We start from the raw sequence: 115,343 nt of genomic DNA, 5'->3' as shown, positions 1-115,343 counted from the left end.
CTTCATGTTACTTGATATGCGACGGAGTCGTTTTTTGAATATGAACCATGATGTCGAACTGCTCTTGAAGGGAAACATCATAATATTGCGGTTCGTTAGGAACGATCTGTGCAATGCCATCCAAGAAGGGCTGCTTTTCTTTTACCCATTGTTGCGCGGCTCCATTCAATTTGTGAAGATCTAACAGGAACTGAGCGTATGGAACTTGACCAAACATATAATTGGAGCTGTTCTCGTTCTTCTGGATGGTATCCGCTGCAATCTTTCCTTCACTGAATGCTGTGAATTTGCCTTCTGTGGTGGTGGTGCCAATTGCTACATATTGATCGCCTAGACGTTCTTTCAGAAACTCCCCGGCGACTTTAGGATACCACTTCTCCGTGATAACTCCTTTGGCTATGTGAATATTGTGCCCCCAAACCATCGTTTTCCCGCCAAATTGTCCTTGAGCCCAAACGGCATGCTCGGCTAGATACTGATCATGCAGCTTCACCATGGTCGGATAGTCAGCTGGAATCACCATCTTCGTAAAATTCTCTATCACCTTAGCCGTTCCTATCACCCAAGCTAGTTCGAGTGAACCCGTTTCATTATTTGACTTTGTTTTGTCTTCAAGTAGTTTGACTACTTTCTGCGCATTAGTCTTATGCTTTTCTTTCACTTCAGCAGTAAGCTTCATATATTCCTGTAGATTACCTGCCACCGACGACAACTCTTTGTAGCTTTGCTCGACTTCCGGCAGCAAATCAGGATGATGTTCCTTTACATAGTTGATCACTTTATCAAAGACACTTTGATCCAGCATTTTCAAGTCGAGTCCGATGAACTGAATTTTCTTCTTATTTATAGGATCGGCATTGTATTCCCGCATCCATTCTACCATTGCGACGATCTCATCCGTTGGGTACAACAGCTTCAAAAAATCCCTCGGGTTACCTTTTCCCGTTTGGATATACTCGTTCAGCTTTAAACCGTTGCCCCAATCCTCTTCAATCCCAAAATTGGTAAAGCCCAGCTCAGTGACCAAATACTTCACAAGGCGATGCTTCATCGTAAAAATCTCCGAACTCCCGTGAGTAGCCTCTCCTAAACCAACATAGTTGGCATTGCCTATCATGTCTTTTAGCGGTTTTAAATCATCTAATGGTTGTTTCGGATCCACCGTCTTTAGCTGCTTCGCCTGCATTTCAAGTGATTTTGCAATACTGTTTTGAGATATTTGAGCCGTCTCAATGGGGCGGATTGTTCCTGTCTGTTCCGGTTTTTCAGCGGGTTTCGTACTGCAGCCTGCAGTTAGTATCGCTGCACTTAACACTACGGCAGCTCCACCGAAAATCATTTTTCTACTTTTGTTCATCGTATTCACCTCATGGATTTTCTTGAAGTTCGACTTTTCTGTATACAAGTCTATTGCGTCGTCTTCAGTAGTCCAATTGTTACGCAATCACTATCATGAATACTAGTTACAAATCGGCACTAAAGCATGTGACATGGGTAGTAACGGACAGAGTGCTTTGTCAAATCGTATCAATAACTTCAGAGCCGGGTGGATATCCGCTGAAAATGTCATATGACATTTTGACACTGGTGTAGTGCTGGAGTCAGCCTCTCTGTATGATTTTTTTAAACCTGCTAATTCCAATATATGGTATAATGGGGTGGCGGAAATTGATGAAAAAGGAAATGAGGGTGATGACTGTTTATGTCCAAAACAAAAATCCCACAGATTACTAAAGAGTTTTCTAGTTTTCTTAACCTGAAAGGTTTTCCTCTACTAGTTGAAATAATAAGGAGATCCAAAACATTCATCTTATACTTATTTATTAATAAAAAGTTTGAAGAATTTCTATCATTTTTAGTTTGGGAAATAGCACATTTCTTGAAAATTAACAAAAAAAATGTTATTCATCTGATGAATAAGTCAAGCTTAAAGTATTCTGATGAAGAAATGTTAGATAGAGATAAATTCAACTGGAAAATTGAGGGTGGTACGTGTGAGTTGCTTCCTGTTTCTTGGACACTTGTATATATCGTTAGCAACGAAGAGCTGCTAGGGGTGGCCAACGATAGATTAAATGTTCTTGTTAGAAGTAACGATGAAGGTACTACTTATACAGATGTTTTTACATTTTCTTCAAGCGTAGATGCAATTTATGTAAGTCATAATTACAACATTTATGTTTGTAGTGATGGAAACGTATACAAAAGTAAAGATAACGGAACAACGTTCAATATCGTTTTACAACTAAGCACTCCACATAGTGTATTTATTCATAATTATGGAATAACAGAAGATGATAAAGGGACTATTTTCCTTGGAGAGTATGCGAATGTATGGGTGGAAAAGAAAGGGTGGCAGAATGTGGCTTATATTTATTACTGCCCTACTACTAGTGAAAATTTTACTAAATCGGATTTCTTTATTAAGGAAGGAGCCAATAAGCATATTCATTTGATTAGGTATTGCAGCCGCCTTAAGAAGCTGTTCGTTACAGATGGTGACAATAAAAAACGAGTGTGGATAAACGATTCCATGCAAAATTATTCAGTAAGGTCTTCTCCCAATCAACATGGGTGGCGATTAATAAATAAAAGACATATAGATACAGGAGGATACACTTCTGTAGTTTCCTTAACGGATGGAGTTCTGTTCGGAAGTGATTATTTAGGTGGGACGAATTTTCTAATAAAAACAATAGACGGCATAAAAATGAGCAAAAAAACTTTGCCAGATCCCATAAGACGTAACCCTATTTACAGTATTGTAAATGTGAAATCTAGAAATAGGAATCAAGTTTGGGTAAACTCTGTAAATGATTTAGGGAGGCAAGATGCTAAAGCAGTTTTGTTTTATTCTAATGATAATGGAGAAACATGGTTCAATTTTATTGAATATGACGGATTAAAATGTAAGATTGAAATTCGATCAGCATCGTTAAATCCAACAAACTATTTTCTAGCTTCAATATGCAATAAAGAAAATAATCGTATCATTGGAACCTTTAAAATCAAATTGGATTAATTTCAACGGGAACTAGGAGGGGGACCATACGGTGCCTAACAATAAAACAGAAAAACTGCATGATATTTGGCTAAACAGTGTTATGGATAGTGAGGATAACTTTATTTATCTTTTAAATACGATGGTTATACGTGCATTTTATTATATTGATTCATGTATGAATGAGGAAAGCATGGTTTTAGATATTGGATGTGGGACTGGGCTAATTACAAATGTAATGTCTAATATAAGTAATAACGTTTATGGAGTGGAGGTGGACATTGCCAAAATAAATGAAGCCAAGGATAGATATAAGAAACCTTTCTTTGTGAATGGAGATATTCAGAAATTGCCTTTTCAAGATCATACGTTTGATATTATTACGTCGTTTAGTGTTCTTCAATATGTAGATCGAAAAACAGCACTTTCAGAAATACATCGTGTTCTTAAACCAAATGGAAAAATTGTGTTTCTTGAAAACCTTTACGGCAATCCTTTTGTAATGCTCTATAGGATGTTTCGTCCCAATATTGAAAATCCCTATTTGAAGCCCAAAAAACACATAAAGTGGTCTGAGTTAACAGAATTTAATCATTATTTTAAAGTGGCTGATTTAGAAACTTTCCATCTAACAACACCATTGTCGATTGGGATTAAGAAAATACGAAAAGCAAACACGATCAATACAATGGAATCAAATATTTGTTATAATTTCCTCCAGGACATTGATGGGTTTTTGTTAACGTACTTTAAATTTTTGAGAAAATTTTCTTGGAACTTTGTCTTATACGGAGAAAAACCAATTTAATGTAGCTTAAAATTAATTTCCGCCTATAGGGCGGATTTTTTATAAACAATTCTAACAAATATCATCCTTTTTGGTTGTTCAAACAAAATATCGTCATTGATATTGCTCATTAAAATTACGCAGTAGTAAGATGTTACTAGTAAGGAATGATAATGAACCGTGAGGTGAGCCCGATGATGATATCTGAAAACAAGGAAACGAACGTTGATATCCAACTTCCCCGTGACTGTACGTTCACACCACAGGATTGGCAGGTATTGGCCCAATATTGGTATCCTATTGCTCAAGCAAGCGAAGTCACAGAAAAGCCGATCGGTGTAAAGCTATTGGATGTAAAGCTCGTTTGTTACCGCAGCAACGATAAGGTGGTTGTTGCTCGTGATCTTTGTTTTCATCGAGGTGCTCCACTTAGTAAGGGTTGGGTTGAGAACGGGGAAATCGTTTGTCCGTATCACGGCTTTCGTTATAACTGTGAAGGAAAGTGTACGTCTGTTCCCGCGCATCCCGATGCTAAAATTTCGCCTAAACTAAAATTAATTGTCTATCCGGCAATAGAAAAATATGGCTTGATTTGGACATCTATTATATCCAGTGAAGTGGATATACCAGAGTTTCCAGGATGGGATGACCCGGATTATGTAAATGTATTGCCACCAAGCTTCGACATTGCTGGTTCAGCCGGGCGTCAGCTTGAAGGCTTTTTAGATGTATCGCACTTTGCTTATGTGCATACAGAAACATTCGGTGACCGTAATAACACCGAAGTACCGCAATACAAAGTCATGCGGGAAGGGAATGAATTACTTGCTGAGTATTGGAGTACGGTTAGCAATTACGGAAAAGGTCAGGATAATCCTGCGCCCGAGGGATTTGAATGGCTTAGAGAATTTCGTGTGTTCCCTCCGTTTGCGGCGTCGCTAACTGTTTACTTTCCAAACGATGGAAAACTGATGATATTGAATTGTGCATCGCCGGTATCTGCCCGCTATACACGGCTATTTAGCCCAATTTCCCGAAACTTTGATAAAGATACTCCGGTTGAAGATACCATCAAATTTAATCTGCAAGTCTTTCAAGAGGATCGCGAAATGGTCGAAGCACAGACTCCGGAAGATTTACCGCTTGATCTGCAAGCGGAAGCCCATATCCCAGCTGATCGTACATCCATTGCTTATAGGCAGCTTCTTAACGAGATAGGGCTTGGACGAACTTATACGACATAAGGAATTGATAGCAAAAATTTCACCCTCAGCTTGCTGCTGTGGGTCTTTTTTTTACCTGACCAACCAGTTCCTATTTATGGTAAAATTGATTATCGTTAATAAACCCATAGAACAGGAGAATGACATATGAGCCAGCCATGTATTTATTGCAGCAAAAATGAATCTTTATCGAATTTGATGATCGAAAAGCAACTGACAGAAGAAGAATATGGAGAAATCATTAACCAATTGAAAGAGCATTTATAAACGGGGAACCTAGTAAATTCAGGGTGAGGTGACCTATGTTGAAAATTATTTATGGTATATCTGCTGAGAACGTACCATCCAAGGATATTGGAGATCAGATAGGTGAGATAAGAAAAAGAGTACGTCCAATGCCTCAAAACAACGGTGAAGCAAATGATGCAGAAGTAGGGAGCAAATTATTTAAAATAGTCGGTGTTGACCAACAGAATGCTATTGCCATACAAAAAAATGATGTGTATTTAAAAGCGACAAAATAGATTCAATTATTGATAAATCAAATGCGTTTCCTCCTACGGTTTCTCCTGGATATATAGATTAAAAAATTATGTTATTATTTATATAAAAAAAGTTGGAGTGAACTTATGAATATTAGAGTAGCAAATGAATTAGATTACCCTGATTTAAGACTTATATATCTAGAATCTCGTCGTAATAGTTTTCATTGGGCAGATACAGAAGAAATGACTTTAGAAGACTTCGATAAGCATACTGAAGGAGAGTATATTATTATTGCAGAGGAAGATACTCATATTCTTGGATTTGCTTCATTGTACCTGCCAGATGATTTTATACATAATTTATTTGTTCATCCTGATTGCTCAGGTAAGGGTGTTGGTGGTAAGTTGGTTAATGCCTCTATAGAAAAAATGAATAAGCCAGTAACATTGAAATGTGTATCCGAAAATCAAAAAGCGATAAAGTTTTATGAGAATAATGGTTGGAAGAAAGTTGTTGAAGAAGGAAATGCAGAAGGGAAATATTGGGTTTTGGTATATGAGTAATTAAAGGAGATAAAACTATGGCAAAAAGCAAATTACTAAGAATGGACAATGTTGGCATCGTTGTAGAATCCCTTGATGACGCAATCTCTTTTTTCGAGGAGGTTGGCTTGAAGCTCGAAGGGCGAGCTACTGTCGAAGGTGAATGGGCTGGTCGCGTAACCGGGCTGGGTTCACAGTGTGTAGAGATTGCTATGATGGTTACCCCAGATGGCCACAGCCGACTGGAACTTTCGCGATTTCTCACCCCACCTACCATATCAGATCACCGAACTGCTCCTGTAAATGCCCTCGGTTATTTACGTGTCATGTTCACCGTTGAAGACATTGACGAAGTGGTATCCAGACTCATTAAGTATGGTGCTCAGCTCGTTGGCGAAGTGGTTCAGTACGAGGACTCGTATCGGCTCTGCTACATTCGTGGAAATGAAGGAATTCTAATCGGTTTGGCGGAACAACTGCGATAGTGAAGGAGCCTGACTCACGGTGCTCCTTTTTTTGTTCATTTAAGTAGCGAGTAGTGAGGAGAAAATTATTTAATGAAATATTTTACGAAAGAATGGTACGAACTTTGTCAAAAAATGAGCTTTCATTTAGGTTTAGAGGAAGAAAAACAAGCGGGAACATTCTCAGAAGCATATTTTCAACAACTCTATAAAGATGAATTAAACAAATGGCTTCAGCTCCAAGAAGAAGTGGCTTCCATTATGCAAGCGAACGGAACGAATGAGCCTTTCAATAAAGATAAAGAAACGAAACAATTTCATGAATCGATCATTTATAATCAAGAGCATTTAAGAAAGTCATTACCAGAAACCATTTTGAATAAGATAGCCGATCTAAGGGTTTTTGCCTTAAATAAAGCAACAAGTGATGTTATAAATGCTGTAGCTCAATTTTGTGAGGATAATAAAAGGGTTGTAGAGACAACAGGTGTAAATTTCAGAAAATATCATAAAGAAGCTTCATTATCATTGGATAGAGGAATTGTTGAGAATTTCAGCTTTCATGATTGTAAGATTACCAAATCAATTCAGAATGATCAATCAATAACACTAATTCTTGACACCTCTGGTGGTTTTACAAACATTGACGAAGTGATCTTTGAGAATGTTACGATAATTAAGCAAGATGATGGATTGGAAAACTCATGGTGGTTATATGAGGAAGTATATAGAGTGGATGACAGATATGAGTTTCACATGTTGCTTCAGAGTCAGGATATGGGGTTAATTGACTTTATTGTCTCAGCTGAGCAAGTCTTTTTTAGAAGGCTTGGGTCATGATAATAAATGTGCTTTATTTTGTGGAGATTAAGGGATGATTATGCAAGAGTAATCATATTTGAAAAGCTTTAGTTCCCAGTAAGAAATTATTGTTTAATTGCGTCGACCAACTAAGTGATTGGCACAATATGTCTGCTTATATTACTTCTTAAGTGAGTACAATATATATGTTTCAAATTACTCAAATGGGTGAAAGGGAGGTAATCTCAATGTCCGATAAAACTAAAACCAAGATAACCAAATCTCAGCGAACCGTAGATAAGGAACTGCAATCTCGAACTCGAAAATCGCCTGACCAATCTGCACCAAATAATACACATGATCAACCAGGTGATGCTTAAAAACATTTCAGCGAATAATTTAGTAGGTAGATCAATTTTCGAATTTGGAGGATAAATACAATGACATCCAGTAGGGGACATCAAGGAGCTCATGGCACAGGACAAATTGTTAAGCAACTGAACAATCAAGCCCAAGCTGCGGAGCAAATTCAAGGAAGTAATAAGGTTGATCAAGAAATTATTGCAGCCGCAAACGAACATAGTTCAGAACTGGATGAAATCATTGATACGGATGTCAGTTCCTAAGTTGAGCTTCGGCATGGAACGATCTAAAGTAATACGAGTTAGAGAACTGCGGCATGCTTCATGCTGCGGTTTTTTTTCTTGTTCGGTGACACAAACATAATCGTTGGTTATTTTTGTGCTTCTCATTTCATTTTCATAAAAAGGGGATATAGTACAAATATAAATAAGAGTTGGAGGAGTTAAGATGAGCTTTCAGAAAAATGTAGAAGGAAAACCATTATGGATTCCAAAGAAAGAACGAATATGGGTATTTGGTGCGATAGCCGTGTCCGCAATCTATTTCATATGGCAGCTTTGGAGTCTTCTTCATTTACCCTCAGCAACATTGCATGATCGTCGTTTTGAGCATACATTCAAGGATTATGGCTCCAATGCCCGAATAGCCTTATTCGTAGTGTTAGCGAATTATGTTTTAGCATTTATAATCAAACAGCGTATTTGGGCAACCTTAGCTGGTCTAAAAAAAGGTATGGTTATACTACTTCGTATTGTCAAAAAATATCATACCTCGATTGCGATTCTCGCTATCGCACTCATTACTCTCCATGCGGTTGCCGTTTTTATGTATGGTTTTAAATGGGATTTCAACAACATTACCGGGCTTCTTGCACTAATCGTCCTGTTTCCGGTACCGATTTCAGGTTTATTCCGTTACAGAAGACTCGATAAGAAATGGCATTTAAGATGTGGACTAGCATTTGCTATATTATTTTTGATTCACTCATTTCTATAGTAGTAAATCTTCGGTAAGGCGAATGTGAGTGGATATTGCATTCATCTTATTCCCGATGGAGGACATGGACAATTGCTAACATATGGTATAATTTCCTAGTTGAATTTGAAGGGGGCATACATAATGAAAATTGGGATTGTTGGTGACTTTCGTCCAGAATATCCATCACAGATTGCTACTAACGATGCACTTCTACATTCATTTAGGAAATTAGGAGTTTTTATCGAGTATGAGTGGATTCCTACCGCTGCCATAATTAAACAACTGGATACCATCAAGGAAACCTTTCAGGGTTTTTGGATAGGTCCAGGGTTCCCAGATTCCGTTGATGGGGTACTTAGCATTATTCAATATGCACGCGAAAACAATATACCTTTGTTAGGGACATGCGCTGGATTTCAATACATCATTATGGAATATGCAAGAAACAAAATGATGCTGGAGAATGCTGGGCACGAAGAACGCGATCCACACGCAAATCAAGTAGTTATCAGTAAACTGGCTTGCTCATTAGTCGGCCAAAAAGGTGAAGTCATAGTAAAGAAACCCTCGAGAATCTATGATATTTATCAAGTTGAAAATGTCATTGAACAATTCAGATGTAACTATGGACTTAGTTCGGAATATGAAAAACAAATTCATGAAGCCGGATTAAGAATAGTTGGAACGGATTACATTGGCAACCCAAGAATTATTGAATTACTTGAGCATAAGTTCTTCATAGGTACGTTATTTGTTCCCCAATTAAGTTCCACTTCTAATTCAACACACTGCATCGTTGACTCTTTTATTTCTACTGTCTTAAGTCAGCCTGAGGATTAAACTAACGGAGAAATATAGTTGAGGGGCACATCTTCGTGAAAACCAAAAGAGCAGGCGAATGTGAACAAAGAACCGAAAGTACTTGATGGGATGGTGCGGTAATTTCTAGCTTGCGGAAACGTCGAGTATTTTGAAGGATATGGACAAATGGATTCGAAGAAGGTTACGCATGTGCTTATGGAAGTAATGGAAGAAACCGAGGACCAAAATAAAAAGGCAGTTATCTTTAGGAATACCTAAGGATAAAGCCTTTGAATGGGGGAATACCCGAAAAGGGTATTGGCGTATTACAAGCAGTCCAATATTACAGCGAGCATTGGATAAACCAATATCCGTTTTTATACGACTACTTCATCATCTCGTAGCGTAGCGATGGGGTGCAGGAAGCGATGGTCGAAATGGTTAAGCGTGGTTCCTTCCTTCAATTTATTCACCCAATCTGAATTTACTAATGCACTTGTGCCGATCGCGACAAGGTCAGCATTATTCGCCGTCAAGAGCTGTTCCGCCTTTGCAGGCTCGCCTAGTTTGCCGTTCGCGATGACGGGCAAGCCGCCGTACTTTGCGGCGAGTTCTGCCAGTGTGGGGCCGCCGTCTGCGAATGCGGGCGCAAACGCTTTGTATTCGGTTGTATGAATGTAGGTCGGGTAAGCATTGCTCAGTTTCTGGAAAATGATTTTGGCATCTTCGATTCCGTTTGCCCACTTATGGTGGATATCGTTCACTTTGCCTTGCGAGATGCGCACGCCTACTGTATAATCTGGGCCTACAACGTCGCGGATTGCTCTCAATACTTCCTCCACGATCCGGATACGTCTCTCCGTAGAACCGCCGTAATCATCGGTTCTGAGGTTCGTGTAATTGGTAATGAATTGGTCGAGCAAATAGCCGTTGGCGGCATGCACTTCAACTCCATCGAATCCGACCAGCTTGGCGCGAAGGGCGGCTTGGGCGAAATGATCGATTGCCTTCCGGATCTCCGATATCGTCATCGCTTTTGGGACGGTAAATTCCCCGCTACCTCCGTGATCTTCTAACATCGTACCGACCGGCTTAACAGCTGAAGGCGCTACCGGTATAAATCCATCGTGCTGAACGAGGGCACCAGCATGCATCAGCTGCGCGATTATTCGTCCGCCTTCGCGATGTACTGCCTGTATGACAGGCTTCCAAGACTCGGCTTGCTCTTCATTGGCAATGCCAGGCTGGTTCTTATAACTTTGGCTGTTCAACAAGTCCGGATAAATGCCTTCTGTAATGATAAGACCGAACCCGCCTTTCGCGAACCTTGCATAATACCGCGCCATCCGGTCGTTTGCCAGGCCATTTGATTCTGCGCTCGTACGTGTCATCGGTGAAAGCGCCGCCCGATTGGGCAGTAGCAGGGAACCTAACTGAAATGCGGACAAAAGCTTGGTATACGTACTCATATTGATATCCTCCTCAAATGTACAAATAGCAGTAATTTTATTGACTGCCAGAAGTATTGTTTTCATGACATGATTGTAATCCGGTATATTCATACTGTAAAATGATTGATATTGATATATATATCAAAAAAAATGATGCTTCAAGCAAAGGGTTTCTCATGGAATTAACGGATTTAAAAGTAGTGATGGCGATCATGGAGGAAGGCAGCATATCCCGCGCCGCGCAGAGGCTGGATTACGTGCAGTCGAATGTCACAGCACGTGTCCGCAAGCTGGAATCGGAGCTAGGCATTCAATTGTTCAACAGACATCCTAAGGGTGTAACGCCAACTGAGAAGGGGCTCGCATTCAGCAAATATGCATTGGACATTATTCGAATGGCCGAGGAAGCCGTCATGGCGGTGAGGGAGCCGGATTATCCGTCAGGACCGCTTGCCATTGGCATCGTGGAGACTTTTGCTTCCTCGGACCCGTTTATCAAGGCGCTGTCTGAATTTCAACGTCATTACCCAGAAGTCGCGTTATCGCTAATCAACGGAACATCGCCGCAAAATTACGAGAAAGTGTTGAACCGTCAGTTGGACGGAGCTTTTTGCACGGGTGACTTTGATATGTCCCAACTTGAAATTGAAGTTGAGATTCGGGATAAAGTCGTTCTGCTAACGGCAGCTGAAGGACAAGATTCATCAGAGATCCCAAGTATCGCGAATGCTGCTTGGGTCGTATTTCCGAAGGGATGCCCGTTTAGGACAGCAAGCGAGGAATGGCTTCGCAGCGAGGGTATACTGAACGCGAACTTGATCTAAATCAGCACTATGGAAATGATGTTGAACTGCGTACAGGCAGGACTCGGCTTTTCGCTAGTACCTGAATCGGTCATTTCCAGAGCTGATAATCGGCTGTGCGTTTATCCGGTCCCGAAACAGTACCAGTACACGACTACGCGGCTGGTTCGCCGCAAAGAGCAATTCCGCAGCAAAGCTTTCGCCGCATTCGCAAAATGCGTGAAGGCAGAATTGCGGGAACGGGCAGTATTCTTATAAAAGTGATTGTTTTTAAATAAGGCAGCAGGATATAATTGGGAATAGATTTGAGAAAAGTTGAGTTGAGATGAGAGAGGGAGCTGAGTTGAGATGAGCCGATTTAAAGGTATTTTTTTTGATTTGGATGGTACTCTAATTAATAGTGAGGGACTGGGTACAGAAGCGTATAATTACGGGATTCAAAAAGTCTTAAATCGAGAAATAAACGAAACTGAAAAACAATTCTTACTCGGAAAACCGTTTAACGCTTTAGATATTTTATTCCCATTTTTATCATCTTCCGAAAAAGAAGAGATTATTGAAGAAACATTAGTCTATTATAGAAAGTATAATCATCTGATTGAAGAATATCCTGGGATTCGGGAAATGATTACAATTCTCCATGAAAATGGATATAAACTTGGGATTGTCACTGCCAAATTAAAACAAAATGCAGAGACAGAATTACGAAACACTGGTTTGTATTCTTTCTTTGAGGCAGTTTTGGCAAAGGAAGATTGTCTTGATTTTAAACCAAATCCTGTTCCTTTACTACAATTAGCTGAAAAACTTAATTTACAGCCAAAGGAGTGTTTGTATGTTGGAGATCAGCCGACAGATATACAAGCCACACATGCCGCAAACATGACTAGTGTTGCCGCTCTTTGGGGAGAAGGTAAACTTGAAAGGCTTTCCCCACTAAACCCAACATTTTTATTTAATAATCCAAACCAGTTAATTGAAATATTATTAAACTGAGGGACGGAGAACGATAGTTAAACATTTGAAGGGCTACCGCGTGGTAGCCCTTCACTCCGTTAGCGGGCAGCATAGTTGAATATATCAACAATAAATGGATGGAATTGGTATCACAATTATTATAAATTTTTGGGAACCTGTATTGAAGGAGCTTGCTATTCGGCAGGCTCCTTTTCTCACTATAGTAATGACGGTTTGCTAGGCTCCCATGTGATCTGTATGAGCATGTAGGATTATGGATTGTACTTTTAAAGAAGAATCACCTTATAATCGTCTACTTATCTTAGATTATTAGAATTATCATAACGCTTTCATTGTTTTATGATAAGGATGTAAAGAAAAAGCATATCACAGCGATGCCTATAAGGTTGTTGGTGAAAGTGATGAAGTATTTATTCAATATCCTTGACTTCGAGTATACTCTAACAAATACAATAATGATTATCAGTCAATTAAAGGTGGCCGACCACAATGTACTCAATTAGTGATATATCCAAATTAATGGGCATTACAGCATATACGCTCAGATACTACGAAAAAATAGGTCTTGTTCCTAACCCCAAACGTCTGGATGGGAAGCAATACGGGATTAGGCGATATGATGATCAAGATCTTCGATTTATCAAATTTATTCATGGATTGAAGCAAACGGGGATGAAGCTAAAAGACATCGCAACGTTTGTGGAAGAGGGATGTTATGTGACGCAAGAGGAACCAGAAATTGAAGTTAAGGTGATATTTCACAAAAGGATTGATATTTTAAGTAAGCATATAGAGAAACTGGAACAACAACTAACGCAATTGGAAGTCGTGAAGGTCTCCGCACAGGATAAAAGAAATTTTTACTACAGTATGTTGAAAGAACACGGAAACGAGGAGAAGAAACTGAAGTAATCGTTTAACTCAGCCAGGTCATTAGTTAACTACCCTAATCAAGGAGGCTATACAATAAATGGATAAGACAATACGTGTCGGTGTAATCGGGGGATCGGCTAACAACCAGTGGGCTAGTTCAACTCACATTCCTGCATTACAACGGCTTTCGAAATTTAAAATTACGGCAATCGGTACAACCCGGATGGAAAGTGCGGAGAAAAGTGCCTCCCAATTCGGAGTTCCACATGCATATGCGGATTCAAACGAACTAGCCAACGACCCGGATGTGGATATGGTTATTGCGAGTGTGAAGGTTCCTGATCATTACGATGCGGTCATGGCCACACTCAATGCCGGTAAACATGTATATTGTGAATGGCCTTTGGGCTTAAACACTTCTCAAGCCATTGAGATGAATAATTTAGCTACAGCCAAAAAGGTTCATCATGCGGTTGGTTTACAAGCCCGACAATCTCCTGAAGTTAACTTTGTGAAAGACCTGGTGGCTGAGGGATATATCGGCAAAGTGTTGTCGTGTCATATGAAAGTCTTTACAACTGCAAAGGGCGGTACAACGAATGAAGCCTCTAAATATTTATTGAACCATTCCAATGGTGCAAACTTATTGACGATTAATGCAGGGCATGCCATAGATGCACTGTGTTATGCTGTTGGCGATTTTAAAGAGATATCGGCTACGATAGCTAATCAAATTAAACAAGCGAAAGTGCAGGAAACCGGTGAAATCATTGAGAAGACGACTGTAGATCAAATCTTAATTAATGGAACATTAAAAAGCGGAGCAACCGTCTCTATTCATGTACAGGGGGGCGTACCCTATCGAACAGGAGTCTCGTTAGAATTCTTTGGAACGGAGGGCGTAATTGTACTGTCTAATGAAAGTACTCATGCTCAGCTTCAATGGGGGGATTTGAAAGTTGAAGGAATGCATCTTGCCAATCGGGAGAACTCGTCTTCACTCGCTGAATTAACCATTCCGGATCATTACCGTTGGGTGCCTGATACGATCCCTGGCGGACCTGTCTTCAATGTTGCACAAGCTCTCGAGAAATTTGCAAAGGATATTATGGAGGGAACCCGACGTATTCCTAGTTTTGACGATGCGGTAAAACTTCATAAACTCCTTGATCACATACAAAAAGCAGCCGATACTGGTGAACGTCAGCTTCTTTAATTAAATCCAACTCATTCTCCATCGAGGCAGCAGCATTTTTTCTTGTAACATAGCACTAATTTTCATTATTAGAAATAGATAATTAATTTAACTTTAATCCTAATTTAACTTAGCTATGTTATGTTAGTGGTACCTTTTCAAGATATTCATAACTAACAGTAAAAGTCACTTATGGATCATAGAATGGGCTTTTCTCAAATATAATTTACAGCCAATATTACATGGGTAGGTTGAATATGAAACTTTCTTGGTGCTCAATAATTAGTATGCTTACTATTCTTTTGTTAACGGGGTGTGAGCAAGTTGCTACTCCCGACATTCCTAATGCCCTTGCTTCAGTAAGTCCCGCGGCTTCTCCCGATCCGACTTTTGCAACTAAACCTGTTTCCGATACTGGCGTGCTTCCTGCGAACAATACATCAGCTTCTAACCCGATTAAGGAGCCGGTTGGATTTGAGGTAGGTTCCCCAAAGGAAGAACCCGTGGTATCAGATGAGAAGAAGCAGACTAAGAAATCAGCCTTAAAGCCCATTTATTCGGTTGGAAAAGGTCAGGTGGCCATAACCATTGATGACGGTCCGACGAAATATACGGAGGAACTACTCAAAGTTCTGAAGGAACAGAACATACACGTCACTTTTTTCTTCATTGGACAAAATGCGGCTGCTTTTCCGCAGTCTGTGACCCAAGCTGTGTATGAGGGTCATGAAGTTGGTTATCATTCGGACACGCATCCTCACATGACTCAAATGACTTATGACGAACAGGAAAATGAGTTTAATAGCGGTCTAAATAAACTTGTAAAGTTCGATAAGCACCCGGTCACATTATTTCGTCCGCCCTATGGTGCCTATAACAACGATACCAAGCTTCTAACGGAAGAACACCACATGCAAATGGTGCTGTGGAATGAAGATCCCAAAGATTGGGCAACAACAGACCCTTCCAAAATCGTAAAAAGTGTATTATCCCAAGTTCAATCTGGCAGCATTATCGTCATGCATGATCATCCATCTACCATAGCGGCTTTACCGGATATTATTAAAGGCATAAGAAAGAAGGGATATACATTAGTAACGGTGCCTCATTGATAGGGAATCTGGGGACAGTTTTTGATTAGATACTTGCATTTATATGCAAGTATCTTTTTTACATTTCTCGTGCTAAGCTGTTGTAGGATTTGATAATTCACTGGAAATAATCAATATGACTCAGACTTTATTAAGTTCTAGCAATGTCCAAAATGTAAATTTTGTATACTGACAGTGAGATTCCAGCATGGGCTCACGGAGCGGTTTCCACGATGAAGCAAGTAGGCATTATAGAGGGACGTGGGGACAATAAGTTCGTACCGAACGAAACGGCAACACGAGCCGAGGCTGTGACGATGATCATGAACTTGCTTCATGTGAAGAAACCAAATAACAGAATTTAGAATAGGGAGACCTTTTGTCAGAGGGTCTCCTTTTTTTGATGGAAGAAGGCTGCATGTGTTCTTTATTTAGGCAGTCGGATTCGGAACGCTGTTACTTGATACGGAATGCTCGATATTTCAACACAGCCCTGATGCGCTTCAGCAACAATCGGCAGCCTGTAGATCGGCTAAACTTTAAACGGTTTACGCCGGGAAGCCACCTCCGGGCGGAGGCCAGGCGCCGTAGAAGCGGCGCAGCAACACAATTTCGCCCAGATGATATGAGTTGTGGGACGCGATATTGCGCAGCAGTCCTGCTCGGGTTTCAACGGGGAAATGTGGAAGTGGTTCGTCCAGTTGTGCTGTTTCTGCAATGGTGACAGCCCGGTCGACCCCTTCCAGAAACATCTTGATATCAGTTTGCCAAGACATCTCATCTTGAGGGCTCGTCTCTTCCGGCCAACTTCCCATGACGTTAGCTGGGAGCTGCGGTTTACGTCCTTCCAAATGCTCCAGCATGAATTGCTGCCAGTAATGCATGTGTCTCAACAGTTGATAGATACTATAAGGCATGGCTTCATGTACGCGCCCAGCCAGTTCGGCATCAATGTCCGGTAAAGCGCGGGCAATAGGAATATGTCCGCGTTCCCCGACCAGCGATTTTACTAGGGCTTGTCCAAATAATTGATTTGCATCCGTCATGCGGAATCATCCTCTCCTATAGGCTGCTGTCCAATCTACAGCCTTACTAATACTTTAACAACTAAAGGGTAGGAGTCTCTAGAGGCTCCCCCTTGTACGACTTGATTATCAATGGAGCAGCAAGAAATTCCCGTGCTCGGCTCACGAAAGTTTTGAGATGATCGGACTTATTGTGTGAGGCAACTGCGTCAAGGTTTTCCCATATTTCCACCATTGTGTAAGTGCATTCCTTTTCAATGTCCAAATACAGGTTATAAGCAATATTACCGTCCTCGACTCTGGAAGCGGCAACCAACGCTTTGACTTCCCGTAAAAAATCGTCATTTCTGGCCGGATTTACTTGTAAATTAGCATGTAGAATAATCACAGTTGACACATCTCCTCTGAAATAGGCATGAATTTAGTGTTACTTCCAAGTTGTAACCTGATCGATAGGCAAACGAACCGATGGGTAACCATTGTCTACAGCTTTGCCGATCGATATTAGCATGACTGGAACGTAGCGCTCCGGGTCTAGTCCGAAGGCTTCAGCAATCTTGTCCTTTTCATATCCGCCGATTGCGTTGGTGTCATATCCATGGGCACGGGCAACTAACATTAGTTGCATGGATACTAGCCCGCTATCAATTAGCACGGTTTCCCTGTTTACTTCTGGGGTCATTTGTTCATAATACTTGGATATAGCCGCCAATTGCTTTTCTTTTACTTCCATAGGCATAAACCCGAGTTCCACGGCTTTGCCATAAATCGCTTCTGCATTGTTGATGCTGTTCAAATCACCGAAGATGGCGATAACCGCGGAGGAGGTTTCGACTTGTCTTTGGTTGAAGCGTGAAAGGGGGGCAAGGATAGCTTTGGCTTTGGGGCTTTCAATTATTAGGAAACGCCAAGGTTGCATATTGACGGAAGAAGGAGCCAAGGTGGCCTTTCTAAGAATTTCCGTCATTTCGTCCCGGCTGATTTTAACAGTAGGATCGTATTTTTTAATGGAATGGCGCCCGGCAACAATTTGATTAAAATCGTTTGTGGTTAATGCTGTATTCATTCTTCATTTCTCCCTTTAGTAATATTATTTCGCATGCGTTCAATCATTTGTGAGAAAAGTTTCTGTTCTTCCTCACTAAAACCTTGCAGCAGCTGTGCCATAAAAAGGATCTTTTCTTCTCGGTAAGCAACGATTTCCTGTCGGCCAAGTTCGGTAAGTCTCACCAAGGTGAAGCGATTATCATCTGGATTAATGCGTCGTGTGACAATACCATCCCCCTCAAGTTGTTTCAAATGCCTGGTAATTGCGGCACTATCGATTTGCAACTCTTTTTGTAAAGTGGTCTGATTGATTTCATCGACATGGTAAAGTTTGTGCAATAGCCGAAATCTCGATGGGCTTACACCGGTACAGTGTCCGAATTGAGAGATAAGCTGGATATAGAAGTTTTGAAGTTTATCAATAATGGAATTATCCATTGAATCTTTCAAGCTATCCCACCTACCTTTAATATTAATTGATATATCAACGATTGATGGGTCAATTATATAAATTGGTTGAACACTTGTCAAGAAGAGTGTTAGTGATACAGTGGGAGGGAATGATATCGCATGAAGCAACTAATGTGCGCATGCCTAAAGCGCTAGGCGGCAACGGGGAGGAGGGTACGAATCCCGAGCAGCTGTTCGCGGCCGGGTACGCCGCTTGTTATGACAGCGCGCTGAATTTGGGAACGGACGTGACCGCGCATGTCAGCATCAGCAAAGCTTTCGACGGCGGATTCGAATTAGCTGCCCAGTTGCACGTGAACTTGGACGGAGTCGAGCGGGACCAGGCGGAAGAGCTCGTGAGAGCCGCGGATGGCGTATGTCCGTATTCCAGGGTAACTCGCGGGTATGTAATTATAGCTCTATGAAACAGGCTGCCGACAGCAATGGTTCGGCAGCCTGTTGAACTAACTGGCAGCATAGTTTAGTTATAACTTTTCTCTACATCCAAAATCAGGGTTTTAATGGTAAATAAAGCTATTATGCATCTGGTTGGGTTGAAGGGGTGTTTTGAATGGAGTTGCAAAGAGGAGACAGGTTACCGCTGTATTTTTCAAGTCTTGGTCAGCCGCTGTTTCTCTTAATGGATCAGTCTAAAACTTATAATTTAAAAGCTGAAGCTTCTTCAATTGGAAAATCACGTTAGATCAACGATGCCAGTCTAATATATTATTTTCAACGGACAAAAATAGAACAAACAAGGAGCAAGATCCACAGCGATCTTGCTCCTTGTTCTATCTCCATGATACTGCGCGAATTTGGCTTATTTTTCATTATTCTTTTATTAGCCTTCTTTATAATCAAATGTAGTTGCCATCCAGTTGCAGAAACCTATCCCGATCCCGCTCATTCGACAATTTTCTGCTCTTCATCATCTCGCTTCAAGCGTTATAGTAAAGGAGAAAAACCATGAAAAAATCAGTCTTATGTCTATTAATTGCATTATTTACGTTCGGGACTTCATTCTCGCAGATTCTACCTGTTTATGCAGCTGAGAACGACTTTACTTTTACAGTCGGTTCCAATGGCGCAACGGTTACGGACTACAAGGGTACGGATCTGAATGTGGTTATTCCCGCTGAGTACGCGGGTACGACGGTAACCGAAATTGGGAGATCAGCATTTGATACGTACGGTACGGGCAAACCTAGAATTACGAGCGTCGTGATTCCGAACAACGTGAAGGTAATTCAAACGTATGGATTCCGTTATACTAGCCTCACTTCCATAGACCTTCCAGACGGTTTGTTAACGATCGGCTCAAGCGCATTCGAGAACAATCCGCTTACAACAGTCGTTTTTCCAGATAGTGTGACGATGATCGGCAACTATTCTTTTTATATGAATAAATTGACATCGATTAAATTATCGGAAAATTTGAAGACGATTAATGGCGGGGCTTTCGACACCAATCTCATTACGAAACTTGTCATCCCGGCCGGCGTAACGAGTGTCGCCAGTAGCTCATTCTATAATAACAACTTGACAAGCATAACTGTGTTAGGCGATGCAACAACTTTTGGGACAGGTGTATTTGCGGGTAATCCGAGCAATCTGAAAATATTCGGAATTGCGAATTCTCCCGCAGCCGTTTATGCGTCGAGCAACGGACATACGTTTGTGGACGGAACGGCATTATTTCAAGCGGTCTCTAGTACCAAGTTGTTGTTAAAAAGTTATCTGGTGGGCACCCGCGTAGGACAAGTTCCGGCCAATGCCTACAACGACTTATCGGCAGACTATGACGCAGCCATGCTTTTTATCGACGGAATCGGGAATGCCACCATCGCTTCCGACCTGGCTAACGCCGCAACTCCTCTGATCTCTTCAATCGCGGCATTCAATGCGCAAATTGTCAAAGCCGGCAATCCCGCGGCGTTGGCATCGGCGATCGCAGCGGCACAGCAGGCGTTGTCGGATCATACGCAAGGGGCGAACGTGGGGCAGGTGTCAGCAGGAGCGCGCACTGCACTTCAGTCCGCAACCAATGCGGCGCAGCAGATTCTTGATAACGCGGGCAATTACACGCAGGATCAACTGGATACTGCCGTTAGCCAGATAAATTCAGCGGTTCAAGTCTTTAATGCTGCTGTTATACAAGCGGGTGTTCCGACTGCGCTTGGCGCGGCGATCACGGTTGCGCAGCAGGCGTTGACGGATCATCCGCAAGGGGTGAACGTGGGGCAGGTGTCAGCGGGAACGCGCACCGCACTGCAGTCCGCAACCAATGCGGCGCAGCAGATTCTTGATAACGCGGGCAATTACACGCAGGATCAACTGGATACTGCCGTTAACCAGATAAATTCAGCGGTTCAAGTCTTTAATGCCGCCGTTCTTCAAACGGGCATTCCGACGGCACTTGGCGCGGCGATCACGGCGGCGCAGCAGGCGTTGACGGATCATCCGCAAGGTTCGAATGTAGGGCAGACTTCGGCAGGAACTCGCACCGTGCTGGAAACTGCGATGAATGCGGCGCAGCAGATTCTCGATAACGCGGGCAATTACACGCAAGCTCAACTGGATACTGCTGTTAACCAGATAAATTCAGCGGTTCAAGTCTTTAATGCTGCTGTTATACAAGCGGGTGTTCCGACTGCACTTGGCGCGGCGATCACGGCGGCGCAGCAGGCATTGACGGATCATCCGCAAGGTACGAATGTAGGGCAGACTTCGGCAGGAACTCGCACCGTGCTGGAAACTGCGATGAATGCGGCGCAGCAGATTCTCGATAACGCGGGCAATTACACGCAAGCTCAACTGGATACTGCTGTTAACCAGTTAAATTCAGCGGTTCAAGTCTTTACTGCTGCTGTTATACAAGCGGGTGTTCCGACTGCGCTTGGCGCGGCGATCACGGCGGCGCAGCAGGCGTTGACGGATCATCCGCAAGGTACGAATGTAGGGCAGACTTCGGCAGGAACTCGCACCGTGCTGGAAACTGCGATGAATGCGGCGCAGCAGATTCTCGATAACGCCGGCAATTACACGCAAGCTCAACTGGATACTGCTGTTAACCAGTTAAATTCAGCGGTTCAAGTCTTTAATACGGCTATTATACAAGCGGGTGTTCCAACGGCGCTGGGCGCGGCGATCGCGGTTGCACAGCAGGCGTTGACGAATCATCCGCAAGGTACGAATGTAGGGCAGACTTCGGCAGGAACTCGCACCGCGCTGGAAACTGCGATGGATGTGGCGCAGCAGATTCTTGAGAACGCGGGCAATTACACGCAGGATCAACTGGATACTGCCGTTAACCAGATAAATTCAGCGGTTCAAGTCTTTAATGCTGCTGTTATACAAGCGGGCGTTCCGACTGCGCTTGGCGCGGCGATCACGGCGGCGCAACAGGCGTTGACGGATCATCCGCAAGGTACGAATGTAGGGCAGACTTCGGCAGGAACTCGCACCGCACTGGAAACTGCAATGGATACGGCGCAGCAGATTCTTGATAATGCGGGCAATTACACGCGGGATCAACTGGATACTGCCGTTAACCAGTTAAATTCAGCGGTTCAAGTCTTTACTGCTGCTGTTATACAAGCGGGTGTTCGGACTGCGCTTGGCGCGGCGATCACGGCGGCGCAGCAGGCATTGACGGATCATCCAGAAGGTACGGATGTAGGGCAGACTTCAGCAGGAGACCGCTCTGCCCTGCAGACCGCGATAGATGCAGCGCAGGCTATTGCCGACGATGCGGTAAATCAATCTCAGACTCGTTTGGATGAAGCTACTGTCAGTTTGAACGACGCTATGGCGATATTTGAAGCCGCTTGGGTGGGGATGGTGCTAACCGCATCGGCCAATGATTTGTACGGTACGAGCGACACGCTTCGCTTTACGGTATTTTATGGATACGAAGTAACCGTGACCGGGACACCGGTCGTTCCCATCATGGTTGGAGACAATTCCGTCACTCAGACGGTATATGCCCCATATATGGGAGCGCGCGGCAAGGCAGTGAGAAAACTTACTTTCGAATTCGAAGTTCCTGCTGGGCTCGCGGATGTTGACGGAATTAATGTTGCTGCATCATTGGAGCTCCCGAACGGTGCAAGCATCGTTCGCACCTCCAGCGGACGCCCGGCTTCGCTAACTTACGTAGCACCGGACGCGAGTGGAATACGTATCGTGGCGATACCGCCCGAAGTTGCCCTGACGGTTGCACCGAACGGATCGGAACGTAAAGCGATCAGTGTGACTGCAAGCGTGTACGGCGCAGCTGCGGGAAATGCGCTGACGCAGCTCCGTTGGCTGCCTGGAAGTCTTAGTGGGGTTGATTTTGCCGGCGGAACGAAAGGAACCGATATTTTGGCCACACCTCAATTCACCATTACTGCCAACGGCGACTATACCGTTTATGCCCTAGACGAAGCAGGCAATGAAGCAGTGAAAACCATCACTGTTACTGGGATCTCAACCCCGTCTTCGTCGGATAACGGCAATCGACCGGTCACATCGGGGACGACTGTGAAGTTAAATCCGAATGGCAGGATTACAACTCTTGTCGATCCATCCGACATTAAACAAGTCAAGCGTTCGGACGGCACGGTGATCGAGCAAGTCATCCTCCCCGAACGGACGAGGGAGCAAGTGCTGGAACTCCTGAAAGATGCGAAGGAACCGTTTGTCAGCATTACAATCGGCAATCGGGAGCAAGCAGTACAGGCACAGTTTCAAGCTGACTGGATCGCGGATATGGTCAAAGCTTATCCTAATACAATTATCGAGGTGAGGTTGAACGATTCTAGCTACCAATTGCGGTTAAGCGTGATCGATCTGATCGGCTTGGCGGAGCGTCTCGACGCGGAAATATCGAATATGACCGTGAACATCATACAGGTGCTGGCCAGCGAGCATATTCGACAAGAGATCGATCGGATCGGCGTTTCCCAAGGTTTTGCTGTTTTCTCCGACGTCATTGACTACAAGGTGATGGTCGAAACAAACGGGCAAATGTTGGAGGTGCACGACTTTGGTGGATCGTACTCGATCCGGACCATTAAGTTGGACCGAGAGAAGACGAACCGTAACCTGGTTGCCGTTCAGTATATCCCGGGAAATGGAACCGTCGTATTTGTTCCGTCAAAGATGGAAACCGGTCCAGACGGCACTAACGAAGCGATTCTGAACGTGCCACATAACAGCTTGTACACAGTCGTAAATGTGCAAGCCCGAACGTTCTCCGATTTATCCGGACACTGGGCGAAAGCGGATGTGGAGCATCTGGCGTCCAAGCTGCTGGTGAACGGCGTGGCGGCTGACCGTTTTGAGTCAGAGGGAACCATTACACGAGCGGAATTCTCAGCCTTGCTCGTTCGTGGGCTAGGGTTATCCGTGAAGGAGAGCGAGGTTGGTGTTCGATTTGCGGATGTCCCTGCATCCGCATGGTATGCATCTGCAGTAAATGCGGCAGTGGCTAGCGGGCTGGTAAGCGGCATCGGTCCCGGCGGTTTTGCGCCTAACGACCCAATTACCCGCGAGCAAATGGCCGTTGTGATTGCTGGCGCCTTAACCTTCACCAGCCATGGAACCGGTAGCGATGGGCAAGAGGGAGGCCATCTGGATGCTTTCACGGATCGAGACTCCATTTCTTCATGGGCGCAAGCTGCGGTAGTCCGAGCATCGGAAGACGGCATTATGAACGGGATGGAAGACGGACGCTTTGCCCCGAGGGAGTATGTAACGAGGGCGCAGGCAGCGGTTATACTAAAAAGGTTCCTGCAATATGTGCATTTTATCGATTAATCAAGCAGAGTAATCCATCCAAAATTAATCGAGATACTTATTCATAGAATCGTCTGTATAACGATAGTGAAGGAGCTTGCCTCGTGGCAGCTCCTTTTTGTCGTACAAGTCACTGGCAGCATGATTCAGAATAAGCACCACTATTAGGCTGCCGCAGCAAGATCGGGTAGCTTTTATTTTATCTGGGTTCTGGGAATATATGAGTGAAAACAAATTCGTACATATAAAGAAGGGAAGAAAGTATCTATAGTACAAGATGCATTTCTCTGCTTCAACGAAGTACTCCCAGCTGCAATTCCTTTGTGTCAGTCTCGTACGTGGATGAAGCAAGATGATTGAGCTTCTCCAACGTATTTCCCAGTGGAAGTGGGATATATAGCAAAATTTTCAGCTCAGGGAACTCAGCGATCAATAACGTTGTTTGTCTCAGGAACAAACTTCCTACAACAGGATGGTTCAGCTCTTTGTTGCCATGAGTGATCTGAATATCGTGCAAAGCCCACCATTCCCGAAACTCCAAGCTGGCTTCGCTTAAGTCGTGTATAAACTGACTAAACCACGGGTTATCTGCGTATTGGTCGCTGGTCGCTCGAAACAAGGCTTGACCGTTTTTCGCTTCTCTTTCCCAGTTTATAAGCAGCATACGTTGTGAAGGATTGGTAAAAACATACCATATTAAGTTGAGATCCCTTTCAGAACGCTTTGAATAATCACCAAACACCCGGTTCGCCAAAGAGTTCCACCCAACAATATTCCATTTGTAATCAACAGCATACGCCGGACAGGTATCCCAAGAATCCAATACGCTTTGAAGCAGGTTATCATACTCCAATGACTGTTGAGTTAAATGCTGAATCGTAACCGTGTCCAACGCCAAATTGAACAGATGCCTTCGTTCCACCCAATCCAATCGCAGCGCTCTAGCGATGCTCTCCAGCACTTGCGTCGAGACGTTTATATCACGCCCCTGCTCCAGCCACGTATACCAAGAAACGCTAACTCCGGCAACTTGCGCCAACTCTTCTCTTCTTAACCCTGACGTCCTTCGTCTTGTCCCTATCGTAAATCCGTGTTCCAAAGGATCCAGACGCTCTCTGCGCGTCCTTAAAAAGTCTCCCAATTCCGAACGCCGACTGTTCGCACTCATTTAATCCACTCCTTATAAGGTAAGGGTGTTCCCCTTAACCTGGTGTTACTGCACCTATGATAACTAAACTCATCGTTAGCCAGTTGTATCTGTGGCATAATCATAGCACAGCACAGGTGACACAGTACAAATTCAATCAAATAGGAGAGATGATAAACATGAAATATCGGAAATTAGGGAAAAACGGACCGGAAATCTCTGTGATCGGTTTTGGAACTTGGGCTATTGGCGGCGGAGACTGGGTGTTCTCATGGGGCGAACAAAACGATCAATTGTCGCAAAATAGTATTCGTGCTGCACTTGATGCTGGCATTAACTTTTTTGATACGGCTGCTGTTTACGGAATGGGTCACTCCGAAGAAGTGCTCGGTAAGGCGCTTAAAGGCAGTCGCGAGAAAGCCGTCATCGCTACTAAGTTTGGTCTAGTCTGGGACGATAAAAACAATATAACCCGCAACGGAACATACGGTTCGATCATTCGCGAAGCGGAAGATTCCTTGCGCCGTCTCGGCACCGATTATATCGATTTGTACCAAATGCACTGGCCCGATACTGATGTTAAAGCACCTCTTGAAGAAACAATGCGAGCCATGGAGAAGTTGGTTCAGGAAGGTAAAATACGTTATGTAGGAGTCAGCAACTTCCCGATCGCACTTCTTGATGAGGCTTTGGCGGTCAGACATATTGATTCCCTGCAACCGCCATACTCCATACTTGCTCATCAGGTGGAGTCCGATCTTCTGCCGTATTGCATAGCTAAAGGAATCGGCGTACTGGCTTATAGTCCGCTTGCATCGGGCCTTCTCTCGGGCAATTATACTTTCGACTCTCGCTTCGATGAGCAGGATTGGCGATCGAAATCCCCTTCCCATACCGGGGAAAGTTTCATGCAAAATATCGCTATTGTCGAACAACTCAAAGACGTAGCCGAACAACTCGGCATCACAGTTTCCCGATTAGCCATTGCTTATGTTCTTGCGAATCCTCTCGTAACAAGTGCTCTTATTGGGGTACGTAAGCCCGAGCATATTTTGAATGCATTGGCCGCTGCCGAAGTAACACTGGATGAATCTGTGCTTACAGAGATAAGAAGTATTGCCAAAAGCGCCCGAATCGTAATGCCTATCAACGAATAGTGTATTCAAATGCCAAATTGAGTGAAAATAATAAACTCGATTGATATCGGAATACGATAGTTCAATCAACTGCAACACGATGCTGCCGCGGGATCGTCCGCGCAGCCTCTTTAAGTTATCGGGCAGTAGAGTATAATTTGTAAAATCATGGAACTTATGTGAACATTGAACGTCTAATTGATTAGTTAAAACTTGCTGAAGGAGACAGGCAAAAGAGGTATTGGGAAAAAAATATACAAAGGATACAAGGTGAATAAAAAATGGGATGGATGAAAATTGCGGTTATAAGTGTTTGCAGTATGGCGTTTGGGATTACCAGCTATGCGTCGGGAGGTGTGGAAAGCATCCAGGCTTACTTAAACCATGATTTCAAATTTACGCTCAATAATAAAACTTGGGTACCCAAAGACAGTGATGGTGCCGTACTAACTCCAGTCATTATTAATGGTACATCGTATCTGCCAGTTAAAGCAGTCGTTGAGGCAACAGGCGGAGAAGTCCAGTGGAATGAGGCAACGAAATCCATTGCGATAACATCTGCTAATGGAAACGAAGCAACTATTAGTGAAAGAGAACGGATGATAATTGAAAAAATAAACGAAATAAAAGAAAAGTTAAAGTTGGGTTTAACTAAAGAAAAGGTGAAATCATTATTTAGAGAACAATTGGAGCTTGCGGATGTTAATGGAGATTTAGAAAATGGAAGTGACTCCTATTGGAAATACAATTTTTTCAAAGACCCTAATTATACAGGTGCTTTACCTGACCACGTTCCTGATGAAGAAGGTCTGAAGAACAAAAAAATTGGAGCTAATTTATTTATCGGATGGAAAAATAATGAATTATACCTTTATTCAATATCCTATTTTAATCCTAAAGCTAATAAAGTCTACATGTATTTATTGAATCCTGATGGTTCAACTTCAGATAGCCCAATTAATCCTTAGACAAGCGGTAGAAAAACATGATCTTCTTAAAACGCCAACCGGCTCAAGGAAGAGAAAGATTGTTAAGCTAACGGAAACTAAAGCTCAATCATGACATACGGCCGCCGGCACACTGCCGGCGGCCGTTGTCCGTTGAAGTAACAGGCAGTATAGTGGAATAGATGAGGCTTAACTCAGCTACCTGCAGGGGGGGAGCGCCGCTTGGGATGGCAAACGATTTTTGTTATGCTGGATATAAAAGATTTGAAGTGGGGAGCAGGGAATGCCATATGAAAAAGATATTGATTATAGATGATGAAGCCGATCTACGAAAACTGTTGACGGACTACTTTGAAATGAATGGGTATTTCGTTATGACGGCGAAGAACGGCAATGAGGCGTTGCGACAAATTGAAAATCAACCGGACCTTATTTTGCTGGATATCAATATGCCTGAACTTAATGGTCTTGAATTATGCAGGAAAATCCGGTGCTTTGTGTCCTGCCCTATTTTATTTCTAACAGCCCGCGTTGAGGATGCGGATAAAATATCTGGGTTTCGGGCCGGAGGGGATGATTATATTCTAAAGCCGTTCAGTATCCATGAACTGGGCGCAAGGGTAGAGGCGCATTTACGCAGGGAAGTGCGCAGTCAAAATAAAACGTCGATAAAGTTTAGTGAAGATTTGATCATAGATTATTCAGCTCGTGCGCTTTACTTCCATGACGTGCAAATTTCCATGGCTAAAAAGGAGTTCGATATTATAGAGCTGTTGTCGACACATCCCGGAATGGTATTTGATAAAGAGCGGATTTATGAAAAAGTATGGGGCTTGGACGATGAAGGCGACAGTGCCGTGATAGCGGAACATATCAGGCGAATTCGTTTCAAATTGAAAGAGCATGGCTGCGAAAACAGGATAGAAACCGTCTGGGGAGTAGGATACAAATGGCGAAAATCTTAGGCTGGATGCGACTGAAGCATATGACCTTGCTGCAATCATTCATCTTTTTATGCTGTCTTACGCTCATCACCGTTCTAGTCATCATCATATTAGAGTTTAGATGGGCGGAAAACATACGGCTACGATTTGCCGACCATTCTTCCGTAAACAATTGGGTGTTACCTTCCCTCGTTGCGATGGTACTATTTACTGTTGCCGGCGGTATTGTCCTGATGGCCAGCCTCTTTTATAGATGGAAACTGAAAAAGCCGCTTGAAATACTGATGAAGGCATCGGAGAAAATATCGGCGAATGATTTGGGGTTCCATATTTCTTATGAGGCCAAGGATGAGTTGGGCGAGCTATGCCGTGTATTTGAAAAAATGCGCGCACAATTGGAAAAAAATTATAGAGATCTTTGGCGATCGGTTGAGGAACGCAAACAACTTAATGCTATTTTTGCCCATGATCTAAGGACGCCCTTATCTGTCCTGAAAGGATATTCCGAGTTTCTGACCACCTATCTGCCTCAAAACAACTTATCCGAGGAAAAAATACTGGACACGATTCAAACCATGAAAGTCCATATTGTACGTCTTGAAAGTTACACTGATGCCATGAATTCGATTCAGAAGCTGGAGGACATGCCGGTACACAGCCATGAGCTTGAAATGGATCTTCTGACCTCCTTGCTAAATGACATCGCCCGACAAATAACCGGACAATTTGGCAAGACTTTCGGTTCTTCCATTGCTGCGGATTCGAAAAAAATAGCTGTCGATATACATTTGGTGATGCAGGTTTTTGAGAATTTGATAGCTAATGGAGCGCGTTATGCTGTCGGTAATGTGAGTATTCATTATAATGTCTGCAAGGGGTTTTTTTCCATAACAGTCACGGATGACGGCGTCGGTTTTTCTGACGTAGCGCTTCAGAAGGCCGTGCTTCCTTTTTATCGCGGAGAGGTATGGGATGCGAATTCGCATCATGGACTGGGACTTTATATAAGCAAAGTACTGTGCGAAAAGCATGAGGGGAGTCTGCATGTAGAAAACAGCTCCGATGGTGGCGGAAACGTAACAGCAAGTTTCTTTATGGGGTTGATAAATAGTTGAAAATTATCCATTAGCATTTCCTTATCATGTGATTAAGGGGTGCTACTATGACAATAGTGCAAAAGAAAATATGTCTGTGCTTGAGTTGTTTACTACTAATGTTGACAATCTTGGCTAAACCTGTTTTCGCAATTGAAATCCGAAACAAAAATGAAATACAGCATGAAATTGATGACTACGTCAAAAAAAACATGAAAGTCAATCATATTAAGGGCGCGGCTCTTGCAATAGCCAATAACGAAGAGTTGTTCTATGCTCAAGGCTATGGTGCTTTTTCAGATGGTCGCGATATAACCGGCAGTAGCCTCTTTCCCATTGCTTCATTAAGCAAATCATTTACGGCACTAGCCGTCTTGCAGATGGTGGAAAAAGGACTAATCGACCTTGATGCGCCATACACATCTTACTTTCCCGACCTCTCACCTGAGGACGAACGTGTTCGCAATATTACGGTCCGGAATTTGCTGAATCAGACAAGCGGTCTTAATGACAAAGTGAATCCCGACATGACAAATTCCCCTCAATATCAATCGCTGCAAGAGATTAACCAATCGTTGAATACGGTAAAGCTTGCTATTGATCCTGGAACAGCCTTTAGCTACCACAATCCCAACTATCAATATTTGGCTCTTCTTGTGGAGAAAGTAAGCGGACAGAGCTTCTCAGCTTACCTGGAAAAGAATATATTTGAGCTTTTAGGAATGGGTCATACCTTCAACGTCAGTACCACACAGCAAATCAATGAGAATCCTGCCATTCCGCGGGGACACTATTTATTATTTGGCTATCCTGTAAACCAAGCCGAACCCTTCTGGTTTATTGACGGTCCCGCCGGTATTATGTCAACTGCAGAAGACATGACAAAATGGATGCTTGCCCAATACAATGGCCGTCTTCTAGCCCCAGAGCTGATGGAGCAATACCATAAAGCCGGACAGAGCGGCCCGTATGGAATGGGGTGGCTTGCAGAAGAGGATGAACATTGGGGCCGGACGATTTCCCATAGTGGAATTTTCTGGACGTATAAGGCGGAAGAAACGATATATTTGGATCAGCAGTTGGGCATCACGATGATGTTTAACTCCGGTTTAAACGCTTTTGTCGATTATTCAACTTTTGTTGACGGGATCGCACGGATTATAAAGGGCGAAACAGTCGAAACCTCTATGTTTAACAGCAGAAACATGGAAACGGTTATGATTTTGCTGGTAATTGCGACGATTTTTTTGGGTGTCTATACACACTCTCGTATCAATAGGAGTAAAAAGGACATTGCGACCGGAAAATTGATTATTTCATCCGTCGGGAGACTGCTCCCTATCTTGCTTCTCTTGCTTCTGTCACCACTAACTACATTTATTGGCGCTGGGCGAGTTTTACCTTGGTTCGGACTATGGACTACCATGCCATCTCTAATTATTTGGCTTGTTGCATTATCGCTGGTAAATATAATGATTTTGGTATGCCGTTTCAAATTGTGAAAGGGCATGGAATCAAGGGGCAGTATCATTTTTGCAAAGTCAGCTTTACATTATAGGCAAAGCATACTACACTATAAATGCAAAGTAAACTATACATCTGGTGGGGAGATCGAGGACCAAGGCCATGAACACGAGGATTCAGGAGTTGCGTAAAAAGCACAAGATCAGTCAAGAGGAGCTTGCACTCGCGGTCGGCGTAACGCGTCAGACGATAACTTCGCTCGAGAACGAGAAGTATGTTGCCTCGCTCGTGCTGGCTTATAAAATTGCGAAATATTTTCACTTAAGGATTGAAGATGTGTTTGATTTCAGTGATGTGGAGGTTGGAGAGTCATGACAGAGTTTCGGACGGTTTTAACGCGGAGCTGATCATGGAAAAGGCGAATTCTTTGAGTTTGTACGTAACTTTGTTTTCCGTCTCTTTGGCGGCGATTGTATTCGGCTTCTTTAACGTTACGATTTCGATAACTCTGTTCGCAGTACTGATCCTGATCCTTCTCACAAGGATTTCCACAAGCCAATATTACAATCGAAAGTTTTAAGAAAAGCAACTTTCCAAAGATATATAAGAATTTAGAGATATTGAATGAGCGGGAGAAGGAAGTTGTGGTAAGGTATTGAAAATGAGAGGTGTATCATATTTGTATAGAGTGGCTATTTGCGATGATGAGGAAAAACAAAGAGAGCTTGTTAAAAGTATCCTCATTACTTTGTCGATAAAGACAAATATAGATTTTGAAATTGAATTATTCAGCTCGGGAGAGCAATTGGTATCCAATTATGAGCTCCAAGGAACTCCATTCCATATTTTAATTTTGGATATTGAAATGGGGGGGATGAACGGGATTCAAACAGCCCGAAAAATAAGAGGGTTAAATAACTTGGATGAACAAATTATTTTTCTGACAAGCTATCCTGAATATATGGTGGAAAGTTTTGATGTCATGACATTTCAGTATTTGATAAAACCCATTGCTCCTTCGATCTTGGAGGAGAAAATGATCAAGATATGCCAATACTTTCAAGCACTGGATAAAAAATTTATGGTTATCAAGTCAACCTATGAAGAAATCGTTTTAAAATATGATGACCTCATTAGTATTCAAGCTGCCAAAAGCCTAACAATAAAAAGTAAACTACATTTTACGACCACTAATCAAACCTATGAAAGCAAAGGCATCATTTCAGATTATGCTTTGGCCTTGAAAGACTGTAACTTCTTGCAAATCCATCGTTCTATTATTATTAATCTGCTTCATGTGAAGAAATTTGCTAGCGGAGTTGTTCTAATGTCCAATGGGTTGGAATTACCCATAGGTCGTTCTAAAATTAAAGAGGTTAAAGATACTTACACCAAATTTATGATTATGAAAGTCGATTGAAATATGATCCAAAATAATTTTCCTATTGTCTTTAGCATTGTACTTGTGATGGGTGTTCAAATTAATTTTTTCTTCAACTCGGTGTTTGGTAAATCAGCTAAAAAGCATAACCGATTCATTTATTTCATTATGTTTGGGTTGCTTGATTACCTGTATCTGGTTATTCCCATCTCTCCTATTTTATCTTTGATTTTACCTTTGCTCATGATATTTAGTTTTGCACAATCTTATCAAGTAGAAATTAAAGACAAGATCATTTTTTCTTTGTTTTACGGTGTTTTAATATCTCTCGTTAATTTTATATCCCTTTATATTTTTTATACCCTATATTCAATTGAGTTTAGCTTTGACCCTGTAAATGAACATGATCAAATAGCCTACACAAAAGCAATTTTACTCAGTTGCATGATCATGTTTGCTATCATTCAGATCATACGCCTACTTGCAAAACGTAGAAGTTACTCTTTGCATTATCGTTACTACATATTTTTTTCGGCTATTCCTATCGTAAGTATAAACCAACTGAATATTCTAACTTATAAGGACGCCTATTCTTTCATGTCTGTCATTGTATTACTATTCTTAAACGTTATGATTTTCTATATTTTTGATATGATCATTGATAAATTTCAATTCATGCATGAGAATACGCAGTTGCAACTTCAGATGGACTATCAGGATGCGAATTACGAAAAAGTCGTTCACAGCTTCAAATCCATTAAAAGAATCATTCATGATACGAATCAGCAGTTTTTGTATATTGAAGAGTGCATTAAGCGAAATGAGTTAACAACTGCACTGGAACATATTAAGACGACATTAAATAAAGTCGAAGGAGCGTATCAACGGGTTAACACAGGGAACCTGGTTATTGATGCCCTTGTCACAAACACTCTTAATATTGGACAAGCCAATGGCATAAAAATAGATACAAAGATTAACTTATGTTCACAAGTAGTCCATATTGACCGTTATGACTTGTGTGTTGTCATTGGAAATATGCTAGATAACGCAATAGAGGCTTCTAAAAAGTTAAAAATCGCAGAAGATAGGTACATTCTTATAAAAATACATTCTACCGAGTCTAACCTTCTCATTCACATCATGAATCATATGGAGAATGAAGTTGCCCACCTAAACAGCCAAAAATCAAACCCGGAATTTCATGGTATTGGATTAACGAACATAGCTAGAATCTGCGACAAGTACGGTGGTCATATGACCATTGAAACGAAACATAAAGTATTTAATAATATGGCATTACTACCATTATACACCAACAATCCTTAGACAACCTGTTGTTTAGGGATTGTTTTTTGCGTTTCAGGGCGCTTTTCATTCTAACAGCCTTCTTCCTTGTATGATGAATTCAGTAAGTCACTTAATAGAGAAGAGGAATACCCTATGAAAGTACGTAGTCAAATTACATTTGCAAGTCTGGCCTTTTTGATAACTGGAAGTTCTCTGTTATACACATCGCCAACCTCAATTGTAAAAGCTGAGACCACTCAAAATGAATCTAAATCTTTACAAACAAGCACTCTACAAGATCATAATTCCGTCAAGCAAGCTATGGGGGAGACATTGCAACTTGGATTCCCGGGGATACTTGCTAAAACTACTGAGGGTGGAAAAAAGTGGGGTTATGCCACTGGGGTAGCGAATCTGAGCACTAAGAAACCAATGGAAACAGATTATCGCTTTCGCATTGGTAGCGTGACGAAGACGTTCACCGCAACGGTTGTACTTCAATTAGCTGGAGAGAACCGCTTGAATCTAGACGACTCCATCGAAAAATGGCTGCCTAGTGTCATTCAAGGAAACGGATATAATGGTAATCAGATTACCATCCGGCAGATATTGAATCATACAAGTGGTATCGCTGAATACTCAAGATCCAAAGATGCTGATTTTATGGATACAAAAAAATCGTATACGGCTGAAGAAATAGTGAGGTTGGGGATTTCTCTGCCCCCAGACTTTGTTCCAGGAAAGGGCTGGTCTTATTCAAATACGGGATACGTACTATTGGGTATTCTTATTGAAAAAGTAACTGGAAACAGCTACGCGGAAGAGATTGAAAATCGGATTATTGAACCGCTTGAATTGTTGGATACATTCCTACCTGGCAATTCAAGCGTTATTCCAGGCACCAAGCATGCACGGGGATATTCCCAACCAGACGAAGCAAGTGAGATAAAAGACGTAACTTATTATAATCCAAGTGCAGGTAGCTCAGCTGGAGATATGATTTCTGATGCTGACGATTTAAATAAATTCTTCTCTTACTTGCTCGGTGGCAAATTACTGAAGGAAGAGCAACTAAAACAAATGCTTACTACAGTTCCTGTAGGAAGAAATGGAATCGAAGGATATGGTCTTGGAATCTCTGAAATTAAGCTTTCAAATGGTGTCTCGATATGGGGACACACAGGTGGCATTCTAGGGTTTTCTACGATTGCTGGAGGTACACTTGGAGGCAATCATACGTTGGTCGTCAGTTTGAACAGTTTGGGTAGAGATAACAGTCCTAATCCTTTTAAAAATATTTTGCTTGCTGAATTTAACAAGTAGGGAAAACGGAAATAGAGAAAAATATATCTTATTGGTCCAAAAACCCCAACTTACTTTGGGGCTTTTGAAATTATGGCGGCAACCCAACGCTTTATTGCTATAGCAGAAATTAAAGGAGTATAAAATTATGGATAGCTATCTTGAAAAAATTGAAAAGTATTTAAAAGCTTTGTCCTTTTCCGAGCGTATTGTCATTGTAAAAGAAATCAAAAGTGCAATGCTTGAGTTGCAAAATACTGGTCTTACTACTGAGCGAATCATCGAAAGGTTAGGAAATCCAAAAGAATTAGCGATAGCATACTTAGGTGATGCCATTTCAAAAAACAGTAAATTTAGTTGGCGTAAATTCGCCGCTGTATTTGCATTCTGTAGCAGCTTTACAGGCGCCATTGGTATGTTTGTTTTGCCGATTATCAGTACTCTTTCCATTGCTTTAATGATAAGTGGAGTTATTACACCATTAGGCGGAATTATTAAATTTGTCGGGAATTTTATGGGAGAAGATACTACCGGAATAACAATCCAAATTGGAGCATTTACACCAAGCCCAATGCAGTTCTTACCAACTTCTATTGTGATTGGTGTGTTGATGTTTTTGATGGGGAAAGTGTTATGGAGACTTACAATTAAATATATACGTGCAATTAGTCAAAAAAAGAAAACACTCAGCCTGTGATCTATCCTTTATTACCATTGCAAGGACCAGGTCGTTGCTGCGGTCAGATCCTTTTTTGCTTGACCTCAGGCTAGGTAATGAACTAGACGGAAGACTGTGTGGGGAAATAATCCATCATGTTACACTGAGTGGGTACTTCCAGCCTATACTAATTTCATTGAAGGAGAATTTTCTAATGCGCAAAAAAAGAGTTTCAAAAGTGCTCGCTGTAACGCTAAGCACGTCTCTAGCTGCGACTTACTTGATTGCTTTGTTCGGAGGGTACAGTGTCAGTGCGGAACAGCTTCCTCTTAAGGGGCAAACAATCACTGCGATTCAGCCTGCAGCTGTTCCTGCTGCTCCAAGCGGTCCGATTGACCCCAAAGAAGTGGAGGCCTTCGCGGACAAATACTTTGGGGAAAGCCTGAAGAAGTTCAATGTTCCGGGTGCCATGTTCGTCGTCGTTCAGGACGGAAAAGTTGTTTTATCTAAAGGATACGGGTATGCAAACAAAGAAAGCAAAATCCCGGTTGATTCCAAGACCGTTTTTCGCATCGGTTCCATTTCTAAGACGCTTACAGCTGCGGCTGTGCTGCAGCTTGCTGACCAAGGGAAGATCAAGCTGGATCAGGACATCCAATCCTATCTCGGAGGTATCACAATACCCAATTCGACAGGTAAACCGCTAACGATGGAAAATATGCTGACCCATATGACTGGGTTCGATTTCCCATATGAAAAAGACGATGACGCCTCGCCCGATCTTCTCAATCAAGAGAATTCTCTTCGAGATTTCTTAATGGATCGAATGCCAACTATCGTCCGAACGCCGGGGGAAGCCTACCAGTATGACGATTATGCTTTTGCTTTGGCGGGATATGCCGTGGAACAAGTTACCGGACTCCCTTTTCATGAATACATGGATAAAAACATCTTTCAGCCACTCGGTATGAATTCTTCCCATGATCTTGTAACCCCAGAGCTTAAAGCCCGAATGGCTGCAGCCTACGATCCGGAAGGCACGCCATATCCGGAGTATGGCCTTTATCCTACGGACATGCCTCAGGGCGGAATGTTGTCCACGGGAAGCGATATGGCTAAATTCATGATCATGCTTCTGCAAAAAGGAAAGGCCGGAGATCGGCAATTGTTAAGCGAACAAAGCGTTCAGCAAATGAGCAAGTTTTCCGTTTTCGCTCATCCTGCCATACCTATTACAAGCTATGGATTTGAAAGCATTTTCAATGAACTGTCGAATGGTCAGTATGTCGTCAGCAAAGGTGGGAACATCCCCGGACATGCCTCATTTACATGGCTACTGCCTGAGCGCAAAACGGGAATGTTCGTCATTTATAATAATGATTCCGAATTGCGCTCGGATTTGTACGCAGCCTTTATGGACCATTATTATCCGAAGAGTCCCCAGACGCCTGAATCTGTATCATCTCTGACAGAACAGCAAGCCGCGCGTTACGTCGGATTATACAGAGATCTGCATACCCCGTCATTTGTGACTAAAATTACATACACTAACGGACAACTTGTAGCGGAAGACAGATACAAATTGAGGAATGGCAAGACTATTTTGAAAAAGATAGATCCCTTATTGTTTATGGATGACCACGGGAAGAAAATAGCATTTCTTGAACAAAAGGATGGCGGTATTGCTAATATGTACAGACCTGCCAAGTCACCGATAGCCTATTCGCCCAAAATACAGGAAAAAGCGCTGTTTTCCGACGTCTCGAAAGAAAGCCCCTACCAACCGTCTATTGAAAAGCTCCATTCGCTGGATATCATCAATGGAAGAGATGGGCGCAGCTTTGACCCCAAAGCGTCCATGACCCGTGCGGAATTCATCACAATGTTGCTGCATGCTGTCGGCTATCCGCCCTCCAAATCGAAATCCGGTTATACGGATATCGAACACCATTATGCGGTCAAAGAGATTCAGGCAGCGGTCGAGAATCAATGGTTGGGGGAGGATCCTGAAGGCCGGTTTGAACCGGATCGCACGATAACTCGGGAAGAAATGGCCGTCATCTTAACGCGCATTCCTCTTCCTTGGCCACTTGGCGATGAGGTGCGATTGGCAGGGCAAACTGATGAATCGGCTATCAAGGCCGTAAGCAAGCTTATTGCTGCCGGAGTTACGGATCCAGGCACAATAGCCAATTCTGACGGTTCAGTCGATTTCCGCTCCAAAGCACCTTTGCTTCGCCAAGAAGCATCCTATTTCATTGACAAGATTCTATTTGTTCCTTAAACTCTTATCGGGCCGATACAGCCGCATTCGTACCGTGACGGAAGAGCTATTCCGTTTGTACACTAAGATTGGTTTTCAACGACAACCTGCAGGTCATGCTGCTCACCAAAGAACTTTTAAAGTCGCTCACGCAGAAGGAAACCGTTGATACGGAAAAGTATGCGCAAATGACGATCGCATTGGCCTTCGAGAGCCGAGAAAAGGTGGATGAAATCGTGAATACTGCGGTCTCCTTGGGCCTTCGAGGACTTGGACGGCCATATGTGGGCAATCAACTATATGAACACGGATGCAACTCAAGGTTAAGGATAACGGAGAGCGCACTCATACTTGGATTAATAAGGGAAGACGCCGGGCACCTTCCCCGGCGTCTTCTTCGCGATGACTAGTTTTGTTCGGTATAGGCTTTGAAATTGTCCATAATAACTTGCCAGCCTGCTTGCTGGAAGTGCCAATGTGAAGGTGATGATAGGAAGAATAGGGGTAAATCTAATCCATTTATAGTATAATGATTACTTCAACATGGGATGGAATACAGCGAAAAGAGGGAATAGATGCCTACGATACTAGTTGCTGACGACGATGCGAACATTCGCGAACTCGTCTGTTTATTTCTACGCAATGGCGGATTCGCAACAGTCGAAGCCGCGGACGGCAAAGAAGCGCTGGCCGTCTACGCCTCAACGCATGTCGATCTTGTCGTGCTCGATATTATGATGCCGATCATGGATGGTTGGACGTTATGTAAGGAACTCCGGAGAGCGAATCCTGATCTTCCGTTACTTATGCTGACTGCGAGAGGCGAGACATGGGAGAAAGTGAAAGGGTTCGATCTTGGGACGGATGATTATTTGACGAAGCCATTCGACCCGTTGGAGCTTACGGTTCGTGTTCGGGCATTGCTGAAACGATACAAGATTGGCTCCACGCAGACGATCCAGTTCGGCAACGTCACGCTTGATCGACAGACGTATAAGGTGATGAGAGGGACGGAGTCGATCACGCTGCCGCTCAAGGAGTTCGAGTTACTGTATAAGCTGGCTGGTACACCCGGACAAGTCTATACGCGCGAGCAGTTGATCGATCAAATTTGGGGTATTGATTACGCGGGGGATGATCGAACCGTGGATGTACATATTAAACGCCTGCGTGAACGGTTCGCAACTACAGCCGATTTTCGGATTGAAACGGTGCGCGGGCTTGGGTACCGGCTTGAGGTTTACGAATGATTAAATCCTTATATATTCGAGTTGTCCTGACATTTCTAGTCTCCGTCATCGCGGGCACGGTCATTGCTTTTTATGTGTCTACTTGGATATTCGAAGAAAAATTGAACGTGAACGCGCAAATTAACTTACGTAACTTTGGTCAAGACGTCGTCCGGCTTTACAAGACGCTTCCGCTACGCGAAGCGGACGCGTTCGTAAGTGAAATGAAGCAGCTCGATTCCTATTATATTCGCATTTACGAGGCAACGGGTCAGTTCCAATCTTACGGTAAACTTAACGGACACAAACCTGTTATGGTGACGATGGAGCAGCTAAAGAAAGTCATTGATGGAGGCGTTGTTCAAGAAACGCCGAACGGTATTGCTACAGTCCTCTTAGGGTTGCCGTTGAAAACGGAAATGGGAACGAAAGCGATGTTTTTGGAAACGCTCGCCCCTCCTTCTGCCTCTTTTGTCGCCAAGTGGGGATTGATCTTTGCAATCTGTTCGTTGATTGCAGGAAGCTTATTGATTCTCATTGCCTCTGTATTCCTGGTCAGACCAATCAAAAAGCTGACAAAAGCGACCAAGCGTATTGCAGCTGGAGATTTCAACGTCAAGCTGAATATCAAGCAAACGAGTGAGCTGGGTACGTTGGCTCGCAGCTTCGAAGAAATGATGCACGATCTGCAGCAACTTGAGCAGATGCGCAGGGACTTCGTATCGAACGTGTCGCACGAAGTACAATCACCGCTCACCTCGATATCCGGTTATGCTCAAGCACTTAAGCAAGTAAACCTCGCAGATCACGAACGAAGCCGTTATCTGGATATTATCATTGAGGAAGCGAAGCGGATGTCCAAAATGAGTGATAGCCTGCTCAAGCTGAGTTTGCTTGAATCGCAGTCACAGCAACTCCGTCTAGCGACACTCAGCCTTGATGAACAGATCCGACGGGTCATCGTGGCGCTCCAGCCGCAATGGTCTGCGCGCAACATTCATTTTGAGCTTGATTTACAGACCGTTAAAGTAACGGCTGATCATGACCAGTTAAATCAGGTATGGACGAACATCCTCGCCAATAGCATCAAATTTTCCAAGGATGGCGGCGTGATTAACGTCAGTATCCTCCAAGATATCAAAAACGTGACCGTCCGAATATCCGACTCGGGCATCGGTATTCCCCACGAAGATCAGAAACGTATATTCGAGCGTTTTTTCAAGGCCGATCGTTCCCACAGTCGCAAATATGAGGGGAGCGGTATGGGCCTTGCCATTGTTAAACAAATCGTATCGCTGCATCAAGGTGACATCCGAGTGGAAAGTGAACCTGGTCAAGGAACGACCTTCTTTGTCACCTTGCCAATCACTACGCCAACAGATTAAATTGATTGCTACGGCTTCATGCGCAAGCTTCCTTACGTGTGAAGCCTATTTTTTTGGCCAGTTCATATTCCGTTCATATTGTCGTCATAGAGAGTACATCTTCGTCGTATAAGCTTCTCTTAACGGCTCCTAATTTAAGGGCAGCCCAATAAAGAGATGAGGGACAGGAGTAGATGAACATGAAACCAAAAGAAGAGGTAATGAAAAATAGAATGCGTAAGCCGCTGCGCATTTTACTCAAAACCTTAGGAGCTATTGCCATTGCCATCGTGCTGTTTCTAGCTATTGTATTTATCGTGAATGTGTTCGCCACGAAATCGGAGCAAGGAAAAATAGAGCCCTATGGTCAGCACGTATCTGTAGACGGGAAAAATATGAATGTGTTAATTCAAGGCAAAGGCGAGGAAACGATCGTGCTTCTGCCTGGATTTGGAACGGCAACGCCAGCGCTTGATTTTAAGCTGCTTATCGATCAATTATCTCCAACCTACAAAGTTGTAGCGGTTGAGCCTTTCGGTTATGGTTTAAGTGATGGAACTGAAAAAGAACGAACCACGGAAAATATCGTAAGTGAAGTTCATGAAGCGCTGCAGCAGCTTAATATTAACCGATACATGCTCATGGGCCACTCCATTACAGGCATTTACGGAATTGATTATGTGAGCAAATATCCAAACGAGGTGACTGCATTTGTCGGAATCGACAGTAGTGTTCCAACACAACCAGGTATGGATGTCAAATTACCAATCAAAAAGTTAGAATTTCTCAAAAAATCGGGTCTCTTAAGAATGATGATGAAACTAGGTGCTGACCCCTATGCTTCATTAGCATTTGACGATAAAACCGTAGAGCAAATGAAAATGATTTCGAATAAAAACATGAATAATGATACGACCTTAAATGAGATGGGCCATATTTCTTCTAATTTTAAAGGGGCTCACGATTTAACATTTCCTAAAGACCTTCCACTTCTTCTCTTTGTACAAGCGAATAATGAAGAGGTAACAGGATGGATACCTTTGCATGAAGGGCAGATCAAAGACTCGGTACATGGAAAAGTAATTATCCTGGATGGATCACATTATTTACACCATACCAAATTCAAAGAAATCGCTGAAAACGTTAGATTATTTATGAACGAAGCAAAGTAAGTGTACGGAGTAAGCTTCATCCACGATTTTGCAGACTTTAAAATGATATGATAGTTAAAAAACTCCATCTGTCTTTCATAATTGAACTAACGGTGAACAATAGCTCAATAAACATGATAAAACGGCAGCCGCCGACATAGTGGCTGCCGTTTCTTAACGTTCGAATCAAAGACCGAATAAAAGGCATAGCAATTCACGCGGCTTCGGACAAATAAATTTAACATTTTAAAGTAAGAGCATTTCTTTGTAATGAGAAATGCTTTTTATTTTTTGTCACAACAACAAAGATAAAATTACGATAAAAATTTATTGTTTATCAATAAAAAATCTGTTAAAATCATGTTGTCATTAAATAAGTGAGGTGTTTTAAATGAATGTTAAACGAGGTTCAACCACTTTCTTAAAGGTAATTATTTTTCTGGTTGGAATTGCAGTGCTTGCTTTGTGTATCTGGTTGCCTGAGATAGCCGTTAGAGATGCAAGGGTACATCCAGATACGTCTTACTTCCTAATCCCCTTTTTAGTATGTGCATACGGATTCTGTATTGCGTTTTCGATTGCGTTGTATCAAGCATATAAACTATTAACCTACATCGAAAAGAACAATGCTTTCTCTGAATTATCCCTTAAATCTTTGAAGATTATTAAGAAATGTGCTTTTACAGTCATTTTCCTCATTTTTTTAGGAATAGTAAGCTTAAGGGTGCTTGCTAAAGTTACAAGTAGTGATGATGCAGCGGGTCCTACATCATTATGTCTAATGGCCATTTTAGCAACAAGTATCATCGCAGCCATTGTGGACGCACTTCAAAAGCCATTAAAAAATGCCCCAGATATAAAGTCAAAAAATGAATGATTAACGGACAGGTAAGCTCAAAACAATAAGCTCTGGTTAAAAAAAGAATTTGAAGAATACAATTAGAAACGTAACGGATGAAAGCTCATTTAATAACACGCCTGTTGATTAGCCAAAATAAGGTATCCGAAAATTGAAAAAAGGCCGCGTTTACAAACCTTGTTCAAAGATACCGTACCCGCGCGTCGTCCGCTGTTACGTAAAGCTAAAGAAGAATATAATCGTGTGTGGTTTCTTCCTTTCTGTATAAAACAGACCGATACGAACTAATTATCGGTCTGTTTTTCCTTGTACAAGCAAAAAATACCGATCAAATGAAGACCCGGATCGTGCAATCCGGGCTTTATCGTTTTATAATTAAATAACGTAAATTATTGTAAATTGTTGAAGTGAGTATACGGTTTTCATTTCATGTTCGTTTCCTGAATCCACTACGTAGATAGAGGTGGTTACGATGTTTCCTCGGTATTTGGTCGATTTCGATTTGCAGCAGCTTCCCCACGTCCGGACGGATGTCATCGTCATCGGAGCCGGGATCGCAGGGCTGTTCACCGCGATTAAGGCTAGCGATACGAAGAAAGTAATCATGATTACGAAGAAGTCGATGATCGACTGCAATACCCGTTATTCGCAGGGAGGCATCGCGGCAGTCATCTCCGATGAAGATTCGCCGGAGTATCATTTGCAAGACACCTTGGTGGCGGGTGCGGGACTTTGCGACGAAGAAGCGGTCAATGTGCTCGTACATGAGGGCCCCGACGGCGTCAAGGACCTGATTCGAATGGGGACGCAGTTTGACATTGAAAACGACGAGCTGGCCCTAACTAAAGAAGGCGCTCACAGCCATCGCCGCATTTTGCATGCAAATGGGGATGCGACGGGAGCAGAAATTGTGCGTTCGCTGTCCGAAAGGACGAAACTGGAATCAAACATCGAGCTGTGGGACGACCATTATGTGATCGACTTGATTACTCGAGATGGGGAGTGCCGCGGGGCGCTCGTGCAGAAGCCGGACGGGCAGCGCGTATTCGTGGAAGCGGATGCGACGATTCTATGCTCCGGGGGAGCAGGCCAGCTGTACCGGTATACGACGAATCCCGACGTTGCCACAGGGGACGGCATCGCCATCGCACTTCGCGCAGGTGCGGAAATCCGGGACGTTGAGCTCATTCAGTTCCATCCGACGGCATTGTGTTACCCAGGTGCACCGCGGTTTCTCATTTCCGAGGCTGTTCGTGGGGAAGGGGCGATTTTGCGGAACATCAATGGCGAGCGATTTATGGGAAAATATCATTCGCAGCTGGAGTTGGCCCCTCGCGATGTCGTTGCCCTTGCGGTCTTAACCGAGATGGAAGAGACGAAGGTCTCGTACGTTTACATCGATATTACGCATGAATCCGAAGAACTGATCAAGCGTCGTTTTCCTACCATCTATGAATTTTGCCTGCGGTATGGGCTCGATTTGACGACGGACTGGATCCCGGTCGCTCCAGCGGCGCATTATATGATGGGCGGCGTGAAGACGGACTTGCACGGGGAAACAGCCGTCAAGCGGCTATTTGCTTGTGGCGAAGTATCCTCAACAGGCGTTCACGGCGCGAATCGGCTGGCGAGCAACTCGCTGTCGGAAGCGATCGTCTTCGGCCGCCGTATCATTGAACGGATCGCCGAGCTGCCGCCGCTGAACCGTACGCCGAGCGAATTGCAGGTTGCGGTTCACCGAAAGGAACCGTCGCAGCAACCGGTCGTGGAGAAAAAGATCAAGCTGCAGAAAGTCATGCTTCGCCAAGCGGGAATGAAGCGCGACGCCGCCGGGCTGCAAAGAGGGCTAGACGAGCTCAATCGACAGTCAGCCTTCTTCGAATATACTTTGTTAAAGCGCGAGGAGTATGAGTTTGCCAATTTGCTCATTTGTGCAATTCTAACTACGAAAGCGGCACTGCTGCGCCGGGAAAGCCGCGGCGGCCATTTCCGTAGGGATTATCCGCAGCGAAGCGACGCCTGGGTGAAGCATATTGTCTATCGGCTGGAGGATGGCCATTTGGAGGAGTGCATTCAAGACGCTTGAGATCAACCACGAACGATTGAAACTTGCGGAATGTCTGGTGGAAGACATCAAAAACGGCGACCATGATCATTCTGGTTGACCGTCCGGCGAAATTCATGTCAAAGATGACGGGCTGGATCAACAGCGTCTTTGGGAATAAACGGCAGGTGAACATGGTGTTTCAGGATTACGCGCTGTTCCCGCTTATTGTTAAAATATTTGATAAGTATTTCAAATTGGAATCTTTGGAACTATGCGAAACTTGTCCGTTTCACGATCGAGAAATACTGGTAAAATAGTTTTCAATCGTAGGCAAAGCCGACGAAAAAAAACTCTGCGATTCTCAGAAAGCGAGGGAATGGACATGCTTTACGAGCTGCGTATTTATACGATGCATGACGGAAGAATGGATGCGATTCTGGAACGTTTCAGTAAGCATACACTTGGTATTTTCGAGCGGCTGGGAATGAAGGTGACTGATTTCTGGATCGATCAGACGGGGCTCCCGAAGTTGTATTACGTGATGGAATATAAGGATATGGAGGAGCGGCAGCAGCAGTGGGATACCTTTAGGGGTGATCCGGAATGGAACGAAGTAAGGCGCAAATCCGAGGAGAGCGGGCCGATTTTGGAGAAGATGGATGTCATCTATATGAATCGCGCCGATTTTTTTAAAGGATAAGCGGCGCGAAAATCAATCTAATGCTGATCTTATTATTTTCAATTGAGCAGTTAATCCGTTAGCAAGAAAAGAAATTAAGCAAATAAAAATTGCAATTACTCATACCAAACCATTGAAATTTGAATTAACCATGATAAGTGACCACGATGAGTCAATTTGGGATAAATGGAAGAGTTGGAAGTTCGAAAAACAACTAAGAATTCATGCAGATAGTCATTTGGCCATTTTAAACGCATCTAAACTTGGGCTTGAATTGCTGATGCATCAATGTGCATATTTGGCTGTTTCTCATATTGGCCACTCTCATTTTGACTGGAATTCAACTATTGACTCGATTGAACTAATTATTCGTAATTTAGCTCGCAATGATTAAACCAAACGAAGAACAATAGTTCAATCACGATATGACGGCAGCCGGCACACGATAGGCTGCCGTTCTCCGTTGAAGTAACGGGTATCTTTGGTATCTGTTTTTATTTGTTTATTTTATCGACAGATTATTGGAATATATTGTAAAATTATTTATATAAACAGGAATTAGTAAATTATTCTTAAAGGAGGATGCAATGCGATTAATAAAGAGTGTTTTGTTCATTTTGCTATCCTTAACTGGATGCATAACAGAGAAACCTGATCCTGAAAGCAAGGAATGGGAAATTAGTCCTTTGTTTAAATCAGGTACATATACCATGATTGGACAAGAAGGAAGAGTGGGTTTTATCTATGATCACAGTGAAGTGACCCGTTTTACCCGAACAAAAAACAAAAATATATGTGGCACTTTTGGGGGAAGGTTGAAGAACTTCAAGGTCCATTAAAAGTAACGGGCACAAGTAAAGATTCAGGAGAACAAATCACAGTTCTTTCAGTATCAACAATAGGCGGACCTAACAATGGGGCTGATGCACACATTCCATCACTAATGTCACTACCTTCTCCTGGTCTTTGGAGATTAGACGCTTATATTGGAGAAAAAATCTTTGGTAGTATTATTGTTCAAGTTCAGGAGCAGAAGAAGTAAATTCAAAAATTTATGATACTGTTATTACGCTAACGGGAGAACGATAGTGCAATATTAACAGGAGGTGACAACCAGGTGCAATGACCAGCATCAATTATGTAAAGGGGGGAAACAATGGGATGTGGTCGGTGTGACACCTGTCGCCTGCTGGGCACATGCACGGCGTAAATATGACGAGGCTTTAAAGGCGGCGCCGCCAGAGGCAAGGAACAATCCGGAAACGGTGGCGAAGCAAGGCCTGAAATATTGTAATCAACTCTTTGCCATTGAGCGGGAACTGAAGGAAGCTACGCCGGAAGAACGCTTTGCCGCACGGCAGGGATGAAGCCTTCCTGTGATCGAAGCATACCTTGCGGACGGACGACTCGATCTCGACAACAACAGAAGCGAGCGGTCGATTAAACCTTTTGTAATTGGTCGGAAAAATTGGCTTTTTAGCAACACGCCGCGAGGCGCAAAGGCCAGCGCTAACATTTACATCGTTGTCGAAACGGCCAAGGAAAATGGACTCAAGCCATTCGACTACTTGAAGTTTCTCTTTGAACAGCTACCTCAACTAACAGGTCAGCTCGATCCGAAGGCACTGGAGCCATTCATGCCATGGTCAGCTTCGCTGCCAACGCATTGCCGGCTAAATTCTTAAACAGTAGACATTTCTTCTCCCCCATGCCGAGGTGGGGGTTGTTTGATATTCATTTTTTTCTTGATAGCCAGTTTTTCGCATAACGATATGCAAAAGTTGCGACTATGTCATCATCATTCTTCTTAGTAATGCCCGAAACCCGCGTTGCTAGCTATCCTGCCTAGGCCATTTCCATGCATACCAGATAATTACACAAAGAAGAGCGACTTCTACAACAGCGCCAAACACCATGTGCACCCAAGCCTCTCCTGTCAAATTAAACAATGTATAGGGAATATACACCGCGGCAATTATGATATTTGCCCAGCGACTTACTTTTGCCGGCAGGGCAACAGAAAGGAAAATCATAAGAGCTGGAATTGTTACCGAAATCAGTGCTATCAATAGAAAGAGATATGAAATGTCAAATATAAATATTTTTCCTGCCAGAATACCTTCTATTTTGCCCGGCATATATAAGGCGAAATAATCAACATAAATATAGAGAAACATAAAACTCGCCCACAGCGTAGCAATCTTCAGTTTCGAACTGACTTTGATGTCTTCCAGTGCATTTTGTGCTTTATTTTGTGTATTCATATTAATCTCTCCTTTAAGGTTATATGGTTTCTCTTGCCTACAACCTTAGTCTAAATGAGAAGTATAAACACCCTCGAAAGCAATTCTAAAAATTTTCTAAAATATAACATTTTGAGGGTTCATGGGTTTTGTCGCTCATCAACAAGTCCATCCACATCCATTGGTGGTTTTCCACTTACCTATATCAGGGCAGTTCATTAAACTAACGGGACACTATAGCGCAATAACAACAGGCTGCCGGCTTACTCGGCAGCCTGTTGAAGTAACGGGCAGGATAGCTCCAGTATTCAGGTCCTGGCGTGAGGTATTGCGAATTATTTCTAAAGTATAGACAAGGGTTAATTTATTGGTTATTGAATTATTAGTTTCATTGCATATAATGAAGGTACCACCCTTCGGGGAGATTGTTAAGGGAGGTCGCGATGAACGAGACCGCATTTGACGAACTATTATTTGCAAGCTTGAAGCCTGGATTAACCTCGTTCTGTTACCGAATGCTAGGCTCCATGGACGATGCGGACGATGCCGTTCAGGAGACAAGTATTCGGGTCTGGCAGAGCTGGAGCACGTTCAGACAGGATTCATCGTTCAAAACTTGGGTCTATCGGATTGCCTCCAACCTGTGCTTGGACAAGCTGAGACAATCCAAACGCCGCGCGCTTCCCGTTGACCTGTTCGACCCGGCCGTTGCCATCGTCGAGCCGCGCGACACGCTGCCGGACTCTGCCTGGATCTGGCCGTCTCCCGACTTTGGGGGCAATCCGGAGGATCGGCTCGTCCGCAGAGATACCCTTCAACTGTGCTTCATCGCTCTCCTGCAGACCTTGCCTCCGCGGCAGCGCGCGGTACTCATTTTGAAGGATGTATTTGAATTGTCCTCCAAGCAGATCGCGGAAACGTTGGCGATGTCGCCGGCAGCGGTGAACAGCGCCTTGCAAAGAGCCCGAGAGACGATGGACCGGGCGCAGCTTCGCTCGGATGAGCTCAGCAGCATGGACGTTCAACCGGAGCAGCAGCTGCTGTCCCGGTATGTGGATGCCTTCGAGCAATTCGATATTGCTGCGCTCGTCGCGTTATTCCACGAGGAAGGCTGCATGTCGATGCCGCCCTTCGAGATGTGGATCCGCGGCAAGGAAGATTTGTCCGCCTTCTATTCGCTTACTCGCTGGCATTGCGAAGGTTCGCGATTTGTGCCCATTACGGTTAATGGCGGTTATCCGGCGTTGGCCCAGTATATGCCGGGCAAAGAGGGATCTGGCCTGGTACCCTGGGGCATCCACGTCATCGAAACCAAAGAAAATCAAATCCTGCACGTTCAAAACTTCATTCATACGCCATTATTTTCGCGATTTGGGCTGCCTGAGCGAATTGACCAATGAATTTCGTCATTGGCTTACGTCTATATCATTGAGAATAACCTAACGACGAATATTGTGAGAGAGGTGTCTATTTAAAATGGAAACGAGTCAACCGACGAAAGTAACCGTGCAAACCGTCATTCAAGCCCCTGTCGAGAAGGTATGGCGCTATTGGACCGAGCCGGATCACATCACGAAGTGGAATCAAGCGTCCGAGGACTGGCATGCGCCGAGAGCCGAAAACGATCTGCGGGTAGAAGGCATGTTTCTGACACGGATGGAAGCGAAGGATGGCAGCATGGGCTTTGATTTTGGCGGCGTCTACGATGTCGTGAATCGGCATGAGGCGATCGGCTACACCATGGAAGACGGAAGAAGAGTGGATATTGCTTTCGTCGATCAAGGGAATGAGACGAAGGTCATTGAAACGTTCGACGCGGAAAGCTCCAATCCCGTCGAGTTCCAGCAAGCAGGCTGGCAAGCGATCATGGACAATTTCAAAGCCTATACCGAACAAAACTAATCATCGCGAAGAAGACGCTGGGGAAGATGCCCGGCGTCTTTCTTTTTGAACCCTAGTACGAGCGTGCTCTCCGTTAGCCTTAACCTTGTGCCTCATCCATGTTCATGTAGTTAATGGCCCACAGATGGCCGTCCAAGTCCACGAAGCCCCAATGATACATGAACCCATGATCTTCAGGTTCAGCGTGCAATTTCCCGCCCAAGGAGACCGCGGTATTCACGATTTCATCGACCTTCTCCCGGCTCTCGAAGGCTAATGCGATCGTCATCTGCGCATACTTGCTCGTATCGACGGATTCCTTCTCCGTGAGCGTATTAAAGAATGCTTGATTGATCAGCATGACCTGCAGGTTGTCGCCGATCACGATGGCTACCGAATTCTCGTTCTCGGGGAATTGCGGGTTGAGCTCGAATCCGAGTCCGGTGAAGAACGCTTTCGATTGTTCTACGTTTTTTACAGGCAGGTTGAAGCTCGTGAATGCGGACGTTAATGCCATTTTCAAAACACCTCTTCGTCAAATTAGTTTGTGTTCATTTATGCCTTCGTTTATATAGACGACAGCCGATCCGGGAATTCATCGGTCTCATGGATTCGGAAGCGTAAATTTTGAAAAATAACTTGGTATTGAGTTCGGATACCCGCCATTCCCGTAAGGTTGCTTATTCTTATTGTGCAGGGATAAAGATTGAACCTCTCTAAAAAGGAATTCGTCTGAATATATGACAATTAAAGGGTGGGTATCACTAAAAAGAAAATTTTCCCCAACAGTGGCTTGATTATAATGGCTTTCGAATAACTCATATTGTATGCTTGGACGCACTTTCAATAGCTGGCTCAAAAATTTTAAGAAAATGTACTACAGTTAACAAGAAACAATTTGATTACTTAGGCATTAAAAAAGAAGTTATCACAGCCTGTCGAGTGTCAAGAATATAGACCAATAAACATCCGCAGAAACTGTGGCTTTTTTATTTTATCGGAACAAATTCTTGTCATCAATGAAAGACAAGAATTTGTTCCGATTGCCGAAAGAGGCCAAGAATATGTACCGATTACCGATTCAGTGAAAGAAATTGGGGACACAACAAGCAACTTGTTGTTTTATAAAGGACGGGAGTAAAGTTGTCTGTTTCATGAAATTTTCAATAAAAGGAAATTAAATCAAGAAAGTTCCAACTAAATGAAAGGTTGCTGAGTAATCCAGCACTATTAACAAATTTTATTAATTTCGGTGTTAAATTTCATCTGGCTTTAATGTAACTCAAGTATATTTAACTATGAAAAACGCGCGTAAGATGAACATTGGAGGGATATTCTTGTTTATTCAGAAATGGAAAAAAATCATACTTGTTACAGTGATCACTGGAATAGTGGCAGCATTCCCAATGTCAGCTTTCGCAGCGACTCAATCAACAACGGCACACAAAGCTGTACATACCTCTAAATCAACCCACACGGTGCAATCACAAAAGAAAAATTTGGAAAGTCAGCTCGCGAATAATCAAAAATCAATCGAAAACACGAAAAAATTATTAGAGAAAGCGAAGAAGGACAAAGATCAGAAAAAAATAACAAAATTTGAAAATAGACTTAAAACCTTAGAAGCGACAGAAAAGAAGATTCAAACTAAGCTAAAAGCGCTAAAATAAGTTTCGTACGTAATTCCGAGCTCTTTTCACAAGTAATATGTTTCTCGACTAAGGGTTGGAGATCGAAGAGCTCGAGGGGTAAGCTCCAACCTTGTGTATAGAATTGAAATGATTAGACAGATGGCATGGGTCGATTCCATGCTGTTAGTCGTCAGAACTCGAATTGGTTATTTTTCAAATAAAGGTTCATTTCCCTGATCATCCCCATGCCATCCTTAACCCCGTTCAGATAAAACCATTCCTTTTCAGCCGAATGTAGATACTGAACAGCATCTTCCCACTCCAACAGAATGCTGTGAGCAGTACTATCCACTTGATTTTTCAAATCCGTCAGCAATTTCGATGATTTCTGGATTAATGGGGCAATATGTTCCTGTTGTTCTACAGTGAGCGATAAATCATCAAACCTCTCGTGTAATCCCTTTAAAACCCATTCAGGCCATTCTTCCATAGTGATATCCCCTTCCTGTTGTTCGAGTGTGTGTATGTTAACTCTGATGGGAAGGGATGGCAAGTTGTTTTTAATGAACCCTTTCTTACAAACTCCTCTAAATTTCAACTATTAGCTAATCCATCCATGACACATATGGTATAATTTTACTGCCATAGTATATTCTATTCCGTAATTTAAATACCTGTACAATGTATGACTCAAAAATAACGAAGACTTGCAACGAAAGAATGATTTTATTGATAGAAACGGGGGGACTAAGTTGAAGAAAATAAGGATAATATCTGTCCCGTTTAATGATCAAGGAATGAAAGACATGGAAAATGACTTAGATAATTCAGAATACGTCCAAGAGTTTAAAATTAATGAGAAACAATTTTATACATTATTTGAGTCAGGTATATTCAATGTTCTAAACAGAGAATGTGATGTACTAATTGACGACTTTGAAACAGAACTCATCGATTTTGAAAGCTTACTTAAAGCGAACAAAGTACTAAGTAATTCATTCGAAAATTCAAATTGTTATGAAATAGAAGTGTTATTAGGGCTAATTTCCTTAACAATAGAGATGAAAAAAGGGATTTATTTCCATTTTTAACTTTCAGCAACTTTGAATATTTCTTTTAGCCCCCGACAATAAAGTAATATTCCGAATACATTAGAAAAAGTCAAAATTTGTAGGATTAAAATGAAAGCACGATTTTATTTGAATGAGGGTCAACAACTGAGTAATCAGGACTTTTCTAGGAGACGGGGGATATATGAAAAAAATTGCTAAAGGTTATAAAGGTGCAATTATCGGCATAACGGTCATAGCACTGATTATTGTTGTAATAGTTCTTGTGGTAGTACCAAAGATTACTTTGATATTCAACCCATTGCCGCCAGCCATAAAACACGGTGAATTTCAGTTTCAATTAAAGTATGAATTGAACGGAGAAACATTTGAGGTGAATGATACCGTTGTTTGTGATTTTGATAAAATTGCTGTAGACAGTGAAATGTTCTATAAGGAGAGAATGTGGAAGGAACATTTAGAAAGCGGAACAAAAAGGATTACTATATTGAGTGAAAATAATGTTCGTTCAATAATCAAACCCAATAGAATCGATTCAAAGATTGAAATATACTACAACTACGGCTCTGCAACATTTTTTATGGGCGATCCTAAAGGATCGACTTCTGAAAAGCCACAAATAAAATATATTGAAACTTATAGTGAACGTCCAAATGTAACTATTATTGATGCTACACCACTCACTGCCGAGCAATTACAAGAACACTTTGGCATAAAAATAATAAGCTACAGTTTTAGTCCTCCGATCAAAAATACATTTAAATAATTCAAGAGACATTTTTTAACACCAAGAACCTCATTAATGGAAAACGCTAATTTATAAAAGAGCAATTTTATAGGAAGGAGTTTGACTTCATGCGCAAAAGGATAAAAAGTCGAAAGGAATCAAATTGGAAATGGTATGGAGTTAAACTATTGTTTGAAAGTGTTCTTTCTGGTGAACCAATTCCTGAGAAGATTGATGAAAGTTATTTGAATACCCAGAAATTGTATGAAGAGATGATTATGCTTCTAAAAGATAAGTCACTTGAGCAAGCATATAAACAGGGAGAAAGTACAGGTAAACAATCAGAACATAGCTATTTCAATGGCTATGGTGAACAGGTTGAATGGAAATTTATTATGGTTCTTGATGTGTTTGAACTTTTGGATGATGTGATAAAGAGTGGAGTAGAAGTGTATTCAAGATTCATTCATTCTACAAAATACATAAGTACAGATGACGTAATTCAGCAATATTATCCTGAATCAATAGTCAAAGATGACGAATAAAACATGGATTTTATTTTGAAAATTTAAAGGAGGGATATCATGATTCGTGAAGCTGAATCCAAGGACTGTTTGATCATTGAAAACCTTTATAGAATTTTAGCACCCCATAGCAAAAACATTAAGGTATTGCCTGAAAGAATTGAGCAGATAAGAAATGATTCAAACAATTACTTATTCGTTTATGAGGATGAAGGTATTGTAAAAGGAAGTATATTTATGACTTTTTGCCTTGACCCAGCGTATCAATTCAGACCATATACAGTAGTAGAGTATGTCATTGTTGGTGAAGAATTTCGTGGTAATGGAATAGGAAAGAAGTTATTGGAACAAGTAGAACAGCAATCCATTACTAATGGTTCAACAAGAATCATCTTATTAAGTAGTGCAAGCAGAACTGAAGCACATAATTTCTTTACCAGGAATGGTTATAACGGAACAATAAGCAAGGGATTTAAGAAATACATACCTATAACCGAACCGAATCAGTAATCTAAATAAAAGAGAAGTTTCATAAGGGGAGAGGAGGGGCTCTAATGATAAAGTACTCATTAAAAAACATAGTAATATTGGTTCTCATTGCCAGCAATGTCTTCGTACTTGGATTGAATCTGCGGACTGTTTAAGTGAATAGAAAACAACTACTAATCCATACATTGTTAGACCCTAATGCTAATGAAGCGGAAAAAGATGATTGTGCCATGGATTTGGCAGATTTTGATGGTAATGAGGTAATTGAAGCCTTATCAAAATTTGCAAATGATATAGATAATGAATGTATTGTTAGAGCGAGTTGTGGGGCATCGTTAGCAGAAATTTGGATTAGAAAGCAAGAGGTTAATTTTAACTTTCTCCTTCAATTGAAGGATGTTGCTTTGACAGAAGCATTGGCATTGATTAAACATCATAGACCTGAATGGTATGAAATGTACAACCAATCGAAAATGAATGAGCAATTTTATTAGGGAGATGTGGTTACAAATGTATGATGAGTTGATACATAAAATCAATTCCTTGTTGGAGTCGCCACACCATGATAAACAAGTGGTTGATAAGGTAAATGTAATCATATCTAAATTAGGTACAAGCGATCAGTTAGGAATACATTCAGATTTATCAAATGCTTCATTACAAGCAGTATACAAATATAGAAATGAATTATTATTTATAGATGATGCAAAGGAACATATTGTGTGGTTCTATTTTCGAAAGATGATTGAAAACACTGCACACGCTATAAGCGATACTATATTAGATGAAATTATCGCAGAGTATAAACGTGCTAACTACATTGCATTAGAAAGCATCATTATTGACTTGATCAAAAAGGAAAGACTATCTCAAGAACAAGTAGATAGAATTAAAGTAATATTTCAAAGTAATGCTTTTCGGAAACAGGTTATCTGTTTTAAGGCTAAGACTTTATTGGAAAATGGAATGTGCTTGAATAGGGAAATTGTTCAAGAATTACTTGCAGTTAAAGGATATGAAGTATTAGAACTTGCGATTGACAACAATGCTTTAACGAATGACACTTATGTTTTATTTGTTTGTCCTATTCAAGGTGAAGATAACAGGAAAGCAAAACAACGTTTTTTTGATAAGATTGAATTTCTAAAGGCTCAATAAAACATGGATTTCATTAAACTATCAGGCAGAAAAAGTTCATGTCTTTTATCTCTCAAAAAAAGGTGATAAATATGGACGTAAATATCTCGTTCGTTTTGAATACGGAGATACCAACTGGTGGTGAGAATTACGTATATAGACATGGGTACATTGAGGGAACTTTGGACATTTCACTGAACGAAAAATTATTCTTTCATGACAAATACATCTGTCTAGTGGAGTTTGGAATTGAGTTGGGAAAGTGGCTTCGTAAGAGTAATAGTGGATTTCGTGAAAGTATGCACTACGAGACAATTGACCACAATGAGGTTATCATCGACTTCCTATATGTAGGGGATGATAAATGGAAGATATACTCCATATGGCAGAACTTTGAAACAGACGACTATGCTACAACACTTGAATTGCTAGTTGTTGTGAATCACTTTTTACGTAAACTAAATAAGTCACTTCACGAAATAAAGTATATGGTTACACTGGACGAGTTCATTCAATAAAAGAGAAGCTTTATAGGGGGATCGCTACAGAAATGTAGCGTTTTTTTGTCGTGTAGTTGGTATCAAACCCCAAATGAGGGTATCATAGGGTGGGACCATCCTTTGGTACGTCCAAGGATGGTTTTCTTCAAAAAAAATAGAGTGAGGTGTTCACTGGTGAAAATTATTATCTATTTGTTTATTTTCGTTTTATTGTTTACTGCATGTGATCAGTCCAGAGGTTCCTATCCTGCACAAGTCATGTGTGGCGATGTCATTTATTCTGAATCTCTTGAAACCGTACCATTTAAAGATATTGGAGAGCAAATAGGTGAGATAAAAAAAAGAGTGCGTCCTTTGCCAAAAAATAATGGCGAAGCAAATTCAGCAGAAGTAGGGAGTAAATTATTTAAAATAGTTGGTGAAGATCAAAAGAAAGCGATTGCTATAAAGAAAGATGATGTATATTTTAAAGCTACTCACTAGGCATGTTAAGTTTTTTTACATCTCCACATATCTCTTAACCCTAATATCCACAATAGCCACATTCTCCAAATGGCTCAGCGATTCCTTAATAATTCGTAGCAACTCAATCTGGTTTGATGGCTTTTCTGGAACTTCGATATAGCCCAACTTCGAGATGTTGTTTACCTTGTAATTCACTTGGTAAATCGCCATAATTTAATATTCTCCGATCATAAAATTAAAGCCCTCCACAGTGGATGGGCTTATTTACCGTTGCTTGGTTTGTATTAGAGTGTTAGATCAAACAATGCTTCCAAACAAGGAAGCCTATTGTGCATCCTTTGAACATAGACCTACAGAATATTGCATTTTTCTCCAAAAAGCGTAAAACACATGGTACAATTTAACTATTCGTCCAGTTAAGGGAGTTTTGATATGTCTATATATGTAGTTCTTGGTATACTCCTAGTTGTATCAATTATCTTGAAGTCTGCAAGGTTTAAAGGCTTTTTAGGTGAGAAAACTGTGTCGTATCAACTCAACAAGTTAGATAAGGAAAAATATTTAGTATTGGTTTGAATTGTTGGGGGCGAGGTCGGTTTAACCGACCTCTTAAGTTTAGATAACGTTAGGTCTTTATCGTAGTCAGTTGACAAGAACTTTATCTCATTCCCGACGGATACGTCATACTCATTTTCCTTATTGATTTGTCCATTCCTCTAATAAATCCATTGCTTTCAACCGGAGAAGCCATGTTTGTTCCATAATGTCTATCATTTCACGGCTTCTAGGGCGATTAGGGAAACGAGTGGCCTGCCAAGCTTCCCGAGGCAATCCATACAAGGAAGAAATCAATTTGCGCTCGGTCCTGTCTAAAGGATAGAGTTCCTCGTACCCTTTTAACAACGATTGTATGAAATCGGGATTAAATTGAGTCGTATTCATGAGGGTCTTGGCTACATCAACGTAGATGGAGCCAACCTTAATATGGTCCCAATCGATGATGAAAAGCTGGTTGTCATCAGAAATAATGACATTAGGGGAAGTAATATCGTTGTGTATCAATGCGGGACGGTTCAATTCCTTCTCAAAGAGGTCTACAATCTCCGGTTTCCTTAAGTCGGCCCAGGCCCGATCCGAAATCATTTTGCAGTGTTTTCCATATTTTTTGTACCATCCGTGGTTCTGTTCATTCGCTTGGATTGCTTTTGTCATTCGTCTACGAAAGAGGCGGTCTTGAATTTGCCATGTTCGGATTTGTCTAGGAGTGAAAGGCCCCTTAGTGTAAAGGAAACGACTGGATGTTGTATGTAGTGTGGCAAGGGCCCGACCTATCTCTTCAAAATCTTTTTGGTTTTCCAAATTCCTTCCTTTTATCCAATCGGTTATATAGAAGGGCCTTCCTTGATTTAAAGTCCATAACTTTCCGGAATTGCTCGTGAGCCATTTGGGCATGTAGCTGAAACCGCTATCCATCAAGAGTTGTATATAGTTTGCAGTTGTTTTTATTTGATGAATTGTACTCGAGCGGAGGAATAAATTCCGAAAAAAGGGCTTTATCGCATAGGTTCCACTTTCGGTTTTTATCTGGACGATGGCGTTTTTTCGGTAAAAGGACGCGAATGTTTTTGAACTCAACGGGATCAGGCCGAAGTGGCGGGTGATTTTGCGAATTCTAGTTTTTGTATAGGAATTTGTCATGAATAACCTCGCTTCATTCAAGATGGGGAAAAGAAGAAGATCGAGAGGAGAGCTAATAGTCAGGTTATTCATGGAGGGGGAAGTTTGTATGGTCTAACGCCACGAGAGCAATTAAAAAACTTGCCGTTACAGACAGCACGGTGAACCGACCAATGGTATGTTGGGCATAATTTTGTTGGTTTCGCGTATCGCGAATAGCTGGTGGATCAGATCCGCCGTCGGATGTCCCATCTCTAAAAAAGGAGATCAGTGCTAGATAGGTGCCTTGGAGGCCGCTTATAGAGAGGATTGATGCACAGCACAAGGATAACTCTGCTATTGCCGAAAAAAAATTATGTACACAACAACAGTGGAACCCCCATAATCTCTTTCCCGATGTCCAATGACACAAAAGTGCCTACATAATTAGTTAAGAGAAAGCTTGAGAAATCAAGCTTTTTGATTTTTTATGTAGGGAAATTTGTGTCAGTAAAAAATGCGCAAATTCCCCTACATTGTAGTATTGTGACACAAATTTGCCTACTTTGTAGAAGCCGTGTATATCAATGACCTTTTGTCCTACAAGGGATGTTATGCATCATTTCTTTAACGTATCGCCGGCAGCCGGGCTAAAAAAATAAATTAGGTCCCTAATTGTTCAGTGTAAATAAAGTTTTAGACTGAGAATAAAGTATTAGACCGAAAAATAAAGTTGTAGACTTACCGTAGGCATTAAGCTAACGGGCAGATTAGCGTAATAATGAATGTACTAATATTTTGTAAAAGATGGAGCTTTTTTCGAACGTCTAGATACATAGCAACATTCAGGAGTATAACGATTCGTTGGGTTATGAAAGCGGCAATTGCGGGAGAACGCTTCCACACTCATCTGTACCGGTACAGATCGTCTAAATTCGGATTGAATAACGGTTTCCCGTCGACTATGCTTGAATCTATAACCGGCCGGCTTAGTCAGTAAGGAACAAACCGAAACGAAAGGCAGCTGATGACTAGATGATGCAATTGACGAACGAAGGAATCAAGGCGTATTTACGCCGATTAGACATAGATGACGTTAGCCCGCCTACCAAAGACTATCTATTTGAGCTTCATCGATCCCATATTCGGAACGTGCCATGGGAAACGGTGGATATCGTTGCCGGAAGACCGGCGTCCATCGACGAAAGACAATCAGTACGGCTTATACTTGAAGGCCGCAGCGGGTATTGTTTTCATCTCAATGGCGCGTTTAGCTCGCTTCTCGCCTCATTAGGGTATAAGATTTCCCGGCACAGAGCCGGCGTTCAGCCACTGGGCGAACAACCAAGGGTAAACTCTTTCCACCTTGGGTTAACGGTCAGCTTGGAGAACGAGGAAGGTAGGGAAGAGAGATGGATAGTTGATGCCGGTCTCGGGGATATGCCGTATGAACCACTGCCCCTGCAAGTGGGAGCTTACAGTCAAGGTCCATTTGCGTATACGGTTACTGAATCGGAGGTCGCAGAAAAAGGATGGCGGATGGTGCATGACCCGAACGCTACGATCGTCGGAGTGGATGTAGCTCCCGAAATCGTGCATGATTTAAAAACGTTCGAACCGCAGCACGAGCATTACAGCCGGTCGGCGGATTCACCGTGGATCAATCTGTTTCTCGTTCGGCAGAGGCATGCTTCGGGAAGCAACGAGCTTAGAGGTTGCGTGTGGAGCAAGAGAGACGTTTACGGCACAGAGAAGACGGAGCTTCAGTCTAAGTCGCAATGGCTTGAAGTGCTGGGAGATATTTTTGGCGAGCATCTCGTAAACTACAGCAGACAAGAGCGGGAAGAGCTGTGGAAGAATGTTCGGAACATTCATGAGCAATGGAAGAGAACGAAATCTTTTAATTAAAAGAACCTGGATTTATAACCAAGAATGGTACTGGAGATATGGTGGTTATGAGTATCGAGGAGAATGTGCGACAGCAAGCATTAATAGAACTATACAGTAAGTTGTCCGAAGACGAAGCGGAATAAAAGCCGCGAAACAGGCATGGAAATCGATACGGTCATTGGAGATGCAGCTTATTCTGAGAAAGAGAATATTAAGTATACTAATTAAAACGAATTGAAATTAGTGTCCAAGTTAAACCCAATGATTTCACAAGGAAATCGCAAAAAAGAAGATGAATTTGAGTTCAATAAAGATGCAGGGATGTATGTTTGTAAAGCTGGACATATGGCGATTCGCCGGGCGCGTACGGGAACAAAAAATGTAGGAACAAATGAAGTAGATACCTACTACTTTGATTTCGAAAAGTGTAAGCAATGTCCTTTCAAAGCGGGTTGTTATAAAGAAGGGGCGAAATCCCAAACCTATTCGATCAGCATCAAATCAACCGAACATAGCGAACAGAAAGCTTTTCAAGAAAGTGTGTATTTCAAAGAAAAGGCGAAAGAGCACTATAAAATCGAAACGAAAAATAGTGAGCTAAAACACAGATACGGGTATGAAGTAGCATCTACCTTCGGTCTTGGTGGTATGGAAATGCAAGGGGGCAATGGCTGTATTCACTATCAACCTCAAAAGAATATTGAGGCTACTGAAGTAGAAAGCATGAAGAAAACCATAAAATAAAGGCAGAATTGAATGGAAATTCGCCTATTATTTATTTAGGTTTACTTCAAGAAGTCAAAAACTATGTTTTTTCAGTGGCCTCAGAAAAAAAGGTCCCTTTTTCATTTTAAAAGGAGGGCTGCGTCATAGTTCCAGATATGAAGAAAGGCGGGGTGTTGATGTGTTATAACAATGTGTTGACACAAAAGTAATTAGGGGCCATACTATATATATGAACAACAATAATAAAATAATAAATGACATTGGCGCTATTCCCTCGCTTGTATAATCCAAGCGGCAGATTGATCGCTATAACCTAGACATAGACGCACAGGCAATACTCATCGCGTCTAGGCTAATGGCAGCGGGAGCCAAGCTTCACTATGGACAGACGAATAGTTAATAACAATTTAATTGAGAAAAAGGAGGGATCCATCGTGAAAATAAGAGCGATAATTACAGGTGTTACGGGGATGGTTGGCGAGGGTGTATTACATGAATGCCTGCAGCATCCTGATGTGGAACACGTCTTAGTGATTAACCGCAAACCATGCGGCGTTTCACATCCCAAATTAACTGAAATCATCCACAAAGATTTTTTTGATTTATCTGCAATAAAGTCTCAATTAAGTAACTATAATGCATGCTACTTTTGCTTGGGTGTAAGCTCTGTTGGTTTGAAGGAGGAGGAGTACTCACGATTATCGTTTGATCTTACTGTGCATATGGCAGAAATGCTCGCAGGCTTGAACCCAGATATGGTGTTCTGCTATGTTTCCGGAATGGGGACGGATAGTACAGAGCTAGGAAAAAGGATGTGGGCAAGAGTGAAGGGCAAGACAGAAAATCACCTCATGCAGCTGCCTTTCAAAAAAGCATACATGTTTCGCCCTGCCTACATCAATCCAATAAAGGGATTAAAAAATACGCATAAATCTTATTATGCATTTATGTGGCTATTTCCTATTCTAAGAAGACTATTTCCAAACGTTACAGTGTCTTTAAAGGAGCTTGGTATTGCAATGATTCATACCGTTACTAAAGGGTATGACCAATCTATTCTCGAGAGTAAGGATATCAGTAATTTGGCTAAATCCTAAAGACCTTGATGAAATTGAAAAAGAATTCAAAGAAAAGATACTAAAACACCTATTGAAGAGGCTTGTAAAAAGGTTATAGGCAATGAGCATTAAGCTAACGGCAGAACGATAGTTCAATCATGATGATCGGCTGCCTTTGTCTGAATCGGAACAGCATTTATCGGAACAACTCAGAGAAGAATATCAGAAGAATCATATTCAAGAAATGTCGGGTGACAAGAACATTATTTCATTAATCAAAAGTTCTTGTCACGAGCCAATGACAAGAACTTGATCTCATTGGGTGTCGAACGACAAGAAAATAGCCGATTCAAACCCGCATAAAGTGCGGGTTTTTGTTTTCAATCGGTCAAGTTCTTGTCGCGCATGAAAGACAAGAACTTAACCCTTTTGTGGACGGGCGACAAGAACTTGACCCTTTTGTCGAGGGAAATAATTATCCCCGCGATGATCTACTCCCGATCGCTGAAGTAATGGGCAGGAAAGTTTAACCATTTGGCGAATGCTATTAACAGAATCAACTTTCCGAATCGATAGCAAACAATCCGTAACGATGGGAGAGAAATCCATGATTCACCGTTTTTTCAAGGACGATGTTGGTTACGAGAATTGGTTCGCGAAGAATCCAGAAGGCTTAGTGTTGAACGTGTATGAAGAGAATGCGACATCGGACAAGATGCACTTGGCTAGCTGCTTTTATCTTCGATCAGAGTGCGATGAGGGTCGTCGAACTAACTCATACGAAAAGGTTTGCTCTGACAACCTTGAGGAATTGTCGGATGAAGCAACCAAAATCGGCATGAAACGCAATAAAGTTTGGGCATGGTGTCCGTATTGCAAGATGAAGGTTGACGAGAAGGAAGCGAGGTTCTTAGCATTATAAAAATGTGAGTGAATGCCAAGCGGAAGCTAAATCTCAAGTACAGCACTTATTATCCGAATCCTGACAGATCACCAACAACAGGCTGCCGAATCATCGGCAGCCTGCTTAGCTAACGGACAGTTTGGTTTAATAAGAAATGGTATTATTGTGGTAAAAAGGACTTGGAAAGGGTGAACTTTATGAAATGCTATTTCAGGTGGGACGAGCAATTTATTGGAGGCACTACATATATAAAAATTGATGATGGCTATGCAACAAAACAGATTGTGGTAACACCAAACAAGTACATAGCATCCAACCGAAAAGATGAAGAGCATCATTTTTATTTAGCCGAGGGGCTATTAGATGCAAATGAAATTATACAGTACGGTGGTTCTGAAATTAGCGAAAAACAATTTTATGATATATGGAATGAATATAGAGATGGACTTATTGATAAATGGAACGTAACAAAAGGAAGATTTCCTATCGGATTAGAAGTTGAAGGCATAATTGAAGTGTTTTATCCTCAAGGTGTAATTGTAAGCATTAGGAAGACGAAATTGGTTTGGCTGATTACAAAAAGTGTAAAGATAGCACAAAACCAGAAAATCTTTATCCACGACACAAAGTAATAGGAAAAGTTATTGGGTATGATGAAGAAAATATGTGGTTAGTTATTGATGATCCAACGGTGTTTTGACATTTTTCATTCAACTAACATGAAACTATAGTTCAATTAAGACCGGCTGCCGTTGTCTGTTGAAGTAACGGGCAGGATAGTTACAAATAAAGGAAACCCGTGTTGAGTGGAGAATAAACTGTTAGTTACTAAATTGAGATTTCTCCAAGGAAGTGAATTACGTTGTATGTAACTGGTGATCTTCATGGGTATATAGATATTGGTAAATTGAATTCCAAGCGATTTCCCATAAATAGAGATTTAAGTAAAGATGACTTCGTAATAATTGCTGGAGATTTTGGACTTGTATGGGACAATAAAAATGATGAATTATATTGGAGGAAATGGTTAGCTCGAAAAAACTTTAGTACTTTATTTATTGACGGAAATCATGAGAATTTCCAGTTGCTAAATTCTTACCCTGTAGAGAATTGGAATGGTGGAAACGTACATCGAATAAGTGAAAGCATTATACATTTAATGCGAGGTCAGATCTTTACTATTAAGGGATACAAGATATTTACTTTTGGTGGAGCTCAATCTCACGACAAAGAGTATCGAAAAGAGAATGTTAATTGGTGGCCAGAAGAGATGCCATCACTAGAAGAGTATCATGAAGGAATTAAGAATCTAGAGCGCCATAAATGGGAGGTTGACTTCGTAATCACGCATATGTGTCCTACATCGACCTTGCAGATACTAAATGAATCTAATAATACTGGTATTCATGAGGATCAGTTAAGTGATTACTTTGAGCAAATAAAAGAACGCTTATCTTATAAAAAGTGGTATTTTGGTCACTTTCATAGAGATATGGAATTACCAAATAAACAAAAACTTATCTACAAGTCAATTGAAGAGCTTCCCACTAAGCAATCTTAGTTAATGACTATATAAATTTACTCGTTAATCCGTTAAAGGCCCCAATAATTCCGCTAACGAGAGATGATAATTGAGTAACCAGGGAGCAGATCGCCGCTGCCGGCAGCAGTTCTCTTTTTCATTGAAGTAACTGTGAGGATAACGTGGAGAAGAAATGGAACACTTATTTATTGTAATCTCTAGTTGCTGAGATACACAGTGGGGGATAAAGCCATAAAAAAATCAAAGGTGAAAAATGAACAAGAAAAAATCCATAATTTATTTTATTCTAGCATCATTTTTATTCGGCGGGGCATCTTTTTATTCCAGAGTATCTTTTGGACTTTATTCTTTTTAATATTTATAGGTTATATCTTAACGATCAAGATATCAGATGAAAGAAGAAGTTTCGGGAAACAAATGTTAAGTGCGTGTTTAGGTCTTTCTTTTTCGGCTGGCTCGCAGTTTTGGTCATTTTGCTTATTAAAATATTCATAAACCAATTATATTACTCGTTAATCTAACGGATAACGATAGCTGATGAGGAAGCTGCATCAACCTTTCATTTGGCAAAAAAGCATTAAGGAGATATTTTTGAGCATTGGAACCCCTTAGGTACTGCGTCATTTTTAATACTAACAAGTGCATATGTTATGGCTGTTTTCTCGTTACTTAGTTTGAGATGGACTAGCTTATCGCCTGAAGTATCTTTCTTTCGAAGTTCGACGGTTATCTCAAACGCTGTCCCCCCTTCTAAATACTCAGTCCCTGATGGAAGATTGATCATTCTTATTTCACTAATATGCTCACAGTCATACTGAATAGGATTTTCTTGAAAATGCTCTTTCAAGCTTGATTGAATTTGTGAATGGAGTTGCATTATTAATGCTTCTTCCAGGAGTTTTTCTCGTGGGGATGCTACTGCGTAGTCTTCAGTAGGAATTAGCAAAGAAACGAAAAGACTTAGTAAAGTAAGATGTTTATTGATCATTTATAGTCCTCCAGCTTTTTTTGTATTGTTTGCCAATAGCTGAAATTCTATTTATTGGGACATTAATATTGTCACAAAATCGGAAATTTAATTTAGCGTATTACACTAACGGAGAACGTACAAAACTTCGCGGCAGCCGGCCAGAATGATAGGCTGCTTTTTCGTTGAACTAAAGGGAGGATAGTTGAAATGTATAACTTCACGATATAACATCATAATTTAATAATGGGGGAATGTATATGGAGAATTATAGATTGTTTTCAAATTGGTTAAATCAGATTCTAGTAAAAGACATCCCTGTAGGAATAAAAGCATTCAATTTTAACTTATATGAAGGTTCAGATGATACATACCATATACAATTAATTGGTTCAGAGGAATTCAATGAAAATGACTCAGACTGGGCTTGTACCGACTATTTTAATTCGGAAGAAGTTATTTGCTACATAAACAGAACCGAAGATATTCAACATTGGGAACAAGGTTTAAATCACATTACGATGTTAGTAGAACGTTATCTTAAAGAAGGAGAGTATACAAACCTCCTCAAAAGTGCATCTGCAATTGGAATTGGATTTGTAGATGGGGATATAGATATTCTCTTCCGTACTTAATTAACAGATGTCGTCGCTAAACTCCCTCGGGGAACTATAGCACAATAAACCAGGGAGCAGATTGCCGCGGCAGCTGCTTACCTAAAGGTGGGTAATCTGAGGAGGCTTTATGATAAATGATTATAGTGAACTAACAATTAATAAGATCGCAGAGATCGAAGGATTTACTGATGAGTATGTTGTAGATGAAAGTTCTTCAATGTCTAAATGGTTTGGAAAAATACTTAATACGAAAGTTAAACACTTACTGGATGAGGATGTAGCAAAGCTTTTAAGACAGAATTATCATCCTTTTTATATTATTCCTGAAGCTATTAAAAGAATTAGAATAAATCCAACTGTTGGGGAACTTTATGATGGGGAAATGATATATTCCCTTAGCCAAGTAAAGAGCTCGTTCTGGTTGAGATTCACAGAATTGAAAGATGAAGTCTTGCTACTATTAGATGAGCTTGATAATTACAGGTTAGTTTTCTTAAATGAAGAAGAAATTGATGTTGAGGAATTGAATAATGATTTCAGTAAATTGATTAATGATCTTAAAAGCACAATTTCTAAAGTATAGACTTAGAGAATCAAGCTCTGGATTCATAAAATAACCAATCGCAATATGCTATCCTTCTAGGTAGGGTATGTCACATAGCTGTAGAAATCCCTGACTAAAAAAATAAATCCGCAAATGGTTCAAGAAAAAGCGGAGCATCTATTACATAAGAATGGCTAGTAAATCTTTGAACTAACGGGGAACAAAACTTCAACCATCACATGACGGCAGCCGGCACACGTTTGGGTGCCGTTTTCCTTTGAAGTAACGGGAGGATAGTGTAATTAATCCACGAATTACTATGTGTACTTTTGCAGATTGAGTCTGTCGCAGAAGGAGAGTATAAAAGGGAATTGGAATGATGATGTATTGGGGTGGATGGTTTGAAGTTAATCTTTTTAGACATTGATGGAGTATTGGTTACAACAAACTCTTTAATACCCAGTGATAAATATTTTGGTCATACATTTGAAAAGACTTGTGTCTAAAATCTAATTGAGATAGTCAATGTCACAGGGGCTAAAATCATCATTTCATCATCATGGAGAGAAGGAAGAACATTATCCCAATTACAGTCAATATTTAGGGCTAATGGAATTGAAGACTGCGTAATAGGTGTTACACCCTCCTTCAATAATGAAACAATTAGGGGGGCTGGAATTAATGCCTACTTAGATGATTGTAATGATGTAGATAGTTTCGTAATTATTGACGATGAAGAAAAAATGGGCGACTTAGAGCCATTCCTTGTGGAAACTGATTTTAGAACTGGAATAACTGAAAGCGTTAAAATTGAAGTGATAAGAAGATTAATGATGAATCCAACTGGATAAATGAATGATTTTATTTGAAATAGGGTGAAAAAGTATGTTAGAAAATCCCTTTACACCAGAAAACCTCTATATTCTCTTGAAAAAAATAGATTTAAACGATACGAATTTTACTGAAGAAGATTTTCTCGAATGACGCTGGAGTTATTGGTCGCAATGGAGATCACATAGCGATAGAGAGTATGTACTTAATAATTCAAGGGCAATAGACGTTATAGATAGGTTATTAGACCCTTGGTATCGTTCGGATCAAAAACATTTTCCAAGAGCGAGGATTAAGAAACTAATCGCAATAATTAGAAAAGTTTATTTGTTGGAAAATATAAGATGAAAGCACAATTTTATGGATTGTTAGAGGGGAGAGAAAATGGGATATTTATCTGGTGGTCATAAGATTAAAGCGATATTAAGTTTTGTCTTGGGTTTCCTTGTTAGTTTCCTTCCATATGCAGCTATGTTTTTTAAGTTTGACTTTAACGTTGGATATGAAGGTGCAATACAGGCATTTGTTACTTCAATTTTATTTGGCATTGTAGGGATTACGCTTTGGATCGTTTTTCAGTTTAAACTTAGGAAAAAATTTTTGGGTTTAGGGTTTCTTATTGGAGGATTAACTACATTTCTAATATCAATACCACTTAACTAATTGGCTTAGGTCAAAATGAACTTTGTGCTTATATACAATTACGGTGATCAGTATCATAAATGTTAGGCCATTTTGTTACGCTAACGGGACACGATAGTTAAACATTGAAGGGCTGCCACGCGGCAGCCCTTCTTCCCGCTAACGGGCAGATTTGTTCAATTGATTAAACAGGAAGACTGCAAGTTTCGACGAATAATTAAGATTAAAAAGCTGTTGGTTTCTATTGACGGCAGGCACATTTTTTAGTCTTAATGCGGAGGTTAGCAAGATGGGACCTGAAGAAATTGAATTGTTTTTTTCCTGGAAATATGATGATGAGAGAGGTTTCGACCCATTGGTCTGTATAGAATTAAAAAACTCTCAAACTTTAATCGCCTATATTCATGGCTGGTGGAATGAACCCTTCCCTGAAAAAGATTGCTTATATATTCAAGAAGAAAACGACGACTCGGGGAGTCTGCCAATTAACATTATAAAGAGCATTAATTGGCTATATAAATGAATCATTACAAAGCTAACGGAAAACGATAGTTCAGAAACAGAGATCAGATTACAACTTGGAGGTGAACGAATGAACCATGTTGTTGATTTAACTAAAGGTAATTTTGACAGAATTGATTTTACAGAAGCTAAGATTATAGATTTTTATTGCCAGCATGACCTTCCTTCTAGTTTAGAGTTCAAAGTTTGGGGAGCTACATTACTACTAGAACCAAGATGGAAGCATTCCGAAAAGTTTGATAGTTCTCTACCAGAGACAGAAGATATGTATGTATCTGGATTGGGTATCGTAAAAATCGACAAGCTAATTGGAGGCAATATAGAGGTTTATGCTTATGATAATGTAAAAGAGTCCAATTTAACGAAAGTAGCCAAAAATTGTGATGGTTCAGACCTAGTATTTAGAAGGGACTGGCAATGTATTAGAACAGATAATGTTGATGAATATTTGTGGGAGTGCGTTATTTCATGGCCATATGGATTTTGTAATCTTCATCTTTTCAGTGATGGTGGTAAAGTATCTTTTGAGTTTGAAAGCGACAATATGGTATCTGCAAGAGATTATGTAATGAATACTGAGTTATATCGCTTTAACGCTGATCGAGCTTCAAGAAAAAGTTGAACTTTGGTTCGCTACACTAACGGGACACGATAGCTTCATAACAAAGATCAAACAGGCCGGTGATAAACTCGTTGGCCTGTAGTGCTAACGAGCAGATTACCGTGGAAATACGGCAGGAAATGGAAAAAACCATGCGAATGAATATAAAGCATGAAAGATACGAGACCATGTTCGGGTATTAACACTGAAAGGTGGAATGTAATGCAGTACAGAATGCGTAAAGCAGTAAAATTAGGATTAGCTGGTGGGGTTAGTTGGGCAGTAGTTAGCTATTTTTTAAATAAAAACATAGGTGCTAGTATTGTTGGGGCATCGTCATGGTTTATTGTAACTATTTTAATTGCTTGGGCTCTTCCTGAAAGTAACCAAAAGTGATCTCTTCTGGGTTTGAAAACGAAGCATTAATTAAACTAACGGGAGACGATAGTTGAGTTAAATGGTAAATTAGCAAACTTATGAACAGTTTTCAGCATCGCCGGTAGCCTGCTCAACTATCGGGAAGTAGTGTGGGCAACAAAAGTTTATTATATTTTTAATTAACGGGGGCAAACGTATGGAAAAAATGAACCATTCCGATGCCAGTATCATATTAAAAAGGCTCATTAGGGAATTTGCTGTAGTAGAAAAAATTCAGCGAGGTCATTTAATATGGAACTCATTAAGAAATAAGCCGCAAGTAGTAACCTTTGAGAACGCGATAAACTGGAATGAACAGGGAGAACTAATTTTTTATTTGGAAAGACAAAAGGAAATGTTTAAGGCAAATACAGATGATGTTAAGATATTTTTTGAAAATATAGAGCCGTGGTTAGAGATAGATGCGTATCTATTCGACTTATCGTATAGTTGGCTTACCGCATTTACACATGAAGACACTATTTTATTTTTACAGCATTAGAAATTTATTAATGTGTGGGTAACGATAGTTCAACAACAGAAGGGCTGCTGTATGGTAGTCCCTTCGTTAGGTATATAGAAAGGATAGTTTTAATTTATTGATGAATTACAAGGGGAAGTAGCGGAGTTATCTTGTCACGGGTAAGGTGGGAGAATAATGAAAGCTTTAATAGAATTCTTGAATATGGTTAAATGGGAATCCGTAGAAGGTAGATTGCCTGAGCTTTATCCTGATATGAAAGAAGCCACAGTATTATCAAAATATAACTACGTGTTTAATCAGCTTTTGACTATAAGCAGTGAGGAAAACACAGAGGAACTTGTTATTCAAATTTATGAAGTGACTGATGTATCGGAAGATAATTACTGGGCAGTTAGCGGGCGAAAAAGAAATGATAGCATTAAATATAACATTTCTTTCGATTCATGGGAGAAATGGCTAGGATATTGGGTAGATGATGGTGGATTAGACCAGGTAGATATCATTGCTCATTGTTTATATGAGATGACTTGGGGTGGTTTTTCTCAGGAAGAAATAAGAAACAAATATAATCAGTTATAAGGCTTTTGATTAAGCTCTAACGGCGAACGATAGTGAAAATGAGGTGCAGTAAGTAATGATTGAATCCCAACAAGTAATTTGTGTTAAATATGGTGCTGCTTTTCTTGAAAGTGATCTTAATGAAAAGCTGGGAATTGCTCTTAATATGAGAGATAATTTATTCCCGATTAATGGACTAAGGCATAAGCCTGAAAATGGAACATGTGGTTGGTATATCTGGGCTGGCGAGGTATTTCCAGAAGATCCTGATTACTTTGTCCCCATACATGTAAGGCATATAGATGAGTGGGATCCAAAATTGAAAAAATATCTTGGATTGGGACCAGGTTGGAGATTTCTTATTGCCGACGATTATGAAGATGTATGGTTTGATCAGTCATTATTGGATTAACTGGTGCTATAGCTTTGAGTTATTACGCTAAAGGGAGAACGAGAGTTGAATAAACAAACACCACATGGCTGCCGTGAAAATGATTGGCAGCCTCATTGCGTTAACGGGATTTGGCTCAATACTGGAGGATGAGGGGTGTGGTAAAATTAGTAAGCTAAGGGAGGGCTAAATATAATGAAATCAATTCTAGGGATTGCTTTTTATTTTTGTGCCATTTTGCTTCTGGTTTATTATTTTGTAGGGGTTAGTTTTATTAAGGCTATACAGATGGCAGTGCTTATAACCATGGTACATATCTTAATCCTTCTCATAGACAGGTTTTACAAGAGAAAAGATACACGTAAGGGACATAGCTAAGGGGAGCAGTATTTCCCTTTTCATTACGCTCTTGCTGGGCTAATTTTATTTCCATTTTATTTCATTAGCGTTTATGTGTATTACCGTTTTTTCAAGAGAACATCATGAATCAAGAACGCACGAGTCTTTCAACTACCGGGAGAACTATAGTTTCATCACGACATGAAGGCAGCCGGTACACGATCGGCTGCCTTTGTCAGTTGAAGTAACGGGAGAATAGTTAAATCGATTTCGCGAATACATCATAATCAAATGTTTTCTCAAGCTATTGGAACCTTAGGAGAACACCACATGAAAAAGTCAGTAACTATTTTCTTTTTAGCCATGATTCCGAGTATTGCAACCATGTTTTTATTAGTCGAGTTCTTCCCTTATACAGGTCTTGGAAGAATTGTGAGTATTCCTGTAACATTATTCCTTAATATAACTTTTTTTATTTTGCTTCTAAATTTCACACGTAATCTAAAATCTAGGGCATTCAAATGTTTATTTTGGATTGCAGCGATATTATTAAGCATATTATTGGCGGTTGTCGTATATCCCCAGGAATATTTGCCGAGCGTTTTATCGCAGCTTTGGGATCTGATATTTTCTTAACACTTAACCCATCGCATTAATTCATTAAACTAACGCAGTTAATAAAGTCAGTCTAAAACTTTCCATAAGAAGCAAACTAGATTTAATAGCTCTTATGGGAGGTTTTATTTATGATTTTAAGTGAGTTATGGCGACTGTATGAAGCTGATAAACGTATCCAGGGGTTTAGTCCAAGTACATTGAAAGCCTACGCCCTACAGCTCAAGATGCTGGTAAGAGAACTAGGAGACCTGGATATTTCAGAGATTACTTTGAACTTGTTGAAGGAATGCTTGGCAAAGCAGTCCGATCGGTTGAAACCCAGCAGCTTGGGACATCGTATACGTTTTGTTCGTTCCCTATTCCGCTTTGCTTATGAAGAAACATACTTAACATCAAATCCTTCTTTGAAGTTACGCGAACCCAAAATGGAAAAGCATATTCCTAAGTTTTTGATCGAGGAGGATGTCATTCACTTGAAAATCTCTTGCCAGTCTCTGAGAGAGAGGGCTCTTCTAGAGTTTCTCTACAGTACCGGCTGCCGGGTTGGAGAGGTGGAGAAGTTAAACATCGAAGACCTGAATTGGGAGAACTGCTCCGCAATCGTAAATGGGAAGGGCTCAAAACAAAGAGAAGTTTACTTTACAACCGAGTGTAAAGTTTGGTTGAAGAAGTATCTCGCGAGCCGCGAGGACTCCTGCAATGCCCTATTTGTAACCGATACACATCCAACAAGAAGGATGGCTATTCCGACGATCAGGTGGGCATTAAAACGGCTTGCTGATCGGGGAGAGCTCAAAGCAAATGTATATCCTCATCGCTTTCGTCATACCTACGCGTGCCAGCTCCTAGATAACGGAGCGCCATTAGATTTTATTCAAGGCATGTTGGGACATGAAAAAGCATCAACCACTCAGATTTATGCCCAACTGCGCGGGGAACGCCGGCGAGAACTCTACCGTCGTTACTTTTAGATTTGTAGCGGCGGGGGTGTCTTATTGAAGCCACCGTTCAACTAAAGGGCAGGATTCTTGCAAGAACATGCAGAATTGAAACATGTAATTTATGGATGAGAAGTGCTATTTAAATTTATTAAGTAGGTGGCAGAGTGGGATTATTCGATTTTCTAAAAAAACAAAAAATTTTGGAGCAGGAAGTAAGAAACGTAGATTTACAAGATATTGAGAATTTTTCATCGTTGCAAGAATTATTAGAGTGATATAGTGGTATTGCTCTCGAGAAACAATTAGCAATTAACGATTTAGTCAGTAACCTTGATTGGAATGTTGATATGAGTGCAGGAACAGCGACCTTTGGTAATGATTTAACTTTCCCTATTCAAATGTTGGGTAGTGTTTCGCACCAATCAAACACTTGGTTATGGGCTTGGGGAAACGCTCAAGCACAGATTTCCTCTGATAGTTTGACACAAGCAATGCAATTGAAAGCTTATGGCATAAAGAACAACATTCCTGAACTGAGAGAAAATACAATCTCTGCGACCGATAATGAAGGACATATAATTGCATGTATAGCTTCTGGAATGTTTAAAAATCGTTTTTATTATGCTGGCAACTATGGTGTAGGTACAGCATTTTTTACTATTGATGTAGCAGAAGAAGGTTTATTGGAAAAACCCGAATCGGTATTAACTGTATTTCCTCAACTGATTACGGGATTTGAACTCAATCACAGAAAAGCATTATTCTTTTATTTGAAAGACAAGGGGTTTAATGTTTCTGAATCGAATGACAGTTTAACGGGTGTTTCTGCTAAGCTGACGGTTACAGCACATTTCGATGAGCTGAACCGAATGACCAACCTAGAGGCAACTAATAAATAAAAGTGTTGGTCATTGCGCTAACGGATAACGATAGTTGAGGAGCCGCTTTGGCAACTCCTTTTTGATTCCATTGAAGTAAAGGAAAATTGAAATGAAATAGTTCAGGGGGATTTCAATTTGAATTTAATAGAATGGTTGGAAGACTGGTATTTATCACAGTGTGATGGAGATTGGGAACATTGTTATGGAATGAAAATGGGAACGCTTGATAATCCTGGTTGGAGTGTAAAAATAAACTTGCAAGAAACTACTTTAGAAAACAAACCATTTGAAGGTTTGGTCAAAGAAAGAACCGAGCATGATTGGATACATTGTAGGTTGAAAGAAGGGTACTTTGAAGGGTTTGGTGGTCCTAAAAATTTAGGGGAAATTCTTTTAATCTTCAAAGATTGGGTAGAATTGAGGGACGGCGAACGTTAGTTCAAACAAACCTGGAGCAGATTGCCGCGACAGCTACTCCTTTTGCCATTAAGCTATTGGGCAGGATACTTATAATTAAAGGAAGACTAAGTTTGTATAGAGAAATATGATAGAGACGAAAACGATAATGAACAAGGTCTAGGAGTGATGGAACATGTCTGTACCAGATGTAGAAGCAAAAATAACTTTTTTAAAAAATGGCGTAAGAACAAGACCTGTGTTCTCAGGTTATCGTCCTAACCATCTGGTCACTGACAATTACCTAACAAGTGGGGCACACCATTATTATGAGAAAGACATTGTTGAAATGGGGGAGACTGTACTGGGTACGATAACCTTCATTTCTCCAGAAGCATATCCAAATACTTTGTGGGTTGGTAAAACAATAAATATTCAAGAAGCATCTAGAATTGTAGGCTATGCAGAGATTATTAAGGTCTTCAATTTGCAATTATTAAAACATTAACAGCCGAGTAAACAAATGATTACGGGGAACGTTAGTTAAACAAAATAAGTGAGGCTGCCGCGAAATTTGATTGGCAGCCTTATTAAGCTATAGGCAGTTTAACGCAACAATCACAATGACAACAATTTAATCCATTATTATAGTAAAATAGATACATCCCGTTAAAGCTTGGAGTGGTGCTTAATGTTTGAAATTAGATATGAGATCTTTGATGATGATATTTCCAAACTTCGTGTAATTGACCTCCAGACTTTTAACAAAGAATATAATCAGATTTATGGTTGTTTTACCATAAAGGTAAATGGAATTGAATATCTGCCTTTCCTATCTCCAGAGATGAGGCTGGAGACGAAACGCATGTAATCTGAATTAATACTTACACATTTTGAATTTCTTATCGATGTGTATCACCAGCTCAAAAAAACTAACTATGTTGCGCTAAAATATATTGAAAATCCTTGGACATGGCTTGAATTTAGTCGAGAGGATAATAAAATTATAATTAGTGAATTGAAAATAGAAATTCATGATGTTAGACCGATCCTTACTGATAGAGAACTATTCATAAAGGCATTGAGGAATAATATTATAAATGAGACAATACTTTGGAATGATTTTGAAAAAGAACTTTTTTCAAAAAGCAATGAATTAATAGAAAAGATACAAGAGTTAAATAAAAGTATTCTAAAGTCAAAGCGTTTTGATCAGATTAGTTTATTTGCTCAGGAGGGTCAGGCTCTCGGAGAACAATATTGATCTTGCCGATCATATATATTGGTTTGTAATTACAAGTCCATATGTCTTACGTTAACGAAGAACGATAAATCAATACCGATTGGAGACACTTTGCTCACCTAACCGACGGTTTATTCAGCACTTAGTGGTAAACTACCTTGCATAGTATTATACATTTGCGAATTAAGGAGCAATTTATGGAGGAGAAAGACCAATTCCTAGGCTATTTAGGCGATTATAGAGTTCATGATAGCAAAATTGAAGGAATTTTTTGGGAAAACACAATTCTTATTGTAACTTTAAGAAGCTGTGAGGGAGAGGTAGTAGTTGTTAAATTTTATGGGGTTCAAACTATCAATTCTAACAGACCAATAGGAATGATGCTTTATTCCGTAAGTGAAATGAAAGAGAATGAACCCTTTCGTAAATTTCTCTTTGTTAATTGGGATGAAGAAGATAATGCCTCTTTTGAAATCGTAGCGGAACAAATAGAGTTTATTGTTTAGATATTCATTTGTCGTACTCTCTATTACTAAAGATAAGATGATCGCTACGCTAACGGGACACGATAGTTGAGGGGCCTGCGTCACGGCAGCTCCTCTTTTGTTTATTAAACTAAAGGGCAGTTTAGCGTGGTGATTGTCTCAAAAAGTGAAGTATAATAATGGTAGTAATTACTAACAAAAGGGGTGTCATTATACCCGAATATTCTCATTCCAAACGAATTCCAGTAGGAGGGGAGTTAATGGACAACTATCCCAAGTACGTAACTAGGGAAGCCATTGAAAGTCTTGTTAAAAAATTGAGTTTACCTAAACCAGGCCCATTTACCCAAGATTGGGAATATGAAGTGGCAGATGATACAAGAATAAATGAATTTCTTTCTTGTTATGAAAGTATAATTCTTAACGAAGAAGAAAAATTTGCTTTAATGATCGTAATTATTGAATCACTCAATGACGCTATTGAAAAAGGTGATGTTAGTGAACCAATATTGAGAAAAGCAAAGGAGCTACTATTAAAAGATATAGCCATCCATACAAATACAATATTATATTGGTCGTTAGAAGGTGAGGACTTAGAGGATTGCTTTGCCATAACTCCATTTATTAGGTGTGTTAAGAAGATGATATAAACCAAACTGGTAGTAGTCTGCGTTAAGATAACTGAGGAACGTTAGTTGAGAAAACAGGAGGCAAATCACTGGTAGCTGCTCCTTGTTTTGAAGTAACAAGCAGCTGAGTTGAATGGGGAATTTATATATTGAGGTGAAAAAATGGATACTTTTTATGTCCTATTAAAGCAGTTTATTATTTCCTCCAGGGAACTCTTAAGTGTAGAGGACATTAAAGAAGTAGAGCATTACTTCAACCACAGTGAATATGAGATGGCACTTGAAGGACTTCTCATTGAACTTACCAAACTAGGGAAGTATCCTAGAGAGTTTAATTTCTCCGAGTGGAGAGAACTTGGGGAACATTATCAACTTGATAAAGAAACAGTTTTTGATGAGTTTATATGGATTAAGTTCTTGAAATGGGGAAATAATCACACGAGTCAAAATATCTGAAAATCATATTGTATTGAACTAACGGATACGGATAGTTCAATATGAAGAGGTAGTCCAGAACTTTTTACACAAAAGGGGGAGAGCACTAATGCTCTCCCTTTTGAGAATCCCGTAATTCTTCGGCTTGGCTTTGCAGGCGGTTAAATTGGGATTTTGGAAACCCAATTAAAGCAGTTTTGTCGCTGCAAAGCGAACAAGAACAATGCACTTTGTTTTTGGACAAACGTCCGTATTGCTCATTAGTTACAAGCCAGTGCGTTTGTTTAGCAATCTTTTTTTTACGCGCAATTGCTACCTTTCGTCGATGTCGAACGAATGCTTGGTTTCGATTTTTTCGTGTCGGTTTCAAATTATCACGCCCCCTTGGTTAGAGGCTCAGCCTGCAAAAGGCACCAAGGACAAGACAAATAGATCTTTTACAGGCTGAGCGTGATAATTTTCAGCTTCAGTTGCATAGTGATCGGTCCTTTCCGATAAAGTTTCTGGGTTGGTTTATATTCATTGTATGCCATTGCTGAAGCCATCACAATCGGGGAAAGGCGGTCTTTTTTGAGCTAACGGGCAGATTACTTCAAGATAGTATCCGTGAGGTACTAAAGAAAAATAGTACTATCTAGTGGGGAGTCGCTTCAGTAAAATTGTGGTAAACACGAAGGTGCTGGGGGACTTTTTTGAAAATAAACTTAGATAGAATTATTTGTCTACGAGTATAGGCGAATGTTCCGAGAAAAGGAGTAAAAACATTGAAGAACCTTCTTCTCTCATTCCTATATTACATATCTCTAGGAATAGCTCTTTTTATTGTTTTATATCTTTATTCTGATGATTATAATTTTCCTTGGTCAACACACGATGAGGGATTGAAATATCTTCACTTTTTATTAACAGAACCGTTTCCTCTAGCGATATCACTTTTTTCAACGGTTGGAATAAGTGATATTAGGTGGAGGAAGGTGAGAAAACTGAGACAGCTACTTGTACTTTTTATTTTTCTTACAACATCCGTTTATATGTTAGCTGATGGAGGATCTCTAGGATATACAAAATTATTAATTGGCTTCATATTAGCCTTATCACTTACTGGATTTACAATATTATTACCCTTTGTAGAGATGTTTCTAATTAAGAGACATTCAAGAACAAGTATTTAATGCAGATTCAAGATGTAGGAACCATCGCTTAACACCTTATGTACGCAGCGTGCTGCTGCGACTATCAGCCCGATAGAGGATCTTCGAGGTGGATCCTGGATCTAGAAGGTAAAGGCCTAATTTTTTCGCATACGTGTTGCGCTTCCGGTTATTTACCACATTAAACTTAACTTGAACGATAGTGCAAAAACAAGGGACAGATCGCCGTGCTAGGCAGCTGTCCCTTGTTTCATTGAAGTAACGGGCAGTATACTGCGGTAATAAGTTCAGGTACTATAAAAAAATAGCACTACTGAAATAAAACAAAACATCCTATAATTTAATTGAAAGTAGATTTATGTTGTGCTTTGTCAATGATAAACAAGAGGTGGAAATATGAAGAACTGTTCTAATTGTCAAAGTATAAACGTCAAACAGATGAGTTCATTTCATACAAGACTCTTACTTTCCATCTACTTATTTTTGAATTTTTACTTTTTTACAGGTGTCATTGACTACGGAGAATAGAATACTTTAATTCCTTTTATTATTCCTTATTCACACAAATGCTCTGACTGTAATACAACATTTTTTTGGATTGCCCAGAATTAAATTAAATAACTTTTGGGTAGGAAATAAACCTGATATATATTTGCTTGCAATGTCACCTTCAATACTTATAATTACACTCTTAATACTGAACTTTCCAAATACAGGACTAGGACGTATAGTGTATTTACCAAATATATACGTTCTTAAATAGTGTGGTTGTCCTTTTATATTTATTTAAATTTAGAAAGCGTAATGGAACATCGAAATTTATTACATTGGCGTTGTTATTAATAGTAACTGTGATTCTTTCTGTATGTTTTTATCCTCAAGAATATGGTGTTGGGATATTAAAAAAGATTTTCACCTAAAACTCGAACGGGGTTATGTTTCGAGGCGAGTAACTGAGTAATTTCATCTAACAATGTGTTCACGAATCGGCGGACAAGCCGTATCGGTCTCGGAAGATAAGTCACCCAGACACATCAGCACCACCTAACTGCATCGCATCATTAAGCTCCCTCGGGACACGATAGTTGAACGGCTGCCGCAAAGCAGCCGCTATTACGTTAATTGGCAGTTATGCTCAATAACTTAGTGAGGGAGGATTTATGAATAGCAAAAAAATATTATTACTAGGTCTCGGAATTCCGTTGTTACTGCTAATTGCGATAGCATCATTTCTTATTTTACCTTGGCTTCTGATAATCATAGGCATTTATTTAGAGCCCAACCTACCTACACCAATGAATAAACATGGGGAATTTCCGTTTCATTTGGCCTATGAATTAAATGGCAAACAATTTATGATTGACGATACAATCATTTGTGATTATGCCGGAATTGGTATGGATGAGGGACATGGAAAATATATAAAATGGGATGAGCACTTAGCCAACGGAGAAAAGATTACACAAAAATTAATGTCTAATGAAGAACAGTTTAGCATTACATTATTTGATGGTTTTGTTCAAGGTCAGGGCGGTACATTCATAAATTATGATCTCGGGAATCCGCAATATTATTTAGGATACAAAAAGTACACAAGTTATAACCCAGGACGTGTAAGTATATCAAGCCCGACTGCTAGCGGGATTATCAGTGAGGATGAACTTTGGAATAAATACAAAATAAAAATAATTGAAGCGAAGTTTTCTCAGCCAATGGTTGGAAATAGCATTTCGACAGCGTCTAGTTATAAAGATGTTGCTAATAACGCAGCAAAAGGCGTTACAGTTATTCCACAAGAATCTTCATATTCTCCTAATACAAAGCAAATTATTTTTACATGGAAAAACGATACAGACAAACAGTTAACGTATGAAGATAGTTTTTATATCCAAAAGAAAATTGACGGTAATTGGCAGGACGTATATCGCGAAAAAGCAGTTGGCTTTTCTCAAGAAAAGAAAAGCTTTGAATCTCATACTCAAATCACACACACATACGATATAAGTAAATATACGAATAATATTCCATCAGGAAATTATCGGGTTGTTTCTCCAGTACTTGTACCCTTGAAGGAAAGATCCTATGAAGCTCATGTTTTGTGTGGAGAGTTTACAATAAATTAGTAACTAAATAAGCAATATTGAACTAACGGGGAACTGATAGTGAAGCATCTGTTCGCTGAGATACGTTAATGTAAAGCTAGCCGTTTTTGAGGAATGGTGACAACGTGAATGGGAAACAGGATAGAAAGTGGAGACTGGAACAACTACTCAATAAACAGAAGTTAAAACACAAAGAAGAGTTTGGCGTATTATTCGAGGAATGTGTTAATGCATTGGGAGAGGGTACTAACATATATTCAAAAGAAAAAAGCGATGAAATATATGATTATCTCGGAGAAAACTATCCATTTTCCCCTTGGTCAAGAATTGATTGGGAAAATGTAAACTACAAAATGGTTGTAGGAAATGTAAATGAAATCGAGACCATCCTTATTAAAAAATATGGGGAACTAATTGAAGAAAATGTATTCATTCTTTGGAGTTATGGGGATTTCCCTGTATTGCAAGCTCAACTTCATAAAGCCATAAGTGCAATTGATGATTTGTTGGCAGTTAGTTCGGATGTATATTTTTTATCCCCATCGAAATATGTAATTGAACTTTATCATGACGGGGAAATCACAATCGGTTTCAAAAGACGATGAAACTAACGGAAAACGATAGCCTAATCATTTATCTCCAATTCACCGCGGCGGAGTTTGGAGGCTAAATAATGTCTGTAAGTGTGTTTAGAATGAATCAAGAGGATAATTCATTTGAACTAGGTTTTGAAATACCAATTTCTAGTGAAGAATTCTTTACAAAGTTTTGGCAGTCAGCTATTGAGGAGTTAAAAATTCATGGTATTCAGAATGGAGTAGAATTAAAAAAAGAACAATTAGAATCTACACTTTTGGAACTAATAAAGTTGAGAACTTGGGCATATGCTAATCTGAAGAATAATGATTTGGAGTATATGGTGACAAGGATTGATTTGCTTATTGAAAAGTTACCATTAGCTTTTAAAGCGGAAAATACCATTCTGTGGATTGGGTAATTTCGTTGAGGGACGGGTACGTTACTTCAATAAGAATTACCGGCTTGCTGCACAGTCAGATGATCCCTATTTTTGCAAAACTTCTTTAAAACTGCGGTAAACGATAGCTAAATATTGGAATATAAGATTAAACCCTCCTATTTCTAGCAAATCTAGAGTTAACAAAACTAGGGAGGGTTTTTTATTATGAATTTAAAGGATCTGTGGATGCTGTATGAAGCTGATAAACGTATTTAGGGATTTAATCCACACACAATGAAAGCATACTCTCTACAATTAAAGATGTTAGTTCTTGTAATTGGTGATCTTGAATTAGAGGAAATATCTCTAATCTTACTTAAAGACTATTTGGCTAGGGTATCAGAGAGATTAAAACCTAGTAGTTTAGGCCATCGCATTCGCTTTGCACGTTCCCTTTTTCGTTTTGCATTTGAAGAGGGACATCTCCCGCGGAATCCTTCTATTAAATTGAGAGAACCAAAGATGGATAAACGCATTCCGAAATTTCTGATTGAGGAGGACGTAATTCATCTTAAGATTTCCTATTACTCTAATCGAGAGCATGCTTTATTAGAGTTTCTATACTGCACTGGATGCCGCGTTGGAGAAGTTCAGAAAATAAACCTTGAAGACATCAACTGGGAAAACTGCTCCGCTATCGTGAATGGTAAAGGATCCAAACAAAGAGAGGTTTATTTTACTACGGAGTGTAAGGTTTGGCTTAAGAGGTACCTGGACAGCAGAAATGATACTTGTAAAGCATTGTTTGTCACCGAAACGAATCCTATCCGTCGATTGGCGATTCCAACGATTCGTTGGTCTTTGAAAAAGCTGGCTAGACGAGGTGATATTACTGCGAATGTAAAACATATGCGTTCCAAAACGGCAAACTTATGGGTTAAGTCACAGATGTTTCCAGACAGCTCCGCGAGGTTCTGCACCTCTTACCTAGTACGTGACGTCTACTTGAAATATGCGAGGACTAGGAGTGAGAATATCTTATGTATCACGGGCGAGAGGCACGAAGAAAGCTCTCGAAGAGCGGGTTACTCCTCTTGGTCAATCAGCGATGCTACTGCTGAAACCAAGGGTAGGCATGTATATAATTTTCGCCCGATCCTACACCTTAAGAAGTTTGAAGTTAGTGAATGGGTAAGAGCAGCCGGTGTAAAGGAGCACATAGTTTATTCATATGTTTCTAGGGTTTCGTACCGCTGGTCCCCCCGTATGAGATTTAGGTGCGCTGCCTTTTATGAGCGCACCTTTTGTCTTTGTGAATATATTAAAGCACAGATAAATAGAAGGGGGAGTATTAATGTTATTGCCTTATTATTGTCACTTTATACTCGGTAATTAAGAGTATAGGAGACAAAAACGGTCATTTAAAAGTATATTTAGTAAAACGCCTCTTTTTTTCGACCGGTCAAACGCATTGAAAAAGAAATCTGCTGCGCTCCTGTTCTTCGTAATACTTGTACCCTGTTCCTCTTACAATTTTTCACCCATAATAGGATTAATGAGGTTGTCAGAAGAAAGTAAATTTGTTGACTAGCGCGCGCCGGCGATGGTGGTCGGGCTAGAACAACTACAGCTCACGCTCCTGGTGCTTCCGGGATGAGATGGGGTTGTGTGGCCGGTGAGCCGGGCTGCAAACAGTCTAAAACCTATTTTATTTAGCTTGTGTGTTATCTTTTCAAACCGCTTTAATATCACGGTCTACTATTTATTTCCCCTCTTACAATGGGTTACCTTATTTGAACTTCAGGACTGAGTTGTTTAAAATTAATCAACCAAGAAAAATCACCTGAGATTAGGAGGAATTAAGATTGTCACACTATGTCTACGATTTTGAAATGCAATTTGAAGGAGTGGAATTCGACGGATCTATCTCCAATGCAATGTGCGCGAAGTTAGGTAGTGACAACACGGAGCTAAATTCGCTAGAATTTCAAACAAAAGGTAATCAGGCTACCTCAGTAAAAGGCCAAACAACTACTACTTTTACCTTACCGACAGATCCTAGTATCTCTTTTGCTGCATTCAAATATGTAGTTAATGATTTGACACAATGGATCTTTAATACTCTTTTATTATCGAATACATCAAGTAGGAACAATGGATTAATACGTGTAAGAAAGAAAGGAAATACGAGATTTAAATTAATTGAGAGAAGTCTTGAGTGTTGTCATGTGGAAACTACATATGAAACGATGGAATTTGACCGAATTAATTACGATTCAGCATCCGTACCAATTCAAATTTCTTCCTTTGAAAAGTCGCTTGGTGATGTTAGCAAAATTAAGGGAGTACGAACAACGGGCACAAAGGATAACGTTGAGAGGGCGTTATTTTGGATGAACAATGCTAATGGTATCGGCAATGAAGTTGGACTTCGATATCATGAAATGATTGCCAAATATCGTTCTCTTTGGACAGCATACAATTCACTATATGATTTAGAAACCAATTCTCACTTTAATCCTAGAGTGGGTGGTACTCTGGAAGGTGAAAAAGCTGAGATTATTATGTACATGAATAATCGGTTGTTTGCTAAAACATATCTGATGAATATTACGGCAGGACGAATTCATTTCTTAAATTCTTTCATTAATGCTGACTTGAAGGTGAGAAAGGGTAGAGGGAAAGTAAATGTTTCTACTGAGTTGTCGTACTATGTTGATGAGCATATATACCCTCACGGCCCAAGACTCTTTCCTGAGCCTGTGTTGACAAATAACATGGAAGAAGCACTTTTAATGTGTTTGTATGCCATTCGAAACGATAATTTTCATGGTGGTAACCTAGAAAATGCCGTTTCTTTTGTAAGAGAATGCATTGAAGTGTTAGAAGGGTTTGTAAAGCACTGTATTTTAGAAGAGTTAGCTCGACTGCCGTAGATGTTCGGTGAAACTCGGAAAATAAAGTTGTAGTCTGGCAGCAAGCGATGGCGGTGAGCACGAACAGCTGCAGCTCAAGTTCCTGCGTTTCTGGAAGGCAGCAGCAGTTCCGAGAAAATAAAGTAGACTGGTAAATAAAGTTGTAGACAATGAAAATAATATGCTAGATAAGGTGGGTTAAAGACATGAAACAAATGCCGAGACACGTCATTCAAAAGTATCTAAAGAGAACAATGGAAGTTGATGCGTTTACGGCATCGCTCGATGCACTATCATCTGAAACAAATCCATTACGCTACGCATTCTTCTCTTTAGGGATTAGGGAACTAGTTAATCATGTCATCGATCGTTTAGCTCCAAATTCAAGTGTCATGCTATGTGGGTGGTGGGACGACAACAATGGCAAAAGAACGACACCTAAAAGAACGGAAAAAATGCAGTATGCGATTCGTGGGGGACTCTCGGATGAATTCGTGACCGACGTGCTTAAGCTGGACCTGTCATTTATCATAGACAGAACACAACAGGCGGTAGACGAACTCAGTATATACGTTCACTACAATAAAAGCACGTTTAACGTGGATCATGTTACCGGGAACAAGCTTGTGGAGGATACTTTATCTGCTGTACATAGATTCTTTGAAGACATCGAAGAACTGAAAGAAATGGTTTCTGAGGCGCTGGAAGTATCTCTGCATAAAGCGATCTCATCGGCCACAATTGAAGACGTATTGGTTGAAGTTGACATGTTGTCTACACATTATATTGTCGAAGGAAGCGACATTGAGGAAATCATTGTGAGGTCAATTGATCATCAGCATATCGATGTCCAAGTAAGTGGTAATGTTGATATCGAGCATCAGTATGGCTCCGACGGGGACTACGAGCGGGGAGATGGCGTTCGATTTGAAAGTTCCTATCCGTATGTTGTTAATCTTCAGCTAGATGTCAATGAGCCGCTAGAAATCACTATCGAAACCGATGATATTATTGTCAATACAGATAGTTTTTATGGTGATGAAGAAGAAGAGGACTTGGAGCATTGGTCCGTCGATGAGATGGAGGAAACCAACGGGGATGCTGATAGGGAAGTCTTTGATCCAACTGAGCATTTTTATAATATGGAAATAATACAGGGTCATATTAGGATGTGACGAGATGGGGAAGATCGTAGTCAAGGATACATTTGTCATTAAAAGCATCCTTGAAACTAATGTTAAGTTCAAGGATTGTATCATTGTTTATGGACAAATCATTGTTGATGATGTCCTTGAAATTGGAGATGAGTTAATCGATGATTCGAGAAAAGGCTTTAAGTGTAAAGTTATTGATTTCCCGTTAATTAGGAAGATACCTTACTTGAAGGACCATATACATATTATTGTTAAGCCGACAGTTTCAGGGTACTCATTAGAGGATGTAAAGGATATGTTATTATCCAAAATGTAAGAAGATACATAATCATATGTGATTCTAACGGAGAACGATAGCACGGTGGTGAAAACAATCCATCGCTAACTCGCGGATTGTGTCTTACTTGGTTAGTAGAGAATGAAAAACTGTTTTTGGAGAGCTACTATGATAAGAAATTGGGATGATATTTGTTCTGATTATGAACGACTAAGTAGTAAAGATAACAAGTTTTTAAGTATTTACAACTTGGTGGTTTCTGTCAGAGATTCAAATTTTTCGAATCATATTTACGGATGGACTTCAGTTTGTGATTTATATATCGTACAAAATGAAGTGAATTATCCTTATGAAGGGCCTAAACTATTAGTAAGACAATTAGAATGTAATAAATTAGAATTTAGGTACATCGATACTTATGAGGCGGAAAGACAATGGAATAGAGTGTTTGATGGAAGTGATGGGTTCGGGAAATTAAAAAAATTATTCTTTGATTTACATTGGTTCTATCCTAACTTTATAAAGTAATTAGAAATAGTATAACTTGGACCTGAATATGATAAACATGATTGCACTAACGGGCACTCTAGCACAATAAACAGGGACCAGATTGCCGCAAAAGCTGTTCCCTGTTTTTATGAAGTAACTGTCAGTTTAACGCAGGATTCGAAAGTTTATTCGTCAAGTATGTTCAATAATCCATTTGCCATAGGCAGGAATCAGAAATTTGAAACAGGGTTATTGTACCAATAGCTGTTCGCAAAACCAGAAAAAACAAATTTTATCAATGGTGATATTATGAATATCTATGGTCATCTAAATAAGGTTACTCGAATTTTTTTAGATTTAGTATTCGAACCAAGTAATTTTAATCCTCCAAAAATCATAGATGAACTTAGGGAATCTTGGACATACATTGAGAAGTACATCAAAAATGCTCATCCAAAATGGACAAGTAATTGGGATAAAACAATAATGAATTTAAACCCTAATGAACTAGCTATCTCTGAAGATATGGTAAAAGATACACGTAAGAAAATAGATAAATTAATGAAGGAACGAAGAGTCAAAGACTATTTTAGCTTATATATATCGATTGTCGAGGGTCTGACAATTTATAATAAGTCGTACGAAGAGTCATGTGATGTTTGTCAGGGTGAGCTTCATTATTATACAAATATAAGCAGTAAAACAGTTGTAAAGGAATGCACAACATGTGGTTGTTTATATAACGGTAAGTATGGAACTAAAATCGGATGGGGAAAAGACATTTCTTTAAGGCCTGCAAATAAAAGTGAATTAGAAAGTGAAGGAATTCTGGGATGATGATAACACAGGAATTCTGCAAAACTGCGTAACACCTCATTTAACGCCGCGGCTGGCTCCCAACGAACTCGAGTTGTTCGAGGTCTGTTCCGCTCCCTCGGGCAGTATAATTCCAATATGTGGTACAATTAAGTCGATAATATTCATTCTTTCGAAGGGGCTCTTTATGAACGTTGTGAGTGCTACAAAAGATGATTTGAGCGGATGGTTGGAATTGACTGCAGAAGTAGAATACTTATTTGGTCCTATGGTAAGCGATCCAAAATATATTAAGGCAATAGAGAAAAATATTAACCAAACCAGTGCATTCTGTGTTAGGGAAAACGATGGAGCTCCAGGATCTTTCTTACTCGGTGGAATATTATTCTCGTCAGTAAATTCACCAAGCTACAAGATGGCAAAAGAGGTGACTGTACCTCGAGGAAAGAAATTAACTGAGTTAGCAACAAAAAACATGCCTTTACTGCTTTTTAAAATTCCTTTGAAAAAGCAGGAAGGAGCAACAGTTTATATGGATAACCGCCGTTCGTTTAACATAGATGACATAGGTTTGAAATGCCCGTTTCTTTCAAATAATCAAAGAAAAGTAAGAGAAAGCGAGATCAGTTTTAATCCATTGTCTATGTCGCTTGGAAATATTAATGAGGAGACTGAGGTTCGTTTAGCAATGTCATATATCAGCAAACTCCTTATTTAAAAATGAATGCCAACTTCAAGAAATTGGAAAGGGCTTGGAAACCACCGAATCTGGGTGGTTTTCCAAGCCTTTTTTGCGACGAGTAGTTCTTGTCGTTTAACGGGTCAAGTTCTTGACGTCCGATATTGGGTTTCTGGAAAGATACCCTTTAGACTATGGAGTACATATGTATAAAATACGGGTTTTGTGAACATGTAGTAGGGTTTTAAGTTCTGGATGTAAATAAACGTGTCGTCATTGCACGCAATTCCCGTTTACTCATTCCAAAAAGAACTGCCGTTTGGCAGCTCCTTTTCGTTTGTAGAGTGTTCTTTATTCAAGGTTTGCCAAACCGAACTAGCACATGAATTTTAATTCCTGAAGAACTTCTTGATAATTATCTCTATCGCTACATGATTCCGGATTAGCAGCATATGAGTTGCCATTGTCTGTGAACTCGTTAGATGACTTTTAAAATGACATGTAAACCCCGTTACTTCAACGAAAAAGAGCTTGTTCCGCTCCCAACCGTCTACGCTCCCGTGCTTCGTTACATTCACACACACCTATGCCATCTCTTCCGTCCCACGCTCGGTACTTAAGCCATTTTCCTGAACCCATGTCCACATAGCCGCAAAAATAGGCTGCAGATTCCACCCTCGCTCAGTCAGCTCATATTCGATGTGCAAGGGTACACCGGGGTACTGCGTGCGCGTTATAATCCCCTTCTCCTCCAGCACCCGTAGTCGATCCGTTAACGTCTTCGGGCTAATCGGGTGTAGCTTTCGCCGCATCTCTCCAAATCGTTTGGTTCCGACAAACAACTCTAGCAGAAGAGGCAGGGTCCACTTACCATCCAAGATTTCTAGCAAAGGATCAATGGCTTCGATACAAGAACGATCCAACATTGACGTTTTCCTCCATAGTTCATTTTTTGAAACTATTGCACTATATTGTAAGTACTTTTCAAATATACCACAGTACTGTAGTCTTATTGAAGAGCCGAAACACAAAATTCTACTTCATATCGATATCAATCCCTGTGTGGTGCGCGCAACCGGGGCGCTCAATCGATATTAACAGGACTTTGAATCACTTCAATAATCAGAATATTTAGACATATAATCCATTCGATTTAAACGCTGCTTGTAACAATTGGCAGATTGGAGGCAAACATGCAAAGACCGTTTGATGTAGATGCATCGGAGTATCCGTTCAAGGACCACTGGATGTCTTATCGCGATGGCATGATTCATTACGTTGACGAGGGTCAGGGGCCTGTCATTCTTCTCCTACACGGAAACCCCACCTGGTCGTATCTTTACCGGAACGTCATCAAAGAATTGAGCGGCGAATGCCGTCTGATTGCATTAGATTTCCCGGGACTCGGAATGTCACGAGCTCCTTCCGATTATGGCTATACGCCGAAAGAGCATTCGGAGGCTGTCACTGAATTCATCCGGCGACTGGATCTCAAGGACTTCGTACTAGTCGTCCAAGATTGGGGAGGCCCGATCGGATTCAACTACGCTGTAAGGCACCGTGAGAACCTGCGCGGAGTTGTCGTGATGAATACCTGGGCATGGCCGGCCACGCTCCCTGCGATGAAGCTATTCTCGTTTGCCATGGGCGGATGGCCCTTCGGATATTGGCTGCAGACAAGGCGAAACTTCTTCGCCAAGAAGATTGTCCCGCATGGGATCTATCATTCCGAGAAAATCACGGATAACTTGAGAAAAGCCTACACCGATCCATTCCCAACCCCAAAATCCCGGAAACCGACATGGGTATTCCCAAGGCAGATCCGAAAAGCGCGTCCGTGGCTCGCGGAAATAGAGGCGAAACTTCCGGTTCTATCCAATTTACCAGCACAGATTCTGTGGGGGATGAAGGATAGCGCGGGCTTTCCACCCGAAGAGATGGCAAAATGGCAAGGTTATTTGAAATTGAATGAAACCGAGTCGTTAGACGATGCCTCCCACTATGTGCAGGAAGATCGGCCGGACCGGGTGGTCGCATCCATCCGCAGAGTCCTTGAACGGACATCGCGGTAATCAAGAAAGCTACGCTGAACTATAATCACCGTTTATTATCATCAACTATTAGGAGGCTATCCAATGAAAACAATTCTATGGGCAACACTAACAGGCAATGGCAACTACGCACAATCGAGTCCGAATAATCCCCCAAAAAAGGAAGCGCTCGGCGATTTTGCGGCCCATGCTCAAGCAGCTGGTAATTTCATTGTTGGAAGACGCACGTTTGAAGGGATGCAAGCGAGCGGAGTCGGGGGTGCTTTTACCGGCATGGATATCGTTGTCGTATCGGCAAACGTGAAAGAAATTCCCGGTGTAACGGTTGTCGGCTCGCCGCTCGAAGCCTTGAGCTACCTGCAGGATAAAGGCTATCCAACCGCCCTCATCTCGGGGGGCGCGGACCTTCACAATGCTTTTCTGGGTCAAGGGCTTGTTGACGAACTCATATTCAATGTCGCGCCGGTACTGGAAGGGAAAGGACTCAATCTATTGATTGATACGGAGAAGTACCAATACAAGGAAGTGGAATTGTTAAACTTCAAATCACTCGGCAGCGGCGTCGTTCAATTGCACTATGCGATTGGTCATTAAAACGGCTGCAAAATAGATCGCACCAAAATAAAGGAGCTGCCGCTGGCAGCTCCTTTATTTCAATTTAAATCTGGTGTGAGTACTATTTTTTCTTACCTTTTTACCCACTGGAATACTCTGAGCAAAACGAAACACATTATGAGGATCGTACTTTCGTTTCACCTGCTTCAATCTGCCAAAGTTCACACCATAATACGCAGTGGGCCAGTTCTTAATCTGCAAATCGGGAAAGTTCACATAATCCCCATTAACAAAGGTACGTAACGCTCTCCGGAATCTTCTCACCCACTGAATATTCCGCTGCTGATCCCCGTTGTTCCTCCAGCGGGCTGACAGTTCGTAGATTGTCTCAGCCTTTCGATGAGGATAGGCCGTTGCAGTAGGCGATACTCGACTTACCGCGCTTCCTGCACCACCTATGCTTTGACTCCAAACGCTAGAATACCTGTTGGGTGCTTTGGATAAAAAGTCACGTATAATTCGTACTCCTTCACGAGGCAAAGGTTTGAATCCGTAAGCCCCGGTTATTTTAAACTTCGGTTCCAAATTTAGGTCCGACTCAGCGAAAAATTTGGTTGCTTCAATAAAAGGCACTGTCTTCACCATCACCTTCACCGGCGTACCTGCTCGCAAGAGAGGTCTAATCAATTGACGCAACTCCTCTGCACCGCCAAGTAATTGCCCGGTAGATACAATAGTTCCCACCTGCTTGGCAGTCACCTCGATTGTTGAGGTTAAGCGGTTCGTGACAGACGGGGCCCAGCGCTGCCAAGCCGGTAACACCTTCTCCAAATCCCCCCATTTCCAGTTAACGCTGTATATAGAAACCATTGAAATGGGTCTAACCCGAAAAGTATAGGCTATAGCAACGCCAAAATTTCCTCCCCCGCCGCCTCGTGATGCCCACAACAGATCGGAATGTTTCCTCCTGTTTGCCACAATCGTCCTTGCCCCGAACCGCCCTGAAGCTACGATCATCTTCACTTGTTTCAAGTTATCGCACGTAAGTCCATATTTCCGGGACAGAAGTCCAATGCCACCTCCCATGGTAAGCCCAGCTACGCCTACGTCGGGCGCAGTCCCAGCCGGAAGTGTCACACGCTTATTCCACAGCTTTTTGTACACACGGGCAAGTGGATTTCCCGTCTGAACAATGGCCACCATATTTTTTCGATCAACCTTAACCTTATTCATCTCGCTCACATCGATAATAATACCGCCATTTACAGCCGAAAAGCCTTCATAGCTGTGCCGCCCGCTGCGCACTCGCAGCCGTACGCCCCGCTCACGAGCCCATTTGACTGCATTGATCACATCCTGAGTTCGCCTGCAAAAAACAATGACCCTTGGAAATTTGGAAAAGCGTCTATTGAACTCCATTCTGGCCACATTGTATGACGGATTGCCCGGAAATACGATCCTTCCGGTTAATCGTGTACCTGTCTTTTTCCGATTTTGTGCCATCTACTTTACACCATCCCTGTTCATGGCATATGCCTTTCTCATCAGCATATGTCTATGTAGGGACACCTGTCCTAGTAACGGCAAACGCCTTATTTGTATCGTAAAAATAAACATCCCAATAATAACAATTTTTCGTATTACACTCCCTGTTTAGCACAAAAGGCTGCACGCGGCAGCCTTTATTGCTTCATTCAACTATAGTTATATTATCTATTCTCTAATATTTTTTTGATATCCTTCAATAACTCCTCTCGTCCTGGTTCCGGGTTCTCGCTAAAGTGTTGCAATAACTCTTGAAGAAGCATTTCATATGCCTGTTCATAAGCTTCGTCACTATTGATCTCAATCTCTGGTAAAACTCCTTTGCCCTCCCAGTTATCTTTGGTTATCGGGTTAATTGCACGACCATTGGCTATAAAAACCTTAAAATGATCATTTATACGATGGACGCTACCTGGATTTGCTCCGCCGCGAGTTCTTTCGCCGACAATCTTTACTCTCTTGATTGCTTGCAGACTATAAGCGAATTCTTCAGCACCAGAACATGTATTGCGACTGGTCAGAATATAAACAGGTTTATCTCTGCCGAATCGTTTTCCTGACACAAATGGCAAACTCCAAAAGGTTTGCGTGGTATCATAAAAACGCCAATAAATATCATTTAAATGCACTGGAGGGGAACCATCTAACAAATAACTGGCTATTAAAGTCACCATAAATGATGAGCCCCCGTAGTTATTACGGAGATCAATGATTAATCCGTCTGTATCGCTAAAAAAACTCATGGCGTGTGCTGCAGTTTCACCTGCAAGCTCGGGATAAACGAATTCATTAAGAACGAGATATCCTATATTGCCTGGTAATCTTTCTACCTTTTCAAAGCCGTAGTTATTTAGTTTTTGGCGCAATTCGGTGTTCTTATCAGCGTTTGGATCGTATAACTGAAGAGGTAACGGTTCTTCACTAAAGAAAAGACTCAAATGTAAGTCATTACTTATATCATGCATATAACCTGTAATCTTTTGCGATAAGGCTAAGCCACTTTCTACTTTGTAAAAATCTCCTTCAGAAAGCTTTTCAAGTAGAACCCTCTTAATGGTTTCAGCAGTTTTTGGAAAAATATAATAATCAAGCAACAAGTCTGAGAGAGCTTTAACAGTATTCTCAATGAAAACATCATTCAGTTTATATGCTGTAGTCAACCCGCATTTCCCTCCCCGCCGTAGCAGTTTATGTAGTTCTAATTCTCTGATAGATCAAAAACCAAAGTTAAAAGCTTTCTTTATAACTCTAGAACAATACAATTTTTACCTTTTTATTATATAATACAGTCGTTTTTTTTGTATATAACAGATTTAAAAAAATGATGAATTATCACATTTTTAAAGACATTTTAATAATAATACAGGTTTATGAATCTATTGTAACAGAATACATTATGTACTATGGGTCTTAATAAAATTCATTGTTACAAAACCTGAAAAAGCAGCCGATCACTATCCGGCTGCTTGAGTGTCTTTCTTTATTAAACTATCCGTTCTCCGTTAACGTAATGAAGAGCTATCGTGTTGGTAGCCCTGCCGGTGTTCAAAAATCGTTCTCTGTTAATTCAACGCTTACCGCCGTATTTCTTGCCAACAGCGAGCCCTAGCAGAGGCGCAGCTAAAGCTCTTGCTTTCTTTGCTCCTTCAAACAGGATACTGTCAATTATTTCTGGTGATGCCATTAACTCATTGTATCTTTTCGCGGTTCTTCTAAATAATCATTCATGACCCGGAACAGTTCTTACTTTGCTTCTCCCTATCGTTCCTCGTTATCTATCTCCATGCCCCAATGTATCCAACTTAATTATTGAATTGAAAAACTTTGGAGAATCCGACATCATTCAATTCTTTATCTTCTTCGGTAAATTGATTATTTGTATACCCAGATAATGTTTTTCTCCAGAAACTTATAGTATCCAAATTCTTGTCCGTTGGTGTAGTAAAGAGCATCCATTTTCCTCGATGTAGATTGAAGACTTCTCTTACGGATTTTTCGCCTATTCCTTTACCTCTAAAGGGTCTTAGAATAAATATTTCGTTTATCATAAAGTCACAATTATCAAACAAATAGGGTGGCGTTGCAACCAAGATAAATCCTGCTGGTAATCCATCAACTTTTAATAGATAAGGAAACAGAATACCCTCTTTTTCCCACCATATATCAAATACAGGTATTTGTTGTTCAAGTGTATGATATTTTTCATCATCCTCGAAAACACCATATTTATTTGGCAGTACATTCCGAATTCCCGCTAAATCGTGTAAGTACAGGGGGTACAGGTTATTGATGATAAATTTGTTTTTACGTTCGCACAATTCGATTGTTAGATTATTCATAATATCCCCCCCATGAAAAATATTTTATTTAACTACAGATTTTGATTGATCTTCGTCAAAAGTTGTTGAAGAACTTGCCGATCGTCTTCGTTGAGATTCTGAACGATCTTCTCTTCTACCCGTTGGAAGGATAGTTCGAAGTCATTGATCAAGGCAAGGCCCTTGGGCAGAACGTAGATGTTTTTCTGCCGTTCGTTATGAGCGGGGATCTTCCGTTCGATATATCCCTTCTTCTCAAGTCCCTGAAGCATGCTTGTGATGCTTGCTCCGCGCACATGGAAACGTTCGGAGAGATCTTTCTGAATAAGGCCTTGCTCCTGATGCTCATGGATGAAGGCTATTAATTTTCCCTGCTGAGAATTCAAGCCCAGTTCTTTAATGCTCTCATCGGCCTGTTTCTTTAATTTAAGTCCGATAAGCTGTAGCATTTCCAGAAACGGGGTGTCGGGGTTGGTATCCATGCTGGACTCCTCCTGTCTAACTATTAAATTTCTAATTGTAAGTAATGAAACTATATAAGAAAGAATGAAAAGTGTCAACGGAACCGGTGGCTAGTTAGGGCTTGCTGGATGAATCAATATGCTTGCAAAAGCCCCCTGCTGGCTCCTTTTAAAGGATTTTACTGGACTGTCTACGGGTTTCCTTGCATCTTATAAAGAACAGTCAAACCCTTGTTATTTCTAGGTTTTTTTATTCGTTCAGCAAAGACCGATTCAGGATTCGGATAGAAATCGAATTAAAAAAATATTGACTGTTAGAATTCTAAGTGTTAGAGTTTTAAAAAGTGATTTTCTAACTTAATTACACACCAATAAACAAGAAAACTGGAGGAATTAGACATGAATTCGTTGAATGGAAAAGTAGCAGTGATTACCGGATCTTCTAGAGGAATTGGACGCGGCATTGCCGAGCGGTTATCGGAATTGGGGGCGAATGTGGTCATCAATTATTCGAATAGCGCAGAGGATGCGTTTGCTTTGGTGGATACAATCTTAAGCAATGGAAGAAAAGCGTTGGCGGTTCGCGCCGATCTCAGCAGAATAAATGAGATTGAGGAGATGTTCGCCAAGACGATGGCTGAGTTCAGCCAAGTGGATATTCTAATTAACAATGCGGCGGTGCTCACGAACAACCCTCTGTCCGAGGTGACTGAGAGGGAGTTCGAACATCAATTCTCGGTTAACGTCAAAGGGGTCTTCTTTGCTTGTCAGCAAGCATGGAAGCATATGGAAAGCAACGGGAGAATTGTGAATATCTCTACAGCAGGGACGAAACTAACCTTCCCTGATATGAGTGTCTATGCGAGCACCAAGGGTGCGGTTGAACACCTTACTCGTCAGTTAGCCAAGGAATTCGGTTCCAAACAAATTACCGTCAATGCAGTAGCACCTGGCCCGATACAAACCGAGCATTTCTTCGTTGGCAAGTCAGAAGAAGAACTTGAGTTCATGAAGAGCATGAACTCCCTTGGCCGCCTGGGTACTCCAGTGGATATCGCCAATGCCATTGAATACTTAGTGAGCGATAAAGCCGATTGGATAACCGGTCAGACCATCCATGTTAATGGAGGAATGAATTGAATCATCGAAACCTTATGATGACGTCCTTGCTCGTCTGCGGCTTCGTCGGCATGTTCAGTGAGACCTGTTCGCGCTTCGGCAGCTAACCATACCTCAGCCATTGCTGAACTTAAGCGTTTTCCGGTACCCGATGTTCACAGTCGGGCAATCAATCATTTTGATCGGCATGTTGATTATTGTGTCCAGCATGATTATTTTGCCCATATATCTGCAGAACAGCTTGAAGTTCTCCGCGTTTACGGCCGGCCTCCTGCTACTGCCAGGCAGTGCATTGAACGGAATCCTCTCCCCTTCGATGGGGCGCTTATTCGATAAGCACGGTCCGAAGCGGCTGGTTATCCCGGGCTTCTTGGTCATTGCGTCAACGTTAGGGTTCTACTGCTGGATAACGGCTTCTTCCTCAGCGGGATGGATCGTCGCTCTTCATATCGGACTGATGCTTGGAATCTCGATGGTGATGATGCCAGCGCAGACGAACGCGCTGAACCAGTTGCCCCCTGCTCTGCATCCACACGGCACAGCCGTCATGAGTACGCTTCAACAGGTGGCAGGCGCGATCGGAACGGCCATTGCCGTCAGTCTCCTATCACGAGGGATGGGTACGCGCTTACAGGATTCTATATTGTCGAATTCCTTCGATAGAATGGCAGGCGCGATAGCATTCGGCTCCCGGAACGCGTTCTTCTTTTCGCTAATCGTCTCGATTATAGGTTTGATTATCGCCATCTTCATCCAGCGGGTTGTCGTTAAGCGCACGGGATAAGTCATGATCAGATAAAATAAAAAAAACCGCTATTTAAGCGGATCCTAATCAGAATAAATTCTTGTTACACGACAAATCTCATTGCCCCATTCAACGAATTCTCGAAGAACTCACAGCCCCATGGCTTTTTCGGTAAGCAAGAATGAATCCAGTTTGGGATAAATAAAGCCAGCCTTTATTCATTAGAGGCTGGCTTTATTTATGTTTGGATCCCACCATTTCACCGTTTTTAATGTGCTTCAATGGCGTACCACTAAACTATGATGGCTCTATAAAAGAAATCTGACGCAGCATACGGATCATTGACACGGCGGTCTCCGCGCGTGTCACCGGTTCAAGCGGGCGCAATCTGAGGCTGTCATCCCCCTGAAATACGCCCAGTCTGGACATGCGAGCAACTGACTCCTTTGCCCAAATGCTGGTCTCGTAACTATCCCGATAGCCATCAATAATTGACGTTACTTCTATCGCGTCCCTGTCGGCTATCCAGTCGACAACCCTACTCAGAACAACAGCCAGCTCCTCGCGGGTGACTAGGCGTTCCGGCCCATACATGCCATCCTCGTAGCCTTCAAGCAACCCGAATTGAGCTGCCACGGCAACAGCATAAGCATACCATTCACCCTGCTGAACATCTGCAAACGGCTCTGCCCCTGTTCCAGTCGCCAAACCGCTGCCAAGCCCCAGTATTCTAGTCGTCAGCACCGCCAGTTCCGCCCGAGTCACTGATTCGTCCGGTGCGAAACGGCTTTCCTCCCGCCCATCCACCATCAGCCGTGCCGCCAGTCGGGTTACATCCGCCTCTGCCCAGTGGGCCCGCATGTCTTCGAAGCTGTGGCTGCCTGATACTACCACATAAAGGCCTCCGCCAATGCCTGCCTGATTGAGAATAGCATCATACCCGCTGTCCTTCCGAGCGACAAACCGGACGGGTACTGGCCAAATGGCGCCGTCCTCCGTAATCATCACGACTGCAGAACCGTCAGGGTCAATCATCCCCGCCGCTATGGAGCGTGTTATCTTCGACTGGCCAGAAAAATCTAGTGGAAATACGCCACCTTTCCTGTCCGCTATTGATATTGAATAACGAACAGGAAGACCGGACACTTGCAAGCCCATCTCAGCCAGCTCCGCAGCAGCTATTGACAAGGCACGGGCATTGGGAGACTGCTCCATGACGATCCGGACACTATCACCGTCTCTTAGAGACAGAAGCAAATCCAGCGGGAGCCGGTAAGAACCAATCGTGCTTGCAATGATTAACGCCGATGGCCCCCCTGCCGCTTGTCTCGCCTGCATTGCCTTGATGACATCGGCCGCCACCTCCAATTCAACGGCGGGAGCCGAATCTTCAATTGCAAATACATAAGCAGCGTTCCCCTTTCCGGCAACAATCGACCGCAGCGCCTCCACAGTCTCGTGTATATTAATCTCTGCGCGAACATTGCCGGTCTTCTCGGTCGTCATGCGAATAACACGTGCAGGCAAATAATAGACTCGCTCACCCTTTCCCACTGGCAACCCAACGAGCGTTACGCCTATCGCTTTGCCTCCGTTCGTCTCGGTTGGTTTCCCCACCTCGTTGCCCTGCTTTCCGCTCTCATCCACCCATTCGCTGTCGTCACCATGCTCACTAACGGCAATAACTGCACTAGCCCCAGCCGAAACAACTGCCCGCACAAGCCTACGATCCATAACTTCCAGCGAATTCAGCACAACAGAAGCTTCCCCCGTCTCGATTGCTTTGAATGACAACGTTGCCAGTGTCACATTGCCCCGCTCCGGTTCTGCCTGCCCCAACTTCGCATGGGCAAATACTATCCGATTTCCCTCCGCACGAGGCTGCGTAGAATAGCCGTCCATACTCGCTTTAGCAGCGGTCCATCGGAGCCTAGTCGAATCGTATTGTACGTCAAGTTCGAATGCAATCATCTCCTGCACCTCGGCCCGAACTGTAATCGTTACGGTGTCGCCAATCCGCACAGTTCCGGTCCCGGCCGCCAGCGTTGCGCTTGTTCTATCTGTTATCGACGGCTGCTCCGCTCTGTCCGCTGTCAACTCGGCGCTTGCCCCCGCTGCCAGCGCCTGCGGCGGCAATAACACCGCCAGAGCAAGCAACAGAACTATCGCCGCAAGCACCGAGGTTCCCGTTCCTCTGCTCTTCTTCATCATTTTGCCTGAACCAGCTTGCTGTAAATCGCTTGACCCTCTTGCTGGAACCAGCTCTGCGACGCTTGGATAACCTCCTTACGCCCTGCGGCATCAGCCTTCTTGAAGTATTCGTCCAGTGCCTCTAAAGGGAAGGCGCCCGTAATGATTTTGGCTGCATATTCGTAGCGCAAGTCGATTAGTGTCTTGCCTTTTGACAGCTCCACCTCGGTTTGCGGACGGTACTGGTTGATGTTTGGCGCAATCAGATGCGGGCCGACCGCTGTGTATTTGATCATATCCGGCTCATACCCGGCTAGTTTGGCGTTCGGCAGCCAAACGTCCGGTGAATTCCACAGACGATAGTAAATTTTGTAAATGATCTGATCATAGGCCGGCTTAATCGGAGAGAGGTTGCCGTTCACCATCTCATAGTGCGTTCCCTCTTTGCCAAAGTTGATGTAATTCTGCAGGTCCTTATCTTTCAGATAAGTATTTAGAAGATCAATGGCTTCGGCCGGGTGCTTCGCATTTTTTGGAATCATGAAGAAAAATGAGACTGGCGCCGGCCTCGGATATCCTTTGCGGCCATCCTTGCCTGTCACAGGGGCCAAAAACTTGAACGATGCCCCCGAATCCGTCTTTACCAACGCTGCGCTGAGATTTTTGACATCGTAATAACCTGCATACAATGCAGCTGCTTTCCCCGCCGACACTTTTTCGTTCACCTGAGCGGATTTGTTGAACAGGAACTCGTTGTCCAGCAAACCTTCCTTGTACAGCCGGTTCAGATAGGTCAGCAACTCCTTCAAATACAGATCCTGCGAATCAACCAGCTTGCCATCCTGAACAATAAATGGGACAGCGAGATCCGTGATGCCGGACATGCCGAATGCTCCCGTAATCATATCCAGACCGTCAAACGGGTTGCCGCGGTTCGCTCCCGATGCCGTAAGAGGGAGCGTCCCTTTGCCGCTCGGATCTTTCTCTTTAAGCGTCTTTAAGAATGTATATAGTTCATCCAGATTTTTGGGATCCTGCAAGCCGAGCTTGTTTATCCAGTCTTCGCGTGCAAGGAAACCGCCTCCCAAATTCTGATCATTGTATTTTTGATAAGGAGGCACCGGGATCGCATATTTATTACCTCCCTTTGTTACAGCGGCCCAAGAGCTGTCCGCCACCATTTTGCTGATTTCGCTGCCATAGCGGCCGATCACGTCATTCAAATCCAACAGCATTCCTTGCCCCACAAAGCGGTTGTATAGCGATAGATCGGAATTATAGATAAGATCAAACGTATCGCCGGACGCAAACATCAAATTCAGCTTGTCGAGCTGATTCGCTGCCGGGATAACCGTCCATTCAACGTTTTTGTAGCCCGTTTTTTCCTTGAGCGCATCGAGAAACGGGTTTTTGTTTTCGCTCATGCCCTGATCGAAGCCTTTGAAGGCTGCGTTCTCCGGAACGGCAATACGGATTTTGGCGTTTTTGTCGAGCTGTTTGGCTGGTTCGGTTGTCTGAGCGGCTGGCGGCGAGGAGCCGGCAGGACTCGCGCTTGTCTGTATGTCTCCTTCCTTTTTCGCGGTGGAGCAACCAGCAGCCAGCGAGACGGTCAGCAGCACCGCAAGTGAAAGCGAGCCTTTCTTACGTAAATGTGTGGTCATGGTAGAATCCTCCCATTTTTATCTTATCTGAGTTTTGCATCTATGGATATCAGAACGTGCGTATACGATCTGTTATTCCCGTTAGTAGCTATTGCTTGACCGCGCCAAGCGTCATACCCGTCACAAAATATTTTTGCAGAAACGGGTACACGAGCAGAATAGGCAGCGTCGAGACAATGATGGCCGCGGCCCGGAACGTCTCGGAGGCGATATGCACCATGTCGGCCGAGTTTTCCATATTAGGCGCACCAGCCGCGGAGACAATGCTCTGTAAAAACAGCGGCAGCACGATGACGTTTTTGTTGGTGAGGTACATCAGCGGGCCCATATAGTTATTCCAAATCGCCACCGCGCTAAATATCGAGATCGTCGCGAGCGACGGAATGGAGATTGGCAGCATGATGCGGAACAGCACGGTCAGATTGCCTGCGCCGTCGATACGCGCGGATTCGTCCAACGCCGCCGGTAGCGTCTCGAAGTACGTGCGGGCCAAAATCATGTTAAACGCGCCGACGAGGCCGGGGATGACCAGCACCAGCAAATTGTTAATCATGCCCGTCTCCTTGATAATCAAATAGGTCGGGATCATGCCACCGCTGAACAGCATCGTAAAGATGTACGCCATATTAATCAGCTTGCGTCCAGGCAAGTCGCGTTTTGCAGCCGCATACCCGATACAGGCAGTGAAAAACACTTGGACAAGCGTCCCGAACAGGGTCACCAGCACACTATTGAAAAAAGCCTTTTGAAAATCGATACCGTTCAACAGGATCTTAAAAGCGTTTAAATGAAAGCCTTTCGGCCACAGATGAATTTGCCCGCTGATAACATAAGCCTCGTCGCTCACCGACTTGGCGATCAACGTCACGTAAGGCAGCAGGCAGATCAGGCCAATGCCGATCAGCAGCGCCGCATTGAATGCCGCATATATTTTTTCGCCCCGCGTACGTTTGAGGTGTACCATGACCCTCCTCCTCTCTTCTTCCGTCACCAGATGCCGTTGTTCGTATATTTGCGGCTAATTGTGTTTGCGATAATCATCAGAGCCAGACCAACAACGGAAGTGAAAAGCCCGACAGCCGTCGTGTAGCTGTAATTCACATTCTGGATGCCCTCACGGTACACGTATGTTGAAATGACATCGCCTGCACCATATACAAGCGGATTGTAGAACAGTAACACTTGCTCCACATCGCTGCCTAGCGCATGAGCGACCCGTAGGATGATGATAAACGCGATCGTTCCGGCGATACCCGGCAGCGTGATATGCCAGATCTGCCTCAGCTTGCCCGCACCGTCAACGCTTGCCGCCGCATACAGCTCGGGATCGATCGATGTCAATGCCGCCAGGTAGATCACCGCGCTCCAGCCCGTCTCCTTCCAGGCCGTCGACGCTACAAGCACGCTGCGGAAGTAGCTTTCGTCCCCCAGGAATGTGATCGGCGATCCGCCCAGCACCTTGATGGCAAAATTGATAATCCCCGTGCTTGGCGAGAGGATATCGATGAAGATGCCGCTGATGACGACCCACGATAAAAAGTGGGGCAAGTACGTCAGCGTCTGTACAGCTCGCTTGATCATTCGGTTGCGCAGCTCATTCAGGCACAATGCCAAAATAATCGGCAACGGAAACTGGAACAGCAACTTGTACAGGTTGATTAATAACGTGTTGCTCAGCACGCTGAAAAACTTCGGATCGGCAAACAACGTCTGGAAATGATCAAGACCAACCCATGAGCTGCCCCAGATGCCATCAAACACTTTGTAGTTTTTGAAAGCGATAATAATTCCTAGCATCGGAATATAATTGTACACGAGCAGGGAAAGCAGCGGGATGGAGATGACAAGATAAATATCCCAATTGTTACGGATGCGGGACAGCAGCGGATTTCTGCGACTGCGTGCGACTGCTGCCCGCTCCTGCGATACGATGTGGTTCAAGCCGGAATCACCTCTTTCTGTGTCGTTTCCTACATCCTACCTTCTGTCAGACGCGGTCACAATAAGACAAAAATCCGATCCATCTGACGATTGTCAGGTGTTTATTATCGGACTGCCAAGCATCCGGTATCGACAGCAGCTGGGGCTGTCCCAAAAGTCAATTTGTCATTTTTTGAGCCCCATTCAGAACTGAGTTTCTTCAAGAAAAAGGACCCCAAATACCACTCTTCAGTGGAATTTGGGGTCCTTTCATGTGTAAATTGGGATGTTCCCCTTCCATACGAACGCTTTTGGGACAGCCCCATATCGTACGAACCGTTACGGCTTTTCGCCTGTAGCTGCAAGGATGAACAAGATGCTGTTCTTATTGCTGACGATATCGATCGATTGAATGATCTTGTTCGGTTGGGGATTGTCAAGTACCGAGACGAATAATGCCCGTTCCCCCGTCGAATGTGTAATCACTTTCTCTCCGATCGGTACGGCCGGATCGATTCCGGGCACATACCAATCGTTGATGTTGACCTTGTTGAGCAATTCGTGCGTGGCCGTCGTGCCATCGTCATAATGCAGGATGAACTCTCCTAGTTTCGCTCCCTTGGCGGCATCTACATACATTGCCGTGTACAAGAAACCGACTTTCGCCAGCGCTTTGCCGACGGGGATCCCTTCAATCCGAGCAGGAATATTCGGACGGATGGCGCCTCCCACCGTTGCTACGGAAACCGGAGCACTGCGATCTTTGATATCGAACGGGACGCCTCCCACTGTACGTTTCCCAGTTTTGAAATCCGTTGCCCCCAAATTGTCTGTGCCGAGATCCGCCCAACCGCCTTGCCCATCCCCAGCCGTCTCATCCGTGTAGGTCTGGTTCATCGCCGTAGTCAGGTTGAGATACTCTTTCTTAGCATCAACAATCTGATTCGGCACCACCACCGAGCCGATTTCCCCTACGTATGTTAAGGAGATGTCGTCGAGCAGCACCTTACCGGCGCCGGAATAAATGCCGAAACCGATCGACTGTTTCACCGTAGGCGTTACGGGCACTTCAAAATCGAAGACCAACGGTACAAATTCCGTATCCGAGATATTCGTCAGATAGCCATCCTTCGTATTGTTCACACTCGGCGAACGATCATAGAAGAAGGTATAGGCCTTCAAACTCGAATCCCCGGCAAGACGTTTGAAATAAGCGGTAAGTCTGTATTTCCCTGGCTTGTGCAGCTCCGTATCCTCAAATACATAGACCCGTCCTCCCCCGGATGTAAGCTCCATGCTGTAATTTCCGGTTCGTGCCGTTTGGCTGAGAATAATTTTCGCCTGCGTATCGTTCGGATTAAGCTTATCCCTGAATGTCCAGCCTGTTGGAATAACACCCTGCAATCCCATCGCGGGATCACCAAGAACCTCTTCAAAGCTTTCGTTTGTGTGAAGCGGAACCTCGTCAAGCAACGTGGTCTTCGTCAATTCAAGCGGCTGGCTGCTGATGATGTAAGCCGCACTTTTGACACGCAAGACCGTTCTGCCGTTCTTCGTCTCGATCGGAATAGTTCGACCGTAGATGTCAGTCGCCTGCATAATACCGCCCGATGCTTCAATCTCGTATTCGCCGATCGCCGATCCAAGCATACTCAGGTAGGTGCCGTTTGCTCTGAGGAAGAAGTGGCGGACAGCAAAGTTATCGCTTGCGGCAAATGCATATTTCCCCAAATACCGATCCGCTTTGCGAATTTGGTTCTGGAAAGCCGCGACCACCTGAAAATCGGCATTCGGCGTCATCGTAAACCGATTGAAAAACACAACCTCCAAGCCCATATTGATGAAACGGTCATACCCTCTCTCCAAAAACATCGCAAACCACTCAACCGTCTTGAATTCACGCGCTTTTTTGTTGAATAAGGTATACCACATATGCTCGGACATCCAGTATGGAACACCCGGGCGTTTCTCCTTAAGCTTGTCGATCCATATATCTGTCTTAGCCGTCCCGCCGTAAGCATGCAAATTAAATACGTCAAAGTATCCCTCTGCATACTGATCCTCCAGCAGCTGCAGCGGCATCTGACTATCGGCACCATCGCTGTCGGAGAATCCGCTGGTTGAAATCAGCGCGTCTGGGTCGGCCCGCTTCGCTTCCTGGTATGCGATTCTCAGCATCTCCGCGTATAGCTCCGTCGAGCCTGGAAAGGCGGAAGGATCAGCCGGCGGATGGAAGTTGACCTCGTTGTAAATCTCCCAAACCTTCACATCGTCTTTGTAACGGGAAACCGTCTGGTAGACATAGTTCGCCCACTCTTGCAGATCGCGAGGCAGCCAGCGCTCCGGCCGCTTGGCCAGATCGCTCTTGGCTTGAATCTCCGGAGGAGACGGAATGGCTGCCCATTGGGGCACATAACCAAGCGTTCCGAGTATGTCCATACCGGCTTCCCTGGCTTTGGCGATGTAAGCATCCGTCTTCTCCCAGTCGAACGCTCCTTTCACCGGCTCAACGATCCGCCAGCGGAAAGGACTGCGTGTCGTCTTCACATTCATGCCCTTCAATATCGCCGGGTCAAAATCGTCCAACAGATACATGCCATAATAGTCGGCAAGCTTGCCGTCTGGGCTTGATGTATCGTTTGCCGGCAAAACGGCGATCCCGGTATCCCAGGTTGTAACGAGCTGGCCCTCGTAAGAAACTGTTGTCTGCAGATTGTAGTAGCCGCGTCCCGCCAACTCGGGCAACGCGATCTCATGGATATGATATCTTCTGTCACTCTGTGAAAGAACCGTAATTTCTTTCTCCATGACGGGCTCCCCGTCCTCATTGTTTGCTGTGATCTTCACCCGGTAGCTCTTCGGTGAATCGGACATGTTAAGAGAGACGAACGGAAACATGACAGGAGCACCTTCCGTAAACACCGATGTTTCCGGTCTGCCAACAGGCGTCAAGCTGTGGTAGCCTGTTGTCCGGTGCCAATTCGTACGCCTGTGTTCGATCTCCTTCAAGCCGTTGACCGCCAGTAAGCTCGTATCGGCATCGCCCGTAAATGAAGTCGCAGGGCTCGCTGTGAGCTCCGCCGCAGACAACGCTTTGGTCGATATTTTCAGCTCCTCGGTATGAAATGGTTCCGACTTGTCAACCTCGAATCGATAAGGCAGCAGATCGCTGCGTATCGGTCCCGCCATCGGCGCCGATTGTTTCAGCACGCCATTGACATATAGTCGCAGCTCCGTCCCCCAGGTTACGGCGATGTTGATACGTTGCCCAGGTGTGTAAGTAAAGGTAGTGTCCAGAGCCTTCTGTACATTGACCCCGTCTCGCAATATAAACGCGAGCCCGCGTTCCGGTCGGGCAGGAACATAGATGCCCAGGAGGGTATTCCCGATATCTTTGGTCGGCGCCACCCTGAAAGCATAATCCCAATCGTTGCCGAACTGCTCAAAATTTTTATCGATCCGCATTGTTAACTGTATCGTACCTTGGTCGGGGCGCAAGATACCAGGGGCATAATCTTGAAACAGCGTCTCCGATTCAGTAAAGTACGCATTGGCATCAGGTGCCACTGCAGCTGCTTGCCCGGCCGACACCGGCCCGGCAAGCGTCAGCAACAGCGCCAGCACCAGTAGCAACAGCAATCCCTGTCTAGCTTTTTTCCTTCCGTACTGGTTCATTTTTCTACCTCCGTAGGTTCCCTTCTTCGGATAACTGTTACCTTTTTATGATACGACGCGCGACATACGTCAGCTCGAACAAATCAATTTTGCCGTCCCGGTTCAGATCATAACCGCGAATCAGCGACCACTCCTCGCCGGAAGTGTTGGTCGAAGTTTTCCCATAATAATGGGCAATCAGCGCCAGATCACCAATCGAGATGCGCCCGTCGCCGTTCAGATCGCCGGCGGTCGCGGTAATTTTCCAACTCGTAAATGCTGCGATCGCTTCATTCAACACAGTCGTTGCCGCTTGGACCTGTCCGGCAGTTGCCGTCAGGCTGCCCGATACTTCTTCGGCAACTGCAATGGCAGCAGCCAGCAGCGCTTTTTGCTGATTCAGGGATCCCGGCCAATATTCGCCCACTTCCGTTCCTTCCGTCGCCGAGGCGAGCACGCTTGCCGCCGTGGCAATCAGCTCGTTCAACGCTTCCTTGTCAACCGTAGTCCCTACCGAAATCATGCGGGACGCGAGCGACAAGGCATATTCGCGGCCCTTCATATCTGCTCCTGTCGCCGCCGACACGCTGACATTCGTCGTGCCTGCCAGCGCTTGCTCGGATACGCGGAAGGTTACTTTGGCTATCGCCGAGTCACCTTCGAGCATTCCCGCATCGCCCAGAGCAGCTAGCAGCATGTGCAGATGACCATCGTCGTTCCCTTTGTCTGCCATCGCGACGACCACGCCGTTTCTTATGCCTGCGGCATCCACATACTCCAGTACATTAGGATCGTAGTCAAGCTTGACATCGAGTCCAGCCAGCTCGGTTACTCCGTGGACACCAAGCATCAGCTCGATGCTCTCGCCGGCAGCGACGACGGCATCCGACTGCAGAGTCACTGCCGATGCAGCGATCGCAAAGCGTACGACGCTCTGGTTATATACCGCGTCCGTTACAGTTAACTTGTAGCGGCCAGACTCCGAGACGGCCATTCCCGACAAGAAAGAAGCACGCTCCACGATCTCTCGGTCAATGGCAGATAGCGGCACCATTACCTTGGATATAGCAATTCGCTCCACTAGCCCAGATGGATCGTCCCCCGAATAATAGACCGTTTGAGGCATATAGCGCGACCGCATCCGGTTACCGCCAATGTCGCTTTCAATCCGGTAAAGAATAGCGGTTCCTTCGTTGAATTTCGGCATTACCGGCTGATCATAGACGGCTCCGTTGACAACGCTGCTAATAACCGGAGGGGTTCGGTCAATGGCAAAGGCGACGCTCCTTGAACGATTGGCGGGTACCGATATCGTCAGTACGTATTCGCCCTCCTGCGTCACCGGCGCGCCCGATACGAACGGCTCCGGTGGTCCGCCATTTTTGCGGAGCGTGCCAGTCCCTTCCGGAAATACCGGCTTCACGGTGTAATTGTATGCGTGTCCTTCTGCCACGCCTTTAACGATAATCGGGCCGAAAACGATAGAGAAGGATACCTCTGTCGCCAATCCGCCTGACGCCTCAACGCGCAGCAGATACGAGCCTTCTTCCCTTATTTCGCTGCCCGAAATGTATGGCAACTTGGCTCCGCCATTCTTACTAAGCGTTGCGACCCCGGCACTGTAAGTAGCCGTAACGACAGTGGAATAGACAACACCGCTCGATACGCCGTAAATGGCTGGCGGAACAGGCTCGCGGGACCATTCACTTTCGTACGCGCCAACATCCGGATGCATGCCTCGGGGAATCACATTTCCGTCTATGTCCACCGTCAATCCGACGTCGGCGCCGACATCCACGGCAGGCGATTGTTGCCTCAGCCGGTAATTCCCCGCAGCCGCTTCAACAAACAGCGGGCTGGCTGCAACCGAGTGCTGATCGTTTTGCTTGGCTGTCGAGTAGTATGCTCCGGTTATGCCGACGATTTTGTCTGCCGCAAAGCTCGTGATCACTCCGCCTTGGTTCCAAAACACACCGCCTCCGGAAGCAGGGTCGTACAAGTTGTTGTCGAGGATTAGATTGGTCACCTGGGCTTCGTTGTCCACATCAACCGCCAGCGTGTAATTCGCCGAATTGCCTGATATCAGGTTGTTGCGCATGGTAAGCCCGCTTAGCTGACCGCTATTGCCGCCGCTTGGGCCGACGACCCGCAGCTTGAGCGCCGCTTCACGCCCCGAATTGCTATGGAAGTCGGAGTCCGCAATCGTGTTGTTCAGCACACTTGTTCCGTTCATCTTCCCTTTCAGATTCATCAGCAAAATTCCGGAGCTTATCTGGTCAACTACGGTAGCGCTTCCAATTTGATATAGCAAATTGCCTTGAATCGCCAGGTTCAGCGAATCGGAATAGCTGGAGAATACCGCAATCCCGGTTCTTGCAATGTCATAAATACGATTATTTGTGATTTGCGTATTGGACGCCGACTCGATCAGGATTCCCGTTCCCGACAAACTGCCGCGCGACAAATTGCCGTTTTTTCCGCTATACGTGTCTTTCCCGATCTGCCGGACTGTGTTATGCGTTACGATGCTGCTCAGAGGGCGCGTCACAGTCGATGCCCCTCCGACATAAATGCCTACCGAATCGCCGTCGTCCGTCCTCAGCACTCCGATATCGTGCACCGTATTGCCGCTGATCAGGTTTCGATCCGCACCGTTTTCTATGAAGACGCCATAGAAATTCGCATCGTATATTTCGTTGCCGATCAACTTGTTGTCATCGGCAACCGTAATCCGGACGCCATGACGATCCGAACCGTGCATGCGGCTGTTGCGGATCGAAACATGGTGGCTATCGCCATAGATCAGGGCAGCATACGAATAACCTCCGTATAGATCCAGATCCTCGAGTTCCACGTAGCTCTTTTGATTGGATGAGAAGGCGAAACGATCATTCGTTACAATTTCCAGCTCGTGGCCCGAAGGCAATCCGGATGTAGGCTTATAATAAACGCTTGTTGTCACCGTATCCCAAGCCCATTCGCCAGACGCAAGCGAACCTTTTTGCGGCGCTGGAAGTTTCGCCTCGGTGTTATTGCCGGTCAGTCTTCGCCCGTCCTCCAGTACAACGATCTGCCCATTCTGGCCGAAAGAGACTGCTCGCCAATAATATTCGCCGTTAGCATTTGGCCCTTGCCAATCGGTCGCAAGCCTGCCTCCGCTGATGCGTGGAAGCGGCAGGTTGGTCGGCCCGTAACTGCCGAACACGATCGGGTTGTTCACAGTGCCCGACGCCCCTGGGGCAAATAATCCCCCCCGCCATATGTCGCCGCGCTTGAACAGTACTTTGTCCCCGGGCTGCAAAGCAGCCCCGTTCACTTTACTGATCGTTTGCCAGGCTGTTTCCGGGCTTTTTCCATCTTTCGTATCCAGACCTGCCGTCGCATCCACGTAATAAACGCTGCCCGCTGCGGAAACCGTACTGGGATTTTCGAGATTCTCCCACAGCAATGCTGCAGACAGGAGCACGACCACGCTCACTGCCAGCTTTAGCGTTTGGGATCGCGGCCACCTGAAGATAGGTGTTGCCATCAATTTTCAAACCTCCTTTGGTCCTTTAAAAATTAAACGATTCTTTCAAGCCGTAACCCATGCATAACCTCCGTCTTCCCTTTGCCGACCGGTCATCTGCCCCCTTTCCTATGTTTCTTCCATACTACCTGCGGCATGGAGTCGTCACAACGAGACAAATATGCGATTTGACTGAGAATCGTCCGGTGTTTTGCAGCGCTGACTGCCAAGACAAAAAAGACTCGTCTTCCAGCAACCGTGGCGATGCATTCGCCTGTTGCCGGCAAGAGAGCCTGATCTCACGCATATCTATTAATGTTCTTTGATCCGTCCCGGCTTGAGCCTCGCCGTAACCCGACAGCCTTGTCCTGGGGCGCTCTCGAAGCTCAAACCGCAGTCCTCGCCATAGTAGGCCTGGATGCGCTGATGCACATTTTTGACTCCGTAACCTTCACTGTACCGCTCTAGCACCGTGGCAAGCCGCTCCGAATCCATACCGGCCCCGTCATCCGCCACCTGAAGCAGCAGATCGTCGCCCTCCCTCCAGGCGCGGATCACGATATCACCCGACCGCTGCGGCTTCGGCCGAATGCCATGAACCACGGCATTCTCAACAAGCGGCTGAAGGATCATTTTGGGCATCACTTCTTCATCCGTCTCGGCCTCGACTTCCATTGTCAGCCGGATCGAGCCTTTGTAGCGGAAGTTGATGATGTACATATACCGCTCAACCCCGTCCAGCTCCTCGGACAACCGGATATGATCCTTGCCTCCGTTCAAGCTGTGGCGGAGAAACTTTGCCAGCGACTGCGTCACCTCTGCGATGTCCTTCGCGTCGATGCGCAGTGCGCTCCAATGGATAATATCGAGCGTGTTATACAGAAAATGAGGATGGATCTGCGCGTAAAGCAGCTTCATCTCCGTGTCTTGCTTGCTGATTTTCGCCTGATACACCTCTTCGATGAGTTGCTTGATCTCCACACTCATCCTGTTGAACGCACGCTGCAGCTGCGCATATTCGTCATTGCCGCGTACGTTGTCCTCCGTCTTCAGGCTGCCCTTCTCCGCATGACGGATAAGCCGCACGAGCCGCTTGAGCCGCTTGGTAATTGTGCCGGAAATAATTAACGCCGACGTCATCGCCAGCAGACAGATGACCGCCGCCAGTCCGAACAGAAAACGGGTCATCCAAGCGCTGTTAGCGCCAAGTTGCTCTTCCCCCATTATCAGATGTACAGTCCAGCCGAGCGAGGGGATAGCGCTGTACACCACATAATAGTCCATCAGCCCCCGCTTGATGCGCGCGATGCCCTTGGATGGTTCACCGGCTACCTCCGTTTGTACCGCTTCGAACAGCCCCTTGTCCAAATTGGCCGTGTACTCCGACTCGATAAGCTGTCCGTTGCTTGAGGTCACCGCAATGACGCTCCCCTCCGGCAGACGGATATCGCGAATAATATTCCAGACGAATCGGCTGTTGATTTCCAACATCAAATAACCCAAAGTCTTGCTCAATGTGCCGAGATCGCGAATCTCGCGCACATAGATCAGTTCGTCGCTGCGGGCAAATGACATCTGCGTAAAGTCTGAAGCGCCAAACCAGCCCTCATGCACATTTCCAGAAAGCATTGGCCGCAAACTCGGTTCCAGCGCCAGCAATTCAATGTTTCGAATATTCGGATTAGACGAGACAAAGCGGGCGTTGCCGTTCATAAAATAATGCACGGTTACGATATTATCAATCATTTCGTAATTCAGTATATTTTTGTTCAGCAGCATAAAAAAGTCGATTTCCTCGCTTAACGTCAGCTCCCTCTGCGAAACCGTCTTCAAAATGCGCTGAATATCGTAGCTGTTTTGCGCTTGATCGCCAATCGCCTTGGCCGTCTCCGTGCCATAGCCAATGTTTTTCTCCGCCTGCTTGATCGCCTCCAGATAAGCAAGCCCGGACTGCTGCAGCACAGTCTTGTGTATATTCATATAGGAAAAATAGACAAGCAGCCCCACCGGTAATACGATCAACAGCAAATAAGATATAATCAGCTTGGTCCGAAGACTCATGCTGTAATACACATCTCCGACCAGCCGAATCAGCCTGCTCATGACTGCTCCTCCCGGTAGTCCAGCGGATTGACGCCTGTCCATTTTTTAAATATACGCGAAAAATAATGCGTGTCCTGATAGCCGACCATCTTGGCGACCTCGTAAATTTTGACGCCCGGCTGGCGAAGCAGTTCCTTGGCCTTGTCGATGCGTATGGACGTTATATAATCGTTGATCGTCTGGCTGGTCTCCTTCTTGAACAGCGCCTGCAGATGACCCGGCGACACAAACACTTCGGCGGCAAGCTGCTGGATCGTCAAATTGCTATAATACCCTCGCCGGATGATCCCCTGCACATCGCGAACCGCCTTGCGTGAGCTTCCGCCTCTCTCCTCGAGTACCGCCGCCTTCATCTCCTGCAGCGTCTTCAATAAATAGTCTTCCAGCTGATAGCTGCTGTTCATCAAGCGCAGATGCTGCAGCGACGCGCGAAACGGCTCCCCGGTCGCGCCATCCTTGATCTGCAGGCGCACCAACGCTTTGATCACGATCTCGCCGCAGCGTGAACCGAGGAACAGCAAGGAGTCCATGCCATTTTCCCTCACGGTGCGGAAATAATCCTTAATGCATCGCTCCAGCAATTGCGGCTGATCGGATCCGGAACCAATCGTCTCCAGAATTCGCTCCTGCAGCTCGAACAAAGCCGGCAGTCCCGACGACGAGAGACTTTCCGCGAAATGGCGGCTGACATCCTCCTCCAGTCTCCGGTTGCTTCTTTCCTTATCCAGCCGCTCCAGCACCTTGCCGACAACCTGCCTCAACTCATCCAGATTAAATGGCTTGAGAATGTAGTCGACTGCCTCCAGCTTCATGGACGCCTTGATGAAACGAATATCCTGATGGGCGCTGATCATAATTGCCTGGATATCCGGCCTCTCCTTGCGCAGCTGCTCCACCAGCTCAATTCCGTTCATGACAGGCATCACGACATCCGTGAGCACGATATCCGGCTGCAGTCGCCGTGCCTTGCGCAGCGCTTCCTTACCATCCTCTGCTTCCCCGACAATGTCGATGCCGGCTTGTGCCCAATCGTGCAAATCGCGCAGTCCTTCGCGGGCGATATAATCGTCGTCAACGAGCAGTAACTTGTACATCTCATCCCCCCCCTCGAGAATTGCCCTTGATTACGCAGCTGATGTGAAAATCCGGCAGCGCCAACGTTTGATCCATCAAAAGCCGCCGCATTTCGAAACTGGAAGCGCATACATAACCGGAAAACACAGATGCTCTCCCGCTCCGACGTGTGCCACACCTCCGTAAGCGGCTCCCCGTCGCAATGGAAGCTTTCATAACTGCTTACCCCTTTAGTGTAAAGCGAGCATTTTTGCATGTGAATACCTAAAATAAACAATTTGCATATACATTCTTGCGAGGAGGAAATCTAAGATTCCCTGTCGTCGTCACTGCCGGAATCAAAAAAAACGGCTTTGTCTCCCTAAGAGATGAGCGGCTTCATTGCGGTTTTAAACAATCTAGCGAATCCTAGTTCCCCTTGGGCTTTGCCATGACAGAGAGCGTCGTGTGAAAAGGAACTATGATCCTCTATATGACGGGAACTGAGGTAAACGTAGCATGAAAGGGAACTGAAATCCGCTATTTAAGCGAAACCTGCTGATTCAAACCGGGAAACGGTGAAATAGCGGATCGTAGTTCCCTCTGGCTTGGAATATGGCGGTTTTCAGAATTATAGCGAACTGTAGTTCCCTCAAACTCGTTATCTTGACACATTTTGCTTGTAACGCGCATAAAAATCCATTTTATTCAGCAGATGCTTATCGAACTATTTTCTTGTCACTCAACATGTGCTTCATTAACTTTCAAAACGTACTAAGCCGTAGCTCATAAAAATACTGCACAATTGGGTGCTTTAACTTCATCTTCTCGGTCATGTTTAAAATTCGCTTTTTTCCAACTCTTCTGTCCACTAAAGCTAAAATATTCAATAAAATATCATTGCTCTCCAGGCTTTCCTCTATAGAAATAGATAAAAACTTATTTGCTACAACAACAAAATTGGATTTACTTAGTGCTGACTGTACGGATAAAATCTCTTTTGCATATTCTGATATTTTTCTATTTCTTGCAATTACTTTGAGACGATCCTCCGGAACTATCCCCTTGGTATCTTTTCTGACAGCTTCGATTTCTTCATTGTTGATAGGAATTTGGATATCTGGATCATTCTTTATTTCCAGTTCCGTATGATACCATCTGATTAAGGTAGTTATATCATTCATATTGAGTACGTTCTTTTTATCTACCGCAATATAACAAAGTCCTGCTTTATCAGGTAAATAACGGTAGCTGGTTGCGCGGTATTCGAATCTTCCATATAGCGCAGGACAGAGAAAACTCTCCAGAAGTTGCTTCAATTTGCTCCAGGCCATGTAATCCTCCTAATTAACGAGTGAACTTGCCATGTAATCCTTTGAATTCCATAAAGGCTTCTATATCCAATTGAGGCAAGTCGTTCTATTATCCATCTTACAATAACCATCACTTCGATCATAGTGGACTTCCCCACTTACTTGCTAGCACAAGTTGAGGTCGGGGTTTCTTACCAATGCAGGCTGCATAACAGGAATGTCATACCTTGGGGTTTCTTTTATAAGATTCGCTTCTGCTGCCAGAAGTAGAGTATAGTAGGAGTAGTTGAAAATAAATTTCAGGAGGCTACAGCCATGTCACAGGAGATTTGGATTAACCTGCCAGTCAAAGATGTTGAGAGGTCAACTGCCTTTTTCAATACGATTGGGTTCAATGCGGTGAGCGTTGGTAACGAGAGAGCCAAGCTTGCCATAGGCCAAACAACGATTCTGCTGTTCCCCGATGCGGCGTTTGAGAAATTTACAGGTGCAAAAACCGCAGATACTTCCCAAAGTGCCGAGGTAATATTCTCTATTGGCACTGAAAGCAGAGAAGAAGTAGATGCCTTTATTCAAAAAGTAGAGTTTGCCGGAGGAAGCATCTTTGGCAAGGCGAGTGAAACTGACGGCTGGATGTACGGCGCAGGATTTGCCGACCTGGACGGTCACCGCTGGAACCTGCTGTACATGGATGCGAGCAAAATGCCGAAACGCTAATAGGGAAACGCCGGTCACCCGCTTAAGGTTACCGGCTTTTTTTTATTTCAGCGATCTGCTCCCGTTTATCATGTTCGAATCTTTCTTTGACCAAACTTTCAAATGGTTTGTTTTCTAATGTAGTTTCTTGCAAATTAATGCTGACACACCAACCGGGATTATCGAGCGTAACGATTCCTGTCCGTTAGTGAGGAAAAGGCAGCCGAACATCATTTCTCGGCTGCCACGGTGTCTCTTATTCAGCTATCGTTTCTCATGGTATCCACTAACTGGTTTATCATCGGAATTATAAAGATAGCCTTCTTTTTTTGCGAAACTCCATAGATGATTAAATACTTCCGAGAAAGAATCATTATGATGTCTCCAGCTTTCGTTATAAGCTAATATCTTCTCGGGTGCAATTTGATTTTCTTTCCAAACCATTCCCTTTGTATGTACGTTCTGAGCAAAAGCCTGCATCTTGTCTATTGTCTTAACGAATTGTGATTCGAGTGTTTCTCCTGATTCAAACTCATCCCACAACTCATTGAATTCCCTGTTGAAGTCCTCTGGGAGCTGTGCAAACAGAATCTCAGCAGCTTCATCCTCTCTTACCTTCTTCCCAACACGTGCCTTACTATCATGGGTGAATGTATCACCAGCATAAATTTCAACTAAATCGTGAATTAGAATTAATTTTAAAGTTTTTTCTAAGTTAACTTCATAACCTATTTCCTTGTGTAACAAAAGAGCAAACATACACATATGCCATGTATGGCTCTGCATCATTTTCACGCCGTACCGTATTCGTTACATAGGTTTTACGTTCGATAGTTTTAAATTTGTCTAATACTGAAAGAAAATCAATTAACTGAGTAATACGGGTAAACATTAAAATTTCTCCCCCTCTATAAAAACAAATTATTCTCTTTCTGTATTACGCTATCGTTATCCGTTATCTCAATGAACTTTATTTAGTCTGTAAGCCAACCCAATAATATTCCTACTCTTTTTACTACTTCTATCCACTCTTCGCGACCTTCTATTTTCTGTATCATTTCTATAGCGGTTTCTCGTTTTATCCAGTCTACCTCTGATGGTTGTTAATTCGTTTGAAAAAAAATAAAAACCGTAAAAATTTGGAAATCGTAACTCGCCTCTTAAGATCGGGTGATTTATTTTATATTTCTTACATCTCTATTTGTATTAGGAAGGAAGTGTAAGTGATCGAACTGCACTGTACATCCATCACCAACTGGACTCTGGGCAACTACACCGACTTTTAAACTTTGAATATTATTCATTCCAAAATACCGCACTAATGCCCATTCAGTACCATCAAGAGAGTAATGAAAAGCTATGCAATTATCATATCGAGATACTCTTAAGAAAGGGTTTATATTCCCGACATAGTCACCGATACAATCATCCGAAATATCTTTAGTTACAACACTAATAATGGAAGGTCGACCTCTAAAATCCTCATAACATAACTTGGCCCAGTTATTCTCGTCTGCCATTACCATAAGGCATCCGGAGTCGTTCCGTTCACGTATGTCAACGCTGACCCGAGTGGTTACAATAAAATTTGCATTTGTTGTCGTATATAGGAATGGAGCAGAATTATTTCTTCTTTCCTGTGTGGGGTTATGAAAGAAGTCAGCGCGAGGTGGCGCGGTAATCCTAAGTGAATTTTGTTCAGAAAATTCCCATTCTTGGGGTTCATTAATCCATTTAAGAGAAGTATTTAGACTCTTCCCCACGCAGTTATTGAAAAGACTCATATCTAACCATCGCCACCCATTCGTTTAGTATAAATAATATAGTGTA

At 42.6% G+C, this 115,343-nt stretch carries 118 protein-coding genes and 5 pseudogenes; 92 read left to right on the top strand and 31 right to left on the bottom strand.

All coding sequences use genetic code 11. The features are described from left to right. Positions 1-7: 7 nt before the first annotated feature. The gene (locus LOZ80_RS12540) at positions 8-1,357 is read right to left on the bottom strand and encodes an erythromycin esterase family protein (RefSeq protein ID WP_238171750.1); all 1,350 of its coding nucleotides are present in this window, start codon (positions 1,355-1,357) and stop codon (positions 8-10) included. A gap of 345 nt (positions 1,358-1,702) precedes the next feature. Here LOZ80_RS12540 and LOZ80_RS12535 point away from each other — a divergent pair, with 345 nt between their 5' ends. From LOZ80_RS12535 to LOZ80_RS12485, 12 genes and pseudogenes are all read left to right on the top strand, one after another. Then, a complete protein-coding gene (locus tag LOZ80_RS12535) occupies positions 1,703-3,022 on the top strand; it encodes a WD40/YVTN/BNR-like repeat-containing protein (RefSeq protein ID WP_238171749.1) in 1,320 nt (439 codons plus the stop codon). A 31-nt stretch (positions 3,023-3,053) separates the two neighbouring features. Further along, positions 3,054-3,809 (top strand): class I SAM-dependent methyltransferase, encoded by a 756-nt coding sequence (locus LOZ80_RS12530; protein ID WP_238171748.1) that lies wholly within the window; start codon positions 3,054-3,056, stop codon positions 3,807-3,809. A gap of 176 nt (positions 3,810-3,985) precedes the next feature. Continuing rightward, a complete protein-coding gene (locus LOZ80_RS12525) occupies positions 3,986-5,032 on the top strand; it encodes an aromatic ring-hydroxylating oxygenase subunit alpha (protein ID WP_238172970.1) in 1,047 nt (348 codons plus the stop codon). A 281-nt stretch (positions 5,033-5,313) separates the two neighbouring features. Next, positions 5,314-5,535 (top strand): hypothetical protein, encoded by a 222-nt coding sequence (locus LOZ80_RS12520; protein ID WP_238171747.1) that lies wholly within the window; start codon positions 5,314-5,316, stop codon positions 5,533-5,535. A gap of 105 nt (positions 5,536-5,640) precedes the next feature. Beyond that, a complete protein-coding gene (locus LOZ80_RS12515; protein WP_238171746.1) occupies positions 5,641-6,060 on the top strand; it encodes a GNAT family N-acetyltransferase in 420 nt (139 codons plus the stop codon). A gap of 17 nt (positions 6,061-6,077) precedes the next feature. Continuing rightward, positions 6,078-6,524, top strand: a complete 447-nt coding sequence (locus LOZ80_RS12510; RefSeq protein WP_238171745.1) for a VOC family protein — start codon at positions 6,078-6,080, stop codon at positions 6,522-6,524. A 72-nt stretch (positions 6,525-6,596) separates the two neighbouring features. Continuing rightward, positions 6,597-7,343 carry a DUF4085 family protein gene (locus LOZ80_RS12505; protein WP_238171744.1) on the top strand — a complete coding sequence of 249 codons (747 nt, stop codon included), beginning with the start codon at positions 6,597-6,599 and terminating at the stop codon, positions 7,341-7,343. 209 nt (positions 7,344-7,552) lie between these two features. Further along, on the top strand, positions 7,553-7,684 hold the full coding sequence (locus LOZ80_RS39165) for a hypothetical protein (RefSeq protein WP_283214758.1): 132 nt from the start codon (positions 7,553-7,555) through the stop codon (positions 7,682-7,684). A gap of 60 nt (positions 7,685-7,744) precedes the next feature. Beyond that, positions 7,745-7,930 carry a hypothetical protein gene (locus LOZ80_RS12500; protein WP_056623138.1) on the top strand — a complete coding sequence of 62 codons (186 nt, stop codon included), beginning with the start codon at positions 7,745-7,747 and terminating at the stop codon, positions 7,928-7,930. A gap of 184 nt (positions 7,931-8,114) precedes the next feature. Continuing rightward, positions 8,115-8,663, top strand: coding sequence for a hypothetical protein (locus tag LOZ80_RS12495; protein WP_238171743.1), 549 nt, complete (start codon positions 8,115-8,117; stop codon positions 8,661-8,663). 123 nt (positions 8,664-8,786) lie between these two features. After that, the gene (locus tag LOZ80_RS12490) at positions 8,787-9,485 is read left to right on the top strand and encodes a CTP synthase C-terminal region-related (seleno)protein (RefSeq protein WP_238171742.1); all 699 of its coding nucleotides are present in this window, start codon (positions 8,787-8,789) and stop codon (positions 9,483-9,485) included. Positions 9,486-9,552: 67 nt separating this feature from the next. Beyond that, positions 9,553-9,855: pseudogene (locus tag LOZ80_RS12485) on the top strand (group II intron maturase-specific domain-containing protein); the annotation flags it as partial. Here the strand turns inward: LOZ80_RS12485 and LOZ80_RS12480 are convergent. Continuing rightward, positions 9,824-10,915 carry an NADH:flavin oxidoreductase gene (locus LOZ80_RS12480; RefSeq protein ID WP_238171741.1) on the bottom strand — a complete coding sequence of 364 codons (1,092 nt, stop codon included), beginning with the start codon at positions 10,913-10,915 and terminating at the stop codon, positions 9,824-9,826. The pseudogene LOZ80_RS12485 and the gene LOZ80_RS12480 overlap by 32 nt on opposite strands. A gap of 101 nt (positions 10,916-11,016) precedes the next feature. Between LOZ80_RS12480 and LOZ80_RS12475 the strand changes: the two are divergent. The 6 genes and pseudogenes from LOZ80_RS12475 to LOZ80_RS12450 all read left to right on the top strand — a co-directional run bounded on the left by LOZ80_RS12475 (position 11,017) and on the right by LOZ80_RS12450 (position 16,202). Continuing rightward, a pseudogene (locus LOZ80_RS12475) lies at positions 11,017-11,958 on the top strand (LysR family transcriptional regulator). A gap of 90 nt (positions 11,959-12,048) precedes the next feature. Further along, positions 12,049-12,696: an HAD family hydrolase gene (locus LOZ80_RS12470; RefSeq protein WP_238171740.1), complete on the top strand. Its 648-nt coding sequence runs from the start codon at positions 12,049-12,051 to the stop codon at positions 12,694-12,696. A 471-nt stretch (positions 12,697-13,167) separates the two neighbouring features. Next, on the top strand, positions 13,168-13,590 hold the full coding sequence (locus tag LOZ80_RS12465) for a MerR family transcriptional regulator (protein ID WP_238171739.1): 423 nt from the start codon (positions 13,168-13,170) through the stop codon (positions 13,588-13,590). A gap of 58 nt (positions 13,591-13,648) precedes the next feature. Next, a complete protein-coding gene (locus tag LOZ80_RS12460) occupies positions 13,649-14,767 on the top strand; it encodes a Gfo/Idh/MocA family protein (protein WP_238171738.1) in 1,119 nt (372 codons plus the stop codon). 266 nt (positions 14,768-15,033) lie between these two features. Continuing rightward, positions 15,034-15,858: a polysaccharide deacetylase family protein gene (locus tag LOZ80_RS12455; RefSeq protein WP_238171737.1), complete on the top strand. Its 825-nt coding sequence runs from the start codon at positions 15,034-15,036 to the stop codon at positions 15,856-15,858. Positions 15,859-16,019: 161 nt separating this feature from the next. Beyond that, positions 16,020-16,202: an S-layer homology domain-containing protein gene (locus LOZ80_RS12450; protein WP_283214757.1), complete on the top strand. Its 183-nt coding sequence runs from the start codon at positions 16,020-16,022 to the stop codon at positions 16,200-16,202. A 183-nt stretch (positions 16,203-16,385) separates the two neighbouring features. Here LOZ80_RS12450 and LOZ80_RS12445 read toward each other — a convergent pair whose 3' ends face one another. The 4 genes from LOZ80_RS12445 to LOZ80_RS12430 all read right to left on the bottom strand — a co-directional run bounded on the left by LOZ80_RS12445 (position 16,386) and on the right by LOZ80_RS12430 (position 18,347). Continuing rightward, positions 16,386-16,883 carry a DinB family protein gene (locus LOZ80_RS12445; protein WP_238171735.1) on the bottom strand — a complete coding sequence of 166 codons (498 nt, stop codon included), beginning with the start codon at positions 16,881-16,883 and terminating at the stop codon, positions 16,386-16,388. A 61-nt stretch (positions 16,884-16,944) separates the two neighbouring features. After that, positions 16,945-17,250, bottom strand: coding sequence for a putative quinol monooxygenase (locus tag LOZ80_RS12440; protein ID WP_238171734.1), 306 nt, complete (start codon positions 17,248-17,250; stop codon positions 16,945-16,947). Positions 17,251-17,289: 39 nt separating this feature from the next. Then, the gene (locus LOZ80_RS12435; RefSeq protein ID WP_238171733.1) at positions 17,290-17,928 is read right to left on the bottom strand and encodes a nitroreductase family protein; all 639 of its coding nucleotides are present in this window, start codon (positions 17,926-17,928) and stop codon (positions 17,290-17,292) included. Further along, the gene (locus LOZ80_RS12430; protein ID WP_238172969.1) at positions 17,925-18,347 is read right to left on the bottom strand and encodes a MarR family winged helix-turn-helix transcriptional regulator; all 423 of its coding nucleotides are present in this window, start codon (positions 18,345-18,347) and stop codon (positions 17,925-17,927) included. Before LOZ80_RS12430 ends, LOZ80_RS12435 begins: the two co-directional genes overlap by 4 nt. A 56-nt stretch (positions 18,348-18,403) precedes the next feature. Between LOZ80_RS12430 and LOZ80_RS12425 the strand changes: the two genes are divergently transcribed. The 3 genes from LOZ80_RS12425 (at position 18,404) to LOZ80_RS12420 (ending at position 24,161) form a co-directional block, all read left to right on the top strand. Next, a complete protein-coding gene (locus LOZ80_RS12425) occupies positions 18,404-18,784 on the top strand; it encodes an Ohr family peroxiredoxin (protein ID WP_238172968.1) in 381 nt (126 codons plus the stop codon). A 146-nt stretch (positions 18,785-18,930) separates the two neighbouring features. Then, a complete protein-coding gene (locus LOZ80_RS39160) occupies positions 18,931-19,062 on the top strand; it encodes a hypothetical protein (protein WP_283214756.1) in 132 nt (43 codons plus the stop codon). A 263-nt stretch (positions 19,063-19,325) separates the two neighbouring features. After that, complete coding sequence (locus LOZ80_RS12420) at positions 19,326-24,161, top strand: S-layer homology domain-containing protein (protein WP_238171732.1); 4,836 nt, start codon at positions 19,326-19,328, stop codon at positions 24,159-24,161. A 271-nt stretch (positions 24,162-24,432) separates the two neighbouring features. On the opposite strand, the gene LOZ80_RS12415 is transcribed toward LOZ80_RS12420, so the two are convergent. Then, positions 24,433-25,308 (bottom strand): helix-turn-helix transcriptional regulator, encoded by an 876-nt coding sequence (locus LOZ80_RS12415; protein WP_238171731.1) that lies wholly within the window; start codon positions 25,306-25,308, stop codon positions 24,433-24,435. 158 nt (positions 25,309-25,466) lie between these two features. Between LOZ80_RS12415 and LOZ80_RS12410 the strand changes: the two genes are divergently transcribed. The 19 genes and pseudogenes from LOZ80_RS12410 to LOZ80_RS12320 form a co-directional block, all read left to right on the top strand. Next, a complete protein-coding gene (locus LOZ80_RS12410; protein WP_238171730.1) occupies positions 25,467-26,444 on the top strand; it encodes an aldo/keto reductase in 978 nt (325 codons plus the stop codon). A gap of 260 nt (positions 26,445-26,704) precedes the next feature. Then, on the top strand, positions 26,705-27,391 hold the full coding sequence (locus LOZ80_RS12405; protein WP_238171729.1) for a stalk domain-containing protein: 687 nt from the start codon (positions 26,705-26,707) through the stop codon (positions 27,389-27,391). Between the two features lie 269 nt (positions 27,392-27,660). Then, positions 27,661-28,335 carry a response regulator transcription factor gene (locus LOZ80_RS12400; protein ID WP_238171728.1) on the top strand — a complete coding sequence of 225 codons (675 nt, stop codon included), beginning with the start codon at positions 27,661-27,663 and terminating at the stop codon, positions 28,333-28,335. After that, positions 28,320-29,429 carry a HAMP domain-containing sensor histidine kinase gene (locus LOZ80_RS12395; protein ID WP_238171727.1) on the top strand — a complete coding sequence of 370 codons (1,110 nt, stop codon included), beginning with the start codon at positions 28,320-28,322 and terminating at the stop codon, positions 29,427-29,429. The genes LOZ80_RS12400 and LOZ80_RS12395 overlap by 16 nt, the downstream gene beginning before the upstream one ends. Positions 29,430-29,476: 47 nt before the next feature. Continuing rightward, positions 29,477-30,910 (top strand): serine hydrolase domain-containing protein, encoded by a 1,434-nt coding sequence (locus tag LOZ80_RS12390; RefSeq protein WP_238171726.1) that lies wholly within the window; start codon positions 29,477-29,479, stop codon positions 30,908-30,910. Between the two features lie 124 nt (positions 30,911-31,034). Then, on the top strand, positions 31,035-31,247 hold the full coding sequence (locus tag LOZ80_RS12385) for a helix-turn-helix transcriptional regulator (protein WP_238171725.1): 213 nt from the start codon (positions 31,035-31,037) through the stop codon (positions 31,245-31,247). 304 nt (positions 31,248-31,551) lie between these two features. Next, positions 31,552-32,292, top strand: coding sequence for a LytR/AlgR family response regulator transcription factor (locus tag LOZ80_RS12380; RefSeq protein WP_238171724.1), 741 nt, complete (start codon positions 31,552-31,554; stop codon positions 32,290-32,292). Positions 32,293-32,295: 3 nt separating this feature from the next. After that, the gene (locus tag LOZ80_RS12375; protein WP_238171723.1) at positions 32,296-33,582 is read left to right on the top strand and encodes an ATP-binding protein; all 1,287 of its coding nucleotides are present in this window, start codon (positions 32,296-32,298) and stop codon (positions 33,580-33,582) included. Between the two features lie 114 nt (positions 33,583-33,696). After that, positions 33,697-34,866 carry a serine hydrolase domain-containing protein gene (locus LOZ80_RS12370; RefSeq protein ID WP_238171722.1) on the top strand — a complete coding sequence of 390 codons (1,170 nt, stop codon included), beginning with the start codon at positions 33,697-33,699 and terminating at the stop codon, positions 34,864-34,866. A gap of 127 nt (positions 34,867-34,993) precedes the next feature. Further along, the gene (locus LOZ80_RS12365; RefSeq protein ID WP_238171721.1) at positions 34,994-35,542 is read left to right on the top strand and encodes an HAAS signaling domain-containing protein; all 549 of its coding nucleotides are present in this window, start codon (positions 34,994-34,996) and stop codon (positions 35,540-35,542) included. A gap of 175 nt (positions 35,543-35,717) precedes the next feature. Next, complete coding sequence (locus LOZ80_RS12360) at positions 35,718-37,787, top strand: serine hydrolase domain-containing protein (RefSeq protein ID WP_238171720.1); 2,070 nt, start codon at positions 35,718-35,720, stop codon at positions 37,785-37,787. Positions 37,788-38,341: 554 nt separating this feature from the next. Then, positions 38,342-39,016 carry a response regulator transcription factor gene (locus LOZ80_RS12355; protein ID WP_238171719.1) on the top strand — a complete coding sequence of 225 codons (675 nt, stop codon included), beginning with the start codon at positions 38,342-38,344 and terminating at the stop codon, positions 39,014-39,016. Continuing rightward, positions 39,013-40,380 carry a sensor histidine kinase gene (locus LOZ80_RS12350; protein WP_238171718.1) on the top strand — a complete coding sequence of 456 codons (1,368 nt, stop codon included), beginning with the start codon at positions 39,013-39,015 and terminating at the stop codon, positions 40,378-40,380. Before LOZ80_RS12355 ends, LOZ80_RS12350 begins: the two co-directional genes overlap by 4 nt. A 179-nt stretch (positions 40,381-40,559) precedes the next feature. Beyond that, the gene (locus tag LOZ80_RS12345) at positions 40,560-41,531 is read left to right on the top strand and encodes an alpha/beta hydrolase (protein ID WP_443147024.1); all 972 of its coding nucleotides are present in this window, start codon (positions 40,560-40,562) and stop codon (positions 41,529-41,531) included. 370 nt (positions 41,532-41,901) lie between these two features. Further along, positions 41,902-42,387, top strand: coding sequence for a DUF2975 domain-containing protein (locus tag LOZ80_RS12340; RefSeq protein WP_238171716.1), 486 nt, complete (start codon positions 41,902-41,904; stop codon positions 42,385-42,387). Between the two features lie 454 nt (positions 42,388-42,841). Continuing rightward, a complete protein-coding gene (gene nadB, locus LOZ80_RS12335) occupies positions 42,842-44,455 on the top strand; it encodes an L-aspartate oxidase (RefSeq protein ID WP_238171715.1) in 1,614 nt (537 codons plus the stop codon). 343 nt (positions 44,456-44,798) lie between these two features. Continuing rightward, positions 44,799-45,116, top strand: coding sequence for an NIPSNAP family protein (locus tag LOZ80_RS12330; RefSeq protein ID WP_238171714.1), 318 nt, complete (start codon positions 44,799-44,801; stop codon positions 45,114-45,116). Between the two features lie 566 nt (positions 45,117-45,682). Then, positions 45,683-45,934: a hypothetical protein gene (locus LOZ80_RS12325; RefSeq protein WP_238171713.1), complete on the top strand. Its 252-nt coding sequence runs from the start codon at positions 45,683-45,685 to the stop codon at positions 45,932-45,934. A 333-nt stretch (positions 45,935-46,267) separates the two neighbouring features. Continuing rightward, positions 46,268-46,780, top strand: a pseudogene (locus LOZ80_RS12320) (IS66 family transposase); the annotation flags it as partial. 147 nt (positions 46,781-46,927) lie between these two features. Here the strand turns inward: LOZ80_RS12320 and LOZ80_RS12315 are convergent. Further along, the gene (locus LOZ80_RS12315; RefSeq protein WP_238171712.1) at positions 46,928-47,359 is read right to left on the bottom strand and encodes a DUF6326 family protein; all 432 of its coding nucleotides are present in this window, start codon (positions 47,357-47,359) and stop codon (positions 46,928-46,930) included. 422 nt (positions 47,360-47,781) lie between these two features. Here LOZ80_RS12315 and LOZ80_RS12310 point away from each other — a divergent pair, with 422 nt between their 5' ends. Both LOZ80_RS12310 and LOZ80_RS12305 read left to right on the top strand, forming a co-directional pair. Continuing rightward, positions 47,782-48,738 (top strand): sigma-70 family RNA polymerase sigma factor, encoded by a 957-nt coding sequence (locus LOZ80_RS12310; RefSeq protein WP_238171711.1) that lies wholly within the window; start codon positions 47,782-47,784, stop codon positions 48,736-48,738. 76 nt (positions 48,739-48,814) lie between these two features. Further along, entirely contained in the window at positions 48,815-49,240 is a 426-nt protein-coding gene (locus LOZ80_RS12305) for an SRPBCC family protein (protein ID WP_238171710.1), read from the top strand. A gap of 79 nt (positions 49,241-49,319) precedes the next feature. Here the strand turns inward: LOZ80_RS12305 and LOZ80_RS12300 are convergent, their stop codons facing one another. Further along, positions 49,320-49,736 carry a VOC family protein gene (locus tag LOZ80_RS12300; RefSeq protein ID WP_238171709.1) on the bottom strand — a complete coding sequence of 139 codons (417 nt, stop codon included), beginning with the start codon at positions 49,734-49,736 and terminating at the stop codon, positions 49,320-49,322. Positions 49,737-50,556: 820 nt separating this feature from the next. On the opposite strand from LOZ80_RS12300, the gene LOZ80_RS12295 reads away from it, so the two are divergent. Then, complete coding sequence (locus LOZ80_RS12295; protein WP_238171708.1) at positions 50,557-50,889, top strand: hypothetical protein; 333 nt, start codon at positions 50,557-50,559, stop codon at positions 50,887-50,889. Positions 50,890-51,040: 151 nt separating this feature from the next. On the opposite strand, the gene LOZ80_RS12290 is transcribed toward LOZ80_RS12295, so the two are convergent. After that, complete coding sequence (locus LOZ80_RS12290; RefSeq protein WP_238171707.1) at positions 51,041-51,340, bottom strand: hypothetical protein; 300 nt, start codon at positions 51,338-51,340, stop codon at positions 51,041-51,043. A gap of 262 nt (positions 51,341-51,602) precedes the next feature. Between LOZ80_RS12290 and LOZ80_RS12285 the strand changes: the two genes are divergently transcribed. The 8 genes from LOZ80_RS12285 (at position 51,603) to LOZ80_RS12250 (ending at position 55,780) form a co-directional block, all read left to right on the top strand. Next, positions 51,603-51,941 (top strand): hypothetical protein, encoded by a 339-nt coding sequence (locus tag LOZ80_RS12285; RefSeq protein ID WP_238171706.1) that lies wholly within the window; start codon positions 51,603-51,605, stop codon positions 51,939-51,941. A 163-nt stretch (positions 51,942-52,104) separates the two neighbouring features. Then, positions 52,105-52,686, top strand: a complete 582-nt coding sequence (locus LOZ80_RS12280) for a hypothetical protein (protein ID WP_238171705.1) — start codon at positions 52,105-52,107, stop codon at positions 52,684-52,686. An 89-nt stretch (positions 52,687-52,775) separates the two neighbouring features. Continuing rightward, a complete protein-coding gene (locus LOZ80_RS12275; RefSeq protein WP_238171704.1) occupies positions 52,776-53,192 on the top strand; it encodes a DUF4288 domain-containing protein in 417 nt (138 codons plus the stop codon). A 39-nt stretch (positions 53,193-53,231) separates the two neighbouring features. After that, on the top strand, positions 53,232-53,681 hold the full coding sequence (locus LOZ80_RS12270; protein ID WP_238171703.1) for a GNAT family N-acetyltransferase: 450 nt from the start codon (positions 53,232-53,234) through the stop codon (positions 53,679-53,681). 134 nt (positions 53,682-53,815) lie between these two features. Beyond that, a complete protein-coding gene (locus LOZ80_RS12265; protein WP_238171702.1) occupies positions 53,816-54,154 on the top strand; it encodes a hypothetical protein in 339 nt (112 codons plus the stop codon). A gap of 16 nt (positions 54,155-54,170) precedes the next feature. Then, entirely contained in the window at positions 54,171-54,818 is a 648-nt protein-coding gene (locus LOZ80_RS12260) for a hypothetical protein (protein WP_238171701.1), read from the top strand. Positions 54,819-54,856: 38 nt separating this feature from the next. Further along, a complete protein-coding gene (locus LOZ80_RS39485) occupies positions 54,857-55,315 on the top strand; it encodes a DUF7878 domain-containing protein (RefSeq protein ID WP_443147023.1) in 459 nt (152 codons plus the stop codon). 156 nt (positions 55,316-55,471) lie between these two features. Next, on the top strand, positions 55,472-55,780 hold the full coding sequence (locus LOZ80_RS12250) for a hypothetical protein (RefSeq protein ID WP_238171699.1): 309 nt from the start codon (positions 55,472-55,474) through the stop codon (positions 55,778-55,780). Positions 55,781-55,795: 15 nt separating this feature from the next. Here LOZ80_RS12250 and LOZ80_RS12245 read toward each other — a convergent pair whose 3' ends face one another. Beyond that, the gene (locus LOZ80_RS12245; protein WP_238171698.1) at positions 55,796-55,972 is read right to left on the bottom strand and encodes a hypothetical protein; all 177 of its coding nucleotides are present in this window, start codon (positions 55,970-55,972) and stop codon (positions 55,796-55,798) included. A gap of 486 nt (positions 55,973-56,458) precedes the next feature. Further along, on the bottom strand, positions 56,459-57,460 hold the full coding sequence (locus tag LOZ80_RS12240; protein WP_238171697.1) for a phosphotransferase: 1,002 nt from the start codon (positions 57,458-57,460) through the stop codon (positions 56,459-56,461). A gap of 993 nt (positions 57,461-58,453) precedes the next feature. Here LOZ80_RS12240 and LOZ80_RS12235 point away from each other — a divergent pair. The 7 genes and pseudogenes from LOZ80_RS12235 to LOZ80_RS12205 all read left to right on the top strand — a co-directional run bounded on the left by LOZ80_RS12235 (position 58,454) and on the right by LOZ80_RS12205 (position 63,557). Next, positions 58,454-59,326 (top strand): arylamine N-acetyltransferase family protein, encoded by an 873-nt coding sequence (locus tag LOZ80_RS12235; protein ID WP_238171696.1) that lies wholly within the window; start codon positions 58,454-58,456, stop codon positions 59,324-59,326. Positions 59,327-59,449: 123 nt separating this feature from the next. Beyond that, a pseudogene (locus LOZ80_RS12230) lies at positions 59,450-60,026 on the top strand (transposase); the annotation flags it as partial. A 237-nt stretch (positions 60,027-60,263) separates the two neighbouring features. Continuing rightward, positions 60,264-60,410, top strand: a pseudogene (locus LOZ80_RS12225) (MarR family transcriptional regulator); the annotation flags it as partial. Positions 60,411-60,468: 58 nt separating this feature from the next. After that, positions 60,469-61,131: an NAD-dependent epimerase/dehydratase family protein gene (locus LOZ80_RS12220; protein WP_079420713.1), complete on the top strand. Its 663-nt coding sequence runs from the start codon at positions 60,469-60,471 to the stop codon at positions 61,129-61,131. 568 nt (positions 61,132-61,699) lie between these two features. Beyond that, positions 61,700-62,014, top strand: coding sequence for a hypothetical protein (locus LOZ80_RS12215; RefSeq protein ID WP_238171695.1), 315 nt, complete (start codon positions 61,700-61,702; stop codon positions 62,012-62,014). Between the two features lie 170 nt (positions 62,015-62,184). Beyond that, on the top strand, positions 62,185-62,628 hold the full coding sequence (locus tag LOZ80_RS12210) for a hypothetical protein (protein WP_238171694.1): 444 nt from the start codon (positions 62,185-62,187) through the stop codon (positions 62,626-62,628). A 230-nt stretch (positions 62,629-62,858) separates the two neighbouring features. Beyond that, complete coding sequence (locus LOZ80_RS12205) at positions 62,859-63,557, top strand: metallophosphoesterase family protein (protein WP_238171693.1); 699 nt, start codon at positions 62,859-62,861, stop codon at positions 63,555-63,557. Between the two features lie 559 nt (positions 63,558-64,116). On the opposite strand, the gene LOZ80_RS12200 is transcribed toward LOZ80_RS12205, so the two are convergent. Continuing rightward, positions 64,117-64,527 (bottom strand): hypothetical protein, encoded by a 411-nt coding sequence (locus tag LOZ80_RS12200; RefSeq protein ID WP_238171692.1) that lies wholly within the window; start codon positions 64,525-64,527, stop codon positions 64,117-64,119. Positions 64,528-64,766: 239 nt separating this feature from the next. Between LOZ80_RS12200 and LOZ80_RS12195 the strand changes: the two genes are divergently transcribed. The 19 genes from LOZ80_RS12195 (at position 64,767) to LOZ80_RS12105 (ending at position 76,101) form a co-directional block, all read left to right on the top strand. Continuing rightward, entirely contained in the window at positions 64,767-65,141 is a 375-nt protein-coding gene (locus tag LOZ80_RS12195; RefSeq protein WP_238171691.1) for a hypothetical protein, read from the top strand. A 109-nt stretch (positions 65,142-65,250) separates the two neighbouring features. After that, the gene (locus LOZ80_RS12190; RefSeq protein ID WP_238171690.1) at positions 65,251-65,706 is read left to right on the top strand and encodes a contact-dependent growth inhibition system immunity protein; all 456 of its coding nucleotides are present in this window, start codon (positions 65,251-65,253) and stop codon (positions 65,704-65,706) included. A 473-nt stretch (positions 65,707-66,179) separates the two neighbouring features. Beyond that, positions 66,180-66,518 (top strand): HAD domain-containing protein, encoded by a 339-nt coding sequence (locus LOZ80_RS12185; protein ID WP_337951035.1) that lies wholly within the window; start codon positions 66,180-66,182, stop codon positions 66,516-66,518. A gap of 364 nt (positions 66,519-66,882) precedes the next feature. Beyond that, complete coding sequence (locus LOZ80_RS12180; protein WP_238171689.1) at positions 66,883-67,161, top strand: hypothetical protein; 279 nt, start codon at positions 66,883-66,885, stop codon at positions 67,159-67,161. Positions 67,162-67,429: 268 nt separating this feature from the next. Further along, positions 67,430-67,663, top strand: coding sequence for a hypothetical protein (locus LOZ80_RS12175; RefSeq protein WP_238171688.1), 234 nt, complete (start codon positions 67,430-67,432; stop codon positions 67,661-67,663). A gap of 69 nt (positions 67,664-67,732) precedes the next feature. Then, positions 67,733-68,284: a hypothetical protein gene (locus LOZ80_RS12170; RefSeq protein WP_238171687.1), complete on the top strand. Its 552-nt coding sequence runs from the start codon at positions 67,733-67,735 to the stop codon at positions 68,282-68,284. 201 nt (positions 68,285-68,485) lie between these two features. Further along, on the top strand, positions 68,486-68,659 hold the full coding sequence (locus LOZ80_RS12165; RefSeq protein WP_238171686.1) for a hypothetical protein: 174 nt from the start codon (positions 68,486-68,488) through the stop codon (positions 68,657-68,659). Positions 68,660-68,837: 178 nt separating this feature from the next. After that, on the top strand, positions 68,838-69,182 hold the full coding sequence (locus tag LOZ80_RS12160) for a hypothetical protein (protein ID WP_238171685.1): 345 nt from the start codon (positions 68,838-68,840) through the stop codon (positions 69,180-69,182). 156 nt (positions 69,183-69,338) lie between these two features. Continuing rightward, positions 69,339-69,743, top strand: a complete 405-nt coding sequence (locus LOZ80_RS12155) for a DUF6557 family protein (protein WP_238171684.1) — start codon at positions 69,339-69,341, stop codon at positions 69,741-69,743. A gap of 55 nt (positions 69,744-69,798) precedes the next feature. After that, positions 69,799-70,134 carry an immunity protein Imm33 domain-containing protein gene (locus tag LOZ80_RS12150; RefSeq protein ID WP_443147022.1) on the top strand — a complete coding sequence of 112 codons (336 nt, stop codon included), beginning with the start codon at positions 69,799-69,801 and terminating at the stop codon, positions 70,132-70,134. 648 nt (positions 70,135-70,782) lie between these two features. Further along, positions 70,783-71,088, top strand: a complete 306-nt coding sequence (locus tag LOZ80_RS12145; protein ID WP_238171683.1) for a hypothetical protein — start codon at positions 70,783-70,785, stop codon at positions 71,086-71,088. Between the two features lie 110 nt (positions 71,089-71,198). Further along, positions 71,199-72,041, top strand: a complete 843-nt coding sequence (locus tag LOZ80_RS12140) for a tyrosine-type recombinase/integrase (protein ID WP_238171682.1) — start codon at positions 71,199-71,201, stop codon at positions 72,039-72,041. A 254-nt stretch (positions 72,042-72,295) separates the two neighbouring features. After that, positions 72,296-72,910: a DUF6882 domain-containing protein gene (locus LOZ80_RS12135; RefSeq protein ID WP_337951034.1), complete on the top strand. Its 615-nt coding sequence runs from the start codon at positions 72,296-72,298 to the stop codon at positions 72,908-72,910. A gap of 117 nt (positions 72,911-73,027) precedes the next feature. Further along, complete coding sequence (locus LOZ80_RS12130) at positions 73,028-73,330, top strand: immunity 53 family protein (RefSeq protein ID WP_238171680.1); 303 nt, start codon at positions 73,028-73,030, stop codon at positions 73,328-73,330. 154 nt (positions 73,331-73,484) lie between these two features. Then, positions 73,485-73,796: a hypothetical protein gene (locus tag LOZ80_RS12125; protein ID WP_238171679.1), complete on the top strand. Its 312-nt coding sequence runs from the start codon at positions 73,485-73,487 to the stop codon at positions 73,794-73,796. A 402-nt stretch (positions 73,797-74,198) separates the two neighbouring features. Next, entirely contained in the window at positions 74,199-74,552 is a 354-nt protein-coding gene (locus LOZ80_RS12120; protein WP_238171678.1) for a hypothetical protein, read from the top strand. Positions 74,553-74,728: 176 nt separating this feature from the next. Next, complete coding sequence (locus LOZ80_RS12115) at positions 74,729-75,037, top strand: hypothetical protein (protein WP_238171677.1); 309 nt, start codon at positions 74,729-74,731, stop codon at positions 75,035-75,037. 239 nt (positions 75,038-75,276) lie between these two features. Then, positions 75,277-75,666: a hypothetical protein gene (locus LOZ80_RS12110; protein WP_238171676.1), complete on the top strand. Its 390-nt coding sequence runs from the start codon at positions 75,277-75,279 to the stop codon at positions 75,664-75,666. Between the two features lie 141 nt (positions 75,667-75,807). After that, positions 75,808-76,101 carry a hypothetical protein gene (locus LOZ80_RS12105; protein WP_238171675.1) on the top strand — a complete coding sequence of 98 codons (294 nt, stop codon included), beginning with the start codon at positions 75,808-75,810 and terminating at the stop codon, positions 76,099-76,101. A gap of 85 nt (positions 76,102-76,186) precedes the next feature. Here LOZ80_RS12105 and LOZ80_RS12100 read toward each other — a convergent pair whose 3' ends face one another. After that, positions 76,187-76,450, bottom strand: a complete 264-nt coding sequence (locus tag LOZ80_RS12100) for a hypothetical protein (protein WP_238171674.1) — start codon at positions 76,448-76,450, stop codon at positions 76,187-76,189. Positions 76,451-78,391: 1,941 nt separating this feature from the next. On the opposite strand from LOZ80_RS12100, the gene LOZ80_RS12095 reads away from it, so the two are divergent. The 10 genes from LOZ80_RS12095 (at position 78,392) to LOZ80_RS12050 (ending at position 86,660) form a co-directional block, all read left to right on the top strand. After that, positions 78,392-79,354 (top strand): immunoglobulin-like domain-containing protein, encoded by a 963-nt coding sequence (locus LOZ80_RS12095; RefSeq protein ID WP_238171673.1) that lies wholly within the window; start codon positions 78,392-78,394, stop codon positions 79,352-79,354. A 104-nt stretch (positions 79,355-79,458) separates the two neighbouring features. Continuing rightward, positions 79,459-79,938, top strand: a complete 480-nt coding sequence (locus tag LOZ80_RS12090; protein WP_238171672.1) for a CDI toxin immunity protein — start codon at positions 79,459-79,461, stop codon at positions 79,936-79,938. Between the two features lie 68 nt (positions 79,939-80,006). Beyond that, a complete protein-coding gene (locus LOZ80_RS12085; protein ID WP_238171671.1) occupies positions 80,007-80,330 on the top strand; it encodes a hypothetical protein in 324 nt (107 codons plus the stop codon). Positions 80,331-80,585: 255 nt separating this feature from the next. Next, entirely contained in the window at positions 80,586-81,683 is a 1,098-nt protein-coding gene (locus LOZ80_RS12080; RefSeq protein ID WP_337951017.1) for a tyrosine-type recombinase/integrase, read from the top strand. A gap of 473 nt (positions 81,684-82,156) precedes the next feature. After that, positions 82,157-83,227 (top strand): hypothetical protein, encoded by a 1,071-nt coding sequence (locus tag LOZ80_RS12075; protein WP_238171669.1) that lies wholly within the window; start codon positions 82,157-82,159, stop codon positions 83,225-83,227. Positions 83,228-83,412: 185 nt separating this feature from the next. Beyond that, positions 83,413-84,381: a pPIWI-associating nuclease domain-containing protein gene (locus LOZ80_RS12070; protein WP_238171668.1), complete on the top strand. Its 969-nt coding sequence runs from the start codon at positions 83,413-83,415 to the stop codon at positions 84,379-84,381. Positions 84,382-84,385: 4 nt separating this feature from the next. Further along, positions 84,386-84,676 carry a hypothetical protein gene (locus LOZ80_RS12065; RefSeq protein ID WP_238171667.1) on the top strand — a complete coding sequence of 97 codons (291 nt, stop codon included), beginning with the start codon at positions 84,386-84,388 and terminating at the stop codon, positions 84,674-84,676. Between the two features lie 129 nt (positions 84,677-84,805). Continuing rightward, a complete protein-coding gene (locus LOZ80_RS12060; RefSeq protein ID WP_238171666.1) occupies positions 84,806-85,165 on the top strand; it encodes a hypothetical protein in 360 nt (119 codons plus the stop codon). Positions 85,166-85,435: 270 nt separating this feature from the next. Further along, positions 85,436-85,963 (top strand): hypothetical protein, encoded by a 528-nt coding sequence (locus LOZ80_RS12055; protein WP_238171665.1) that lies wholly within the window; start codon positions 85,436-85,438, stop codon positions 85,961-85,963. Positions 85,964-86,129: 166 nt separating this feature from the next. Beyond that, a complete protein-coding gene (locus tag LOZ80_RS12050) occupies positions 86,130-86,660 on the top strand; it encodes a hypothetical protein (protein WP_238171664.1) in 531 nt (176 codons plus the stop codon). 545 nt (positions 86,661-87,205) lie between these two features. On the opposite strand, the gene LOZ80_RS12045 is transcribed toward LOZ80_RS12050, so the two are convergent. After that, a complete protein-coding gene (locus LOZ80_RS12045; protein ID WP_238171663.1) occupies positions 87,206-87,547 on the bottom strand; it encodes a winged helix-turn-helix transcriptional regulator in 342 nt (113 codons plus the stop codon). Positions 87,548-87,814: 267 nt separating this feature from the next. Between LOZ80_RS12045 and LOZ80_RS12040 the strand changes: the two genes are divergently transcribed. Continuing rightward, complete coding sequence (locus LOZ80_RS12040) at positions 87,815-88,693, top strand: alpha/beta fold hydrolase (protein WP_238171662.1); 879 nt, start codon at positions 87,815-87,817, stop codon at positions 88,691-88,693. Positions 88,694-88,756: 63 nt separating this feature from the next. Further along, positions 88,757-89,266: a dihydrofolate reductase family protein gene (locus LOZ80_RS12035; RefSeq protein ID WP_238171661.1), complete on the top strand. Its 510-nt coding sequence runs from the start codon at positions 88,757-88,759 to the stop codon at positions 89,264-89,266. 54 nt (positions 89,267-89,320) lie between these two features. Here LOZ80_RS12035 and LOZ80_RS12030 read toward each other — a convergent pair whose 3' ends face one another. The 4 genes from LOZ80_RS12030 to LOZ80_RS12015 form a co-directional block, all read right to left on the bottom strand. Further along, positions 89,321-90,730 (bottom strand): FAD-binding oxidoreductase, encoded by a 1,410-nt coding sequence (locus LOZ80_RS12030; RefSeq protein ID WP_238171660.1) that lies wholly within the window; start codon positions 90,728-90,730, stop codon positions 89,321-89,323. Positions 90,731-90,936: 206 nt separating this feature from the next. After that, positions 90,937-91,932, bottom strand: coding sequence for a S41 family peptidase (locus LOZ80_RS12025; RefSeq protein ID WP_238171659.1), 996 nt, complete (start codon positions 91,930-91,932; stop codon positions 90,937-90,939). A gap of 642 nt (positions 91,933-92,574) precedes the next feature. After that, positions 92,575-93,111 (bottom strand): GNAT family N-acetyltransferase, encoded by a 537-nt coding sequence (locus LOZ80_RS12020; protein WP_238171658.1) that lies wholly within the window; start codon positions 93,109-93,111, stop codon positions 92,575-92,577. A gap of 32 nt (positions 93,112-93,143) precedes the next feature. Further along, positions 93,144-93,572, bottom strand: coding sequence for a MarR family winged helix-turn-helix transcriptional regulator (locus LOZ80_RS12015; RefSeq protein WP_238171657.1), 429 nt, complete (start codon positions 93,570-93,572; stop codon positions 93,144-93,146). 378 nt (positions 93,573-93,950) lie between these two features. Between LOZ80_RS12015 and LOZ80_RS12010 the strand changes: the two genes are divergently transcribed. Together LOZ80_RS12010 and LOZ80_RS12005 are read left to right on the top strand one after the other, a co-directional pair. Beyond that, positions 93,951-94,691, top strand: coding sequence for a glucose 1-dehydrogenase (locus tag LOZ80_RS12010; protein WP_238171656.1), 741 nt, complete (start codon positions 93,951-93,953; stop codon positions 94,689-94,691). Between the two features lie 130 nt (positions 94,692-94,821). Then, positions 94,822-95,454, top strand: coding sequence for an MFS transporter (locus LOZ80_RS12005; RefSeq protein ID WP_238171655.1), 633 nt, complete (start codon positions 94,822-94,824; stop codon positions 95,452-95,454). Between the two features lie 258 nt (positions 95,455-95,712). Here the strand turns inward: LOZ80_RS12005 and LOZ80_RS12000 are convergent, their stop codons facing one another. The 9 genes from LOZ80_RS12000 to LOZ80_RS11960 form a co-directional block, all read right to left on the bottom strand. Beyond that, positions 95,713-97,626, bottom strand: coding sequence for an S-layer homology domain-containing protein (locus LOZ80_RS12000; RefSeq protein ID WP_238171654.1), 1,914 nt, complete (start codon positions 97,624-97,626; stop codon positions 95,713-95,715). Further along, positions 97,623-99,266: an extracellular solute-binding protein gene (locus LOZ80_RS11995; RefSeq protein ID WP_238171653.1), complete on the bottom strand. Its 1,644-nt coding sequence runs from the start codon at positions 99,264-99,266 to the stop codon at positions 97,623-97,625. Before LOZ80_RS11995 ends, LOZ80_RS12000 begins: the two co-directional genes overlap by 4 nt. Before the next feature lie 88 nt (positions 99,267-99,354). Continuing rightward, a complete protein-coding gene (locus tag LOZ80_RS11990; protein ID WP_238171652.1) occupies positions 99,355-100,230 on the bottom strand; it encodes a carbohydrate ABC transporter permease in 876 nt (291 codons plus the stop codon). A 23-nt stretch (positions 100,231-100,253) separates the two neighbouring features. Further along, on the bottom strand, positions 100,254-101,207 hold the full coding sequence (locus LOZ80_RS11985; RefSeq protein WP_238171651.1) for an ABC transporter permease: 954 nt from the start codon (positions 101,205-101,207) through the stop codon (positions 100,254-100,256). A gap of 318 nt (positions 101,208-101,525) precedes the next feature. Beyond that, entirely contained in the window at positions 101,526-104,861 is a 3,336-nt protein-coding gene (locus LOZ80_RS11980; RefSeq protein WP_238171650.1) for an endo-1,4-beta-xylanase, read from the bottom strand. 37 nt (positions 104,862-104,898) lie between these two features. Beyond that, on the bottom strand, positions 104,899-108,369 hold the full coding sequence (locus tag LOZ80_RS11975; protein ID WP_238171649.1) for a right-handed parallel beta-helix repeat-containing protein: 3,471 nt from the start codon (positions 108,367-108,369) through the stop codon (positions 104,899-104,901). A gap of 291 nt (positions 108,370-108,660) precedes the next feature. Continuing rightward, entirely contained in the window at positions 108,661-110,451 is a 1,791-nt protein-coding gene (locus tag LOZ80_RS11970) for a cache domain-containing sensor histidine kinase (protein WP_238171648.1), read from the bottom strand. Beyond that, a complete protein-coding gene (locus LOZ80_RS11965; RefSeq protein WP_238171647.1) occupies positions 110,448-111,545 on the bottom strand; it encodes a response regulator transcription factor in 1,098 nt (365 codons plus the stop codon). Before LOZ80_RS11965 ends, LOZ80_RS11970 begins: the two co-directional genes overlap by 4 nt. A 723-nt stretch (positions 111,546-112,268) precedes the next feature. Continuing rightward, positions 112,269-112,838, bottom strand: a complete 570-nt coding sequence (locus tag LOZ80_RS11960; protein WP_238171646.1) for an SF0329 family protein — start codon at positions 112,836-112,838, stop codon at positions 112,269-112,271. Positions 112,839-113,132: 294 nt separating this feature from the next. Here LOZ80_RS11960 and LOZ80_RS11955 point away from each other — a divergent pair, with 294 nt between their 5' ends. Continuing rightward, the gene (locus LOZ80_RS11955; RefSeq protein ID WP_238171645.1) at positions 113,133-113,534 is read left to right on the top strand and encodes a VOC family protein; all 402 of its coding nucleotides are present in this window, start codon (positions 113,133-113,135) and stop codon (positions 113,532-113,534) included. A gap of 28 nt (positions 113,535-113,562) precedes the next feature. Here LOZ80_RS11955 and LOZ80_RS39480 read toward each other — a convergent pair whose 3' ends face one another. The 3 genes from LOZ80_RS39480 to LOZ80_RS11945 form a co-directional block, all read right to left on the bottom strand. Next, positions 113,563-113,709 (bottom strand): Imm53 family immunity protein, encoded by a 147-nt coding sequence (locus LOZ80_RS39480; RefSeq protein WP_443147063.1) that lies wholly within the window; start codon positions 113,707-113,709, stop codon positions 113,563-113,565. 68 nt (positions 113,710-113,777) lie between these two features. Further along, positions 113,778-114,302: an HD domain-containing protein gene (locus LOZ80_RS11950; protein ID WP_238172966.1), complete on the bottom strand. Its 525-nt coding sequence runs from the start codon at positions 114,300-114,302 to the stop codon at positions 113,778-113,780. A gap of 386 nt (positions 114,303-114,688) precedes the next feature. Further along, the gene (locus tag LOZ80_RS11945; RefSeq protein WP_238171644.1) at positions 114,689-115,297 is read right to left on the bottom strand and encodes a DUF1349 domain-containing protein; all 609 of its coding nucleotides are present in this window, start codon (positions 115,295-115,297) and stop codon (positions 114,689-114,691) included. Between the last annotated feature and the right edge of the window lie 46 nt (positions 115,298-115,343).

The organism is Paenibacillus sp. HWE-109, assembly GCF_022163125.1.
Classification (GTDB): Bacteria; Bacillota; Bacilli; order Paenibacillales; family NBRC-103111; genus Paenibacillus_E.
The sequence above is the reverse complement of the archived record's forward strand: the minus strand, read 5'-3'. Positions and strand labels throughout refer to the sequence as shown.

Bases quoted from the DNA above. Each gene is read 5' to 3' on its own strand.
- LOZ80_RS12540 (WP_238171750.1), bottom strand. From the start codon at position 1,357: ATGAACAAAAGTAGAAAAATGATTTTCGGTGGAGCTGCCGTAGTGTTA.
- LOZ80_RS12535 (WP_238171749.1), top strand. From the start codon at position 1,703: ATGTCCAAAACAAAAATCCCACAGATTACTAAAGAGTTTTCTAGTTTT.
- LOZ80_RS12525 (WP_238172970.1), top strand. From the start codon at position 3,986: ATGATATCTGAAAACAAGGAAACGAACGTTGATATCCAACTTCCCCGT.
- LOZ80_RS12520 (WP_238171747.1), top strand. From the start codon at position 5,314: ATGTTGAAAATTATTTATGGTATATCTGCTGAGAACGTACCATCCAAG.
- LOZ80_RS12515 (WP_238171746.1), top strand. From the start codon at position 5,641: ATGAATATTAGAGTAGCAAATGAATTAGATTACCCTGATTTAAGACTT.
- LOZ80_RS12510 (WP_238171745.1), top strand. From the start codon at position 6,078: ATGGCAAAAAGCAAATTACTAAGAATGGACAATGTTGGCATCGTTGTA.
- LOZ80_RS12505 (WP_238171744.1), top strand. From the start codon at position 6,597: ATGAAATATTTTACGAAAGAATGGTACGAACTTTGTCAAAAAATGAGC.
- LOZ80_RS39165 (WP_283214758.1), top strand. From the start codon at position 7,553: ATGTCCGATAAAACTAAAACCAAGATAACCAAATCTCAGCGAACCGTA.
- LOZ80_RS12500 (WP_056623138.1), top strand. From the start codon at position 7,745: ATGACATCCAGTAGGGGACATCAAGGAGCTCATGGCACAGGACAAATT.
- LOZ80_RS12495 (WP_238171743.1), top strand. From the start codon at position 8,115: ATGAGCTTTCAGAAAAATGTAGAAGGAAAACCATTATGGATTCCAAAG.
- LOZ80_RS12490 (WP_238171742.1), top strand. From the start codon at position 8,787: ATGAAAATTGGGATTGTTGGTGACTTTCGTCCAGAATATCCATCACAG.
- LOZ80_RS12480 (WP_238171741.1), bottom strand. From the start codon at position 10,915: ATGAGTACGTATACCAAGCTTTTGTCCGCATTTCAGTTAGGTTCCCTG.
- LOZ80_RS12470 (WP_238171740.1), top strand. From the start codon at position 12,049: ATGAGCCGATTTAAAGGTATTTTTTTTGATTTGGATGGTACTCTAATT.
- LOZ80_RS12465 (WP_238171739.1), top strand. From the start codon at position 13,168: ATGTACTCAATTAGTGATATATCCAAATTAATGGGCATTACAGCATAT.
- LOZ80_RS12460 (WP_238171738.1), top strand. From the start codon at position 13,649: ATGGATAAGACAATACGTGTCGGTGTAATCGGGGGATCGGCTAACAAC.
- LOZ80_RS12455 (WP_238171737.1), top strand. From the start codon at position 15,034: ATGCTTACTATTCTTTTGTTAACGGGGTGTGAGCAAGTTGCTACTCCC.
- LOZ80_RS12445 (WP_238171735.1), bottom strand. From the start codon at position 16,883: ATGACGGATGCAAATCAATTATTTGGACAAGCCCTAGTAAAATCGCTG.
- LOZ80_RS12435 (WP_238171733.1), bottom strand. From the start codon at position 17,928: ATGAATACAGCATTAACCACAAACGATTTTAATCAAATTGTTGCCGGG.
- LOZ80_RS12430 (WP_238172969.1), bottom strand. From the start codon at position 18,347: ATGGATAATTCCATTATTGATAAACTTCAAAACTTCTATATCCAGCTT.
- LOZ80_RS12425 (WP_238172968.1), top strand. From the start codon at position 18,404: ATGGGTCAATTATATAAATTGGTTGAACACTTGTCAAGAAGAGTGTTA.
- LOZ80_RS39160 (WP_283214756.1), top strand. From the start codon at position 18,931: ATGGAGTTGCAAAGAGGAGACAGGTTACCGCTGTATTTTTCAAGTCTT.
- LOZ80_RS12420 (WP_238171732.1), top strand. From the start codon at position 19,326: ATGAAAAAATCAGTCTTATGTCTATTAATTGCATTATTTACGTTCGGG.
- LOZ80_RS12415 (WP_238171731.1), bottom strand. From the start codon at position 25,308: ATGAGTGCGAACAGTCGGCGTTCGGAATTGGGAGACTTTTTAAGGACG.
- LOZ80_RS12410 (WP_238171730.1), top strand. From the start codon at position 25,467: ATGAAATATCGGAAATTAGGGAAAAACGGACCGGAAATCTCTGTGATC.
- LOZ80_RS12405 (WP_238171729.1), top strand. From the start codon at position 26,705: ATGGGATGGATGAAAATTGCGGTTATAAGTGTTTGCAGTATGGCGTTT.
- LOZ80_RS12400 (WP_238171728.1), top strand. From the start codon at position 27,661: ATGAAAAAGATATTGATTATAGATGATGAAGCCGATCTACGAAAACTG.
- LOZ80_RS12395 (WP_238171727.1), top strand. From the start codon at position 28,320: ATGGCGAAAATCTTAGGCTGGATGCGACTGAAGCATATGACCTTGCTG.
- LOZ80_RS12390 (WP_238171726.1), top strand. From the start codon at position 29,477: ATGACAATAGTGCAAAAGAAAATATGTCTGTGCTTGAGTTGTTTACTA.
- LOZ80_RS12385 (WP_238171725.1), top strand. From the start codon at position 31,035: ATGAACACGAGGATTCAGGAGTTGCGTAAAAAGCACAAGATCAGTCAA.
- LOZ80_RS12375 (WP_238171723.1), top strand. From the start codon at position 32,296: ATGATCCAAAATAATTTTCCTATTGTCTTTAGCATTGTACTTGTGATG.
- LOZ80_RS12370 (WP_238171722.1), top strand. From the start codon at position 33,697: ATGAAAGTACGTAGTCAAATTACATTTGCAAGTCTGGCCTTTTTGATA.
- LOZ80_RS12365 (WP_238171721.1), top strand. From the start codon at position 34,994: ATGGATAGCTATCTTGAAAAAATTGAAAAGTATTTAAAAGCTTTGTCC.
- LOZ80_RS12360 (WP_238171720.1), top strand. From the start codon at position 35,718: ATGCGCAAAAAAAGAGTTTCAAAAGTGCTCGCTGTAACGCTAAGCACG.
- LOZ80_RS12355 (WP_238171719.1), top strand. From the start codon at position 38,342: ATGCCTACGATACTAGTTGCTGACGACGATGCGAACATTCGCGAACTC.
- LOZ80_RS12350 (WP_238171718.1), top strand. From the start codon at position 39,013: ATGATTAAATCCTTATATATTCGAGTTGTCCTGACATTTCTAGTCTCC.
- LOZ80_RS12345 (WP_443147024.1), top strand. From the start codon at position 40,560: ATGAAACCAAAAGAAGAGGTAATGAAAAATAGAATGCGTAAGCCGCTG.
- LOZ80_RS12340 (WP_238171716.1), top strand. From the start codon at position 41,902: ATGAATGTTAAACGAGGTTCAACCACTTTCTTAAAGGTAATTATTTTT.
- nadB (WP_238171715.1), top strand. From the start codon at position 42,842: ATGTTTCCTCGGTATTTGGTCGATTTCGATTTGCAGCAGCTTCCCCAC.
- LOZ80_RS12330 (WP_238171714.1), top strand. From the start codon at position 44,799: ATGCTTTACGAGCTGCGTATTTATACGATGCATGACGGAAGAATGGAT.
- LOZ80_RS12325 (WP_238171713.1), top strand. From the start codon at position 45,683: ATGCGATTAATAAAGAGTGTTTTGTTCATTTTGCTATCCTTAACTGGA.
- LOZ80_RS12315 (WP_238171712.1), bottom strand. From the start codon at position 47,359: ATGAATACACAAAATAAAGCACAAAATGCACTGGAAGACATCAAAGTC.
- LOZ80_RS12310 (WP_238171711.1), top strand. From the start codon at position 47,782: ATGAACGAGACCGCATTTGACGAACTATTATTTGCAAGCTTGAAGCCT.
- LOZ80_RS12305 (WP_238171710.1), top strand. From the start codon at position 48,815: ATGGAAACGAGTCAACCGACGAAAGTAACCGTGCAAACCGTCATTCAA.
- LOZ80_RS12300 (WP_238171709.1), bottom strand. From the start codon at position 49,736: ATGGCATTAACGTCCGCATTCACGAGCTTCAACCTGCCTGTAAAAAAC.
- LOZ80_RS12290 (WP_238171707.1), bottom strand. From the start codon at position 51,340: ATGGAAGAATGGCCTGAATGGGTTTTAAAGGGATTACACGAGAGGTTT.
- LOZ80_RS12280 (WP_238171705.1), top strand. From the start codon at position 52,105: ATGAAAAAAATTGCTAAAGGTTATAAAGGTGCAATTATCGGCATAACG.
- LOZ80_RS12275 (WP_238171704.1), top strand. From the start codon at position 52,776: ATGCGCAAAAGGATAAAAAGTCGAAAGGAATCAAATTGGAAATGGTAT.
- LOZ80_RS12270 (WP_238171703.1), top strand. From the start codon at position 53,232: ATGATTCGTGAAGCTGAATCCAAGGACTGTTTGATCATTGAAAACCTT.
- LOZ80_RS12260 (WP_238171701.1), top strand. From the start codon at position 54,171: ATGTATGATGAGTTGATACATAAAATCAATTCCTTGTTGGAGTCGCCA.
- LOZ80_RS39485 (WP_443147023.1), top strand. From the start codon at position 54,857: ATGTCTTTTATCTCTCAAAAAAAGGTGATAAATATGGACGTAAATATC.
- LOZ80_RS12245 (WP_238171698.1), bottom strand. From the start codon at position 55,972: ATGGCGATTTACCAAGTGAATTACAAGGTAAACAACATCTCGAAGTTG.
- LOZ80_RS12240 (WP_238171697.1), bottom strand. From the start codon at position 57,460: ATGACAAATTCCTATACAAAAACTAGAATTCGCAAAATCACCCGCCAC.
- LOZ80_RS12235 (WP_238171696.1), top strand. From the start codon at position 58,454: ATGATGCAATTGACGAACGAAGGAATCAAGGCGTATTTACGCCGATTA.
- LOZ80_RS12215 (WP_238171695.1), top strand. From the start codon at position 61,700: ATGATTCACCGTTTTTTCAAGGACGATGTTGGTTACGAGAATTGGTTC.
- LOZ80_RS12200 (WP_238171692.1), bottom strand. From the start codon at position 64,527: ATGATCAATAAACATCTTACTTTACTAAGTCTTTTCGTTTCTTTGCTA.
- LOZ80_RS12195 (WP_238171691.1), top strand. From the start codon at position 64,767: ATGGAGAATTATAGATTGTTTTCAAATTGGTTAAATCAGATTCTAGTA.
- LOZ80_RS12190 (WP_238171690.1), top strand. From the start codon at position 65,251: ATGATAAATGATTATAGTGAACTAACAATTAATAAGATCGCAGAGATC.
- LOZ80_RS12180 (WP_238171689.1), top strand. From the start codon at position 66,883: ATGGGATATTTATCTGGTGGTCATAAGATTAAAGCGATATTAAGTTTT.
- LOZ80_RS12175 (WP_238171688.1), top strand. From the start codon at position 67,430: ATGGGACCTGAAGAAATTGAATTGTTTTTTTCCTGGAAATATGATGAT.
- LOZ80_RS12170 (WP_238171687.1), top strand. From the start codon at position 67,733: ATGAACCATGTTGTTGATTTAACTAAAGGTAATTTTGACAGAATTGAT.
- LOZ80_RS12165 (WP_238171686.1), top strand. From the start codon at position 68,486: ATGCAGTACAGAATGCGTAAAGCAGTAAAATTAGGATTAGCTGGTGGG.
- LOZ80_RS12160 (WP_238171685.1), top strand. From the start codon at position 68,838: ATGGAAAAAATGAACCATTCCGATGCCAGTATCATATTAAAAAGGCTC.
- LOZ80_RS12155 (WP_238171684.1), top strand. From the start codon at position 69,339: ATGAAAGCTTTAATAGAATTCTTGAATATGGTTAAATGGGAATCCGTA.
- LOZ80_RS12150 (WP_443147022.1), top strand. From the start codon at position 69,799: ATGATTGAATCCCAACAAGTAATTTGTGTTAAATATGGTGCTGCTTTT.
- LOZ80_RS12145 (WP_238171683.1), top strand. From the start codon at position 70,783: ATGAAAAAGTCAGTAACTATTTTCTTTTTAGCCATGATTCCGAGTATT.
- LOZ80_RS12140 (WP_238171682.1), top strand. From the start codon at position 71,199: ATGATTTTAAGTGAGTTATGGCGACTGTATGAAGCTGATAAACGTATC.
- LOZ80_RS12125 (WP_238171679.1), top strand. From the start codon at position 73,485: ATGTCTGTACCAGATGTAGAAGCAAAAATAACTTTTTTAAAAAATGGC.
- LOZ80_RS12115 (WP_238171677.1), top strand. From the start codon at position 74,729: ATGGAGGAGAAAGACCAATTCCTAGGCTATTTAGGCGATTATAGAGTT.
- LOZ80_RS12110 (WP_238171676.1), top strand. From the start codon at position 75,277: ATGGACAACTATCCCAAGTACGTAACTAGGGAAGCCATTGAAAGTCTT.
- LOZ80_RS12105 (WP_238171675.1), top strand. From the start codon at position 75,808: ATGGATACTTTTTATGTCCTATTAAAGCAGTTTATTATTTCCTCCAGG.
- LOZ80_RS12095 (WP_238171673.1), top strand. From the start codon at position 78,392: ATGAATAGCAAAAAAATATTATTACTAGGTCTCGGAATTCCGTTGTTA.
- LOZ80_RS12085 (WP_238171671.1), top strand. From the start codon at position 80,007: ATGTCTGTAAGTGTGTTTAGAATGAATCAAGAGGATAATTCATTTGAA.
- LOZ80_RS12080 (WP_337951017.1), top strand. From the start codon at position 80,586: ATGAAAGCATACTCTCTACAATTAAAGATGTTAGTTCTTGTAATTGGT.
- LOZ80_RS12070 (WP_238171668.1), top strand. From the start codon at position 83,413: ATGAAACAAATGCCGAGACACGTCATTCAAAAGTATCTAAAGAGAACA.
- LOZ80_RS12065 (WP_238171667.1), top strand. From the start codon at position 84,386: ATGGGGAAGATCGTAGTCAAGGATACATTTGTCATTAAAAGCATCCTT.
- LOZ80_RS12060 (WP_238171666.1), top strand. From the start codon at position 84,806: ATGATAAGAAATTGGGATGATATTTGTTCTGATTATGAACGACTAAGT.
- LOZ80_RS12055 (WP_238171665.1), top strand. From the start codon at position 85,436: ATGAATATCTATGGTCATCTAAATAAGGTTACTCGAATTTTTTTAGAT.
- LOZ80_RS12050 (WP_238171664.1), top strand. From the start codon at position 86,130: ATGAACGTTGTGAGTGCTACAAAAGATGATTTGAGCGGATGGTTGGAA.
- LOZ80_RS12045 (WP_238171663.1), bottom strand. From the start codon at position 87,547: ATGTTGGATCGTTCTTGTATCGAAGCCATTGATCCTTTGCTAGAAATC.
- LOZ80_RS12040 (WP_238171662.1), top strand. From the start codon at position 87,815: ATGCAAAGACCGTTTGATGTAGATGCATCGGAGTATCCGTTCAAGGAC.
- LOZ80_RS12035 (WP_238171661.1), top strand. From the start codon at position 88,757: ATGAAAACAATTCTATGGGCAACACTAACAGGCAATGGCAACTACGCA.
- LOZ80_RS12030 (WP_238171660.1), bottom strand. From the start codon at position 90,730: ATGGCACAAAATCGGAAAAAGACAGGTACACGATTAACCGGAAGGATC.
- LOZ80_RS12020 (WP_238171658.1), bottom strand. From the start codon at position 93,111: ATGAATAATCTAACAATCGAATTGTGCGAACGTAAAAACAAATTTATC.
- LOZ80_RS12015 (WP_238171657.1), bottom strand. From the start codon at position 93,572: ATGGATACCAACCCCGACACCCCGTTTCTGGAAATGCTACAGCTTATC.
- LOZ80_RS12010 (WP_238171656.1), top strand. From the start codon at position 93,951: ATGAATTCGTTGAATGGAAAAGTAGCAGTGATTACCGGATCTTCTAGA.
- LOZ80_RS12005 (WP_238171655.1), top strand. From the start codon at position 94,822: ATGTTCACAGTCGGGCAATCAATCATTTTGATCGGCATGTTGATTATT.
- LOZ80_RS12000 (WP_238171654.1), bottom strand. From the start codon at position 97,626: ATGATGAAGAAGAGCAGAGGAACGGGAACCTCGGTGCTTGCGGCGATA.
- LOZ80_RS11995 (WP_238171653.1), bottom strand. From the start codon at position 99,266: ATGACCACACATTTACGTAAGAAAGGCTCGCTTTCACTTGCGGTGCTG.
- LOZ80_RS11990 (WP_238171652.1), bottom strand. From the start codon at position 100,230: ATGGTACACCTCAAACGTACGCGGGGCGAAAAAATATATGCGGCATTC.
- LOZ80_RS11980 (WP_238171650.1), bottom strand. From the start codon at position 104,861: ATGAACCAGTACGGAAGGAAAAAAGCTAGACAGGGATTGCTGTTGCTA.
- LOZ80_RS11975 (WP_238171649.1), bottom strand. From the start codon at position 108,369: ATGGCAACACCTATCTTCAGGTGGCCGCGATCCCAAACGCTAAAGCTG.
- LOZ80_RS11970 (WP_238171648.1), bottom strand. From the start codon at position 110,451: ATGAGCAGGCTGATTCGGCTGGTCGGAGATGTGTATTACAGCATGAGT.
- LOZ80_RS11965 (WP_238171647.1), bottom strand. From the start codon at position 111,545: ATGTACAAGTTACTGCTCGTTGACGACGATTATATCGCCCGCGAAGGA.
- LOZ80_RS11960 (WP_238171646.1), bottom strand. From the start codon at position 112,838: ATGGCCTGGAGCAAATTGAAGCAACTTCTGGAGAGTTTTCTCTGTCCT.
- LOZ80_RS11955 (WP_238171645.1), top strand. From the start codon at position 113,133: ATGTCACAGGAGATTTGGATTAACCTGCCAGTCAAAGATGTTGAGAGG.
- LOZ80_RS11950 (WP_238172966.1), bottom strand. From the start codon at position 114,302: ATGATGCAGAGCCATACATGGCATATGTGTATGTTTGCTCTTTTGTTA.
- LOZ80_RS11945 (WP_238171644.1), bottom strand. From the start codon at position 115,297: ATGAGTCTTTTCAATAACTGCGTGGGGAAGAGTCTAAATACTTCTCTT.